This is a genomic window from Pseudoalteromonas sp. UCD-33C (genome assembly GCF_001306895.1).
Lineage (GTDB): Bacteria > Pseudomonadota > Gammaproteobacteria > Enterobacterales > Alteromonadaceae > Pseudoalteromonas.
In genome coordinates, this window is record NZ_LJTB01000001.1 from 403,698 (window position 1) to 519,040 (window position 115,343).

Annotated in this window: 104 protein-coding genes (2 of these 104 cut by a window edge); 42 read left to right on the plus strand and 62 right to left on the minus strand. The window is 42.0% G+C overall.

From position 1 onward, the window contains the following. The 3 genes in view from AOG26_RS01730 to argC are tightly spaced (at most 7 nt apart) and all read right to left on the minus strand, a layout consistent with a single transcriptional unit that may run on beyond the window. On the minus strand, window positions 1-501 hold the 5' portion of the coding sequence (locus AOG26_RS01730) for an ornithine carbamoyltransferase (RefSeq protein ID WP_054560941.1). 420 nt of this gene lie to the left of the window's left edge; the window shows 501 of its 921 coding nt (coding positions 1-501); the start codon lies at window positions 499-501; its stop codon lies beyond the left edge, outside the window. Window positions 502-508: 7 nt separating this feature from the next. Then, a complete protein-coding gene (gene argB / locus AOG26_RS01735; RefSeq protein WP_054560942.1) occupies window positions 509-1,270 on the minus strand; it encodes an acetylglutamate kinase in 762 nt (253 codons plus the stop codon). Beyond that, entirely contained in the window at window positions 1,270-2,280 is a 1,011-nt protein-coding gene (gene argC, locus AOG26_RS01740; RefSeq protein WP_054560943.1) for an N-acetyl-gamma-glutamyl-phosphate reductase, read from the minus strand. The genes argB and argC overlap by 1 nt, the downstream gene beginning before the upstream one ends. Before the next feature lie 221 nt (window positions 2,281-2,501). On the opposite strand from argC, the gene argE reads away from it, so the two are divergent. Next, window positions 2,502-3,692, plus strand: coding sequence for an acetylornithine deacetylase (gene argE / locus AOG26_RS01745; protein ID WP_054560944.1), 1,191 nt, complete (start codon window positions 2,502-2,504; stop codon window positions 3,690-3,692). Window positions 3,693-3,941: 249 nt separating this feature from the next. Here argE and panP read toward each other — a convergent pair whose 3' ends face one another. Further along, window positions 3,942-5,570 (minus strand): pyridoxal-dependent aspartate 1-decarboxylase PanP, encoded by a 1,629-nt coding sequence (gene panP / locus AOG26_RS01750; RefSeq protein WP_054560945.1) that lies wholly within the window; start codon window positions 5,568-5,570, stop codon window positions 3,942-3,944. A gap of 248 nt (window positions 5,571-5,818) precedes the next feature. Here panP and AOG26_RS01755 point away from each other — a divergent pair, with 248 nt between their 5' ends. Then, the gene (locus AOG26_RS01755) at window positions 5,819-7,669 is read left to right on the plus strand and encodes a bifunctional diguanylate cyclase/phosphodiesterase (RefSeq protein ID WP_054560946.1); all 1,851 of its coding nucleotides are present in this window, start codon (window positions 5,819-5,821) and stop codon (window positions 7,667-7,669) included. Here AOG26_RS01755 and trmB read toward each other — a convergent pair. The 8 genes from trmB to folB all read right to left on the minus strand — a co-directional run bounded on the left by trmB (window position 7,666) and on the right by folB (window position 13,821). After that, window positions 7,666-8,331, minus strand: a complete 666-nt coding sequence (gene trmB, locus AOG26_RS01760) for a tRNA (guanine(46)-N(7))-methyltransferase TrmB (protein ID WP_054560947.1) — start codon at window positions 8,329-8,331, stop codon at window positions 7,666-7,668. The two genes, AOG26_RS01755 and trmB, sit on opposite strands and share 4 nt — an antisense overlap. After that, window positions 8,331-9,098: an ABC transporter permease gene (locus AOG26_RS01765; RefSeq protein WP_054560948.1), complete on the minus strand. Its 768-nt coding sequence runs from the start codon at window positions 9,096-9,098 to the stop codon at window positions 8,331-8,333. The genes trmB and AOG26_RS01765 overlap by 1 nt, the downstream gene beginning before the upstream one ends. Beyond that, window positions 9,098-10,027 carry an ABC transporter ATP-binding protein gene (locus AOG26_RS01770; protein WP_054551082.1) on the minus strand — a complete coding sequence of 310 codons (930 nt, stop codon included), beginning with the start codon at window positions 10,025-10,027 and terminating at the stop codon, window positions 9,098-9,100. Before AOG26_RS01770 ends, AOG26_RS01765 begins: the two co-directional genes overlap by 1 nt. Further along, window positions 10,024-10,647, minus strand: coding sequence for a flavin prenyltransferase UbiX (locus AOG26_RS01775; protein WP_054560949.1), 624 nt, complete (start codon window positions 10,645-10,647; stop codon window positions 10,024-10,026). Before AOG26_RS01775 ends, AOG26_RS01770 begins: the two co-directional genes overlap by 4 nt. Window positions 10,648-10,669: 22 nt before the next feature. After that, window positions 10,670-12,013, minus strand: coding sequence for a UDP-N-acetylmuramate:L-alanyl-gamma-D-glutamyl-meso-diaminopimelate ligase (mpl, locus tag AOG26_RS01780; RefSeq protein WP_054560950.1), 1,344 nt, complete (start codon window positions 12,011-12,013; stop codon window positions 10,670-10,672). Window positions 12,014-12,173: 160 nt separating this feature from the next. Further along, window positions 12,174-12,977, minus strand: coding sequence for an undecaprenyl-diphosphate phosphatase (locus AOG26_RS01785; RefSeq protein ID WP_054560951.1), 804 nt, complete (start codon window positions 12,975-12,977; stop codon window positions 12,174-12,176). Next, a complete protein-coding gene (gene folK / locus AOG26_RS01790; RefSeq protein WP_054560952.1) occupies window positions 12,974-13,462 on the minus strand; it encodes a 2-amino-4-hydroxy-6-hydroxymethyldihydropteridine diphosphokinase in 489 nt (162 codons plus the stop codon). Before folK ends, AOG26_RS01785 begins: the two co-directional genes overlap by 4 nt. A 2-nt stretch (window positions 13,463-13,464) precedes the next feature. Beyond that, window positions 13,465-13,821, minus strand: coding sequence for a dihydroneopterin aldolase (gene folB, locus AOG26_RS01795; RefSeq protein ID WP_054560953.1), 357 nt, complete (start codon window positions 13,819-13,821; stop codon window positions 13,465-13,467). A 228-nt stretch (window positions 13,822-14,049) separates the two neighbouring features. Between folB and plsY the strand changes: the two genes are divergently transcribed. Then, complete coding sequence (plsY, locus tag AOG26_RS01800) at window positions 14,050-14,652, plus strand: glycerol-3-phosphate 1-O-acyltransferase PlsY (RefSeq protein WP_082401545.1); 603 nt, start codon at window positions 14,050-14,052, stop codon at window positions 14,650-14,652. A gap of 9 nt (window positions 14,653-14,661) precedes the next feature. On the opposite strand, the gene tsaD is transcribed toward plsY, so the two are convergent. The 3 genes from tsaD to AOG26_RS01815 all read right to left on the minus strand — a co-directional run bounded on the left by tsaD (window position 14,662) and on the right by AOG26_RS01815 (window position 16,677). Next, window positions 14,662-15,675: a tRNA (adenosine(37)-N6)-threonylcarbamoyltransferase complex transferase subunit TsaD gene (gene tsaD, locus AOG26_RS01805; RefSeq protein WP_054560954.1), complete on the minus strand. Its 1,014-nt coding sequence runs from the start codon at window positions 15,673-15,675 to the stop codon at window positions 14,662-14,664. A gap of 62 nt (window positions 15,676-15,737) precedes the next feature. Beyond that, complete coding sequence (locus AOG26_RS01810; RefSeq protein ID WP_054551075.1) at window positions 15,738-16,328, minus strand: YjaG family protein; 591 nt, start codon at window positions 16,326-16,328, stop codon at window positions 15,738-15,740. Continuing rightward, window positions 16,312-16,677: a putative signal transducing protein gene (locus AOG26_RS01815; RefSeq protein WP_054560955.1), complete on the minus strand. Its 366-nt coding sequence runs from the start codon at window positions 16,675-16,677 to the stop codon at window positions 16,312-16,314. Before AOG26_RS01815 ends, AOG26_RS01810 begins: the two co-directional genes overlap by 17 nt. Window positions 16,678-16,763: 86 nt before the next feature. On the opposite strand from AOG26_RS01815, the gene AOG26_RS01820 reads away from it, so the two are divergent. The 4 genes from AOG26_RS01820 to AOG26_RS01835 all read left to right on the plus strand — a co-directional run bounded on the left by AOG26_RS01820 (window position 16,764) and on the right by AOG26_RS01835 (window position 20,517). Then, the gene (locus AOG26_RS01820; protein ID WP_054560956.1) at window positions 16,764-17,171 is read left to right on the plus strand and encodes a DUF2721 domain-containing protein; all 408 of its coding nucleotides are present in this window, start codon (window positions 16,764-16,766) and stop codon (window positions 17,169-17,171) included. A 51-nt stretch (window positions 17,172-17,222) separates the two neighbouring features. Continuing rightward, window positions 17,223-18,749 (plus strand): response regulator, encoded by a 1,527-nt coding sequence (locus AOG26_RS01825; protein WP_054560957.1) that lies wholly within the window; start codon window positions 17,223-17,225, stop codon window positions 18,747-18,749. 118 nt (window positions 18,750-18,867) lie between these two features. After that, window positions 18,868-19,755, plus strand: a complete 888-nt coding sequence (locus AOG26_RS01830; RefSeq protein WP_054560958.1) for a LysR family transcriptional regulator — start codon at window positions 18,868-18,870, stop codon at window positions 19,753-19,755. Window positions 19,756-19,896: 141 nt separating this feature from the next. Continuing rightward, window positions 19,897-20,517: a 2OG-Fe(II) oxygenase gene (locus AOG26_RS01835; protein WP_054560959.1), complete on the plus strand. Its 621-nt coding sequence runs from the start codon at window positions 19,897-19,899 to the stop codon at window positions 20,515-20,517. Here the strand turns inward: AOG26_RS01835 and ubiA are convergent, their stop codons facing one another. Both ubiA and AOG26_RS01845 read right to left on the minus strand, forming a co-directional pair. Further along, entirely contained in the window at window positions 20,518-21,396 is an 879-nt protein-coding gene (gene ubiA / locus AOG26_RS01840) for a 4-hydroxybenzoate octaprenyltransferase (protein ID WP_054560960.1), read from the minus strand. It lies immediately after the preceding gene. Further along, entirely contained in the window at window positions 21,393-21,938 is a 546-nt protein-coding gene (locus AOG26_RS01845; protein ID WP_054560961.1) for a chorismate--pyruvate lyase family protein, read from the minus strand. The genes ubiA and AOG26_RS01845 overlap by 4 nt, the downstream gene beginning before the upstream one ends. 201 nt (window positions 21,939-22,139) lie before the next feature. On the opposite strand from AOG26_RS01845, the gene AOG26_RS01850 reads away from it, so the two are divergent. Then, window positions 22,140-22,508 carry a flagellar basal body-associated protein FliL gene (locus tag AOG26_RS01850; RefSeq protein ID WP_371351978.1) on the plus strand — a complete coding sequence of 123 codons (369 nt, stop codon included), beginning with the start codon at window positions 22,140-22,142 and terminating at the stop codon, window positions 22,506-22,508. Window positions 22,509-22,549: 41 nt separating this feature from the next. Here AOG26_RS01850 and glpG read toward each other — a convergent pair whose 3' ends face one another. From glpG to AOG26_RS01880, 6 genes are all read right to left on the minus strand, one after another. Further along, window positions 22,550-23,365: a rhomboid family intramembrane serine protease GlpG gene (glpG, locus tag AOG26_RS01855; protein WP_054560962.1), complete on the minus strand. Its 816-nt coding sequence runs from the start codon at window positions 23,363-23,365 to the stop codon at window positions 22,550-22,552. Further along, the gene (gene glpE / locus AOG26_RS01860) at window positions 23,362-23,679 is read right to left on the minus strand and encodes a thiosulfate sulfurtransferase GlpE (RefSeq protein WP_054560963.1); all 318 of its coding nucleotides are present in this window, start codon (window positions 23,677-23,679) and stop codon (window positions 23,362-23,364) included. Before glpE ends, glpG begins: the two co-directional genes overlap by 4 nt. A 54-nt stretch (window positions 23,680-23,733) precedes the next feature. Beyond that, window positions 23,734-24,759: an L-threonine 3-dehydrogenase gene (gene tdh, locus AOG26_RS01865; RefSeq protein ID WP_054551064.1), complete on the minus strand. Its 1,026-nt coding sequence runs from the start codon at window positions 24,757-24,759 to the stop codon at window positions 23,734-23,736. 55 nt (window positions 24,760-24,814) lie between these two features. Beyond that, window positions 24,815-26,011 (minus strand): glycine C-acetyltransferase, encoded by a 1,197-nt coding sequence (locus AOG26_RS01870; protein ID WP_054560964.1) that lies wholly within the window; start codon window positions 26,009-26,011, stop codon window positions 24,815-24,817. Between the two features lie 148 nt (window positions 26,012-26,159). Further along, entirely contained in the window at window positions 26,160-26,711 is a 552-nt protein-coding gene (gene gmhB, locus AOG26_RS01875; protein WP_054560965.1) for a D-glycero-beta-D-manno-heptose 1,7-bisphosphate 7-phosphatase, read from the minus strand. Continuing rightward, window positions 26,711-27,769: a glycosyltransferase family 9 protein gene (locus AOG26_RS01880; RefSeq protein ID WP_054560966.1), complete on the minus strand. Its 1,059-nt coding sequence runs from the start codon at window positions 27,767-27,769 to the stop codon at window positions 26,711-26,713. Before AOG26_RS01880 ends, gmhB begins: the two co-directional genes overlap by 1 nt. A 124-nt stretch (window positions 27,770-27,893) precedes the next feature. On the opposite strand from AOG26_RS01880, the gene AOG26_RS01885 reads away from it, so the two are divergent. After that, window positions 27,894-28,616, plus strand: a complete 723-nt coding sequence (locus AOG26_RS01885; protein WP_054560967.1) for a 3-deoxy-D-manno-octulosonic acid kinase — start codon at window positions 27,894-27,896, stop codon at window positions 28,614-28,616. Here AOG26_RS01885 and hldE read toward each other — a convergent pair. From hldE to AOG26_RS01900, 3 genes are read right to left on the minus strand one after another with little or no spacing between them, the layout of a single operon-like run. Beyond that, window positions 28,606-30,045, minus strand: a complete 1,440-nt coding sequence (hldE, locus tag AOG26_RS01890; RefSeq protein ID WP_054560968.1) for a bifunctional D-glycero-beta-D-manno-heptose-7-phosphate kinase/D-glycero-beta-D-manno-heptose 1-phosphate adenylyltransferase HldE — start codon at window positions 30,043-30,045, stop codon at window positions 28,606-28,608. The genes AOG26_RS01885 and hldE overlap by 11 nt on opposite strands. Next, on the minus strand, window positions 30,045-30,635 hold the full coding sequence (locus tag AOG26_RS01895) for a D-sedoheptulose-7-phosphate isomerase (protein WP_054560969.1): 591 nt from the start codon (window positions 30,633-30,635) through the stop codon (window positions 30,045-30,047). The genes hldE and AOG26_RS01895 overlap by 1 nt, the downstream gene beginning before the upstream one ends. A gap of 30 nt (window positions 30,636-30,665) precedes the next feature. Beyond that, a complete protein-coding gene (locus AOG26_RS01900; protein WP_054560970.1) occupies window positions 30,666-32,111 on the minus strand; it encodes a capsule assembly Wzi family protein in 1,446 nt (481 codons plus the stop codon). Window positions 32,112-32,264: 153 nt separating this feature from the next. Here AOG26_RS01900 and waaA point away from each other — a divergent pair, with 153 nt between their 5' ends. Together waaA and AOG26_RS01910 are read left to right on the plus strand one after the other, a co-directional pair. Then, window positions 32,265-33,524, plus strand: coding sequence for a lipid IV(A) 3-deoxy-D-manno-octulosonic acid transferase (gene waaA / locus AOG26_RS01905; protein ID WP_054560971.1), 1,260 nt, complete (start codon window positions 32,265-32,267; stop codon window positions 33,522-33,524). A 50-nt stretch (window positions 33,525-33,574) separates the two neighbouring features. Further along, complete coding sequence (locus tag AOG26_RS01910) at window positions 33,575-34,117, plus strand: DUF1415 domain-containing protein (protein ID WP_054561196.1); 543 nt, start codon at window positions 33,575-33,577, stop codon at window positions 34,115-34,117. 75 nt (window positions 34,118-34,192) lie between these two features. Here AOG26_RS01910 and AOG26_RS01915 read toward each other — a convergent pair whose 3' ends face one another. From AOG26_RS01915 to purL, 4 genes are all read right to left on the minus strand, one after another. Continuing rightward, window positions 34,193-34,528: a YdbL family protein gene (locus AOG26_RS01915; RefSeq protein ID WP_054551056.1), complete on the minus strand. Its 336-nt coding sequence runs from the start codon at window positions 34,526-34,528 to the stop codon at window positions 34,193-34,195. A 9-nt stretch (window positions 34,529-34,537) separates the two neighbouring features. Further along, a complete protein-coding gene (locus tag AOG26_RS01920; protein WP_054551055.1) occupies window positions 34,538-34,720 on the minus strand; it encodes a YnbE family lipoprotein in 183 nt (60 codons plus the stop codon). Beyond that, on the minus strand, window positions 34,713-37,181 hold the full coding sequence (locus AOG26_RS01925) for an intermembrane phospholipid transport protein YdbH family protein (protein WP_054560972.1): 2,469 nt from the start codon (window positions 37,179-37,181) through the stop codon (window positions 34,713-34,715). The genes AOG26_RS01920 and AOG26_RS01925 overlap by 8 nt, the downstream gene beginning before the upstream one ends. Window positions 37,182-37,335: 154 nt before the next feature. Further along, window positions 37,336-41,220 carry a phosphoribosylformylglycinamidine synthase gene (purL, locus tag AOG26_RS01930; protein WP_054560973.1) on the minus strand — a complete coding sequence of 1,295 codons (3,885 nt, stop codon included), beginning with the start codon at window positions 41,218-41,220 and terminating at the stop codon, window positions 37,336-37,338. A 311-nt stretch (window positions 41,221-41,531) separates the two neighbouring features. Between purL and mltF the strand changes: the two genes are divergently transcribed. Next, complete coding sequence (gene mltF / locus AOG26_RS01935) at window positions 41,532-43,001, plus strand: membrane-bound lytic murein transglycosylase MltF (protein WP_054560974.1); 1,470 nt, start codon at window positions 41,532-41,534, stop codon at window positions 42,999-43,001. Window positions 43,002-43,103: 102 nt separating this feature from the next. Then, complete coding sequence (locus tag AOG26_RS20835; RefSeq protein WP_200907850.1) at window positions 43,104-43,274, plus strand: hypothetical protein; 171 nt, start codon at window positions 43,104-43,106, stop codon at window positions 43,272-43,274. On the opposite strand, the gene tadA is transcribed toward AOG26_RS20835, so the two are convergent. Beyond that, window positions 43,275-43,772 carry a tRNA adenosine(34) deaminase TadA gene (tadA, locus tag AOG26_RS01940; RefSeq protein WP_054560975.1) on the minus strand — a complete coding sequence of 166 codons (498 nt, stop codon included), beginning with the start codon at window positions 43,770-43,772 and terminating at the stop codon, window positions 43,275-43,277. 180 nt (window positions 43,773-43,952) lie between these two features. Between tadA and AOG26_RS01945 the strand changes: the two genes are divergently transcribed. Continuing rightward, window positions 43,953-45,257 (plus strand): inosine/guanosine kinase, encoded by a 1,305-nt coding sequence (locus AOG26_RS01945; protein ID WP_054560976.1) that lies wholly within the window; start codon window positions 43,953-43,955, stop codon window positions 45,255-45,257. A 6-nt stretch (window positions 45,258-45,263) separates the two neighbouring features. Here AOG26_RS01945 and glsB read toward each other — a convergent pair whose 3' ends face one another. From glsB to ftsY, 5 genes are all read right to left on the minus strand, one after another. Then, on the minus strand, window positions 45,264-46,184 hold the full coding sequence (glsB, locus tag AOG26_RS01950; protein WP_054560977.1) for a glutaminase B: 921 nt from the start codon (window positions 46,182-46,184) through the stop codon (window positions 45,264-45,266). Between the two features lie 80 nt (window positions 46,185-46,264). After that, a complete protein-coding gene (gene rpoH / locus AOG26_RS01955; RefSeq protein ID WP_054551048.1) occupies window positions 46,265-47,128 on the minus strand; it encodes an RNA polymerase sigma factor RpoH in 864 nt (287 codons plus the stop codon). Between the two features lie 225 nt (window positions 47,129-47,353). Beyond that, window positions 47,354-48,340 (minus strand): permease-like cell division protein FtsX, encoded by a 987-nt coding sequence (ftsX, locus tag AOG26_RS01960; RefSeq protein ID WP_054551047.1) that lies wholly within the window; start codon window positions 48,338-48,340, stop codon window positions 47,354-47,356. Then, window positions 48,337-49,014: a cell division ATP-binding protein FtsE gene (gene ftsE, locus AOG26_RS01965; protein ID WP_054560978.1), complete on the minus strand. Its 678-nt coding sequence runs from the start codon at window positions 49,012-49,014 to the stop codon at window positions 48,337-48,339. Before ftsE ends, ftsX begins: the two co-directional genes overlap by 4 nt. 53 nt (window positions 49,015-49,067) lie before the next feature. Then, entirely contained in the window at window positions 49,068-51,164 is a 2,097-nt protein-coding gene (ftsY, locus tag AOG26_RS01970) for a signal recognition particle-docking protein FtsY (protein WP_082401553.1), read from the minus strand. A gap of 209 nt (window positions 51,165-51,373) precedes the next feature. On the opposite strand from ftsY, the gene rsmD reads away from it, so the two are divergent. The 13 genes from rsmD (at window position 51,374) to AOG26_RS02035 (ending at window position 66,683) form a co-directional block, all read left to right on the plus strand. After that, complete coding sequence (gene rsmD / locus AOG26_RS01975; protein ID WP_054560979.1) at window positions 51,374-51,991, plus strand: 16S rRNA (guanine(966)-N(2))-methyltransferase RsmD; 618 nt, start codon at window positions 51,374-51,376, stop codon at window positions 51,989-51,991. A 145-nt stretch (window positions 51,992-52,136) separates the two neighbouring features. After that, complete coding sequence (gene rpsU, locus AOG26_RS01980; RefSeq protein WP_002957797.1) at window positions 52,137-52,352, plus strand: 30S ribosomal protein S21; 216 nt, start codon at window positions 52,137-52,139, stop codon at window positions 52,350-52,352. Window positions 52,353-52,373: 21 nt separating this feature from the next. Continuing rightward, window positions 52,374-52,820 (plus strand): GatB/YqeY domain-containing protein, encoded by a 447-nt coding sequence (locus AOG26_RS01985; RefSeq protein WP_054551044.1) that lies wholly within the window; start codon window positions 52,374-52,376, stop codon window positions 52,818-52,820. A 136-nt stretch (window positions 52,821-52,956) separates the two neighbouring features. Further along, complete coding sequence (gene dnaG, locus AOG26_RS01990) at window positions 52,957-54,708, plus strand: DNA primase (RefSeq protein WP_054560980.1); 1,752 nt, start codon at window positions 52,957-52,959, stop codon at window positions 54,706-54,708. A 123-nt stretch (window positions 54,709-54,831) separates the two neighbouring features. Next, window positions 54,832-56,688, plus strand: coding sequence for an RNA polymerase sigma factor RpoD (gene rpoD / locus AOG26_RS01995; protein ID WP_054560981.1), 1,857 nt, complete (start codon window positions 54,832-54,834; stop codon window positions 56,686-56,688). A gap of 64 nt (window positions 56,689-56,752) precedes the next feature. After that, window positions 56,753-57,634, plus strand: coding sequence for a 50S ribosomal protein L11 methyltransferase (prmA, locus tag AOG26_RS02000; RefSeq protein WP_054560982.1), 882 nt, complete (start codon window positions 56,753-56,755; stop codon window positions 57,632-57,634). A 270-nt stretch (window positions 57,635-57,904) separates the two neighbouring features. After that, window positions 57,905-58,876 (plus strand): tRNA dihydrouridine synthase DusB, encoded by a 972-nt coding sequence (dusB, locus tag AOG26_RS02005; protein WP_054560983.1) that lies wholly within the window; start codon window positions 57,905-57,907, stop codon window positions 58,874-58,876. A 21-nt stretch (window positions 58,877-58,897) separates the two neighbouring features. Beyond that, window positions 58,898-59,188: a DNA-binding transcriptional regulator Fis gene (fis, locus tag AOG26_RS02010; RefSeq protein ID WP_002957804.1), complete on the plus strand. Its 291-nt coding sequence runs from the start codon at window positions 58,898-58,900 to the stop codon at window positions 59,186-59,188. A gap of 233 nt (window positions 59,189-59,421) precedes the next feature. Further along, window positions 59,422-61,008 (plus strand): bifunctional phosphoribosylaminoimidazolecarboxamide formyltransferase/IMP cyclohydrolase, encoded by a 1,587-nt coding sequence (gene purH, locus AOG26_RS02015; RefSeq protein WP_054560984.1) that lies wholly within the window; start codon window positions 59,422-59,424, stop codon window positions 61,006-61,008. Window positions 61,009-61,110: 102 nt separating this feature from the next. Beyond that, window positions 61,111-61,932 carry a class I SAM-dependent methyltransferase gene (locus AOG26_RS02020; RefSeq protein WP_054560985.1) on the plus strand — a complete coding sequence of 274 codons (822 nt, stop codon included), beginning with the start codon at window positions 61,111-61,113 and terminating at the stop codon, window positions 61,930-61,932. Window positions 61,933-61,947: 15 nt separating this feature from the next. Next, window positions 61,948-63,234, plus strand: coding sequence for a phosphoribosylamine--glycine ligase (gene purD / locus AOG26_RS02025; RefSeq protein ID WP_054560986.1), 1,287 nt, complete (start codon window positions 61,948-61,950; stop codon window positions 63,232-63,234). A gap of 94 nt (window positions 63,235-63,328) precedes the next feature. After that, complete coding sequence (locus tag AOG26_RS02030) at window positions 63,329-65,827, plus strand: EAL domain-containing protein (RefSeq protein WP_054560987.1); 2,499 nt, start codon at window positions 63,329-63,331, stop codon at window positions 65,825-65,827. A 46-nt stretch (window positions 65,828-65,873) separates the two neighbouring features. Beyond that, window positions 65,874-66,683, plus strand: coding sequence for a DUF2797 domain-containing protein (locus AOG26_RS02035; RefSeq protein ID WP_054560988.1), 810 nt, complete (start codon window positions 65,874-65,876; stop codon window positions 66,681-66,683). Here the strand turns inward: AOG26_RS02035 and AOG26_RS02040 are convergent. Then, window positions 66,680-69,184, minus strand: coding sequence for an EAL domain-containing protein (locus AOG26_RS02040; RefSeq protein ID WP_054560989.1), 2,505 nt, complete (start codon window positions 69,182-69,184; stop codon window positions 66,680-66,682). The two genes, AOG26_RS02035 and AOG26_RS02040, sit on opposite strands and share 4 nt — an antisense overlap. Window positions 69,185-69,262: 78 nt before the next feature. Here AOG26_RS02040 and AOG26_RS02045 point away from each other — a divergent pair, with 78 nt between their 5' ends. Beyond that, window positions 69,263-69,556 carry a hypothetical protein gene (locus tag AOG26_RS02045; protein WP_054560990.1) on the plus strand — a complete coding sequence of 98 codons (294 nt, stop codon included), beginning with the start codon at window positions 69,263-69,265 and terminating at the stop codon, window positions 69,554-69,556. On the opposite strand, the gene AOG26_RS02050 is transcribed toward AOG26_RS02045, so the two are convergent. The 6 genes from AOG26_RS02050 to AOG26_RS02075 form a co-directional block, all read right to left on the minus strand. Further along, a complete protein-coding gene (locus AOG26_RS02050) occupies window positions 69,553-70,473 on the minus strand; it encodes a histone deacetylase family protein (RefSeq protein ID WP_054560991.1) in 921 nt (306 codons plus the stop codon). The two genes, AOG26_RS02045 and AOG26_RS02050, sit on opposite strands and share 4 nt — an antisense overlap. A gap of 68 nt (window positions 70,474-70,541) precedes the next feature. Next, complete coding sequence (locus tag AOG26_RS02055) at window positions 70,542-72,089, minus strand: serine hydrolase (protein WP_054560992.1); 1,548 nt, start codon at window positions 72,087-72,089, stop codon at window positions 70,542-70,544. Next, window positions 72,086-72,601 carry a gamma-glutamylcyclotransferase family protein gene (locus AOG26_RS02060; RefSeq protein ID WP_054560993.1) on the minus strand — a complete coding sequence of 172 codons (516 nt, stop codon included), beginning with the start codon at window positions 72,599-72,601 and terminating at the stop codon, window positions 72,086-72,088. The genes AOG26_RS02055 and AOG26_RS02060 overlap by 4 nt, the downstream gene beginning before the upstream one ends. A 7-nt stretch (window positions 72,602-72,608) precedes the next feature. Next, window positions 72,609-73,229 (minus strand): LysE family translocator, encoded by a 621-nt coding sequence (locus tag AOG26_RS02065; RefSeq protein ID WP_054560994.1) that lies wholly within the window; start codon window positions 73,227-73,229, stop codon window positions 72,609-72,611. Window positions 73,230-73,235: 6 nt separating this feature from the next. Continuing rightward, window positions 73,236-74,018, minus strand: a complete 783-nt coding sequence (locus AOG26_RS02070; protein ID WP_054560995.1) for a hypothetical protein — start codon at window positions 74,016-74,018, stop codon at window positions 73,236-73,238. A 3-nt stretch (window positions 74,019-74,021) separates the two neighbouring features. After that, entirely contained in the window at window positions 74,022-74,492 is a 471-nt protein-coding gene (locus AOG26_RS02075; protein WP_054560996.1) for a CreA family protein, read from the minus strand. Between the two features lie 103 nt (window positions 74,493-74,595). Between AOG26_RS02075 and AOG26_RS02080 the strand changes: the two genes are divergently transcribed. Both AOG26_RS02080 and AOG26_RS02085 read left to right on the plus strand, forming a co-directional pair. Continuing rightward, entirely contained in the window at window positions 74,596-75,183 is a 588-nt protein-coding gene (locus AOG26_RS02080; protein ID WP_054560997.1) for an outer membrane beta-barrel protein, read from the plus strand. Window positions 75,184-75,193: 10 nt separating this feature from the next. After that, window positions 75,194-75,523: a 5-carboxymethyl-2-hydroxymuconate Delta-isomerase gene (locus AOG26_RS02085; protein WP_054560998.1), complete on the plus strand. Its 330-nt coding sequence runs from the start codon at window positions 75,194-75,196 to the stop codon at window positions 75,521-75,523. Here the strand turns inward: AOG26_RS02085 and AOG26_RS02090 are convergent, their stop codons facing one another. Further along, the gene (locus tag AOG26_RS02090; protein ID WP_054560999.1) at window positions 75,524-77,653 is read right to left on the minus strand and encodes a winged helix-turn-helix domain-containing protein; all 2,130 of its coding nucleotides are present in this window, start codon (window positions 77,651-77,653) and stop codon (window positions 75,524-75,526) included. Between the two features lie 330 nt (window positions 77,654-77,983). Between AOG26_RS02090 and AOG26_RS02095 the strand changes: the two genes are divergently transcribed. Next, window positions 77,984-81,004, plus strand: a complete 3,021-nt coding sequence (locus AOG26_RS02095; RefSeq protein WP_054561000.1) for a TonB-dependent receptor domain-containing protein — start codon at window positions 77,984-77,986, stop codon at window positions 81,002-81,004. Between the two features lie 60 nt (window positions 81,005-81,064). On the opposite strand, the gene zapE is transcribed toward AOG26_RS02095, so the two are convergent. Continuing rightward, complete coding sequence (zapE, locus tag AOG26_RS02100) at window positions 81,065-82,177, minus strand: cell division protein ZapE (protein WP_054561001.1); 1,113 nt, start codon at window positions 82,175-82,177, stop codon at window positions 81,065-81,067. 58 nt (window positions 82,178-82,235) lie between these two features. Between zapE and rsuA the strand changes: the two genes are divergently transcribed. Then, window positions 82,236-82,934 carry a 16S rRNA pseudouridine(516) synthase RsuA gene (gene rsuA / locus AOG26_RS02105; protein ID WP_054561002.1) on the plus strand — a complete coding sequence of 233 codons (699 nt, stop codon included), beginning with the start codon at window positions 82,236-82,238 and terminating at the stop codon, window positions 82,932-82,934. A 154-nt stretch (window positions 82,935-83,088) separates the two neighbouring features. Further along, window positions 83,089-84,663 (plus strand): methyl-accepting chemotaxis protein, encoded by a 1,575-nt coding sequence (locus tag AOG26_RS02110; protein ID WP_054561198.1) that lies wholly within the window; start codon window positions 83,089-83,091, stop codon window positions 84,661-84,663. A gap of 62 nt (window positions 84,664-84,725) precedes the next feature. Here AOG26_RS02110 and AOG26_RS02115 read toward each other — a convergent pair whose 3' ends face one another. Both AOG26_RS02115 and AOG26_RS02120 read right to left on the minus strand, forming a co-directional pair. Next, the gene (locus AOG26_RS02115) at window positions 84,726-85,508 is read right to left on the minus strand and encodes a YggN family protein (protein WP_054551020.1); all 783 of its coding nucleotides are present in this window, start codon (window positions 85,506-85,508) and stop codon (window positions 84,726-84,728) included. Window positions 85,509-85,613: 105 nt separating this feature from the next. Further along, complete coding sequence (locus AOG26_RS02120; protein WP_054561003.1) at window positions 85,614-88,043, minus strand: zinc-dependent metalloprotease; 2,430 nt, start codon at window positions 88,041-88,043, stop codon at window positions 85,614-85,616. 160 nt (window positions 88,044-88,203) lie between these two features. Between AOG26_RS02120 and AOG26_RS02125 the strand changes: the two genes are divergently transcribed. After that, window positions 88,204-89,172, plus strand: coding sequence for a class 1 fructose-bisphosphatase (locus AOG26_RS02125; RefSeq protein ID WP_054561004.1), 969 nt, complete (start codon window positions 88,204-88,206; stop codon window positions 89,170-89,172). Between the two features lie 40 nt (window positions 89,173-89,212). Here the strand turns inward: AOG26_RS02125 and AOG26_RS02130 are convergent, their stop codons facing one another. Next, complete coding sequence (locus tag AOG26_RS02130) at window positions 89,213-89,536, minus strand: hypothetical protein (RefSeq protein WP_054561005.1); 324 nt, start codon at window positions 89,534-89,536, stop codon at window positions 89,213-89,215. Between the two features lie 43 nt (window positions 89,537-89,579). On the opposite strand from AOG26_RS02130, the gene AOG26_RS02135 reads away from it, so the two are divergent. The 3 genes from AOG26_RS02135 (at window position 89,580) to AOG26_RS02145 (ending at window position 94,439) form a co-directional block, all read left to right on the plus strand. Then, window positions 89,580-89,936, plus strand: a complete 357-nt coding sequence (locus tag AOG26_RS02135) for a DUF5522 domain-containing protein (protein ID WP_054561006.1) — start codon at window positions 89,580-89,582, stop codon at window positions 89,934-89,936. Between the two features lie 180 nt (window positions 89,937-90,116). After that, a complete protein-coding gene (locus AOG26_RS02140) occupies window positions 90,117-92,549 on the plus strand; it encodes a TonB-dependent receptor (RefSeq protein ID WP_054561007.1) in 2,433 nt (810 codons plus the stop codon). Between the two features lie 294 nt (window positions 92,550-92,843). Then, entirely contained in the window at window positions 92,844-94,439 is a 1,596-nt protein-coding gene (locus AOG26_RS02145) for a tetratricopeptide repeat-containing sulfotransferase family protein (protein WP_082401546.1), read from the plus strand. Here AOG26_RS02145 and AOG26_RS02150 read toward each other — a convergent pair. From AOG26_RS02150 to AOG26_RS02190, 9 genes are all read right to left on the minus strand, one after another. Then, window positions 94,357-95,196 (minus strand): sulfurtransferase, encoded by an 840-nt coding sequence (locus AOG26_RS02150; protein WP_054561008.1) that lies wholly within the window; start codon window positions 95,194-95,196, stop codon window positions 94,357-94,359. The genes AOG26_RS02145 and AOG26_RS02150 overlap by 83 nt on opposite strands. Next, on the minus strand, window positions 95,196-96,359 hold the full coding sequence (locus AOG26_RS02155) for a capsular polysaccharide export protein, LipB/KpsS family (RefSeq protein WP_054561009.1): 1,164 nt from the start codon (window positions 96,357-96,359) through the stop codon (window positions 95,196-95,198). The genes AOG26_RS02150 and AOG26_RS02155 overlap by 1 nt, the downstream gene beginning before the upstream one ends. Window positions 96,360-96,410: 51 nt before the next feature. Continuing rightward, window positions 96,411-96,818 (minus strand): adenylyltransferase/cytidyltransferase family protein, encoded by a 408-nt coding sequence (locus AOG26_RS02160; protein WP_054561010.1) that lies wholly within the window; start codon window positions 96,816-96,818, stop codon window positions 96,411-96,413. Beyond that, window positions 96,815-97,885 (minus strand): CDP-glycerol glycerophosphotransferase family protein, encoded by a 1,071-nt coding sequence (locus AOG26_RS02165; RefSeq protein ID WP_327077752.1) that lies wholly within the window; start codon window positions 97,883-97,885, stop codon window positions 96,815-96,817. Before AOG26_RS02165 ends, AOG26_RS02160 begins: the two co-directional genes overlap by 4 nt. A gap of 81 nt (window positions 97,886-97,966) precedes the next feature. Beyond that, on the minus strand, window positions 97,967-98,386 hold the full coding sequence (locus AOG26_RS02170) for a group I truncated hemoglobin (protein WP_054561011.1): 420 nt from the start codon (window positions 98,384-98,386) through the stop codon (window positions 97,967-97,969). Beyond that, window positions 98,386-99,219 carry a DUF3034 family protein gene (locus tag AOG26_RS02175; protein WP_054561012.1) on the minus strand — a complete coding sequence of 278 codons (834 nt, stop codon included), beginning with the start codon at window positions 99,217-99,219 and terminating at the stop codon, window positions 98,386-98,388. Before AOG26_RS02175 ends, AOG26_RS02170 begins: the two co-directional genes overlap by 1 nt. Next, window positions 99,206-101,521: a bifunctional diguanylate cyclase/phosphodiesterase gene (locus AOG26_RS02180; protein WP_054561013.1), complete on the minus strand. Its 2,316-nt coding sequence runs from the start codon at window positions 101,519-101,521 to the stop codon at window positions 99,206-99,208. The genes AOG26_RS02175 and AOG26_RS02180 overlap by 14 nt, the downstream gene beginning before the upstream one ends. After that, window positions 101,511-102,161 (minus strand): methylamine utilization protein, encoded by a 651-nt coding sequence (locus AOG26_RS02185; RefSeq protein WP_054561014.1) that lies wholly within the window; start codon window positions 102,159-102,161, stop codon window positions 101,511-101,513. The genes AOG26_RS02180 and AOG26_RS02185 overlap by 11 nt, the downstream gene beginning before the upstream one ends. Window positions 102,162-102,328: 167 nt before the next feature. Then, a complete protein-coding gene (locus tag AOG26_RS02190) occupies window positions 102,329-103,435 on the minus strand; it encodes a phosphoribosylaminoimidazolesuccinocarboxamide synthase (RefSeq protein ID WP_054561015.1) in 1,107 nt (368 codons plus the stop codon). Window positions 103,436-103,652: 217 nt separating this feature from the next. On the opposite strand from AOG26_RS02190, the gene AOG26_RS02195 reads away from it, so the two are divergent. The 4 genes from AOG26_RS02195 to AOG26_RS02210 are packed head-to-tail and all read left to right on the plus strand — an operon-like array spanning window position 103,653 to window position 107,211. Then, entirely contained in the window at window positions 103,653-104,726 is a 1,074-nt protein-coding gene (locus AOG26_RS02195; protein ID WP_235575455.1) for a CDP-glycerol glycerophosphotransferase family protein, read from the plus strand. A gap of 16 nt (window positions 104,727-104,742) precedes the next feature. Next, on the plus strand, window positions 104,743-105,441 hold the full coding sequence (locus AOG26_RS02200) for an ABC transporter ATP-binding protein (protein WP_054561016.1): 699 nt from the start codon (window positions 104,743-104,745) through the stop codon (window positions 105,439-105,441). Beyond that, complete coding sequence (locus AOG26_RS02205) at window positions 105,428-106,714, plus strand: ABC transporter permease (protein WP_054561017.1); 1,287 nt, start codon at window positions 105,428-105,430, stop codon at window positions 106,712-106,714. The genes AOG26_RS02200 and AOG26_RS02205 overlap by 14 nt, the downstream gene beginning before the upstream one ends. An 8-nt stretch (window positions 106,715-106,722) precedes the next feature. After that, on the plus strand, window positions 106,723-107,211 hold the full coding sequence (locus AOG26_RS02210) for a DUF3299 domain-containing protein (protein ID WP_054552700.1): 489 nt from the start codon (window positions 106,723-106,725) through the stop codon (window positions 107,209-107,211). A 34-nt stretch (window positions 107,212-107,245) separates the two neighbouring features. On the opposite strand, the gene AOG26_RS02215 is transcribed toward AOG26_RS02210, so the two are convergent. The 5 genes from AOG26_RS02215 to AOG26_RS02235 form a co-directional block, all read right to left on the minus strand. Then, entirely contained in the window at window positions 107,246-108,643 is a 1,398-nt protein-coding gene (locus AOG26_RS02215; RefSeq protein WP_054561018.1) for an efflux transporter outer membrane subunit, read from the minus strand. Next, a complete protein-coding gene (locus AOG26_RS02220) occupies window positions 108,636-111,770 on the minus strand; it encodes an efflux RND transporter permease subunit (RefSeq protein ID WP_054561019.1) in 3,135 nt (1,044 codons plus the stop codon). The genes AOG26_RS02215 and AOG26_RS02220 overlap by 8 nt, the downstream gene beginning before the upstream one ends. A gap of 2 nt (window positions 111,771-111,772) precedes the next feature. After that, entirely contained in the window at window positions 111,773-112,999 is a 1,227-nt protein-coding gene (locus AOG26_RS02225) for an efflux RND transporter periplasmic adaptor subunit (RefSeq protein WP_082401547.1), read from the minus strand. Between the two features lie 74 nt (window positions 113,000-113,073). Further along, complete coding sequence (gene mutM, locus AOG26_RS02230) at window positions 113,074-113,883, minus strand: bifunctional DNA-formamidopyrimidine glycosylase/DNA-(apurinic or apyrimidinic site) lyase (RefSeq protein WP_054561020.1); 810 nt, start codon at window positions 113,881-113,883, stop codon at window positions 113,074-113,076. A gap of 11 nt (window positions 113,884-113,894) precedes the next feature. Further along, on the minus strand, window positions 113,895-114,386 hold the full coding sequence (locus AOG26_RS02235; protein WP_200907851.1) for a hypothetical protein: 492 nt from the start codon (window positions 114,384-114,386) through the stop codon (window positions 113,895-113,897). A 151-nt stretch (window positions 114,387-114,537) separates the two neighbouring features. On the opposite strand from AOG26_RS02235, the gene AOG26_RS02240 reads away from it, so the two are divergent. Further along, window positions 114,538-115,343 carry the 5' portion of a manganese-dependent inorganic pyrophosphatase gene (locus AOG26_RS02240; RefSeq protein WP_054561022.1) on the plus strand. The gene runs 121 nt beyond the window's last position, so 806 of the gene's 927 nt are visible here — the first part of the coding sequence; the start codon lies at window positions 114,538-114,540; its stop codon lies beyond the right edge, outside the window.

Here is a 115,343-nt window from a genome sequence, read left to right on the forward strand (position 1 = left end):
TAATAGCATTAGAGAGTGTGTGACGTTGTTACCTTCACCTAAGTAAGCAAGCTTTAGTTTGCTAACATCACCATGGACTTCTTGCAGCGTTAAAAAGTCAGCAAGCGCTTGGCACGGGTGATATAAGTCACATAAGCTATTAACAACAGGCACCGATGAATATTCAGCAAGCGTGGTCAGTGTTTTGTGTGCATTCACGCGAGCAACAATGCCATCTGCCCAAGTTGAGATATTAAGAGCAAAGTCTTTAACTGATTCACGAGCGCCCATAGCACCATTTTGTGAATCTAAATAAACTGCGTGACCACCCAGTTTATTAATACCAATATCAAATGATAAACGAGTACGTAAGCTTGGCTTTTCAAACAATGTAACCACTGATTTGCCCGCTAATGCTTGGCTGAAGTCTGTTGGGTTTGCTTTAATTTTTTGCGCTAAGTTTAGTAATTTAAGTGCGCCCTTTTGGTCTAATTCAAGACCATTTAAGAAATTCTTTAACATGAAATACCTATGGTGTAATTTTCGTTCCTACATGTTCGCCTTTTAATAAAGCGACTAAGTTCTCTGGCTTCAGCCAGCTTGAGATATACACACCACGTCGTAAATGTTGGGCAGCAAGAAGGCTGGTCTTTACTTTGACCTCCATCCCGCCCTGAATGACTCCTTCAAGGATAAGTGTTTCGATTTGCTGCGTATTAAGTTGATGTAGAGGCTGCTTATTGGCATCAAGCACAGCTTCTACGTCTGTCATAAAAATAAGTTCTGCATTAAGCTCTTTAGCGATAGCCGCTGCAGCTTCATCTGCATTGACGTTGTACCATTGGCCATCTTCTCCAAAGCCAATAGAGCTCACTAGGGGTAAACGACCTTGTTCAAGCATGCTAGGTAGCACGCTGTCACAACTACCTGAGCACTGACCTACTTGCGCCAATACTTTAAGTTTTTCAGATACCAGTACACCCGCTTCATAAAGGCTTAAACCCACAGGTTTGTGGCCAGCGCTGATTGCTTGGCTCATCAATTGTTTATTGGCACAACCGGCAAGAGCACCAACAATATATGGCATTTGCTCATTTGGGCTAATACGTAAGCCTTGATGTTTTGCAGTTACAAAGCCGGCGTCTTTAAGCCAAGCATCAACCAAGGCTCCACCACCATGAACAATCACAAAGTTATCTTGTTGCTCAGAGGCTAAAACATCAAAAAGCGCTTTTGCGGCATCTGCGCTATTTAACACAGCACCACCGACTTTAATGATCCAAGTTTTCATTACAGCGCTCCTACTAAGCCAGTATGGTGAGGTTCACCCATGGCTAAATTAATGCACTGTAATGCTTGCCCAGCTGCACCTTTTAGAAGGTTATCAATCGCTGACATAACGATGAGTTGCTCACCTTTTTGTTGCCATGCAATATCAACAAATGGTTGCTTAGCCACGCCTTTAATGCTTGGAATTTTATTGCCAAGTAAACGAATTAACGGCTCGTTAGCTAATACTTGATAAGCCGCATTCACTTGCTCTGCAGTTACGCCTGGTTTTAATTGCACATAAATAGTTTCTAAAATTCCACGGGGGAAGTTACCCAAATGTGGCGTGAATAGCACAGGGTGACCAAGGTGCTGCTCAATCTCAGGTGTGTGTCTGTGGTTAAACAAGCCATAAGGAGCAAGTGACACTTCGCAAAAGTGCGTGTTAACACTGGCTTTTCTGCCAGCGCCTGTAACACCTGACACCGCATTAACAATAATGGCTTGATCAGCTAATAGCCCTGCTTCTTTAAGTGGTTTTAAAGAATTAAGTGCTGCTGTAGGGTAACAACCCGCTACAGCTACAAGGTTCGCTTTACTAATCGCATCGCCATTCCATTCAGCTAAACCATATGCTGCTTGCTCTAAAAGATCTGGGTGTTCATGTGCGAAACCGTAATAAGTCAGGTAATCCTCATTCCCAGCTAAACGGAAACCACCAGATAGGTCGAATACTTTTTTACCCATGGCTAAAAATTGCGGCGCAAGATCAACACTGACCTTGTGATCTGTACACAGGCATACATAGTCAGCATTGCTTTCGATATCTTTGTACGCTTCAGAAGTTAGAGGTTGTAGTGGGTACTCTAACAATCCAAGGTGCTCAGGGTATAAATCGCTTAATAATTTACCTTTATCTAAACTCCCTTCAGACACATAACATGCTTGTAGGGTCAGTTTTGGGTGCTTAGCAACTAAACTTGCTAGCTCTGCGCCGCTATAACCACTTGCGCCAATAATCACTACATTCATTGCTTACTTTTACCTATTAAATCTATTTATCGATACGCCTAAAATTACTCGCTCAATTGCGAATAAAAACACTGTCTAAAGTAATGAAATCAGGTTATCGTCGTTTCGTGTTCATCGTACAGCTTTACTAATATTTATGCTTAAAAAGTGAATTGATATTCATCATAAATACTTTTATATTGTTATGCAATTAGATTGAATAATTATTTTTGGATTTTTTTATGTCGCTACCCTCTTTTATATCTATGTATCAGCAGCTGATTGCTGCCCCTTCAATTAGTGCGATTGAAGATTCTTTGTGCATGAGCAATAAAGGGGTTATTACCTTGCTCGCAGACTGGTGTGAAAGCCTGGGTTTTACATGTGAAATCACAGAGCTTGAAAACGGTAAAGGCCGTTACAACTTATTAGCGAAACGCGGTGAAGGAGATGGCGGTTTAATGCTTGCAGGTCATACTGATACTGTGCCATTTGATGATAGCCGCTGGAACTACGATCCGTTTAAACTCAGCGAGCATGACAATAAACTTTATGGTTTAGGTAGTATTGATATGAAGGGCTTTTTTGCCTTTGTATTGCAAGCAATTAGTGAGCTTGATGCTACGAAGCAAACAGAGCCACTTTTAATTTTAGCCACAGCCGATGAAGAAACCACAATGGCGGGTGCACAACAAATTTGCCGCCACCCAGACTTAAAACCAGCGCGCTGCATCATTGGTGAGCCAACTGATATGACACCGGTATTTACTCATAAAGGTCATATGAGTACAGCCATTCGAGTAATTGGTCGCTCAGGCCATAGCTCTGATCCTGAACGTGGTTTAAACGCCATCGAAGTCATGCATAAAATGATTACAAAGTTGTTAATCATCAAAGAAGAGTTAAAGAATAAATATTCAGTTGAGCACTTTGAAATTCCGTACCCTACTTTAAACCTTGGCCATATTCATGGTGGTGATAATGCCAACCGCATTTGTGGCTGCTGTGAAATGCACATTGATATGCGGCCTTTACCTGGTTTAAGTGTGCAAGAACTACAAGCCATTTTGTTAACTGCTGCAGAAGAAATTAATGCCCAATACCCAAATGCAGTGAGTGTTATCGACATGCATGAACCTATCCCAGCATTTAGTGGTAGCACTGATACAGCATTAGTAAAACTGGCCGAAAAAGTCTCAGGTCAACCAGCTGTCGCTGTAAACTATTGTACAGAAGCCCCTTTTATTCAACAGCTTGGCTGCGAAACCATCGTCATGGGGCCCGGCTCAATTAACCAAGCCCACCAGCCAGATGAGTTTTTGGCGATGGAAAAAATTAAACCATCACAAGCGATTATCAGTAACATGATTAAAGCAAGCTGCTTTAGTAATATACCCAAACCACCTCAAGATGCGAGTTTCAGTTGGAATTAAAAGCGATTTAGACAAGGCATTGATTGCAAGTAATAGTGGTTCTATTTTTAAAATCAATAACGCAGTATAAATCGCTTTTAAACCAACCCTTCGGGCGCTTCACAGGCACTTACTCTCATCGTTGTTACTTCTTAAAAGGGACTACCATTCTTGCAAAGTAACGCCTTGATATTAAGCACCTGTGAAACGCTGAATTCTGCATCTTGAGGTGGCTTGGGTATAATAAAAGGGAGCATCACGCTCCCTTTTCTAATCCATGTACTTACTCAAGTACTTTTTAAATACCGGATCAGTTTTCGCTAGTTCTTTTTGCTCCGCTAAAATATCTTTTAGAATTGCTTTAGAGGTTAACGGGTTGGCTAATACAACACGAAATACCACGGTAGGTTGATGGTCATATTTTGCAGGAGTTAAACGAGTACGCGATACAAAAGAACGACCCGCTTCACGCTGACGTTTTTGCATGCTTGCAGTAAAGCGATTCAACGAAGCGTAAATATCTAATTTCGTTTCTTCGTCAGCATCTTTAAGCTTCGCTTGGATTTCTTTTGGTACGTAACGATAGGTTAATAAGCAAAGCTCAGGCTCTGAGATTAACTCAAAGTCTTCATCCTGCTTGATCATGTCGGCAAAAGTGCGTGCTTTCACGATACTGCGATCAATTAGCATCTCGTAGCCTTTACGGCCAATAACACGTAAGCAAGCATGCACTAACATTGCCATACCAGGGCGGCTGCCCTCAAGGGTATGACTGCCTAAATCTTTTGAGCCTTTACGAAGAATATATTCCGCATGATGCTCAATAGCATCCGTCGCAGCTGGGTCTTTAAATAACACCAGACCAGCCCCCATTGGTACATACATTTGTTTGTGTGCATCAATGGTTATTGAATCAGCGCGTTCGATACCGCTCAATAGATGGCGGTAATTTGAAGATAATAAGGTTGAACCACCCCATGCAGCATCGACATGAAAATGACAGCCAAGTTCTTCGCTCAAATCAGCCATTTCATTTAGTGGATCTATGCTGCCTGTTTCAGTCGTCCCAGCAACACCCACGAGTGCCATTACCTTAATGCCAGAGGCTTCAAGCTCATGAGCCTTTTTACGCATCGCATCAACATCGACTTTATTATTTTCGCCGGTTGCAATTGCGACAATGTTATCGCGACCAATACCCAGTAAATCAACGGTTTTGCCTAATGAGTAATGACCTCGCTCAGAAACAAGCACAGCTAAGCCTTTATAGCCATAATGCAGCATTCCAGCGATTAACCCCTGTGCAGCAATACCTTTATAGTCACCATCCGCTTTTAATAAACGGTTGCGGGCAATCCATAGTGCAGTAATGTTAGCAACAGTGCCACCTGAACAAAATGCGCCTAATGACGTTTTCGCACTGTGCATCCATTTACTATAAAAGCTGTCGTCTTCTCCATATGCAAGGTGATGCATCATGCCCAAAACTTGTCTTTCAAGAGGCGTAAATGCCTTTGAAGTTTCAATTTTTACTAGGTTTTGGTTAAGACCGACCATTAACTTAGACAGCGGTAACACAAAATGCGGTAATGCTGAGGTCATATGGCCAATAAAGCTCGGCGCAGCGGTATGAACAGAATGAGCAACCAACTGCTCCATAATGTCTTGAGCATAGTCAGATACAAAGGTCGGCTCTTCTGGAATAGTAGCCGTTTGAAAGTCTTTTTCAATTTCGTGCAAAGGCTTTTCGATAGCAGCTATGTTCTCATTTAAGAACCCAGCTAAGTTGCTAGAAATTTCAGATTCGATTTTACTTAATGTCGAGTCTGGTGCTTCTGGCACCGTAAAAATACGAATCAAGCTTTCTTTAGAGGCGACGGCACAACGCTTTTGATCCATCCTAATACCCATAATTAGCAGCTAAAAATGCACCCGATGATGGGACATCTAGGTAAGCACTTTTGCGGCACTGTTTCTACGAAATTGGCTAACTTTACTGGAATATCACGAAAATGTCTCGCATAAAGCAAAAAAGCGCTAATTTCGATGACAAAAAAGTGATCAGTTAATGAAATTTGCAGTCATTTTATACTATCAGATACGCTTTTTTTGAGTATAATCAAACGATAACTGCAAAGGGAATCTCTATGCCCAAAGGAATGCAAAAAACCAGCTGGCTGCTATATGGCTTCGCCGCATTTTTTATTAGCTTATTTGGCTATATCTATTACACCTATGAAACCACGCGTAGTGAGATCATGGAGAATATCGATACCAAACTGCTTAATGCTGCGGTCAGTGTCAAACATATCCTAGGTGATGACTATCACAATATAGTTAATGCGGGCTTACCAATCTCTTCGGCAATATATAAAGACAAAAGCCGAGCCCTATCTGAGTATGCAAAACAAATGCAGCTTGCCTATGTGTACGCAATGGTATTGCGCGACGGCAAAGTCTACTTTAGTGCGTCGAGTTACACGCAAAAAGATCAAAACAATGGCCGCGTAACACAGTTTCTAGATGCCTACCCCGAAGCGACAGAACTTAACAAAGAAGCTTTTTTTTCAACAGAGCCGGTATTTGAGGTATCAAAAGATCAATGGGGCTATTTTAAAAGCATCTTTGTCACTTTTGTTGATGATAATGGTCACACCTATATAACTGGTGCCGACATAACCATTAGTGACTTAAATCAGCAACTGCAGCACAGTGTGACCCGTGCAATGATCACAGGCTGTTTCTTTTTCTTTATTGCAGCGCTAATTGCTGGGCTGTATTTTTTACAACTAAAACGCTCCCTCTCAACAGATGCCCGCACCGGCTTTGCTAACCATGTTGCCCTTGAATACTACATAAAAAAAACCACCAAACACCGTATGGAGCTAGCAGTTATTGCCATTAATGAGTTAGAAGATATTAGCAGTTTTTATGGCACTGAAGTGAGCGACAAAGTAATGGCTAACTTGCTTAGCTATTTTCAATCAAGGATGCCTAGCGAAGGATTTGTCTATCGATTAGCAACGAATAAAATTGCGCTATTACGAACGCATAGTGATGAGCGTAATATCGATGATGTTATTAATGCTTTTAACTATGCTATTCCTGCGTTAAAAGAGCCTTATATCTACGTGAGCTTGTATGCAGGTATTGCTACAGGTAATAAATTAATGCTGATTGAAAATGCCCATGTTGCGCTGCAACAAGCAAAGCTAAATAATCAGCGTATTGTACGTTATGAAAATGTGTTTAAGCAGGTTGAAGAGAAGTTTAGAAGCAATGTTACGCTTGCCAAAGAAGTAAAAGAAGCCTTCGATAACAACCGTATCGTACCTTACTTTCAAGCGGTCTATAATAACCAAAGCAAACACATTGACCATTATCAATGCCTAGCCAGAATGGCCAGTGCCACGGGTCGTATTCATGCGCCAGATTACTTTATGATGGTGCTAAAGCGCTCACGTATGGACGGTCTTTTAAGGCGCACCATGTTTACTCGCTGCATTGAGCAGTTTAGAAAAACCAATGTGCGATGGAGTATCAACATTACCGCACAAGATATTCTCGACCCAAGCTTAAGCGAGTTTTTAGAGTTACAACTTAGGCGCTATCCGCAGCCTCATAATATTATTTTTCAGTTTTATGAGCGTGATGCCATTGCTTACTTTAGTGAAGTAAAAACCTTTATTAACACCCTAAAAAATAAAGGTGCTCAGGTTATTATCAATGAATTCGGCGCGGGCTTTTCAAACTTACCCCACATTAGGAAGCTAGAAATTGATGGCTTGAAGCTAGATAAAGGGTTGGTGAGCCAAATTCATACCAATACTGATAACTATCTATTTATTGAAAACTTGGTGAAATATGCTCAGCAATTAAAATTAGATGTAATTGCTGAGCAAGTTGAGAACGAACAAATAGCTGACGCGCTTGCTCGAGCAGGTGTTACTTTAATGCAAGGGAGTCATTTTGCACCGCCGACTCCCTATATTCATTAAAGGTTGATCACCAAACGGTGACTTTGTTGACCACTGGCCCAATATTTACGTTCGAATGGGGTAATTGCAGTATCGCTTTCATACAGCTCAACATCGCACTTATGCCCTGCAAGCTCTAATGAGCGGGCAAACTCTTTTACGTATATATCCCAGTTGCTTCTCAGCTCTAAGCGGCCGCCTAATTTTACGATATACGGAAAAATTGCAGCGCCGTGCCAGCGTCTTTGCAAGTGCTTTGCTTTTGGCCAAGGGTTTGGATACAACAAGTAATGATGACTCGGTTGCCAGTTTGCAGCCACCGCTAAGCGCCAAAAATCATTTAAATCAGCTTGTACTAAAATGTACTGCCCTGCATCCGTTTGCTTGTACTCGATATCATGCTTATCTAAACGATGTGATGACTTATCAATGCCAATCACCAATGCATCAGGGTGACGTTTAGCTAAGTTAGCGGTGCTTTCACCCACACCACAACACGAATCAAGAATAATAGGCCCGTTAAATGCCTGCACCTTTTCGTTTACCTGATCAAAAGCCGCTTGCGTATGCTCTGCAATCGGCTTTTTAAATTCAGCACTTAGGTGCTTTAAAACAATTTCGTCTAGCTTTTCATGTAAGCTAGGTTGATTCGATACAATACTTCTCGAATTTGCATCCGTCATTAGTGTCTAAGCCCCACACCACGTTTAATAAGGGTTAATGCTAACGTAAATAAACCCACAATAAATAAACCAAGTACACCAAATGCTACCGATAAGTCGACATCAGACACACCTAAGAAACCATATCTAAATGCATTTACCATATAAATAATTGGGTTTACTTGTGATACGCCTTGCCAAAATTCTGGCAACAAGGTGATAGAGTAAAACACCCCACCGAGATAAGTCAGCGGCGTTAAAATAAAGGTCGGGATGATACTAATATCATCAAAGCTATTAGCATAAATTGCATTGATAAGTCCGCCTAACGCAAATACAGCCGACGTTAAAATAACCGTAGCCATAATCACAAAAATATTATGAATTTGAATATCAACAAATAGCAAAGAGACACAGGTAACAATTAAACCAACCAGCATACCTCGTGTCATACCACCGCCCATGTAGCCAAGTACAATGATGTAGTTTGGCACTGGTGCAACTAAGAGCTCTTCAATGCTTTTTTGAAATTTAGTGGAATAAAAGCTCGAGGCAACATTCGAGTAAGAGTTGGTGATCACCGACATCATAATCAGACCCGGGACAATAAACTCCATATAACTAAAGCCACCCATATCACCGATACGAGAACCTATCAGATTACCAAAAATCACAAAGTACAGGCTCATCGTGATTGCAGGTGGAACTAAGGTTTGCACCCAAATACGTAAAAAGCGAATACACTCTTTGATCCAAATACTTTTTAGCGCTACTCCATATCTAAACATTATTCGCCTCGCCCTTGTTCTAATAACCCTACAAACAGCTCTTCTAAACGGTTTGCTTTATTTCGCATACTCAGCACAGTATTACCTTGTTCAGTCAGCGCACTAAAAACCTGGTTTAAGCCCTGAGACTTCGCCACTTCAACTTCTAAAGTGTGATCATCGGTCAGTGTGTATTTATAACCTTCAATGCTAATTGGCTGTACTGGCTGCTTTAAATCAAGTACGAAAGTTTCTTTATCAAGCTTGGCAAGTAACGCTTTAATGGTGGTGTTTTCAACAATCACACCACTGTCGATAATCGCGATGTTTTTACATAACAGCTCAGCTTCTTCTAGATAATGGGTGGTCAAGATGATGGTCACACCTTGCTTATTAATCTCGCGAAGAAAATCCCACATAGAGCGACGTAGCTCAATATCAACACCCGCTGTTGGTTCATCTAAAATGAGTAATTTAGGTTCATGCATCAGTGCACGAGCAATCATTAAACGGCGTTTCATACCACCTGAAAGGGTGCGCGCTTGTTTATCTTTTTTCTCAAATAAGCCTAGCTGCTTTAAGTATTTTTCGGCACGCTCATGCGCCAGCTTTCTTGGTACACCGTAATAGCCTGCTTGGTTAACCAAAATTTGATTTAGTGTTTCAAACTGACTGAAATTAAATTCTTGCGGTACTAAGCCTAGTTCAGACTTAGCAGCTTCAAGGTCTGTATCAATATCGTGACCAAATACCTGGACACGGCCGGCGCTTTTATTCACTAACGATGAGATAACACCAATAGTGGTTGATTTACCTGCCCCGTTTGGTCCAAGTAAGGCAAAGAAGTCGCCTTGCTGAACTTGTAAATCAATGCCTTTTACGGCTTCAACACCATTTTTATAAACCTTTTTTAGGCCTTCAATATTTAATGCGATCGTTTTTTCGCTCACTGTTTGCCCTCTCCATAACCCCAACGTTTCGTCAAAGTATGTTCAATGTTTAAATGATCTAAAATTCGCGCCACCATAAAATCAACCAAATCGGAAATCTGCTCTGGTTGATGATAAAACCCCGGTGCCGCAGGCATAATAGTTACGCCTAGTCGTGCTAGCTTCAGCATGTTTTCAAGGTGGATTTCGCTAAATGGCGTTTCACGCGGGACTAAAATCAGTTGCCCACGCTCTTTAATAACCACGTCAGCAGCGCGTTCGAGTAAGTTATCTGATGCGCCGACCGCAATTGCAGATACTGAACCTGCACTACAAGGGCACACCACCATTTTTTTCGGCGCGGCTGAACCAGATGCAACAGGACTAAACCAGTTGTCTTTACCAAATACTTTTAGTTGCTCAGGAGCGGCATTAAAAAGTGTACTAAGCTGCTCTGTCGCTTTGTATTCATTACCCGAAAGTTTGATATTCGATTCTGTATCAAAGACCACTCTTGCCGCACTTGAGATCAATACATACACCTGAAACTGCTGTTCAAGTAATACCTCTAGTAACCGTAAGCCATAGGGAGCACCTGAAGCACCGCTAAAAGCTAACGTTATTTTATCTTTAAATTGCATACAGTTAAGCTCCGTATACTGGTTAGTTTTGCTCAAGGGCTGTGATTAAACGCTGATGAATACCTTCAAAACCACCATTACTCATAATTAAAATATGCTGTGACGGCGCACTGTTGCCAACAACCTGAGTAATGATTTCCTCAGTGCTTTTCATGCAATGCATACCTGCTTTGTCTGCATATTCTTTAAGCGACCAGCTTAAATTTTCTGGCTCAAATAAATACACATCATCTGCTGCATCGAGTGAATCAATCAGGGTTTGTTGATGCACGCCCATTTTCATGGTGTTTGAACGAGGCTCTAAAATAGCAATTATCTTATCAGTGCCTACTTTTGCACGTAGCCCTGCTAAGGTCGTTTTAATTGCCGTTGGATGATGGGCAAAGTCGTCATACACTTTTATTGAATTAACGTCGGCCTTAAGCTCCATACGGCGCTTAGGTGAGATAAACTCAGCTAATCCAGCAATACTGACTGATACCGCGATGCCTACATGTCTGGCTGCTGCAATAGCCATAATGGCATTTTTGACATTGTGCTCACCCATGGCTTGCCAGCTGACAACACCTTGCACTTGTGAATTTAGTAGTACTTCAAATTCACTACCATCAGCTTTTAGTAAACGGTAATCCCAATCACCCTCCAGTGTTTCACTTTCGCTCCAAAGGCCACGCTCAATCACATCTTGTAGTGCTTCGTCTTGGCTTGGCCAAATCACTTTGCCACTACAGGGTAATGTACGCATCAAGTGGTGAAATTGTTTCTTTATCGCGTTTAAATCTTCAAAAATATCAGCATGATCAAATTCAAGATTATTTAGAATTAAGGTGCGCGGTAAGTAATGAACAAATTTACTGCGTTTATCGAAAAACGCCGTGTCGTATTCGTCGGCTTCAATAACAAAAAATGGCGTTTCGCCTACACGGGCAGACACACCAAAGTTTTGTACGATACCACCAATTAAAAAGCCCGGTTTCATTCCTGCGTATTCTAGTAACCATGCCAGCATACTGGCTGTAGTCGTTTTGCCGTGTGTTCCGGCCACAGCCAACACCCAAGAGTTTTGCAGTAAATTATGCTTTAACCATTCTGGACCAGAAGTATAAGGCAAGCCTTTATCAAGAACGTATTCAACGCAAGGGTTGCCTCGGCTCATAGCATTACCAATCACCACCATATCTGGCGCGGGTTCTAGTTGGGCAACGTCATAACCTTGGGTGAGTGTAATTCCTAGCTCTTCTAATTGCGTGCTCATCGGCGGGTACACATTTTGATCAGAGCCTGTCACTGTGTGACCTAACGATTTAGCGATTGCGGCAATACCACCCATAAAGGTGCCACAAATTCCAAGAATGTGAATATGCATCTACTGTCCTGAGCAAAATGAATAAGAGATAAGTAAGGCGTTATAATGCCAAATATAAGCTTTACTTACCATTACTACACGGCATTAGAGTATTGCCAAATAGCCAACATAAAAAAACACCTCAACTTGAGGTGTTTTTTAATTAAGTTTAAAGCCTATTTTACAGCATTAAGAATGCAAACAAACCGACACCTAATAGTAAGCGATAGATAACAAATGGCATCATGCCCATGCGCTCAATCACTTTTAAGAAAAAGAAAATACATGCATAAGCCGATACAAATGATAAACCTGCGCCTAATAGAATTGCATGCCAATCAATCGCCTCGCCCGCTGTAGCCAATTGATATACATAATATGAACCAGCTGCAGCAATAACTGGAATTGACATTAAAAACGAAAAACGTGCGGCGCTTTGCTTGTTTAGACCCAACATTAAGCCCACAGTAATGGTAATACCTGAACGGGATGTGCCAGGAAATACCATAGCGAGCACTTGCGAGAAGCCTAATAAAAGCGCACTGAAAAAGTTTACTTGGTAAATATTCTTGACTTGCTTTGCTTTTACATCGGCATACCAAAGTAACAAACCAAATACGATGGTTGAAGTAGCAATAACCCAGGCATTACGCGAGTAGCTTTCCACAAAATCTTTAAATAAATAACCAATTAATAATGCTGGAATGGTCGCAACAATAATCCACCAGCCTAAACGACTATCATCGGTTGCGCCTTGTGAACCAAACGATTTAAACCACGCACCGAGAATATCCACCACTTCTTTACGAAAATACAGTACCACAGCACCTAGCGTACCTACGTGTACCGCAACATCAAATGCCAAGCCTTGGTCGTGCCAACCTAAAACTTGTGAGGGTAAAATTAAATGTGCTGAGCTCGAAATAGGTAAAAACTCAGTCAATCCTTGAATTAAGGCTAAAACAATTATCTCAATAATACTCATGGGTTAGAAAACTCCACCTTCCATAGTTTTTGTTGTGGGTTGTTATAATTATTCCATAACTCAGCCAAAGTTAGCTTAGCTACGGGGTGATAAAAATCGGGAGCAATTTCAGCGAGAGGCTGCAATACAAACGCATTTTTGGTTATTTCATCCCGCGGTAATTGCGCAGGCGAATCACAGATAATGTCATCATAAAACAATAAATCAAGGTCTAATGTGCGAGGACTAAACTTTTTATCCTCACGAGTGCGGCCATTATCAAGCTCAATTTTTTTCAGTAGTTTACATAGTTCAGCTAATGGCATATCTGTTTTTGCTGCGACCACTGAATTATAAAAATTACTACCTGCAAACCCCACTGCTTCACTTTCATAAACAGACGAATGTATAAAGTCTGGAAAGTGAGGCTTTAAGGCAATAAGCGCTTGTCGAAGATAATGCTCTTTATTGACATTAGAGCCTAAGCTTATAAAAATTTGCGCCATGGTTAGTTTGCCTTACAACGGGTGATCTCAACTCCCACCGTTTGCGCTTGTGGTACTGCGGCTGGTTTACTAACACGTATAGTGACTTGGTTAGTCGCAAACTCAGCTAAAATAATGGCAGCTAATTGCTCAACTAAAGTTTCAAGTAACTCGACTGGTTTTGCCGTTGTATGCTCAATCACTCGTTCACTCACTTTGGCGTAATCAAGTGCTAAATTTATATCATCAGTTGCCGCTGCGGCAGAAATATCACATAACATTTCGATATCAAAATACAGGCTTTGTTTACTTTCTTTTTCAAAATCATACACGCCAATAATGGTGTCTACATGTAGTTGTGATATATATACCTTGTCCATTGATACTCCAAGTGACATGAATATTAAAACAACTCCTCATACTAAACGCTTATTGATAACAATAATGCGCTATATAAGCTGTCATACTGTTTTAATATATAAAAATTACCCCTACAATAACGGATAGATGCATTGCAATAAGGTGCTTACATTCTACTCGATGAGAGCGGCAGATGGTTTTGCCGCCAATGATAGCCCAAAAGTGCAGATTAAAAAATAAGGAAGCGCGTGTTAGAAGTTTTAATGTTAGTTTTAGCTTACATACTGGGATCGGTCTCTTCCGCTATCCTTGTATCACGGCTGTTTAAACTACCAGACCCACGCAGTCATGGATCGAATAACCCGGGTGCTACAAATGTTTATCGCCTAGGTGGTAAAGTCCCCGCTGTTTTAGTTCTTGTCTTTGATATTTTAAAAGGAACCATCCCTGTTTGGGGTGCCTACTTTTTAAAAATAGACCCACTAATGCTAGGTTTAATTGGTGTGGCAGCCTGTTTAGGGCATATGTATCCGCTGTTTTTTAGCTTTAAAGGTGGTAAGGCCGTCGCGACCGCTTTTGGCACGTTATTACCCATTGGTTTATCGCTAGGTGGGATGTTGATTGCAACTTGGATCTTAATTGTTGCTATCACACGTTATTCATCGCTTGCGGCACTGGTTACGGTTTCTTTAGCGCCTCTTTATACATGGTGGATAAAACCTTTGTATACCTTGCCAGTTACCTTTTTGACCGTGTTAATAATTTTCCGTCACAGAGCAAATATTACTCGTTTGATGGCGGGGGAAGAACCTAAAGTAGGGGCTAAGAAAAAAGCCCCAGAGCAGGAATAGTGCTATAAATTAAAGTGCTTCGAGTGAATCAATAGGCCAGCGCGGCTTAGTTTTCATATCGAGGCTAGCAAACTGACCTGCTTTCAAACGCTGCATACCAGCATAAGCAATCATAGCGCCGTTATCTGTACAAAACTCTGTGCGCGGGTAATACACGCGCCCTTTCATGCCTTGCATTACTCGCTCAAGTTGAGCACGCAATTGCACGTTTGCACTTACACCACCGGCAATCACTAAACGTTTGATACCTGTTTGCTTTAATGCACGCTTACATTTAATGATTAGGGTATCTATTACCGCTGTTTGGAATGCATGAGCAATATCAGCTTTGGTTTGCTCGTCATCATCGCTATCACGAATCGCAAGCGATGCCGCTGTTTTTAAGCCACTAAAGCTAAAATCTAAGCCTGGTTTATCAGTCATCGGACGTGGAAATACAAAACGCTCAGGCGTACCTTGCTCCGCAAGTTTTGCTAAACGTGGACCACCAGGGTAATCAAGACCTAATAACTTCGCGGTTTTATCGAATGCTTCACCAGCAGCGTCATCAACTGACTCTCCCAGCACTTCGTATTCACCAATGCCAGATACTTTAACCATCATAGTATGACCGCCAGACACCAGTAGTGCGATAAACGGAAATTCCGGTTTGTCCTCTTCAAGCATTGGCGCAAGAAGGTGACCTTCCATATGATGTACAGCAACGGCTGGAATATTCCAACCATAGGCCAATGAGCGACCAATAGAAGTTCCCACAAGGAGTGCACCAACAAGTCCAGGACCTGCGGTGTAAGCAATACCATCTAAGTCTTCTGGGCCACAGCCAGCCTGTGCAAATGCGGCATCAATTAAAGGTAAGGTTTTACGTACGTGATCGCGTGACGCAAGCTCAGGTACCACACCGCCGTAATCGGCATGCACTTTTACTTGGCTATACAGTTGATGTGCTAATAAGCCTTGTTCATCATCATAAATGGCAATACCCGTTTCATCACATGATGATTCAATACCTAAAATTCGCATCAATTACTCCGCCAAGAAAAAACAAACGCGTATTTTACAGTGAAAATACGCATTACTGAATATTAAATTGCAATACCGATGTTGGTTTGGCCGTCAGATACAGCAAGTTGCTTAAGCTCTTTTACGTTCTCTGAGGTAATTCGGCCCATTTGCTCTACAAAATCAATAAGCTCTGCAAGCACATCAATTTCATACTGCATTAAAGGGTGTTCACGAACAGCTTTGTTATCAGCAATTTCACCATCCACTGTTAGTTGATATTCAATGAAACGAGCCACTGAAGCTTGTGAAATTTTACTAATATTTAAAAACTCTTGTTCATCTTTAGCTATCAAACCGTGCAACATGCCAAGCAAAGCGGTTGCTGTATCGATTGCGGGATAAGTCCCGAACATGTCAAAGTCAGTTAACTCAGGCACATTCGGCTCTATTTTTTCAATTTGCTTTTCAAGGCTGATTTTACTTTTTGGTAGTAAGATTTTTTCCCAGCAGACACTTAATGCGCTACGAAAAACCGCAGCGTCACCAAACCCTGTTGCTTCACTAAATAAGCTGTAATTAGGCAGCATACGCTCAAGTAATGCGCCACCTAATACCGCTTTTTGCAAATAGTTTAATTCTCTAATACGTTGAAAATTATTCGCTTTCGTCATTCTTTACAGTCCCACAAGACCAACATATTTCAAATGTTGCTCCGTTAAGCTCATGACACTTAGGGCATACCCAGTCAGGAGCCGATTGTTTTAATTGCCGGTAGTTTAGCAATATTTCTTGCGCCTGGCGCTCTTTTAATGCGTAAACGAGTATATCGACCCCTGTTTGTTCAAATGGGATCTCCCCAAGCGCCCCTTGTAAAAGCTCACCTTGCAGTTGCGATTCGATCCCTTTACTTTTTAAAAGCCCTTTAATAATGTTGGCTTCTAAGCCATTTTCAGCCTGAAACACTTTCACCCAAGCGAATGGGTCCTGCTTAGCAGGTTGATTTAAATTATTGTTTTGCAAATCACTTCCCTTTTACTTTTCTATCTTTAAATCCTAAACTACGCTAGCAACTAACTTCGCTGCAATGCTTATTTCAAGGTAGCCACATGACTTTAACAACACCGGGATTGTTATTCCCAGCAATTTCTTTACTGTTACTTGCTTACACCAACCGTTTTTTGGTGCTTGCTCAACTTATTAGAGAACTCAATGCACGTGAAGGGGAAAGTATCCGCCCATTAGTTGTTGCACAAATTACCAATTTAAGAAAACGCATTAAACTCATTCGGGTGATGCAGGTTTATGGTGTTGCCTCTTTTCTGATGTGTACCTTATCAATGTTTGCATTATTTATAGAGTTTAATACTACAGGAATCATTTTATTTGGTATCAGCCTCGCTTGCTTAGCCTTGTCACTTCTCACCTCTTTGTATGAGATCCACATTTCTTGTGATGCTATTGAAATCGAATTAAAGAATATCGAAAAAAAACCAGTTTCAGATAAGGCAGAGTAAATTTCTGCCTCTATACTTATTGTATGAGATACAACAATAAGTGGTGTTTTTGTGGATGATTTCTTATTTTCTGAAGAACAGTTAGAAGAAAATAATTTAGAAACTGAAGAGCCTGAATACTGGCATATTCTTGTTGTTGATGATGAAGAAGATATCCATCAAGTTACGAAACTAGTATTAGCTGGCTTCACTTTCGAAAATAAAGGTCTGCGCTTTTATGACGCCTACTCTGCGGCCGAAGCAAAAGAGTTTTTAAAAAAAGATATTCCCTTTTCTGTTGCTCTAGTTGATGTGGTTATGGAAACCAACCATGCTGGTCTTGAGCTTATTCAATACATTCGCGATGAAATAGAAAACCACGATATTCGTTTAATTCTTCGCACAGGTCAGCCAGGTGAAGCCCCAGAAGAAGCGATTATCCGCGACTACGACATTAACGATTATAAAAACAAAACTGAGCTCACCGCGATTAAAATTAAAACCTTGCTTTACTCCGCGTTAAGAGCACACCGAGATATTCAAATTATAGACCGGCACAAGCATGGTCTTGAGCAGATCATCAACGCGTCCGCTAACTTTTTAAAATGTGACAGTGTTCATGAATTTGCTTCAACAATTTTAAGCCATGTCACTAACGTGATGGGCATTAATGACACGCAAATTTATTGTGCTGCAGCCGTTAATCTACAATCGTCACCAGCAAAAGATTTTCAATTGCTTGCAGCCTCAGGTGTAGGCCCCACACCACAGCAAAACACCATTCCTGATGAAGTAAAAAACTTATTTATAGATGCACATGAGCGAAAATCATCACTAAAAACAAGTAATGATTATATTGGTTACTTCCCTACCAAAGCCGGCCTTGAAACCATGCTTTATGTTCATAAAGGCAGTAAGTTACAGGCCACAGAACATCAACTGTTAGAGTTTTATGCCAACAATATCGCGCTTGCTTACGATAATTTAAAACTCAGAGAAATGGTAAAAGAGTCGCAAAAAGAGCTGTCGTACATTCTTGGAGAAGCAGTAGAAAAACGCTCTAAAGAAACCGGCTCTCACGTTAAACGTGTTGCTTTATATAGTGAGTTACTTGCTCAACTTTCAGAGCTTAATCCATTTCAATGTGAAATAATTAAGCTTGCTTCACCACTACATGACATTGGTAAAATCAGCATTCCAGACAGCATATTGAATAAACCGGGTAAACTCACTGATGATGAGTGGGAAATAATGAAAACCCATGCAGAAATCGGCTATGAAATATTAAAAAACTCAAGTAACGAGATATTGACATGCGGTGCTTTAATTTCTTACCAGCATCATGAAAAGTGGGATGGTTCAGGGTATCCGCAAGGTTTAATGGCAGACGATATTAATATAGTTGGCCGCATAACCGCCCTCGCCGATGTGTTTGACGCCCTTTGCAGCGACCGTTGTTATAAGAAGGCATGGCCATTAGAAGAGGCGTTAACTCTCATAAAAGATCAGCGCGCGAAACATTTTGATCCAATTCTAGTCGACTTATTACTTGAAAATTTACCACTTTTCTTAGAGATTAAGGACCGTTATCCTGATTAGATGTAACTTTTCTGTAAAACACTTCCCAAAATAGGTACAATAATTTACTATGCCTACCGTGAAGTATAATAATATTGCCTGGACGTAAAAGGCTTACTTATAACAAGGGACTATTAAAGTGAGATTTGAACAACTTGAACAATTTGTGGCGCTCGGGGTGCTGAGGCATTTCCGACAAGCTGCAGAAAAAACCCAAATCAGCACTTCAGCGTTAACTCGCAGTATTCAGACGCTCGAAGATGAAATTGGCTATGAGCTCGTTACCCGCTCTACACGCTCAGTTAAGTTAACCAAAGAAGGTGAACTTTTTCTTGAGTACGCTAAACAAACCCTCGACAATCTAGAAGAAACCAAAAAGCGTTTATTCGAATCTTTAAACGGTTGCACTAACGAAAAATTAGTTATTGGTTATACCAACAAAGCAAGCACGGTCGTGCCTGTTTCTTGCGGCCAATTTTTAGCGCAGTATCCGCATGTAAAAATAGAGATGCAACTACAAGAGCAAAGTGAACTTGTACGTAAACTGCAATTAGGTGAAATTGATATTAGCGTATGCTCTCAGGCAATGAACAGCATTGGTAGTGATATACATTTACCTGATCAACTGATTATTTTTGTAGCTAAAAACCACCCACTTGCGCATAAGAGCGACATTAGTAAACGCGACTTTGCAGACTACCCAATGTACAGCTGTTTTTCACAGTCTAAACAAGTGCAAGCTATGCTAAACGATGCTATCGAGTCTTTTGATAAAACATCAAGCATCAAAGTAGGTAGTATTGAGCAAGTAATGGATGGCCTTAAAAAGTCAAACCACATCGCAATAGCCAGTATTGAACACACAAATATTGTCTCTTCAGACCCAGATTTACTGTTATTGAAAACCAATAAAGGTATCGCACACGAGCAGCTTGTGATCCAAACAAATCAACAAATCAATGAGAATTCTCATGTTAGTCATTTACTTGACCTCATTGAAAAAACGGCGTTATCAAGCCAAAGCTAAAAGCTATTTTATATGCTGCTAGCCTGTAATTAATCAGGCTAGCCAATCCCCTTTATTTCTTCATTTTTTTACTGCATAAAAAGCGTGCATCACACAATTTTTCATATACACTTACGCACCTTTTTTTGATTGTGCACATGAATGACCGCACCGCTTATTACCGACACATACTTAGATGCTATTGAACGTACAGGATATGCTGTTGTTGAAAACGCGATTGATGAAAGCTTAATTGCCGATTTAATTGCAGATTGCTATCGCATTAACCCGCATTTCCATACCGCAGGTATTGGCCGATTAAACGACCAACAAATAGATAAAACCGTGCGTAAAGATAAAACCTTTTGGTTTGATAGCTCAAGCCAAGCACAAATTACTTATCTTGCGACCATGGAAGCGATAAAGACACAGTTAAATCGTGGCTTCTATTTAGGCTTATTTGATTATGAATGCCATTATGCAAAGTATCAACAAGGTGACTTTTATAAAAAGCACTATGATGCCTTCAAAGGCCGTTCGAATCGCATTTTTACAACGGTTTGTTACTTAAATACGCCAGAGTCTGGCGGTGAATTGGTGATCTACAAACCAAAAAGTAAAGACATTGAAATAGTCATTAAACCTCAAGCGGGCTTATTGGTGATGTTTGAAAGCGAACGCTTTATGCATGAAGTATTACCCGCAAACGATGTACGCTACTCTATTGCGGGCTGGTTCAGAAAAAATACCTCAATCAGCGGTATTATCGACCCACCAAGGTAATTAAAACGGCAGTGGCAAGGATGCTGCTATACCGATAAAAATCACTAACCCTACATAATGGTTATTCAAAAACGCTTTGAAGCAAGGATCTCGTTCTCGTTTATGAATAAGCGTTTGTTGATAAAGTAAAAAACCAACCGCTGCAGCTAAGCCCAGCCAATAAGGCAAGCCAAGGTGATTACTCGTACCTATGTAAGCAAGGATCGTAATAAACAAGGCATTGAGTAAAAAGATGATGTGTCTGTCATAGCTGGCAAACAAGATTGCTGTTGATTTAACGCCAATCTTTAAATCATCATCTCGATCAACCATGGCATACATGGTGTCATAAGCCACAGTCCAAACAAGATTCGCGGTAAATAGTAGCCAGGCTTCTAATGGCACTGAGCCAATCGATGCCATATAGGCCATTGGAATAGCCCAGCTGAATGCAGCACCAAGCACAACTTGCGGTAGTTGCGTGTAGCGCTTCATAAAGGGATAACAAAACGCCAGTGCTAAGGCACCAAACGACAATAATATCGTTGACCACCCTAGTGTTAATACTAAACCAAACGCCACCACAATAAGCAATACAAATAAGCTCAGAGCTTCACCACTTAATACCAAACCAGCAGCCAGCGGTCGCTGGGCTGTGCGCTTAACAGAGCCATCTATTTTACGATCGGCAAAGTCATTAATTACACACCCAGCACTGCGCATCACAAAGACGCCTAAACTAAAAACCACAAAATTTAATAAGCTCGGTGTGCCAAGCTCAGCAAGCCACAGCGCCCAATAAGTTGGCCACAATAGCAACAAGGTGCCAATTGGCTTATCGGTACGCATTAACTGTTTATAGTAAGGTATATGTGCGACCTTAAGTGCAGCTAGCTTCATAGGTAAATATACGCTCCAGGTAAGAATACTTCAGCCACGAGAAAATGAGCATTAGATAAGCTAAAAACACTGCGTCTTCCCCACAATGGTTGTGAAGAGAAGCCAATTTCAGATGTTAAAGCTTGGATAGCGTGCTGCTGTGAAAATTCAGCAACTTCTATTTCTGTGCGCGATAAGCTTGGGTCTTGAAAAATAACATCACCAAGCGGCCTTGTTCCCATACTTAGTAACTGCTGCTTTTTTAATGTATCATCTGCCGGCAACCAGCTTTGTGCATAAACCATCGGTTTACCATCGCATAGAAGTAACACTTCGCGATTTAATGCCTGACTTAGAGAGGTATTGAGTAACGCTTGTTGCTCGGCGGTTAGGTCAAATGGCGCCTCGTTTAAAACTTCAACTGAAAAAGCCTGACAGTGACTTTTAAGCTTGGCTGTTAATGACCCAGCTTCAAGCAACCAACCTTGCTGTTGTTGCGTCAAATCTGGAAATGCTGAAGCAGGCTGCCAATTTGCAGCTAATGAAACTGGGAATGTGATCACAACGACTCATTATTTTTAAATACCGTGCAAATGATATCACTGCTGCACGTTTCGAAAAAGTCATGATTTAATCTCAAGCAGGGTTAAAAAACGCAGAACAGCCTGTATCTTAAGTGAATTTGGGTATAGACTAAAAATCATTGAAAGGGTGGAATATTCTTAACTATGAAAAAATCATTGTTATCAATTTACTTGATAAGCATGCTACTTGTTACTGCAACAAGTTGGTCTGTACGCGCTGAATCAAATGTTGGCTACTTTGGTTTTGAGCCTGACATCATCACTAACTACATAGGTCAAGGTAATAAAAAACTGGGCTATGTTCGTATTACGGTGGATCTCATGCTCAATGATCTATCTGATATCGCAATCGTAGAACATCACACTCCACTATTGCGTGATGCGATTGTTGAAATACTCTCAAAAGAGCCTGAAGAAAACATTAAATCGCTTACCGGCCGCGAAGAAATCAGAAAGCGCTGCACCGAAAAGCTAAAAGCACTACTAAAACAAGAAACAGGACAAGAGATTGTCCGAGAAGTGTTATTTACTAAGTATTTATATCATTAATTGTAAGATGGCGGCATAAGCCGCCATTTTTATTTACGCGATTATTTGCGTGAAAGCAGCTTGTCTGACACGGCATAAGCCATACCAGCCAATAACCCCGCTAAATGCGCCCAGTTCGCCATACTCACAGGCAACATATCTACAAAGCCTAGAATAAGCCATACCAGCATAAAACCAACAATGCTATTACTTACTAGTGGCGGCTCTGTTGGCCTCATTACGCTGTAAATCCAACAAAAACCCAGTAAGCCATACACAACACCGCTTAAACCACCAAAGTTAGGCCCAACAACTAAAAACTGTGCCCAGTTACTAATGAATGCCGTCACTAAAAATAAACCCAATAAGGTTAATTTACCGCTGCGTTTTTCTATATCGTTACCCAGCGTCATCCACCAGATCAAATTAAAAATAAGATGAATAGCGCTAAAATGCACAATGGCAGGTGTAAACCAAGTTAGTGGCTGTGCAGGGTTGAACTGCAACATACTGTAAATAGTTTCAAAACCACCTAATAAGAAGGCAATAAATATAGCTATCGAGACTAAAGTAACCGTACGGTTTAGCCAGCTTAATGCCTTAAAGCGGGCTTTTAAATTGAGGGATTGCCCCTGATATGACAGAGGCGATTGTGTACTGCCTACCTGCCATGAAGCTTGTTGGTATTTTTCGTCATGAGGGTTAGCAGCAAACTCCTGCCAAAGTGGTTGAGCTTGATGAAAGTGCTCTGGTGCAACACAAATAATCACAGTTTGTCCATCTTGCGAGCGCAGCTCTCCATGTAAGCCCTTACTTTTTATGTAATCTATAAAGCCTTGTGCGGCGCGAGGATTATTTATGCTACCCAACTCAATCATCGTTCAATGTGCTCCGGAAGTTGCGTTTGCCAAGCTGTAAAGCCACCATCCATGCTGTATACGTCTTCAAACCCCTGCTCTACTAAATAGCTCGCAGCACCTTGAGAACTCACACCATGATAGCAAACGATGATGATTGGCTGATCAAACTCTTTATGCATCATAAATTCGCTGATATTAGCATTTGATAAATGCTCAGCGCCTGGGATATGCCCAGTTTGAAATGAGTTAGGATCGCGAATATCGGCAATCACAACCTCTTCTTTATCTAACAGCGCAAATGTTTCGCTCACTGAAATATGTTTATACGACATAGTACTCTCTAAACTAAAAAGGCGGCCAAAGCCGCCTTATCAAATTACTCGGTATTAATCCCAGTTGAGGATTACTTTACCTGATTGGCCTGAAATCATTGTATCAAAGCCTGCTTGGAAGTCATCCACGGAGAACTGGTGAGTGATAATTGGTTTCAGATCAAGACCTGACTGAATTAGACTCGCCATCTTATACCAAGTTTCAAACATTTCACGGCCGTAAATACCTTTAATAATTAGACCTTTGAAAATAACCTGGTTCCAATCAACCGCCATATCTGAAGGTGGAATACCTAACATGGCAATTTTACCGCCGTGATTCATGTTGTTTAGCATGCTGTTAAATGCAACTGGCACACCTGACATTTCAAGACCAATATCAAAGCCTTCGGTCATGCCAAGCTCTTTCATTACATCTTCAAGCTTTTCAGTTGCTACGTTTACAGCACGAGTCGCGCCCATTTTACGTGCTAAATCTAAGCGGTATTCGTTTACATCGGTGATAACCACATGACGTGCACCAACATGTTTGGCAACAGCAGCAGCCATGATACCAATAGGACCAGCACCTGTGATTAATACGTCTTCACCTACTAAGTCAAACGACAACGCTGTGTGTACTGCATTACCGAATGGGTCAAAGATTGATGCTAGTTCATCAGGAATGTTATCTGGAATTTTAAATGCGTTGAAAGCTGGGATCACAAGGTATTCAGCAAATGCACCTTCGCGGTTAACACCTACGCCTGTTGTATTACGACATAAATGAACACGACCAGCGCGACAGTTACGACAGTGACCACAGGTAATATGGCCTTCGCCAGAAACACGGTCACCCACTTGGAAACCACGTACTTCCTGACCCATATCAACCACTTCACCTACATACTCGTGACCAACAACCATTGGCGTAGGAATTGTATTTTGTGCCCACTCATCCCATTTATAAATATGGACATCTGTTCCACAAATTGCTGTTTTGCGGATTTTAATAAGCAGATCGTTATGGCCAACTTCAGGTTTTGGCGCATCAGTCATCCAGATCCCTGGTTCTGCTTTTAATTTAGATAATGCTTTCATGATTTACACTCAATTAAACAAAACCGAAGCAAAAGCTTCGGTTTAGGAAATAAAATTAGATAACACCCATTTCTTTACCAATACGGGTAAAGGCAGCAATAGCGGTATCTAATTGCTCTTTTGTATGCGCCGCAGAAATTTGCGTACGAATACGTGCTTGGCCTTTTGGTACTACAGGGAATGAGAAACCTGTTACGTAAATACCTTCAGCAAGTAATTTGTCAGCCATGGCTGAGGCAACTTTAGCATCGCCTAACATAACAGGGATAATAGCGTGGTCTTTGCCTGCACAGGTAAATCCTGCTGCTTCCATTTGTTCACGGAAATACTTTGCGTTATCCCAAAGCTTAGCGCGTAATTCGCCGCCATTGCTTAGCATCTCAAGTACTTTAATTGATGCAGTAACAATTGATGGTGCAAGTGAGTTTGAGAAAAGGTATGGACGAGAGCGTTGACGTAACCACTCAACAATTTCTTTTTTACCTGAAGTGTAACCGCCTGATGCGCCACCAAGTGCTTTACCAAGGGTACCTGTGATGATATCAACACGGTCAAGTACACCACAATACTCTGGCGTACCTTTACCATTTTCACCAACAAAACCAACCGCATGAGAGTCATCAACCATCACTAATGCATCATATTTATCAGCTAGGTCACAAACCGCTTCAAGGTTACAAATGACGCCGTCCATTGAGAAAACACCGTCAGTAGCGATTAGCTTAGTTTTAGCACCCGCTTCATCAGCAGCAATAAGTTGCTTTTCAAGGTCGCTCATGTCGTTATTTGCATAGCGGAAACGCTTTGCTTTACAAAGACGCACACCATCAATGATCGAAGCATGGTTTAGGGCGTCTGAGATGATTGCATCATCTGGGCCTAAGATTGTTTCAAATAAACCTGCGTTTGCATCAAAACATGATGAGTAAAGAATAGTGTCTTCGGTTTCTAAGAACTCAGAGATCTTTTGCTCTAAAGTTTTATGAATATCTTGAGTACCACAAATAAAGCGTACAGACGCAACACCAAAACCATGATCGTCAAGGCCTTGTTGAGCTGCTTTAATTAACTCTGGGCTATTTGCTAAGCCAAGGTAGTTATTAGCACAAAAGTTAATGACCTTATCACCAGAGGCAACTTCAATTTGAGCCTGTTGCTGTGACGTGATAACACGCTCGCTTTTGTATAAGCCTTCAGCTTTCACTTCATCAATTTGCTGCTGCAACTGATTAAAAAACGCAGATGCTCTCATCTGTAATCTCCACATATTCTTGTATCTAACCAGAAATGATTAGCATGACATTAAATTTTGCGCCTATTGTAAAAGCTTAGCCGAACAATTGCACTGTTTGCAGTTCGTCGCAGACCGTAAGGGTTGCGAAATAAACTGGTCTTACCTGCTAAGACTGTAAAATTAAAGCAGGTAACTCAGCTAAAGACTCGCAGACTACATCGGCGTGTTGTTCTGTTGACTCGGCATAACTTTGCCCTGAGCGAACTAAAACACGGGTCGCGATATTAGCTCTTTCAGCGGCAATAAGGTCGCCAAGTTTATCGCCAACCATAATGCTGTGTGATGGATCGATTTGATGCTCATCAATGGCTTGTAAAAGCATACCTGGGGCAGGCTTGCGACAATTACATTCTTGCAAATAGGCAGGCTCTGCTTTGCTTGGATGATGCGGACAAAAATAGACATCAAGAATAGTAACGCCGTTACTTAAAAACTCGCCCTTCATCCACTCAGTGAGGTTGTAAAAATCTTGCTCTGAATAATAACCACGGCCAATACCTGACTGGTTAGTTACCACCACAATTTTATAACCGGCATCAGAGAAGGCTTTGCACGCCTCAAATACACCAGGTACAAATTCAAACTCTTCTGGTTTGTATACATAGCCATGATCAATATTGACCACACCATCACGGTCTAAAAATAAAACTTTGCTCATTACAATTGCTCTTTATCTACCACGTGGTCAAACATCGAAATCACCTTTTCAACACTTATTTGCGCCATTAAATCAGCCCCTTTAACGCGTGTTCCCCAAGGTAGCTCTTGCGCTGTTTTGCCTGTTTGCTCACGTAAATTTTGGTGATAAACCTCAACAACATAATCTTGGTATAAATAAGGCCCTGTGCGTTTTGGGTTTGAGTGGGCATACAAACCAATAACAGGCGTTTCTACCGTTACCGCCATATGTGCAGGCCCAGTATCAGGAGCTAACACTAACGCCGCACGTTTCAAAACACATAACAGTTCTTTTAGTTGAGTTTTCCCTACTAAGTTAAGCACAGGTGCCGAACTCTGCGCGATAATTTGCTCGGCAAGTTCAATCTCTAAAGGGGTTGGGCCGCCAGTAATAACCACCGAAAAGCCTTGTTGATGAGCATGTTCAGCAAGTGCAGCATAACGCTCAGGTAACCAATTACGCTCTTTTTTACTTGCCGCAGGCGAGATAACAAAAATACGCCCGGCTAAACGCTCTTCACCTAATAGCGCATCGGCTGCTTGTTGGTGCTGCTCAGTAATTGGCATTTGCCATTGAGGTTTGTAATCAGGCGACCCTATTGCTTGAGCAAAACCTTTAAAGCCTTCTAATACATGCGCCTCTGATTGCGGGGCAATACGCTTATTAATAAACAAGCTATGTAACTCTTTTGAGCGCGCCCAATCAAACCCCACTTTGACTTTTGCCGGAATACAACGGGCTGCTAGATTCGCTCTGAGTGCTACTTGCATATGTAATAACACATCAAATTTACGCCCCTTGAACGTATCTTTTAGTTGCTGATAAGCCTGTTTTCCCTGCTTTTTATCGAACACAACAAACTCAACGCCAGGTAAATCAGCCAGTAACATGGCCTCAACTTTACCAATCACCCAGGTAATTTTTGCCTTCGGATGTGCCTTTTGAATTGCTTGCACTGCTGATACGGCATGACATACATCACCAATAGCCGAAAGCCTTAAAATACAAATATCTGAATAGGAGGTTGATTGAGTCACGTGCGCCCTTAGCTACAGCAAATAATATGCGATCTTAAATTAACTTGATGCTAATGCAAGCACTTATGCGAAAAGCTAAAAATACGGTAAGATAACGCTAATTTTATTTAATCTTGAAGTTGTTATGTTTGAAACTCAGCATCTACAAAACACCACCCTTTTGTGTCACCCAGCTTATAAAGATGAGCTCACGCAACAGTGGTTCGATGCCAATTATTGGCAACAACAAGATAAAATAGTTGGCGCAAAAAAAGGTCGCGCAACAGCATGGTTTTTTAAACATCAACAGCTTACAGGCGTTCTGCGTCACTATTGGCGCGGTGGGTTAGTAGGTAAGTTACTGAGCGATCAGTACCTATATGTTGGTTTAAAACAAACTCGTGTCTATAAAGAGTTTACACTGATGATGCGTTTGCTTGAGCTTGGCCTGAATGTACCTACACCTATTGCGGCAAAAGTGACCACCCGAGGCTTAATCTATCGCGGCGATATCATTACTGAGGCAGTGACAGGCGCAAAAAGTGTGTTAGATATTTTAATCACGCGCCCACTTAGCCAATCTGAGCTAAAAGCGATAGCTGTCACTCTCAGCGAGTTTCACAATCACGGCGTCTATCACGCAGATTTAAACATCAACAATATCTTGTTCGATGATTCAGGGAAGGTGTTTATCATCGACTTTGACCGCGGTGAAATCAAACAGCCACATGCTAGCTGGCAAACAGAGAACATTAAGCGCCTTGCCCGTTCGTTTGCGAAAGAGCAAGGCCGTAACGAAGTGATGCATTGGCAACAAAGTGATTGGCAGTCACTGGTGTGTGACTACCAAGCATTGCTTAAGACTTAATTTTGCTAATTACGTTAGAAGTTGAGCAACCATTAAGAAACTCAAGTACTTCGACTTTTCCGCCATGGCGTAGAACATGATCGGCACCAGCAATTTGGTCAACGGTGTAATCACCGCCTTTAACCAGTACATCAGGGCTAATTTGCTCAATAAGCTTAGCTGGCGTGTCATTTTCTTCAATGCTGCCAAATGGAATAACCCAATCAACTGACGCAAGGGCACTTAATACCATGGCACGTTCATCCAGTGGATTAATTGGTCTTTCTGGACCTTTTAAGCGAGTGATTGATTCATCATTATTTAAGCCAACAACCAGCCTGTCACCTCGTGCTTTAGCCTGTGCTAGGTAGCGCACATGGCCTGCGTGAAGAATGTCAAAACAGCCATTAGTGAACACTATTTTTTCACCATTTTGCTTAGCAAACTCAATGTGCTGAAGCACATCTTCAAAAGGCGTTTGGTAATGCTCGCCGGTTTGCTGTAAATATTGACCAAGCTTACGGCTCAACTCTTCTGGCGACACTGTTGCGGCCCCCAGTTTACTCACCGCAATTCCGGCAGCAAGGTTGGCAATTTCAACTGCATCTTTTGCAGCCATACCCGCACCAAGCATCACTGCAAGCGTCGCGATTACGGTATCGCCGGCGCCAGTAACATCGCTGACTTCAAGTTGTTGGGCTGCAAAATCATGCTTTTCTGCTTGGCTAATTAACGACATGCCCTGCTCTGAGCGCGTTAATAGCATCGCTGCAATACCAGCCTCATTGATTAGATCACGAGCGCTTTGGGTTAAGCTATGCTCAGAATCAGTTTTACCACCAGCAAGTTTAAATTCGTTTAAATTAGGTGTTATATAATCGGCACCTCGGTATAAGCTTAAATCAGATGATTTAGGATCAATAAGAACCGTTTTACCCGCTTTCTTTGCAACCTGAACCATTTGTTGAATTAAGCTCAGTGAGCCTTTGTTATAGTCAGAAAACAACACAAAATCGTAGTCATTTAAAACCAGCTCTAAACGGTTTAATAACAGTTGACTGTGTTGCTCAGTAAAGGCCTCTTCAAGATCAAGACGCACAACTTGTTGATGGCGGCTGATTACTCGCATTTTAGAAATAGTCGGTAAATCGCAAACACTCACTAATTGCGAATCAATTTTTTCTGAACTTAAAATTGTTTCGAGGATTTGCCCACTTTCATCTTCACCAACTAAGCCTAGTAGGCCCACTTTACCATCTAAACGGGCAATATTTTTTGCAACGTTTGCTGCACCACCGGCTTTGTCTTCAAACTTACTGACTTTTACAACAGGTACAGGGGCTTCAGGCGAAATACGACCTGAGTCGCCATGCCAGTATCTATCTAGCATGACATCACCAACGACTAAAATACGCGCCTTTGAAAGGTTTTTTAGTAACGCTAAATCCATTACTTTTGCTCCGCTACAACCATATCGATGGCTTCGCATAACCAATGCCCGATAAACATGTGCGCCTCTTGGATACGCGCGGTTTCATCATTTTTAATAATAATAGGTAGCTTAGCGATATCTTTTACCTTACCACCATCTCGACCTGTTAATGCCACAGTAAAGGCGCCGATTTCATTTGCCGCTGCCAGTGCTAGGTTGATGTTAGGGCTAGTACCTGAGGTGGTTAAACCAATCACCAAATCTTCAGGTTTACATAACGCCTGCACTTGTCGCTCAAATACAGTATCAAAATGATAGTCGTTACTGTGAGCGGTTAAAATTGAGGTGTCTGTTGTTAATGCGATAGAAGCAAGTGGGCCGCGCTCCAATTTATAACGCACAACAAACTCTGCAGCTAAATGCTGCGCATCAGCCGCGCTACCACCATTACCAAACCAAATAACCTTACCACCTGCTTGCAAAGCACTGTGGCAAGCTTCAAGTAGTTGCATTACTTCAGGATGGTAGGTTTCCATCGTTTCAAACAACATTTGATGACGATTTAAACTTTCGAGGTAGCTTGCCGCTACAGAATCAAGATTAGACATAAATATTCCTTAAAAGTATTAACGGCTTGCTTACCAAAAATAGGCAACAGATAACCAAGTATAGTTATCGCCAAATACATCTTCACCATAGGTAAGAGTTGTCTCTAATGTATGCTCGTCTAATTGACAAGTGTTACTTAATTGAAGTTCAATAGCATCATCATATTCGTAGTTAAAACCGGCGCTAAAGTTACTTTCATTGCTAATACTTGTTAATTTGGCTTTCCAAAAGGAGCTTAGAGACTCAGAGAAAGTAAACTCTAATACATTTACTTCCGATGGTGTACTATCGCCGAATAAACGCTGATCTGCAGCAAAGTGGCCAATAACATAACCATTCACAGTATTACCAAAGGTCGGGTAAATGTAATTTTTATACCAGAAACTATGCATACTAGTATGCTCAAAACGCAATGATACATTATTTGTTAACCTAGGAAGGAAAAGACCTAAACTATATGCAATATTCCCAAACTGGTAATTCTGGTGCTCTTTTGTATCTTCTCCACCATACTCAAAATAGAGCTCAGTTGGTAAACCCCAATCAAATTTTAATGTACTTGTAACCGATGCTATTTGGTCACCAAGCTCATTATCTGCCCCACCAGCTAAATCTCCATTATCATTTCCGGCGGGATCAAAAAATGCATCAAATACATCACCAGCATCTACTTTACGAGGCCCACCGCCAAATTGCATCATACGATTGATACCAATTTTCCAACCTTCAAGAGGCTCAATACTAAAATGCGTTCCTGCAAGCTTTGGTGTACCACTATGAAGTTCACCTTGATAAAGAATACCATTATCAACATGTTCTAACTCTGAATAATACAATTCAAAATCAAAATTCCACCAGTTATGGGCAGGCTTTACCATGCCAATCGAAATAGAGGGTGCAGTTTTAGCGTTGGTAGAAATGATTTGCGCAGAGTGCTTAAAGGGCGAGAACCAGTGTTCTTTATAACCAAGATTTAACTGCAAATCTTCACCGGCAAAACTGATAAACGAATTGTAATTTACAAACTTATTTTCTTTAGCTCGATAATCAACACCAACTTGTACTAGCGTATAATCATTGGCACGCCAAATACCTTCGAAAAAGCCTTGTCCCCACTCATCAGAGCTGAGTCCGCGTTGATTAGCAATTTTCTTTGAATTATCTGTATCCACTTGTAATTTTACACCGACACGAGTCACTGCATCATTACTTTGATAGGGTTTGATTTTAAAGCGAATAGCGGCTGCTAACTCAGGCTTTTCCTTTTCAAGCACCAAAAGCGCTTTCTCAACTTCTGCTAAACGATAGGGTTTAGTCATAGGTGTGCCAAAGGTTAGTGCAAACAAAGTATCTAATTGATGATCTAGCTGTGCATCCATGCCAATAGGTAAGTAGGGGGTTGGTGTTGCAAATAAAGGCATTGAGCAACAAAAAAAAGCACCAATTACCGAGGCTTTTATCATTTTAAATTTCATAACTGCTTCGTTGATTTCTTAAGTAACCGAAATATTACCAAATAACCCAGAGCGAAACACTTAAAACTCTTTAAGATAACCGTTTTTAACATTTTATATTTAGATCGCGTATGTTCCACGCTATCATAACGTTTTACCCATTTAGGCTAAGCAATGGCGCGCATTTTATACTCTTTACTTTTATACCTACTAAGTCCACTGGTTGTTTTTTACCTGTATGTTTTACGTGGCAAAAAGAATAAGGGTTACCGTGAGCATTTTGCTGAGCGCTTTGGCTTTTCGAACTTATCTCATCACGATGTTGTTTTTCATTGTGCCTCTGTAGGGGAAGTGTTAGCGGCAACCCCGCTTATTAAGGCTGTTCAATCAGAAAATCCAGCGCTTACTATTTTAGTAACCTGTAATACCCCAACAGGTCGCGAGCAAATAAAAAATAACTTTAAAGATGCGGTTAGCTGTAGTTATTTACCGATTGATTTTTTCTTCGCTACCAATCGATTTTTAAAACGTATCAAGCCAAAGGTACTGTGTATTTTAGAAACTGAGCTTTGGCCAAACCTTATGGCGCAAAGCAACAATTACGGCACAAAAGTACTTGTTTTAAATGCCCGACTTTCAGCTAAATCACAGCAAGGCTACCAAAAGGTAATGCCTTTAACTAAGGTGATAATGCGGTCAATTAGCGACTTGGCCAGTCATAATCAAGATGATGCCAAACGTTTTATTGAACTTGGTTTAAAACCTGAAAAGGCACGCGTATTTGGCTCAATTAAATTTGATATCACGCCTACAGAAGAGCAATTAAATAAAGTTTCAGTACTAAAAAAACAGTATAACAACGAGCGCTTTATCTGGGTTGCAGGCTCCACTCACCCTGTTGAACATGAGCTTATTTTAACTGCTCATGAAAAGCTGTTAAAAGCGTTACCCCACGCACTTTTGATTATTGCTCCACGTCACCCAGAGCAATTTGATAAAGTCGCTGAAGTTTTAAAAAGCTCAAATTTGAGCTTTAGCCGTCGCAGTGAAGATAACTATAACAACCAACAAGTTGTGTTAGCTGACACGTTAGGTGAGTTAAAATGCTTATATGGTGTGGCAAACATCAGCTATGTTGGTGGTAGTTTAATCGAGCGAGGCGGCCATAATCCGTTAGAGTCAGCAGCGTTTTCTGTTGGCGTATTAGCAGGTCCTCATACCTATAACTTTGACCATATTTATCCTGAGCTGATTAGTGCTCAAGGAGCTAAAACCGTTACCGATGAAAATCACCTTGCTGACACACTTATCGCTTTGAGTACTGATGTACAAAAGACGATTAAGCTCGGTCAACAAGCTGCGAAATGCGTTGCTAACAATCAAGGCGCTATCAGTAAAACGGTTAATTTAATTGAGCTTTACTTAGAAAAGTAAGATAGAAAAGTAAAATAGAATAGAGAAATAATGTGACTTCAAAGCAAGCGATGAATCGCCCAGAAATACAAATGCGCGAATGGGTATCAAGCGTAATCGTAAAATACAATTTCTGCCCGTTTGCCCGTAAAGAAGTTGAAAGCAATTGCATTCATTATCAAATCAGTCAGTCTATTACGCTTGATGATGCAGTAATGGATATGCTTGAGCAATGTAGCGCGTTAGACCAACAAGCAGAGCGCGAAACCACTTTATTAATGTTTGAGCAAGGCTTTAAGGATTTTGAAGAGTTCTTAGATTTAGTCGATTTAGCCAATGCGCTTTTAGCTGCGCAAGGCTATGAAGGTAAGTATCAAATAGCCAACTTTCATCCTGACTATGTGTTTGCTGATAGCGATGACAGCGACGCTGCAAACTATACGAATCGTGCACCTTACCCAACACTGCATTTGATCCGTGAAGCCAGCATGAGCGAAGCGTTAGACAGCTACGATGAACCCGAATCGATCCCAGAGCACAACATTAAACTAGCAAGACGCAAAGGCATCGACTTTTGGCAGCAGCTGCTGCAAAACTGCATCGATAAGCGCTAACACCTACCGGCGTTTAATAGATAAAAAGCCAGCAATGCTGGCTTTTTATTTTTTATAGCTATTAAATTTAGTGAGTTATTTTTTTACCCACTCACCGTTCACTTCAATGTAGTGACCCGGCTTAGTTTTTTCGATAGTTTTAGCCGCAGCAAGGGCTTCAACTTGTGCTAACGAAAGGTTGTTCTTTTTCGCAAGTTTTAAATATTGCTCTTTACGCTTTGCATTAATTTCGTCAACGACCGCTTTTGCTTCGCTGTTATTAACCACTAAACCTAAATAGCCTGAGCTGTCTTCACCCACTAAACCTTGGCTCTTTGCATCATCAAGGCTGATAGCCCAAGCAGAGAAAGATAAACAAACAGCACTGATCAAGGTGATCACATTTAGTTTTTTAAGTTGTAATTTACGCATGTGTGCTCCTTAGAATAATTCGCTGTCATCACTGAATAAGGTATCAAGTTCTTTATCCACTTTTACGCGGATCTCATGGTCAACTTTTACATTTAAGTTGATTGTAATCGGCTCTTTTGCTGCCACCTCAACACGGTGAGTACAGGCACTCAGCATGCCTACCGCCGTCAGCATTACTAACCACTTAGCCATCATTGCTTCCTTTTTTTGCATACTCTTTCTCAACTTTTTGAGTAATTTCATCACTTAAACGCAGCGCTCTAAGCAAGGTAAATACATTCTCTTCATGGTTATAATTAAAGTTCACTGCTTGCTGCTGCGCTTCATTATAACCCTCTAAATTAACACCTAAATGTAACCAACCATCTGGTTTGAGGTTAACACTGCTACGTAGTTTTTTAATATCTAAATTCTCAAGTAAACTCAGCGTTGTGCTCAGCTCCTGTTGCTGCGCTTTTACAGCTTCAAAACCTGCATTATTAGTAATCAGTAATTTACCATCACCTTGATTAACTAGCTGCCCTTGCTTTACCTCTATGCCCTGTTTGCTTATAACAACAGGTAAGGTGCCTGCTAAGCGCCCGCTTAAGCTAATGCCAGACTCAGCATCAAGGGTGACCAATTTGCTGGCATCAATATTTTCAAACTTAACAGTCGCGGTTTGGTTATCACTGAGTGGGCAGTACTTATTTACCACAAATGCGCCGCCCATAACCTGACCAGTTAAATTAGCTGCGCAAGGCTGATTAGCCGTTACCTGCAACTGACCTTGTATATTTTTGACCACGGCACCAGCGCGCAGTTCATTGAGTGTAAATTTAGTCGCTGCAATATTAAGCTGGCCTGAATTAAACGTGCCGTTCAAATTCACTGCAAAATCATTCGCTAGATAATCATTATAAAGCGCACTAAGTTTATCTATCTGCAAATTGCCCTGTGCTTGTTGAAGATTTACATCCCCTTTTATATTGCCCGAAACGACTCCGTCGGTGACTGTAGCAAGCGGCTCAAACTGAGCAATTATTGGGTTAAGTTTGGATACTGCTTGCTCTGGTATCACCAACTCAAATGGATGCGCAACCTCAGACATATGATGACTGACAAGCGCTTCAAAGCCATCTGCAAATACATGATGCGTTGCCTGCAAGGCGCGGCTTTGAAGAGCCTTTGACACAACAGACAACTTATTTAAGCTAAGCTCTGCTGTTGATAATTTGGCGGCAGTGGTTTTGGCATCAATATCAGCAAATAATTCCCCCACACTGAGGTCTGTACTAAGGGTTAGCTCATTACTTATTTTTACTGCATTCATATCATCATAATTTAATGATTTAACCTTGCTATTGGCTTTAACAACGAGGTGCTGCTGGGCATTATACTCAGCGTCAATCGCGCTGCTAAAATCAGCTAACTGTGCACCTGATATTAGCGCATTTTTAGCACTGATATTGGTATTCAGTTTAGCTGTAGGACTAGTAAATAACTCATCGATATCTAGCTTTCCTTTAGCCCCAATACCCTCAACCAGAGCACCGTCAGCCTGAAAATCTAAAAATGCTGGTAATGACTCCACCGACAGTTGAAAATCAGCGCTAACGCTGCTTTCATGCAAATGCGCATTGAGTTTAAGCTCATCTATATCTTTACTATTAAAATCAATGCTAACTTGGCTATTAAGTGATGCGAGCGGCTCCAGCAAAGAAAGGCTCGTATTACTGACTGTCACCTCACTTTGCCCTTCTGTAGCTTGCAGCTTTACAGTTGGGATTGATAGCAGCTCACCTTCTACACTGACTGGTTTTTCAATGTGTAACTGCCAAGTAAGCGGTAACTGCGCTTCAATAAATGATTGATGCTGTTGATCTGCTATGGTGTTTAAGCAATCTCGGTTTGCGCTAAGCTGATTTTGTAAAGCTGATAAATCCGCGTATAAGTGCTGTTGATTTAATTGATACTTAGCACTCATTTGCCCTTCACTGGCAAAACCTAATTCGCACTCCTTTATTGCATGCTGATAACTTGCATTAATTGAGCTTTCAATTGCAACTGTAATTCCATCAAACTTAATCTGTGACTGAGTGGTAAAATGGCTGCTTGTTGGCAATGTTACGAACCGCTCAGCCACTTGCTCATCAAACGTGATGTTGGCTTTGACTTCATAATTAGATATTACAACGTCAGCATTGAGATCCCGCGAAATCGTAAAATGATTTAGGCGCTTTTCTTGTATCTCCAGCCTAACAGGGGTGTCGGTAAACGGTGAGACTACATCAAGTTGCTCAATTCGAATTAGCGGCCTTTGCTCGGGTAATACCAAGGCAAGCTTTTTAAATTCAGTTTTTGAAGCGTCAGGTTGTTGATTATTAGTCTGATTGCTAATTATAAGATTGGCTCGAGAAACACTAACCTGTTGCTTGTTAGCAAGGATGTCAGCTAACTCTATTTGCTGCCCTTGATAAGTTAAGCATAATTTCTCAATATTCAAATCAAGCTGGCGAGTTAATGACCAATCAATGCAGTGAAGCTCGGCGCCATTTTTACTGAGCATAGGCGTTAAATACCACGATGTCAGTGGTAATCTGAAAAGATACGCCAACAACACCATGCTTAGCACGATACCTAGCAACCCAACACACGCACGCTTAAAACTCAAAAAACTCTCCTTGCTTCTCGCTTCTCGCTTCTCGCTTCTCGCTTCTCGCTTCTCAGATCATTATAAACAAAAAGGCCACACATGATAGTGCAGCCTTTTTAGTTTAAACGGTTTGTATGAACCTAGCTTGTATAGCTAGGCACATAATTAAGTTCTAGCCAACGTTTTTACGAGCGTTGCGGAACATACGCATCCATGGGCTATCCTCAGTCCACTCATCTGGGTGCCATGAGTTAGCAACAGTACGGAATACACGCTCTGGGTGCGGCATCATAACCGTTGCACGGCCATCAGTTGAGGTAATACCTGTGATACCTTCTGGCGAGCCATTCGGGTTAGCTGGGTATTGCGTTGTTGGGTTACCGTAGTTATCAACAAACTTCACTGCCACAGTACCTGATTCAAGCGCTGCTTTAACTGCATCACCGTTTGCGAACTCAGCATGACCTTCACCGTGAGAAACAGCGATAGGCATACGTGAACCTGCCATACCGTTAAAGAATACCGATGGGTTTTCTTGTACTTCTACAAGGCTAAAGCGAGCTTCAAAACGCTCTGACTTATTCGTTACGAAACGAGGCCAGTGCTCAGTGCCCGGGATCAATTCTTTCAATGTTGAAAGCATTTGACAGCCATTACACACACCTAAGCTGAATGTATCTTCGCGGTGGAAGAAGCTTTGGAACTGCTCACGCGCCATCTCATTAAATAAGATTGACTTAGCCCAGCCTTCACCTGCACCTAATACGTCACCGTAAGAGAAACCACCACATGCCACTAAGCCTTTAAATTGCTCAAGTGTTAAACGACCTTCAAGAATGTCGCTCATGTGCACGTCAACCGCAGCAAAACCTGCACGGTTAAATGCCGCAGCCATTTCTAAGTGAGAGTTAACGCCTTGCTCACGTAGAATCGCCATTTTCGGCTTCGCACCTGTTGCAATGTAAGGCGCTGCAACATCTTCGTTTAAGTCAAAGTTTAGTTTTACATTAAGACCAGGGTCTTTTGCGTCAAACTTAGCGTCAAACTCTTGCTTAGCACACTCAGGGTTATCGCGACGTGCTTGCATTTGGTAAGTTGTTTCTGCCCACATAGTACGAAGCTCAGTACGCGTGTGGTTAAGAACCACATCATCACCACGAGTGAATACCACACGATCATCAGCGTTTAGTGCGCCAATTTCATGGCTGATAGCTGCTAAGCCATGGTCTGCAAGAACGGCTTTAACTGCGTCTAAGTCAGCGTTTGCCACTTGGATAACCGCACCTAGCTCTTCATTGTAAAGCGCTTCGATGTCTGAACCTGTTAAGCCAGCAAGGTCAACAGTAACACCCGTGTGACCAGCAAATGCCATTTCAGCAACCGTAGTGAATAAACCACCGTCTGAACGGTCATGGTAAGCAAGTAGCTTGTTATCAGCAACAAGCGCTTGCATTGCTTCGTAGAAGCCTTTTAATAATACAGGGTTATCAACGTCAGGCGTTACATCCCCTAGTTGCTTATAAACCTGTGCAAGGCTTGATGCGCCCATACGGTTTTGACCCGCACCTAAATCAACTAATAATAGTGATGACTCACCTTTATCAGTACGTAGCTGTGGCGTTACGGTTTTACGCACATCTTCAACACGACCAAAGGCAGTAATGATCAATGATAATGGTGCAGTAACCGATTTTTGCTCGCCGTTTTCATCCCATTGAGTTTTCATCGACATTGAGTCTTTACCCACAGGAATAGTTAAACCGAGCGCCGGACAAAGCTCTTCACCTACCGCTTTTACAGCTTCGTAAAGACCCGCATCTTCGCCTGGGTGGCCTGCTGCAGCCATCCAGTTTGCAGATAGCTTGATATTTTCAAGGCCACCAATGTTCGCACACGCGATGTTCGTTAGTGACTCAGCCACAGCTAAACGAGCAGAAGCACCGTAGTTTAAAAGTGCAGCTGGTGTACGTTCACCTAATGACATTGCTTCACCGTGGTAAGTATCAAACGCAGCGGCTGTTACCGCACAGTTTGCTACTGGCACCTGCCAAGGACCTACCATTTGGTCACGCGCAACTAAACCCGTTACCGTACGGTCACCAATGGTGATTAAGAATGTTTTCTCAGCAATCGTTGGTAAGCGTAATAAACGCTGTGCAGCGTCTGCAGCATCAATGTTAGCAACGTCTAATGGTTGAGATTGCGCTTTTTTCGATTCAACTTCACGATGCATTTTTGGTGCTTTACCAAGTAAAACATCAAGCGGAAGATCAACTGGGTTGTTACCGAAGTGGCTATCTTCAACCGTTAAGTGACGCTCTTCTGTTGCTTCACCAATAACAGCGTATTCTGCACGCTCACGTTTACAGATTGCTTCGAAGCGCGCGAAGTCTTCTGCTGCAACAGCTAATACGTAACGCTCTTGAGATTCGTTACACCAAATTTCGTGTGGTGCCATACCCGGCTCATCGTTTGGAATGTCACGAAGTTGGAATTTACCACCACGACCACCGTCGTCTACAAGCTCAGGGAATGCGTTTGAAAGACCACCTGCACCCACATCGTGGATGAAAGCGATTGGGTTTGCATCACCTAGCTGCCAACATTTATCGATAACTTCCTGACAACGACGTTCCATTTCTGGGTTTTCACGCTGTACCGATGCAAAGTCTAAGTCTTCGTTTGATTGACCTGAAGTCATACTAGACGCAGCACCACCACCAAGACCGATGTTCATTGCCGGACCACCTAGTGCAATTAGCTTAGCACCTACAGGGATTTCACCTTTTTGAACATGTTCAGAACGAATGTTACCTAAACCACCGGCAAGCATGATTGGCTTGTGGTAACCACGTACTTCTTCACCGTTATGGCTTGATACTTTCTCTTCGTATGTACGGAAGTAACCAAGTAAGTTAGGGCGACCAAACTCGTTATTGAATGCCGCGCCACCTAATGGACCTTCAGTCATGATATCAAGTGCATTAACGATACGACCAGGCTTACCGAAGTCTGTTTCCCATGGCTGCTCGTAACCAGGAATACGTAGGTTAGATACAGTGAAGCCAACTAAACCAGCTTTAGGTTTAGAGCCGCGGCCTGTTGCACCTTCATCACGGATCTCACCACCAGAACCTGTTGATGCACCTGAGAATGGCGCAATCGCTGTTGGGTGGTTGTGAGTTTCAACTTTCATCAAGATTTCGATGTTTTCTTGATGGTACGCGTACTCACCTTCAACATTAGGGAAGAAACGACCTGCTAACGACCCCTTCATTACCGCTGCGTTATCTTTATATGCAGATAGTACGTTTTCAGGGTTTTGCTCGTAAGTGTTTTTGATCATTTTGAACAATGATTTTGGCTGTTCGATGCCATCAATTGTCCAATCGGCGTTAAAGATTTTGTGACGACAATGCTCAGAGTTTGCTTGCGCAAACATGAATAATTCGATGTCGTTCGGGTTACGCCCTAACTTTTGGAAGTTTTCTACCAAGTAATCAATTTCGTCATCTGCAAGCGCAAAACCTTGCTCAACGTTTGCTTTAGCAAGCGCTTCACGGCCACCACCTAAAATGTCAACTGATGACATTGGACGCGGCTCATCGTGACGGAATAATTTAGCTGCATCAGCCATATCCGCGTGCGTTGCTTCAGTCATACGGTCATGTAATAACGCTGCAACTTCAGCTGTTTGCTCAACTGATAAATTACCTTCTACGTAGTATGCAATACCACGCTCAACACGGTGAACTTGGCTTAAGCCACAGTTATGTGCGATGTCAGTTGCTTTTGATGCCCAAGGCGAGATAGTACCTGGACGCGGCGTTACAAGAATTAACGTGCCAGCAGGGGTATGCTCAGCAATTGTTGGACCATAAGTAAGCAGTTTTTCCAGCTTGGTTTGCTCATCAGCTGAAAGCTCGGCTGTAAGATCAGCAAAATGCATGAACTCAGCATAAACGTCAGTGACTGGAAGTTGTGCCTGTTGGCAACGCGCTAAAATTTTCTGAACTCTAAAATCGGAAAGTGCTGGTGCACCACGAAGGATCAACATAGGTATTTTCATCCGGGGTTAGGGATTGAACGATATTTTAGGCGCATATTATAGTGCAAATAACGTCTAGATTTAACTCAAAATTACGCTTTTATTTAAATAATCTTCATAACCGCTTTTATGGTTGCAGCAATTAACTATCTTAGTCGTCCTTATTTCTTCGCAGGTTCTTGTTCTGTATGACTTATCTGCTAGCAGCCTTGTTATAGTTATTAATTTTTAAATAGATAACTAAAACTATTCGCCAAGTGACGTGGCTTAGAAGTTTTGTTATAACACTAAGGTAATGGTTTAAGGGGCATTTATAATCTATGCAAAAGTTACTCGCTATTTTTAGTTTAGTGCTCATGTTATGTGCGTGTGATATGCAACAGCAACCGTCGCAACTTGCTCATATCAAGGCACAGAACAAAATTAGAGTAGGCACATTAGCTGGCGCGAGTAACTACTATCAGGCTCCACAAGGTGTGCAAGGCTTTGAATATGAGCTTGCCCAAGAGTTTGCTGACTATGTTGGTGTAGAGCTCGAGATGGTGCCCTTTTTTAATCTATCCGATATGTTCGCACGCTTAGAAAGTGGCGATTTAGATATTATAGCTTCAGGTCTTACCTATAATACGATTCGGGCAGAGCATTATCGATTTGGCCCAACCTACCGAACAATTAGCCAAAAATTAGTTTATAAACAAGGCCGTACTCGCCCTCGAGAGTTTGAGGATTTAACCGGTAATCTCACTGTTTTAGCCAAAAGCAGCCACTCGTTGGCACTACAGCAATTAAAACAATTGCATCCTGAACTTAGCTGGAACGAAACAGAAGACATGGATGAAGAAGAGCTTCTGCAAGCAGTTATCGACGGTGAAATTGATTACACCCTAGCAGATTCACACACCTTATCGCTGTTTCGCCGCTATCACCCAAATTTGAGTATCGGCTTTTCGGTTACCCGTAACGACCCTATCGCTTGGTTACTAAGAAAAGATGGTGACGACTCTTTATATGCCTTGATGGTGCCATTTTTTGGCGACGTTAAGAAAAGCAACCAGCTTTATGTGTTAGAAGAAAAATACTTCGGCCATGTTCGTCAGTTTAACTATGTGAACACGCTTGCTTATATCGAAGCAATAAAAGACACCTTACCTAAATACCAACCTTGGTTTGAGCAATACGCAGGTAACATAGACTGGCGATTACTGGCAGCTTTGAGTTATCAAGAATCAATGTGGAACCCAAGGGCTAAGTCACCAACCGGTGTACGTGGCATAATGATGCTAACCCAAGCAACAGCAAAACAGGTCGGCGTAACAAATCGACTAGAGCCTGAGCAAAATATTAAAGGCGGTGCGCAGTATCTTGCCAAAGTGATTTCTTGGATCCCTGAACGCATTCCGCAGCCCGACAGAACCTGGTTTGCCTTAGCCTCTTACAATGTTGGCTGGGGACACGTCAACGACGCACGCATTATTACCGAGCAAGAAGGTGCAAGCCCAGATAAATGGGCTGATGTTAAAAAGCGCTTACCGCTTTTAATTAAAAAGCGCTACTATCGAAAAACCAAATATGGTTATGCCCGTGGCGATGTTGCAGTAAAGTACGTTGATAATATCCGTCGCTATTACGACGCACTGGTTTGGCTTGATGAAAATGATGCGATTGCTAACCCAAGCGAAAAAGAACAAAGCACTGAAGAAGCTCAACCTGAAGCGCAAGCAAGCGAGCCAAAGCCAAATGACAACACGCAACAAACCAACTCAGAGCAGCAAGAATTAGAAAACAACTAACCTCAAGCACCGAAATCTGTTTACTTGTCATCAAATGATCATTATCTTTTATTAGAAATGGAATGGACCATGCCATGCTTTACTCTCACTTAAGGAGCACTCATGTTAAAAAGAAGACGTACGTCACATAAGTTCAAGCGTAATGTTATTTACTCAACGGCGACCCGCCGTCGTATCATGCTACGTAATACACACAAAAAAGTTATTTGGCGTCGCCGCTTATTTGCGATGCAGTTAATGGAAGCACAAGTTCCTGCAACGCCGGTTGTATAACTAGGCGTTGCGAGCAGCCTGCTTTGCCGCCTTTTTCTCTTCTCTACGACGCTTAAAAAACGCAGATATCACCGCCCCACACTGCTCACTCATAACATCGCCGGTTACTTCAACTTGATGATTAAGCCTAGGCTCTTGCAGCAGATTCATAATTGATCCTGCCGATCCCGTTTTGGCATCTTTAGCACCAAATACCAATCGCTTAATGCGGCTATGTACCAACAGGCCTGCGCACATAGAACAAGGTTCTAACGTTACATACAGGGTGCAATCGATTAATCGGTAGTTATTAAGTACTTTACCTGCTTCGCGGATTGCCATCATTTCAGCATGAGCGGATGGGTCGTTATCGATAATTGAGCGGTTATAACCATAGGAGATCAGTTGATTGTCTTTTACCAGCACAGCACCAACCGGAATTTCATTAATCGCAGCCGCTTCATTAGCGTAGTTTAATGCTTTTTCCATCCAATATTGGTCGCTAAATTGTTCGCTCATATATCACACAAATCTTGTAAAACTGTGAGTAATTATACCTAGTTAGTGAAAAATGTCGGCAATAAATACTGCTACACTTAAAAATTAACGCAAAATTTAGTGGCTTTTTCATGGCTCAATGGACCCATATTGCGCTATAATCTCGCGCTTTTTTTATTTAGCTTACAACACGGGTAGCAAATGAAATTTCCTGGACGCCGCAGGCATAAACATTATTTTCCGGTGGAAGCCAAAGATCCACTGACGAATCAACTTAACTCAACCGACCGACTACAACGTAGTTATATTACGGGTATCGACCAAATTGTGGTAGATATTGAAGCGAAAGTTGATCAAGCTTTCCTAGATGAATTTCAATTGCGCCGTGGCATGTCGCAAGTGATCGATAACGATATTACCAACGCGCTATACGACAGACTAAAACTCGACAATATGATCGATTATGAGTTTGCCGGTGGTACGGTAGGTAACACCATGCACAACTACTCTACCCTAGCTGACGACCGATCAGTACTGTTAGGGGTAATGAGTGAAAATATCAAAATCGGCAGCTATGCATACCGTTTTTTATGTAACACCTCTAGCCGCGTTGACCTTGACTACCTTCAGCCTGTAGATGGCCCAATTGGTCGTTGTTTTACCTTAATTGACGAGACCGGTGAGCGTACCTTCGCAATCAGCGCGGGGCTTATGAACCACCTGCGCCCTGAATCAATCGATCAAGCACTTATTGAGAATTCATCAGCACTGGTTATCAGCGCATACCTAATGCGTACTCAAGGTGATGAAACCATGACAGAAGCCACCATGCAGGCAGTAAAATATGCCAATGATGCAGGTGTCCCTGTGGTTTTAACCCTTGGCACTAAGTTCCTAATTGAACAAGACCCTGCTTGGTGGGCTGACTTTGTAAAAGAGCATGTTGATATTCTTGCTATGAATGAAGAAGAAGGCCTTGCGATTACTGGCTTTGAAGATCCGCTTCTAGCTGCCGACAAAGCGCTAGATTGGACTGATTTAGTTATTTGTACGGCTGGCGAAAAAGGCTTATTTATGGCCGGTTACGTAGACGACTCATTCAAGCGTGAAACAGAATACCCGCTATTACCAGGCGCGATTGCTGACTTTAACCGTTATGAATTTTCGCGCGCAATGCGTAAAGACGACTGCCAAAACCCTATTCGTGCGTACAGCCATACAGCACCGTTTATGGGCGGCCCAGATAGTATTAAAAATACCAATGGTGCGGGCGACTGTGCGCTAGCTGCGGTACTGCATGACTTATCAGCAAACGTTTACCACAAACTTAATGTGGCAAACTCAGCGAAGCATCAGCAACCTGCTATGACCTACTCATCGCTTGCACAAATTAGTAAATACGCTAACCGTGCAAGTTATGAAGTACTTGTTCAGCACTCGCCACGTTTATCTCGTGGCTTACCTGAACGTGAAGATTGTTTAGAGCAAGTTTACTGGGATCAGTAACAGCAACTAAAAAATCGAAATATCCAGTTTCTGGGATAAACGCTCAAGAGCCGCTATCCCAGCTACTGAGTTACCATACGAGTTAAGTCTTGGCGCCCACACAGCCACAGTAAATTGATTCGGTAACACAGCTAATATAGTACCAGATACCCCTGACTTACCCGGCATACCAACACGGTAGCCAAAATCCCCAGCAGCATCGTATAAACCACTGGTAAACAGTAACGAGTTTAACTGCTTATTTTGCCTTGCACTGAGCACTTCTTGGCCATTGGCATCTTTACCTTGGTTTGCTAAGTAATTGTAGGCTTTTGCTAATTCTACGCAGTTTAACTCTATGGCACAAAAGTTGAAGTAAGCCCATAACACATCATCAACTTCATTATTAAAGTTGCCGAATGACTTCATTAGATGCCCCATCGCGGCGTTGCGATGACGAAACTCATATTCAGAATTTGCCACTTTCTTATCAATAACAACCTGAGCATTTCCTGATAACTGGCGAAACGACTCAAGCATAGAGTGCATCGGCGCAGATAAACGACTATATAACGCGTCACAGGTGACAATCGCGCCGGCATTAATAAATGGGTTGCGTGGTATGCCCTGTTCAAACTCAAGCTGTGTAAGTGAGTTAAAAGCGGTGCCTGAAGGCTCTTTACCGACTCGTTGCCACAGCTCATCACCATAACGCTGAAGTGCTAAAGTTAAGGTCATTACTTTCGAAACAGATTGAATTGTAAAACGTGCACTACAATCACCCGCGCAATAGGTTTGCCCATCTACTGTATGAATAGCAATGGCAAACTGGTTTGGCTCAACCTCTGCAAGCGCAGGAATATAATCAGCAACCTTACCTTGGCTCAGTAATGGTTGAACTTCTTTTGTGATTTCATCTAATACATGTTGATAATCAATCTGTGACATACCGCGTCCTTTAAAACAAAAAGCCCCGCATTTGCGAGGCTTTGTAGTCTACTAAAGATGGTTTGCTATAGCGATTGCTATTAGCTCATCGCTGATTGCAGTTTTTTCATTGCTGTTTTTTCTAGCTGGCGAACACGCTCTGCTGAAACGTTATATTTCTCAGCAAGCTCTTGTAATGTCGCTTTATCGTCAGCTAACCAACGTGCACTTACGATGTCTTGAGAACGTTCATCAAGGGTTTTTAAGGCGCTGAATAAACGTGCATGAGACTGTTCTTGCCATTGCTGCTCTTCGATATCATCAGCAAGGTCAGCACTGCCATCTGTTAAATACTGTACTGGCGAGTATGTGCTTGTCGGTGCGTCGTCATTGTCGTCGCCCGTTAAGTCAAAGCCCATATCTTGGCCACTCATACGTGATTCCATCTCACGTACTTCTTTTTCACTTACACCTAGCTCATTAGCAACTGTGCTAACCTCAGCTTGGTTAAACCAACCTAAACGCTTTTTGTTTTTACGTAGGTTGAAGAATAATTTACGTTGCGCTTTTGTAGTTGCAACTTTCACGATACGCCAGTTTTTAAGTACGTATTCATGAATTTCAGCTTTGATCCAGTGTACTGCGAATGAAACTAAGCGAACACCTACACTTGGGTCGAAACGTTTTACCGCTTTCATCAGACCGATGTTACCTTCCTGAATTAAATCAGCTTGCGGTAAGCCGTAACCTGAATAGCTTTTCGCAATATGAGCAACAAAGCGTAGATGCGACATAATGAGTTGCTTCGCAGCTTCAAGATCACCTTCTTCCTGAAGACGTGTCGCCAACTGCTTTTCTTTCTCTGCATCAAGCATAGGAATAGTGCTAACCGCTTGAAGGTAGCCGTCCATACTTGCGCTCTGTTGACCTGCAGTAAGTGCCATTGCGTATAAATCTTTACTCATTTTTCACCTCAGTGATAAACATTTGAAACCATCTTAGCACTCTTTAAGCGAGAGTGCTAACTTCAATTAAAAACTTTTTTAAAGTTCAAATCAAGTGGTTTTTGTATCTATTTTTAGTCTACGCTAACACGCTGAATAAGCGATGAATTCTAGCTTGGAGTGATATTTTGATAAATTAACAGCGACTACTTTTTATAGCTAAAAGAGCAGTGTAACAACGAATTGTTACACTTTATCGGGTTCAATTTCTTTTATGTAGCGGTTAACTGATAGGTAAGAACCAACAAATCCTAAGCCTGTTGCAAGAGCGACTAAAATGCCAAACTCTGTGAGAGTTAAACCAATTAAGTCAAAGCTGGTTTCATAAACACCCGCCACATCACTTACAGCAGCACCAAGCCACCACATCATTAATGCTACACAAATAAAAGAGAATAAACCGCCAATAATACCATACCAAATACCTGTCCATAAAAATGGTGCATGAATAAAGGTATTTGTCGCCCCAACTAACTTCATCACTTGAATTTCATCTTTCTTATCCATGATTGATAAGCGGATAGTATTACCAATGATCAGGGTGACGGAGGTTAATAATAGTAGAGCAATGGTGATCACGCTTTCTTTTAATAAACTTAAAAGTGCATTTAATCGCTCAAGCCAAGCAATATCGAGTTTACCAAAATCAACTTCTCTTTCGCCTTCAAGCTTTTGCAGTAATTGTTTTGCCGTATTTGGCTGACGGTATCGTGCTGTCGGCGTAACAATAACAACATCAGGTAACGGGTTCGCATCTAAATATTCAAGTGCTTGGCCAAATCCTGATACTTGTTTAAATTCAGTGAGGGCATCGCCTTTTGATATAAACTCCACTTTATCTACTTCAGGGTAGAGTGCTAAACGCTTAACAAGGGTTTGCGTTTGCTGTTCGCTCATAGTTTCTTTTACGAACAACGAGATCTCTGCGGCATCTTCAAAGCCACTGCTCACTTGCGAGACATTTTTAACCACTAAATAAAGCGTCGCTGGCAGTGTTAAGCTTAACCCCAATACCGCAATGGTCATCAATGAGGCTAAAGGCGTTCGCCACATTTCACCGAGGCTGTGCACACCTTGGCGAATAAGATTAATAAAGAAGAAATAAGGCGCTGCTAAAAATGACTTCTTCTGACGTTCGTTTTGGCTGTTGCGGCTTTTAAACAATAAACTCATAGTGCCCCCTCAGCTAACGGATCGTCAATCATACGGCCATCTTTAAGTGTTAGACTGCGATAACGCATACGCGCAATTAAGCCAATATCATGGGTTGCAATCAGCACGGTTGTACCATGATTATTAAAGTCTTCGAATAAACGTAAAATGTCCATCGAAAGTTCAGGGTCTAAGTTACCAGTTGGTTCATCGGCTAATAGGATTGGCGGTGAATTAACGATAGCGCGAGCAATACCAACACGCTGCTGCTCACCACCTGATAAGGTTGCTGGATTACACTTAGCTTTATCAAGTAACCCGACTTTATCAAGCGCACCGTGAACACGTTTAGCTATTTGCTTATGGTGCGTACCTTCAATGATTAAAGGTAAGGCAACATTATCAAACACTGAGTAACGTTCTAGTAAGCGGTGATTCTGAAAGATGATACCAATATCGCGGCGCACATAAGGGATCTGGCGCGATTTAACAGCATTTAAATCAACACCATTAATAAGCACCTGCCCGGCTGATGGACGCTCCATCAAGCTGATAAGCTTCAATAATGTACTTTTACCTGCCCCACTGTGCCCGGTTAAAAAGGCCAGTTCACCAGGCTTAATATGAAAGCTGACTTTTTCAAGGGCACGATGGCCACCTGGATATGTTTTACTGACTTGCTGAAAATTTATCATTTTAGTTATCAATCATCTTGCAGCGAAAAAGGGAGCAAGCTCCCTTTAGTTAATTATGCGTCATCCTCGTCTTGGCTAAATAGTGCATCAATAAAGTCACCACTATTAAAGGTACGTAAATCATCAATACCTTCACCAACACCAATGTAACGAATTGGGATATTAAATTTATCTGCAACGGCGAAAATCACACCACCTTTAGCGGTACCATCTAGTTTAGATAAAGTAATGCCCGTTAAACCAACACATTCATTAAATAATTTAACTTGGCTAATTGCATTTTGACCTGTACCTGCATCAATAGTTAGCATAACTTCATGCGGCGCATCTGGGTCAATTTTCTTCATTACACGGGCAATTTTTTCAAGCTCTTGCATTAGGTTATCTTTATTTTGCAAGCGACCTGCTGTATCAGCGATTAACACATCAGCATTACGAGCCTTTGCAGCCTGAAATGCATCAAATACCACTGACGCACTGTCTGCACCTGTATGCTGAGCAATCACTGGGATGCTATTACGCTCACCCCATACTTGCAGCTGCTCAACCGCTGCAGCGCGGAACGTATCTCCGGCAGCAAGCATCACTGACTTACCTTCGCTTTGGAACTGCTTAGCTAATTTACCAATCGTGGTGGTTTTACCTACACCATTTACACCCACCATTAAGATAACAAATGGCTTTTTGTCACCACTTACAACCAGCGGCTGCTCGGCGGTTTTAAGCATACTAGCCATTTCTTGCTTCATTAACTCATATAAAGCATCGCCATCTTTTAATTGCTTACGATCAGCGGCATCGGTTAGGTTATCAATCAACTTCATTGTTGTATCAACACCTAAATCGGCTGTTAGTAATTGTGTTTCTAGTTCTTCAAATAACTCATCGTCAATTTTCTTACCACTAAAAATAGACGCAAAGCCTGAACCAATATTAACGCGAGTTTTTAATAGACCTTTTTTAAGGCGTGCGAAGAAACCTTCTTTCTTTGGTTTTTCAGCAGCGGCTTGAGCAGCTTTCTCTTGCTCTAAACGCTCAGCTTCTGCTTGTTCTTCAGCAATGCGTTCTTGCTCTAAGCGCTCCGCTTCTGCCTTCTCTGCAGCAATGCGTTCTTGTTCTAAACGCTCCGCTTCTGCCTTTTCTGCAGCAATGCGTTCTTGCTCTAAACGATCCGCCTCTGCTTTCTCTGCAGCAATACGTTCTTGCTCTAGACGATCCGCTTCTGCTTTTTCTGCAGCAATACGTTCTTGTTCTAAACGATCCGCCTCTGCTTTCTCTGCAGCAATACGTTCTTGCTCTAGACGATCCGCTTCTGCTTTTTCTGCAGCAATGCGTTCTTGTTCTAAGCGCTCCGCTTCTGCCTTCTCTGCAGCAATGCGTTCTTGCTCTAAACGTTCCGATTCTGCCTTTTCTGCAGCAATGCGTTCTTGCTCTAGACGTTCTGCCTCGGCCTTCTGCGCAGCAACTTGCTCGGCTTCACGCTGTGCCAGTTCTGCTGCAGCACGCTCTTGCTCTAATTTCATTGCTGCTTCTTGCTCAGCAAGACGAGCTTGTTGTTCTTGACGTTGTTGTTCTGCCGCCTGCTGTTCTTGAGCTAAACGTTCAGCTTCTGCTTGTTCTGCCGCAATGCGTTCTTGCTCTAAACGTTCAGCTTCTGCTTGTTCTGCCGCAATGCGTTCTTGCTCTAAACGTTCTGCTTCTGCCTTTTCTGCAGCAACACGTTCTTGCTCTAAACGCTCAGCTTCTGCTTTTTCTGCCGCAATGCGTTCTTGCTCTAAACGTTCCGCTTCTGCCTTCTCTGCAGCAACACGCTCTTGTTCTAAACGCTCCGCCTCAGCCTTTTCAGCAGCGATACGCTCTTGTTCTAAACGTTCAGCTTCTGCTTTTTCAGCAGCGATACGCTCTTGCTCTAAACGTTCAGCCTCTGCCTTTTCTGCAGCGATTCGCTCTTGCTCTAAACGCTCCGCTTCTGCTTTTTCAGCAGCGATACGCTCTTGTTCTAAACGTTCAGCTTCAGCCTTTTCGGCTTCAATTCGCTGTTGTTCTTCTATTTGCTTCTGGTTATCAGCCTCTTTTGCTGCTTGCTCTGCTTGTTGCTTATCTGATTTGCCAAAACCAAACCAAGACAGGAATTTACTTTTTTTTGCCATACTTGCTAATAACCACTTATAAAAATCTGATAAACTTACATGAATAATAGTTTGGTGACAGTTCAGCTTTTTAGCCAAACATAAACAGGTACCATCTATCGCTAAGGTCGCAATACTATCACTTTTAGCGCAGTAGAAAAATGACACGCTAGCTATTGCATACAATATTATCTGAGCTAGTGGTCAGTTACCAATGATTAGTGAGTTAAATGAGAAAAAAATCAACAGCTAACCGCCAAGCAAAAGCAGCGAACAATAAATCAGCAAATGGATTTATTCGTATTATTAGTGGGCAATTTCGCGGTAGAAAATTACCCGTAAAAGATGTGCAAGGCTTGCGCCCAACCACAGACCGAATAAAAGAAACTGTATTTAACTGGCTAATGCAAGATACCCGAGGCGCAGCGGTACTCGATTGCTTTGCCGGTTCCGGCGGTTTAGGTTTTGAGGCGTTATCGCGCTTTGCTGATCATGCTGTGTTTTTCGAACTAGATAAAGGTGCCGCTAGCCAACTAAAAGAAAACATTAGCACCCTTAAATTGGATAATGCCGTCGTAAAACAAGGCAATAGCCTTTCATTATTAGAACAAAACATGCAAAACGAGCAATTTGATCTAATTTTTGTTGACCCGCCATTTCGACAAAACTTGGCTGAAAAAAGTTGTTTTTTACTCGAAAAAAATAGCTGGTTATCTGCCCAAGCACTTATATATGTTGAGGTCGAAAGCGAACTAAGCGACTTAGACACCCCAGATAACTGGATGCTTTTAAAAGAAAAAACTGCCGGACAAGTGATTTGTCGGCTATATCAACGCGAGACAAATTAACTCTGTTTTGCAAACCTAGTTTCTGTTAATATTATTCTTTACATGTGGTGTTGCTTCGGATTACAATACCGCACCATTTTTGAACCACTTGGTCGTTATTCGATCAACTTGAGCAACGCTCATTATTTAGGTAGGTGAATTTTTAATGCCAGTAATTAAAGTAAGAGAGAACGAACCGTTTGACGTAGCACTTCGTCGCTTCAAGCGTTCATGTGAAAAAGCAGGTATCCTTTCAGAAGTTCGTCGTCGCGAGCACTATGAAAAACCAACAGCTGAGCGTAAGCGTAAAAAAGCTGCTGCAGTAAAGCGTCACATGAAGAAGCTTTCTCGCGATAACGCACGTCGCGTTAAATTATACTAATCAGTATTTGGTCTTGTATAAATGAGCCTTTTATTAACGCTAAAAGATGCGCAAAAAGATGCGATGAAGGCAAAAGACAAAGAACGTCTTAAACCTATCCGCATGGTACTTGCTGCAATCAAGCAACGTGAAATTGATGAGCAAATTACGCTTGACGACGACGGTATTACCGCTGTTTTAGTAAAGCTTGTTAAGCAACGTCGCGATTCTTACACCCAGTACATTGATGCGGGTCGTGAAGATTTAGCTGAAATTGAAGCCAGTGAGATTAAAGCACTTGAAGAATTCTTACCTCAACAATTGAGTGAAGAAGAAATCATTGCTCTTATTGACTCGGCTATAGCTGATACAAATGCAGCGGGTATGCAAGACATGGGTAAGGTAATGGGAGTTATCAAAAGCAAAGCTGAAGGTCGTGCCGATTTAGGTAAGATTTCTGGCTTAATCAAGCAACGATTAACTGCCTAACCCCCACATACAGATGTATGATTCAAGCAAACCGAGCCTAGTGCTCGGTTTCTTGCTTTTAGTCTTTCATAAACACAGTAATTGTGTTCAAATCTTATTTTACAACGCATAGATAGCGCAGGAAAATACAACAGCTATGGCCGGAAAGATCCCTCGACAGTTTATTGATGATTTACTCGCTCGCACAGATATTGTTGAGTTAATTGATTCGAGAGTTGGCCTTAAAAAAGCAGGTAAAGACTACCAAGCTTGTTGCCCATTCCATAACGAAAAATCACCTTCATTTACCGTTTCTCAAGATAAACAGTTTTACCACTGCTTTGGTTGTGGTGCCAATGGCAATGCAATTTCGTTTGTCATGGAATATGACAAATTAGAGTTCGTTGATGCTATTGAAGAATTAGCGAGTATGCTCAATTTAGACGTACCTCGCGAACAAGGCACAAGTTCCGGCCCGCAACGCACTGCAGAACAAAAGCGCTCCGATTACGATTTAATGTTACATGCTGCTCGCTTTTATCAGCATCAGTTAAAGCATCATGCCAACTCAAAAACGGTTATCGACTATATCAAAGGTCGTGGTTTAAGCGGTGAAACAGCGAAAAAATTCATGATTGGTTATGCGCCAAGTGAATGGGAAGCGCTATGCCAGCAACTTGGCCGCAACAAAGAGCAAAAAGAGCAGCTTGTAGAACTAAAACTAGCCTCTGAAAAGTCGCCTGGTCGCCAATTTGACTTCTTCCGTGATCGACTCATGTTCCCTATTCGCGATAAACGCGGTCGGGTGATTGCCTTTGGTGGCCGTGTTATGCAAGCGGATCAAGGTCCTAAATACCTTAACTCACCAGAAACCCGTATTTTCCATAAAGGCTTTGAGCTTTATGGTTTATACGAAGCCAAGCAAGCACATAAAAAACTTGAACATATTTTAATTGTTGAAGGGTATATGGATGTTGTTGCTTTAGCTGAGCAAGGCATCGAATATGCCGTTGCCGCCCTTGGCACAGCAACGACCGCAGAACATATGCACACTTTATTTAGAACCACAGATAAAGTGATTTGCTGCTACGACGGTGACCGTGCAGGTCGCGATGCAGCTTGGCGTGCACTAGAAAATGCACTGCCTTATCTTGGTGATGGTAAGTCGTTAAAGTTTGTGTTTTTACCAGATGGTGAAGACCCTGATTCACTGGTACAAAAAGAAGGTAAAGACGCTTTTGAAGCTAGGTTAAGCGAAGCGGATGATTTTACTAAGGTGCTGTTTAATAAGCTCAGCCAAGAGATAGACCTTACTCAAGACGCAGGTAAAGCAAAGCTCCTTAGTGATGCCCTGCCACTAATTGAAAAAATCCCTAGTGATTTTTACCAAGAAAATATTTTGGAACATCTTGGCCGTTTAATTGGTCGAACAAGAGAGCAGTTAAATAATCGCGTTAAGTCGCCAAAGCAACAGCATGCGATTGAGCGTAAATTTAAAATAACACCAATGCGTCAAGCGATTGGTATTTTATTGCAACACCCAAATTTGGCGACCAGCATTGCTTATATGCCAGAATTAGCTGAGATGAAAATAGCCGGTATTGAGTTATTTTTACGCATTCAGCACTTAGCACTAGAACGTGAAGGTATCACGACGGCGCAAATTTTAGAGTCATTTAGGGATGGCGCTGAATATGACGCGTTAGTGAAACTAGCAACTTGGCAGCACCAAATAAATGACGATCGTTTAGAGACGGTTTTTAAAAATACTTTTAAATTTATTGAAGACCAGTGTTTAAATTATCGACTAGAGACCCTATTAATAAAAGACAAGACCCAAGGCTTAAGCAGCGAAGAAAGGCTAGAATGCCACTTACTGACGCAAGCGTTAAAAGGCAGCAACAGCTAGTCAGAATTGAATAATGCTGTTATACTGTGCTATTCACTGCGTCTAGTTAGTTTTCGTGTCGCTTAATTAGTAAGCGAGCTGGCGCCTGTTGTATCAACTTTCAGAGTGGAAGAATAAATCTCTATGGATCCAACTCCTCAGTCACAATTAAAGCTTCTGATTCAAAAAGGTAAAGAGCAAGGTTATTTAACTTTTGCAGAAGTTAATGATCACCTTCCACAAGACATTATCGACTCAGATCAGGTAGAAGATATCATTAGCATGATTAATGATATGGGTATCAAGGTAAGTGAAAACGCACCTGATGCCGATGAATTAATGATGCAAGAAACAACGACAGACGAAGACGCAGCAGAAGCCGCGGCAGCTGCACTTGCGACTGTAGAAAAAGAGATCGGTCGAACAACTGACCCTGTACGTATGTATATGCGTGAAATGGGTACTGTTGAACTTCTTACGCGTGAAGGCGAAATCGTTATCGCTAAGCGTATTGAGGAAGGTATTAACCAGGTACAGATTTCAGTTGCTGAATACCCTGAAGCAATTACTTATCTACTAGAGCAATGGGACAAGTTCGAAGCAGAAGAAATGCGCTTAAGCGACATTATCTCTGGTTTCTTTGATCCTAATAATGAAGAAGAATCACAAATCTCTGCAACACACATCGGTTCTGAGTTAAACGAAGAGCAACTCGACGAAGAAGACGACGAAGACGATGATGAAGATGACGACAGTGATGACGATGATGATAGCGATGGCGACACAGGTCCAGATCCTGAAGAAGCTCGTATTCACTTCGAAAACTTACGTGAGCTTTATAACAAAGCACGCGAAACGTTCGAAGAAAAAGGTCGCTCGCACCCGGATTCACTTGAAGCTATTGCAGAAATAGGCGAACTATTTAAAACCTTTAAATTAGTGCCAAAACAGTTTGACCGCATGGTTAACAACATGCGTGAAATGATGGACCGCGTTCGTGTACAAGAACGTATCATCATGAAACAAGCTGTACAAATTGCTAAGTTACCGAAAAAGAGCTTTATCAAGCACTTTGCTAACAACGAAACAGACACAAGCTGGATTGACCTTGAGATTGCTGCAAACGAGAAATACTCAGTAGCACTTGAAACAGTTAAACCAGAAATCATTCGTTGCATCAGCAAACTAAGTGCAATTGAAGAAAGCACAGGCCTTAGCATCGAACGAATTAAAGATATCAACCGCCGCATGAGTATTGGTGAAGCGAAAGCTCGCCGTGCGAAGAAAGAAATGGTTGAAGCGAACTTACGTCTTGTAATTTCAATTGCGAAAAAATACACCAACCGTGGTTTACAGTTCTTAGACCTTATCCAAGAAGGTAATATTGGTCTAATGAAAGCGGTTGATAAGTTCGAATACCGCCGTGGTTATAAGTTTTCTACTTATGCAACATGGTGGATCCGTCAAGCAATCACGCGTTCGATTGCTGACCAAGCACGTACCATCCGTATTCCTGTGCACATGATTGAGACGATCAACAAATTAAACCGTATCTCTCGTCAAATGCTACAAGAGATGGGTCGTGAGCCGAGCCCAGAAGAATTAGCTGAGCGTATGTTAATGCCTGAAGACAAGATCCGTAAGGTACTTAAAATCGCTAAAGAGCCAATTTCAATGGAAACACCAATCGGTGATGATGAAGATTCGCACTTAGGTGACTTCATTGAAGATACCACTATCGACTCACCTATTGATTCTGCAACCATGGAATCACTACGTGGCGCAACAAACGATGTACTAGCGGGCTTAACAGCACGTGAAGCTAAAGTACTACGTATGCGTTTCGGTATCGACATGAACACTGACCATACATTAGAAGAAGTAGGTAAACAATTTGACGTAACACGTGAGCGTATTCGTCAAATCGAAGCGAAAGCGTTACGTAAATTACGTCACCCTTCTCGCTCTGACTTACTGAAAAGCTTCTTAGATGCTAAGTAATTTAGTATCGCGTTATTAACTAAAAGGCCGCTGTTGCGGCCTTTTTTCTATTCGAGAGATATTCATGGCTTGGATCCAAATTCGCATCAACGCAAATGCAGACAACGCAGAATTAATCAGCGACTTACTCATGGACACTGGCAGTGCGTCAGTCACCTATGTTGATGCCAAAGATACCCCTATTTATGAGCCAAAACTTGGTACTGTGCAGTTATGGGCTGATACCACTGTGATTGGCCTGTATGACGCTAACCATGATATGGACAGCGTAGTAGCAACATTAAATGCTGAAGCAACACTCGCCGATAAGCTCGTTTATAAAATTGAACAGCTTGAAGATAAAGATTGGGAACGTGAATGGATGGATAACTTCCACCCTATTCAATTCGGTGAGCGCTTATGGATCTGCCCAAGCTGGCGCGATATTCCAGATCCTGATGCGGTTAATGTATTACTCGACCCAGGCCTTGCGTTTGGTACAGGTACCCATGCAACGACTGCGCTTTGTTTAAAATGGCTAGAAAGCCAAGATTTAACAGGTAAAACTGTGGTCGACTTTGGTTGTGGCTCAGGTATTTTAGGAATTGCTGCGATCAAACTCGGCGCTGAACGTATGATCGGTATCGATATAGATCCTCAAGCTATTGAAGCAAGCCGCGATAATGCAAAACGTAATGGCGTTGCAGATAAACTTGAAGTGTATTTACCTGAAGATCAGCCAGAATTTACAGCCGATATTGTGGTTGCAAACATCTTAGCTCAACCACTTCGCGAACTACATGAAGTGATTTTAGGCCTTTTAAAACCGAATGGTAAAATTGCTATGTCAGGTATTTTAGAAGAACAAGCTCAGTCTGTAGCCGATGTTTACGCCCCGTTTTTAGCACTTGATGACGTGGCTGTTGAGGGTGAATGGACCCGAGTAAGCGGCATCAAGAAAGCCTAAATAGCACTAGAGTATTTACTCAAACATAATAGGTAAAGCCAGTATTTAACAGGCTTTACCTTATTTTTACAGTTAGTAGTTTCTCACTTTTTTGTGAGTAAAAATTTTTCTGTTCAAATAACAAACAAATCAACCTACCCGTCAAACTGTTATCAAAAGTCAATACGAAAAGGGCAAAAAAAAGTCACTTTTGTTCAATTTATAGCCTTTGATTTTTGCTAAAAAAGCCGTAAACTTAGCGCCCCTTGAAAAGAGGCCAATTGAATAACAGTGCGTATCGGTTCATACCAACTTGAGAACAATGTAATTGTCGCGCCAATGGCAGGCATTACAGACAGACCATTTAGACAACTTTGCCGTCGCTTAGGTGCGGGCCTTGCTGTTTCTGAAATGCTCTCGTCAAACCCGAAAGTATGGAAAACCGAAAAATCGATGAACCGTATGGATCACAGCGGTGAATCGGGAATTCGTTCGGTGCAAATCGCCGGAGCCGATCCTGAGCTTATGGCACAGGCAGCACAATTCAATGTCAGCAATGGTGCACAGATCATAGATATCAATATGGGGTGCCCAGCTAAAAAAGTGAATAAGAAACTCGCAGGCTCAGCCTTATTACAGTTTCCTGAATTAGTACAAGAGATACTCGATGCCGTTGTTAATGCTGTCGATGTCCCTGTCACTTTAAAAATCCGTACCGGATGGGATCAGGATAACCGTAATGGTGTCGAGATTGCGAGAATAGCTGAACGTTATGGCATTGCCTCACTGGCAGTACACGGGCGAACGCGCGCATGTATGTATAAAGGTGAAGCAGAGTACGCCACAATTAGGGATATTAAACGTTCAGTGTCTATCCCTGTCGTTGCCAATGGTGATATTACTTCACCAGAAAAAGCAAAGCAGGTTTTGGATTATACGGGTGCAGATGCCATTATGATTGGTCGAGCCGCCCAAGGTCGCCCTTGGATTTTTAGGGAGATAGACCACTATTTGCGAACTGGAGAACATTTGCCAGCACCTGAAATTTCAGAAGTGCGCAGCATTTTGATGGAGCATTTAGACAATCTTCATCAGTTTTACGGGGAGCCAATGGGAGCGCGTATCGCTCGAAAGCATGTATCTTGGTATTTGCAAACCCATGACAGTGACGGTCAGTTTAGGCGAGTATTTAATGCGTTAGATAACCCACAGGCACAAGTCGACGCATTAGAAGAATACTTTAAAACACTAGCAGCTAACTAAGAAAGAAAGAGACATATAACGATGTTCGAACAAAACGTGACTTCTCCATTTATCACAAACCCTCATGTACAGTCACACGAGAAACCACAGCCGTTGCGTGATGCAGTGAAAAAAGCTGTTCATCACTACTTAAAGCAACTTAATGGTCAAGACGTACAAGACGTATACGACCTTGTTCTTTCTGAGCTAGAAGCACCATTACTTGAAGAAGTAATGACGTACACGCGTGGTAACCAAACTCGTGCTGCAATCTTACTAGGTATCAACCGTGGTACTTTACGTAAGAAGCTTAAAAAATACGGCATGAACTAATACTGGTTATATTGGACTCGTAGTAAGCCAGCATATTTTTTTGCTAATAAACGCTTACTAATCCAATACAACTGATATAAAAGTTTTTAATAAAAAGCACCTTAGGGTGCTTTTTTTATAGCTGTTAAAAACTATGCAAAATCCTCACGCTTTAAACGTCGTTTTTTAAAGCAGATTCAGTTAAAATACCGCCTTTCTAAGCTAGCTCAAACATTGAGGTAATCAAAACTACAATGGATACACATCGTCCAATTCGTCGCGCACTATTAAGTGTGTCAGATAAAACCGGTATCGTTGAATTTGCTCGCGCTCTTGAAGCACAAGGCGTGGATATTTTATCAACTGGCGGTACTTGCAAATTACTTGCTGATAACGGCATCAAAGTCACTGAAGTATCTGACCATACTGGTCACCCTGAGATCATGGATGGTCGCGTAAAAACACTTCATCCAAAAATTCACGGCGGCATCTTAGCGCGTCGCGGTCAAGATGAAGACGTAATGGAGGATCACAACATCTCTGCTATCGATATCGTTGTAGTTAACTTATACCCCTTCGCAAACACTGTTGCGAAAGAAGACTGCAGCCTAGAAGATGCGATTGAAAACATTGATATCGGTGGTCCAACTATGGTTCGCGCTGCGGCGAAAAACCATAAAGACGTAACTATCGTAGTTAATGCAAAAGATTACGACCGCGTAATCAGCGAAATGCAAAGCAACAACGGTTCAACAACGTATAAAACACGTTTTGATCTAGCTATTGCTGCTTACGAGCACACAGCTCAGTACGATGGCATGATTGCAAACTACTTCGGAAAAATGGTTCCTGACTACACAGAGGAAGCTGCTGAAGAGACTAAATTCCCACGTACTATCAACATGCAGTTCACTAAAAAGCAAGATATGCGCTACGGTGAGAACTCACACCAAGACGCTGCTTTTTATGTTGAAAACGACCTAACTGAAGCATCTGTTGCGACTGCAGTTCAACTGCAAGGTAAAGCACTTTCTTACAACAACATTGCTGACACTGACGCAGCATTAGAGTGTGTAAAAGAATTCGACGTACCAGCGTGTGTTATCGTAAAACATGCGAACCCTTGTGGTGTGTCAATTGGTGACAACATTCTTGAAGCTTATGATCGCGCATTCAAAACTGACCCTACATCAGCATTTGGTGGCATCATCGCATTCAATAAAGAACTTGATGCAGACACAGCTGAAGCTATTGTTGCTCGTCAATTCGTTGAAGTTATCATTGCACCTAAAGTATCTGAAGCTGCAGCCCAAATCGTATCTGCTAAGCAAAACGTACGTTTATTAGAATGTGGTGAATGGTCTGGTAATGCAACAGGTCACGACATCAAGCGTGTTAATGGCGGTATTCTAGTTCAAGACCGCGACCTAGGCATGGTAACGCAAGGCGACCTTAAAGTTGTATCTAAGCGTCAACCAACTGAGCAAGAATTAAAAGATTTATTATTCTGCTGGAAAGTAGCTAAATTCGTTAAGTCTAACGCAATCGTTTACGCACGTGACGGTATGACTATCGGTGTAGGCGCAGGTCAAATGAGCCGTGTTTATTCAGCGAAAATTGCTGGTATCAAAGCCGCTGATGAAAACCTTGAAGTAAAAGGTTCAGTTATGGCATCGGATGCATTCTTCCCATTCCGTGACGGTATTGATGCAGCAGCAGAGGCTGGCATCACCGCTGTTATTCAACCAGGTGGTTCAATGCGCGATGAAGAAGTTATCGCTGCAGCTGACGAAGCTGGTATGGCAATGGTATTTACAGGTATGCGCCATTTCCGCCACTAATCACATAAAGGGTTAAGCACATAGCTTAACCCTTTTTGTTTGCCACAAATTCACGTATTCTGATTAATAATAATAATTACCCATATAATGAAGGAACAGATGATGAAATTTGCCGTAAAATCGTTACTTGTTGCCAGCCTTGCACTGACATCAGCACAGGCTTTAAGCCATTCTCATGAATCAGCGCTTACACAAGCTGTGCAATCAAGCGAACGTGATGCTAAAAATAGCGCACGTGATAAATATCGCCATCCAGTTGAGACACTTGAGTTCTTTGGCTTTAAGCCAAACATGACAGTTGTTGAAATTGCACCGGGCGGTGGCTGGTATAGCGAAATTCTTGCGCCAGCTGTAAAAGGCCATGGTGTTTACTACGCGGCACATTTCCCTGCTGATTCTGACGTGGGTTATTACCAACGTTCATTAGCTGGTTTTAAGAAAAAGATGAGCGATGACGCACGCTTCAGTGAAGTTAAACTAACTGAATTTGCGCCAATAACACATCTTGATATTGCACCAGCGGGTAGCGCAGATCTTGTCTTAACATTTAGAAATGTACACAACTGGTACATGGGTAAAGATAAAGAAGGCGCGTTAAGTGCGTTTAAAGCATTTTATAAAGCACTTAAACCAGGCGGCACTTTAGGTGTGGTTGAACACCGCCTACCTGAAGCGCGCAGCGACGAAGATCAGAAATCATCAGGTTATATGAAGCAAAGCTATGTAATTGAAATTGCAAAGCAAGCTGGCTTTGAACTAGTGGCAAGCAGTGACATTAATGCAAACCCTCTTGATACAGCGGATCACCCTAAAGGGGTGTGGACACTACCACCACGTTTAGCACTTGACGAAAAAGATGCTGCTAAATATAAAGCGATTGGTGAGAGTGATCGTATGACGCTGAAGTTTAAAAAACCGCTATAAATAGGATTATACGCCATGAATGTACTTGTCATCGGCAGTGGCGGCCGCGAACACGCTCTTGCGTTTAAGGCTGCACAAAATACTAAAGTAAACACCGTTTTCGTTGCTCCTGGTAACGCAGGTACTGCACTAGAGCCAAAACTTGAAAACGTAGCTATCAACGTTGAAGACCTAGCAGGTTTAGTTACTTTTGCTAAAGAAAACAACGTTGAGTTAACTATTGTTGGTCCAGAAGTACCGCTTGTTTTAGGTGTCGTTGATACATTCCGTGAAAACGGTTTAGCTATCTTCGGCCCAACAGCAGGTGCTGCACAGCTAGAAGGCTCTAAGTCATTCACTAAAGACTTCTTAGCACGTCACGACATTCCAACTGCTGACTACCAAACGTTTGAACAAATCGATCCTGCACTTGCTTACCTAAAAGAAAAAGGTGCGCCTATTGTTATTAAAGCTGATGGCTTAGCAGCAGGTAAAGGCGTTATCGTTGCAATGACTGAGCTTGAAGCTGAAGAAGCTATCCGCGATATGCTTGCAGGCAACAGCTTTGGTGAAGCGGGTAGCCGTGTAGTTATCGAAGAGTTCTTAGAAGGCGAAGAAGCCTCTTTCATCGTGATGGTTGATGGCAAAAACGTACTGCCATTCGCAACTAGCCAAGATCACAAACGCGCTTACAACGGTGACCAAGGTCCGAACACTGGCGGCATGGGTGCATACTCACCGGCTCCAGTGGTGACTGATGAAATTCACCAACGCATTATGAACGAAGTGATCAACCCAACGGTTGAAGGTATGGCAAAAGAAGGCCACCCATACACTGGTTTCTTATACGCAGGTTTAATGATCACCGCTGATGGTACGCCAAAAGTAATCGAATACAACTGTCGTTTTGGCGACCCTGAAACACAACCTATGATGCTTCGTCTTAAGTCTGACCTTGTTGAGCTTATCGAAGCGGCTAACCGTGAAGAACTAGATAAAACAGCAATCGAGTTCGACCCGCGTGCAGCAGTCGGTGTTGTATTAGCAGCAAAAGGCTACCCAGATAGCTACCCGAAAGGTGATGTAATCAGCGGCTTGCAAGTTACTTACCCTGAAGGTGAGAAAGTATTCCACGCAGGGACTAAGCAAGACAGCGACAACGTAGTAACAGCTGGCGGTCGTGTACTTTGTGCTACAGCACTTGGCAACACAGTAACCGAAGCGCAACAACGTGCTTATAAACTGGTTGAACAAATCAGCTGGGAAGGCATGGAATATCGTACTGATATCGCTTACCGTGCAATTGCTCGCGAACAGAATTAAGGTCAAACCAGTCTAATTCTGAAAAAAGCGCAGTTTATCTGCGCTTTTTTAATGCTACACTGTTAAGAACATTTGCCTAGATAAAGAACTAATTTTGAATAATAAAGCACTGAAATATAACTTTGTTTCATTTCTTATTCTGACAATTTTGTTTTTTATCATTGCTACCCTAGCTGCACATTTAGCCAGCCCTACCCGCTACACTATAGATAAAACAGCCCCCATCTACAGTAATACAGCTTATCGAATAGATAGTAGTAAAGCGCTGACTCTCGAGCAGTTTTTAGCTGAACCAGACAAACTTAAACAGCGCCCTTTTAAAGATGTAGAGTGGGATTTAGCGGCGCAAGATTATTGGTTAAAGCTTGATTTAGAAAACCGTCAAGCAAAGCCTGTGGAGCTGGCGATTCACTTTGACAACCCTATGGTTGATTATCTTAGCGTTTATCATGTTGATGATAAGGGGCAGCTTATAGATACAACCGAATTGGGTGATAAAGTATCAGGCCTCAGTTTGTTTCAGTACAGTACACCGCACAGCATGCTCACCATGCAGGGCTATGAGCAAACATCACTCGTTATAAAAATTGATACGGTTGGGATTAGCAAAACGCCTATCAATATTTATGGTGAAAAAGAGTTTCAAGATCTACTACGTTCGCAATCAGGAATTTGGGGGATCTTCATTGGTGTACTGATCATGGCAGCCTTGTATAACTTGGTATTATTTTTAGGGATCCGTGACCGCGTCTACCTTATTTATATAGGCTACATCATCTCAGCACTGCTACTTATGGGCTCAGTGCTCGGCTTTGGTTTTTACTTATGGCCGTTATCGTGGCAAATCTTTTTTAATGAGCAAGTGGTCTTCAGTAACTACGCGATTGCATTTTTCACTGTCGCGTTTTGCACCATGTTCTTACGCTACCACAAAGACAATTGCCGCTTATACAAACTCAGTATCAGCTTTTTAGCCTTGCTGTTTAGCCTCAGTCTTATCAGCTTTTTTATGCTGGAATACCATTCTTCAAAAATCTTTTTTGCCATCATGGTGCCGTTATACATTCTATGTATTTGCATGATTTACAAAAAGTTGGTGAGCGGTTTTCGGTGGGCAAAATTTTATGTCATGTCGTGGGTGCCACTGATTGTAGGCGCTGCCATTCAGCCTTTAGAACTAACGGGCTTTATTCCTTATAGCTTTGCAGTTAGGCACATATTTTTAGTCGCCATTCTCTGTGAGATTGTGCTCATGGCAATGGCGTTGGCAGATCGCGTTCGTTATCAACGTGAAAAAGCGCTTTATCATGCAACCCATACCCAACAAACTGAGCTACTCAACCAAGCAATGCTCAAACAAGCCTATATGGCGATTACCTCGGAGCAAAGACTCGCTAATCTTTGTTTAGTGAAAATAGAGCAATTTAATGCCCTAATGAGCATTCTAAAGCCAAGCCAAAGCAGCCAAATAATTATTACTGTTGCCCAATCGCTAGAGCATCAAATAAATAAAAATAGGCAATTTATTAATTTAGAGTCAGCGCTAGATAACAGTCCAAAAGTGGCTGACTTAGGCAATGGTGTACTGGCTTTTATTTCTACCAAAATTCAATCTCAAGCAGAGCTGCACCAAGAACTGAGCAACTTATGCAAACAGCTGCCTAAGCAGTATAAAGTGGCAGGCTTAGACCTGCAGCTTTACTACCGTTATAGCATTACCGAACCGGTGAGTGATGATGGCTTTGATATATGGCTACAACGTGGCTACTTAGGTCTGTCACAAAAACAACAGAACATCGACTTTAATACACCGCATATCGATATGGATGTAAGCCTTGCCGCTGAGTTACAACAAGCAATGCGAAGCAATACCTTAGCCATTTACTTACAGCCCATTATTAATTTACGCAATGGTGCTATCTGTGGCGCAGAGGCATTGTTACGCTGGCCTACAGCGGGTAAATACCTGGACATTGAGCAACTCATTTTATTGGCTGAACGTACTGGTTTAATTAACGAGTTGAGCTTATGGGTGATTGATCAGGCTTGCCTAGCTGCTGCCCAGCTTAATCGACAAGGCTATCGCGAGCATACCATTAGCGTTAATTTAAGTGCCAAGAATCTAGCGATCCCAAAGCTTGTCGAAAAAGTCGAAAACACCATTTTAAAGCATGGCATTACTGCGGATCAGTTAAAATTTGAATTGACTGAATTTGCGCTTATCAAAAACCATGATGAAATGGTCAGCTTTATCAGCGAACTTAATAAACTCGGTAGCAAGGTGGTACTCGATGATTTTGGTACTGGTTACTCGTCGTTGAACTACTTAGTAAATTATTCATTTAGCACGATTAAAGTCGATAAGAGCTTTATTCTGGATTTAGTGAATAACACCACCAACCAAGTAGTGGTAAAAACGGCTATTGATATGGCTCATAACCTTGATATGAATATCACCATCGAAGGCATTGAAGACCAAGAAACAGAAAAAATGCTGATCAAGATGGGCGCAGATCAAGGGCAAGGCTATTATTACAGCAAAGCGGTGCCGATTAATGAGTATCTAAGCTTTATTGCCTCACAATTTAAATAGGCCGTGTTACACTGCCCTTTTTAACATCTTTAGGGGCCATGTAAAGATGCAAGGTACGATCAGAAAATTAAAGTCGACACTGACCTCTCCTGTCGAATATCAATTACCTATCGGTGATGAGCTAGTTTCATTAAATGACTATATTGGTAAGCCGCTCACGCTGACATTCACCGGTAATATTTTTTGCTGTAACTGTGGTAAGAAAACCAAGAAAAGCTACTCTCAAGGCCACTGTTTTGTCTGTATGCGCAAACTGGCTAGCTGTGACATGTGTATCATGAAACCTGAAACGTGCCACTTTGATAAAGGCACCTGTCGTGAGCCACAGTGGGGTGAAGAAAACTGCATGATCCCGCACTACGTATATTTAGCCAACACTTCAGGCCTAAAAGTAGGTATTACCCGCCATACTCAAATTCCTACACGCTGGATTGACCAAGGTGCGACGCAAGCTTTACCTATCTTCAAAGTACAAACCCGTCTTCAATCGGGTTTAGTTGAGGTTGCCTTAGCCGAATTTATTGCTGATAAAACCAATTGGCGAAACATGCTAAAAGGTCAATCTGAAGCGATTGATTTAAAAGCTGCTGCTGCAGAGTTGATCCCACAAATTGATGCTAAGTTAAGTGAACTTGCAGAGCTATTTGGCGCAACAGCCATTGAAAAGCTCGATGAAGATGTAGTTGAGCTAGACTACCCAGTAAGTGAATACCCAAGCAAAATCAGCTCTTTCAATTTTGATAAAGCACCAGAAGTATCAGGTATTTTAAAAGGCATTAAAGGCCAGTACTTAATTTTTGATACTGGCGTCATTAATATTCGTAAGTTCACTTCTTACGAAATTAGCCTAGCTTAGGCACTTTTTTCACTATTGAGATAAAAATCATACCATTGCTGCTTCGTTATTGGGCGGCAAAAGTAATAGCCTTGAATGGTATCGCAGTTAAGTGAACGTAAGTAATTTAACTGCTCTACCTTCTCAACCCCTTCCGCGACAACATGAATACTCAAGCTTTTCGCAAGGCTAATAATCGCCGTAACAATTTCACTATTACCGTATTCATCTGGCACTTTTGCGATAAAGCTGGCATCTATTTTTAATGTATCAATTGGCAGTTTGGTTAAGTAGCTTAAAGCCGAATAGCCCGTTCCAAAGTCATCTAACGTAATATGCACACCTAGCTTTTTAAGCGCGAGTAACTCTTGCTTAGCCTCACTAAAGTGGCTGATAAAACAGCTTTCAGTGAGCTCTACTTCAAGCTTGTGTGGGTCTACATCGTAACGCTCAAGTAAGCGCTCAACATTCGACGCTAATTGCCCCTGACGTAAGTGATTTGCCGAAATATTAATTGCTAAGCGCCCTGCCTCAATACCTTGTTGCTGCCATTTTTCTAACTCTTTACAAGCTTGCTCGATGACCCATAAATCAAGTTTCACAATTAGGCCTAGTTCTTCAGCAAGGGGAATAAATTTAGCGGGTGATATCACCCCAAGGTTTGGCTCATGCCAACGTAAGAGAGCCTCTACCCCTAAAATTTTGCCTGAATTTAACTCCTGCTTAGGTTGGAAATAAAGCTCAAACTCATCGCTTTCTATGGCGTTTTGTAATCGGCTCATCATTGCCAATCGCTCTAAAGAACGTGCATTCATCGCAGGTTTGAATAATTGAAATGAATTACGCCCCACTTCTTTAGCACGGTACATAGCAATATCTGCATGCTTAAGCAGTGTAGCGCTATCTACGCCATCATCAGGGTAAACCGCAGCGCCAATTGAGGCTGTAATCGCAACCACATGCTCGTTAATAGCAAGCGGCATACTCACCTGCTGCAAGACTTGTTCGGCAAAGTTGAGCAGTGTTTCAACCCGATTTACTTCGCATAATAAAACAAACTCATCGCCACCTAAGCGCGCAAGAGTATCCCCTTCAGGTAGAATTGATAAAATACGCTCTGCCACTTGCTGCAATAAGTTATCACCAGCGTCATGCCCTAAGCTGTCGTTAACCTCTTTGAAGCGGTCTAAGTCGATAAACATCACCGCTAATAGATCGTGGTTTCGTTTGGCGCTGCTAAGAGCTATTGAGAGTCTGTCATGAAATAAGCGCCGATTAGGCAGGCCTGTCAGCTCATCGTAATAGGCGAGCTGGGCAATTTTTTCTTCTGCACGTTTGCGCTCTGTAATGTCGCTAAAAATTGCCGCATAAAGCACTTCATCAAAGTTAGGGTCTTTAATCTGGATAATGGTGAGCCACTCTACAAACTCTTCACCATCTTTTTTGCAATTACAGATCTCCCCTTGCCAGACCCCTTCGTATTCAATGGCATGCCACATTTTTTGATAAAACGAACGGCTATGTTTTGTAGAGCTTAAAATATTGGGACGCTTACCGATTACTTCATGCTCAGCAAAGCCGGTCAGTTTAGTAAAAGCAGGGTTAACTTGAATAATAGTGCCGTCTTTACGGGTTAACATAATGCCATCGAGTGAGGCATCAATAATTTTATTTGCTAAAAATAGGTTACGTTGTGACTTTTGCAAAGCAATATCACGCTGCTCTATGGCCCGTTCAAGCTCGCAGCAATAAGCTGACTCAATCTCTGTGATCAAATCAGCAAATGAAATCACCCCGCAAATTTCATCATCTCTGACCACCAAATGACGCACATTACGCTCTGTCATAGTGCGATACGCATCAAATAAACTGCTTTCACAATCAATTTCAATTAACGGGTAGCTAGCATATTGCCAACAAGGATTTAGCCACTCGGTTTGAATGATCAGCTCAACAATATCACGCTGAGTAATAATACCGTGCAGTTCAAGCTCTCGGTTATAAACCAGTACACTATCAAGGCGGCCTGCGCGCATCAGTTGCACAACCTCTTCTATCGGTGTTTGCGCATCAACTATCTCTAGGTCAGTGCGATACTGCTCATGAATAGGTCGAAATTGTAGGTAGTGGTCCAAACCTTGGTTATGCACAATATCCGAAAGGTTTAACATACCTGCAGGCTGATTCTCACTATCCATCACCAATAAATGACGAATGCCATGCTGTTGAAAACGTAGGGTTGCATCACTGACAGAGCATTGATTTGGTACTGTAATAACAGGCGCCGACATGACCTCGTGAATGGCAAGGTTCTTATAGAGCGGGCTGCTGATGTCAATTTTCAAACAATCAGCCTCAGTCCAAATCCCAACAACAGACTGCTCATGCTTGATAAAAATCGCCGTCACATTGTGAACATGCATCAACCTCACCGCATCGACCAAAGGCGTATGCGCAGGACACGATACCAACTTTTGCGAAAAGACATCACTCACCTTTTGATGTCGTCTTGGTTGATTCATAAGTCGACTTTCCTAGTTCTTACATGAATTGGCAATTATAATCATTTCAACCTATGCAACTTTGACACAGGACAATAAATGCACTCATCATTTCCTAAGATTATTTTTTCAGACCATGAAATAGCATTAGTTGAAGACGAAGCCGATATAGAAAGCTTTTTATATGGCTTAAGTGAAGAGCAGCAACATGAAGCGATGCTACTTTTGGCAACAGGGCAGTATGTCAACTTGCAGGGAGAAAGCGTGAAAGCATTAACTGATATAGAGCTTGCTAATAGAGTGACTGAGCACCTAGCACAAGAGGGAGTATGCTGTTTAAGTAAGGTTACTCGGCTTACACCAACGCAAGCCTTTGCGATGCTGGCAGATTAAGGCGCATCCACCAGCGCTTTAATGTGCGCAACGGCACTACGACCTAGAGCTGATAAAGCATAGCCCCCTTCAAGATAAGAGATAATCCCTTTGCAATCTTGCTGCTGACAAAACTCAGCTAATTGCGTGGTTAGCCATGCGTAATCGTCTTCAACAAATTTCAGGCTTGCCATGTCATCTTCAAGGTGAGCATCAAAGCCAGCACTAATAAACAACAGTTCAGGTTTAAATTCATTGAGTTTTGGCAGCCACTGCTCAAGGTAAACAGCTTTTAAGTCATTACCATCACTGGCAATTGGCAGCGGTGAGTTAACTAAAGTCGCGTTATTTTCAACCGCAGTATTTGGGTAAAAAGGGTGTTGAAACAAAGAGCAAAACAACACATTGTCATCATCTAAAAAGATATCTTGCGTGCCATTACCGTGGTGTACATCAAAGTCCAAAATAGCGATACGTTTAACACCTTTGCTTTGCGCGTATTTCACGGCAATGGCTAGGTTATTAAAAACGCAAAAACCTGCAGAAGTGCTACGGTTTGCATGATGCCCTGGCGGTCTAACCGAGCAAAATGCGGCATCCAGTTTATCAGCAAGGATTTCATCAACGGCGAGTAATCCAGCACCAACGGCTCGTTCAATTGCTTTCATTGAATCTGGGCACAGCCATGTATCGCCGTCTAATTCAGCAAGTCCTTCATCGGGAATTGTTTGCTCTACATGGCTTACCAAAGGTTCATCATGAGCACGTAAAAAGTCGTCGCGGCTGGCTTTAGGAGCTTGTAAGTGAGTAATTGCTATATCAACACCACTTGCTAGCAAGCGGTCGGTGATCACATCTAAACGCGCAGGGCATTCGGGGTGATCCTCAATCATTTTATGTTTACGACAAAATGGATGTGAGATAACTGCCGTTCTCATAATACGCTCCTTGAATTATTTTCCCCCAGTATAACAAAGCCACCTAATGGTGGCTTTGCGACTTTGGTTTACTTTTTAGCGCGTAAATCTAAATTCCTAAAGTCAAAACTAAAGTCTGTGACCGCCGTTGAGACAGCGCGCATTTTTGCACTACTCACTCGGTTATCAGGGCTCATTTGAAACTCAATGTAAGCATCTGCCTCAAGTAACTTTTCATCCCACTTAACAATAAATGTATTGCCGGTGTAATGCTCAAGCTGACCTTTCAAACGCTTTGTATGAGTAAAATCAATACGTAGCTGACCATTTAACTCCTCGATTACCACATCACCATACCAGTTATCGTGCAGTGTGCCTGTGTAGTTGATGTTTGGTAGTTTCGCTTGATAATCTGCAGGTGTTTCTGGTTTTGCGTTTGCGTAAGCTTCTTTTTTACCTTCAAAGTGCTTTTTAGCAAGATCTTCAACCCAGTCTTTGTCTTCAAGATCTAATGCATCTTCTAATACTTCGTAAGTCACCGCAGAGAGCGCGCTGAATGCTTGCTGGTTACTCAGAATAACAATACCGAGGTTTTTCTCAGGTAATAATGTCACTTGAGACACCATGCCTAAGATACCACCACCATGGCCTAGCTTTTTAATGCCGTGGAAATCTTCAATGCTCCAGCCTAAACCATAACCTCTAAATTGTTGGTGGTAAGCTTCATAAGCACTTTTTGATGCCATTGACGTAATGTGTGGATGCCACATTTGTTGCTGCTGTTTTTCAGTGAATAACTGCTGGCCATTTGGCATTTTGCCATGAGCAAGCTGCGTGCGAAGCCATTGGCTCATGTCGCTTACGCTTGATGCAATCGCACCAGCGCCACGGAAATCTTCAAGGTAGTTCACAAAAAATGGGTGTAGTTGGCCATCCATTGGAATATGACCCGTCGCCCAGTTTTTATTGCTACTAGGGATACGTGAAAAACCTGCGCGTGAGTTTTTCATATCAAGTGGCTGAAGAATATTTTTCTCGATGTAATCATTCCAGCTCATGCCAGACACACGGGCTACCACCTCACCTGCTGTCACAAACATTAAGTTGTTATAGGCGTATTTACTGCGAAAGCTACTCGCCGGTTTTAAGTATTTTAGCCCTGCGATAATTTCATCAATCGATTTGTCAGTATCTGGCCAAATCATTAAATCGCCTTGCCCTAAACCCAAACCGCTACGGTGGCTTAATAAATCGCGAATGGTCATTTCACGTGTTACATAAGGGTCATACAGACGAAACTCAGGAAGATGATCAATTACTTTGTCATCCCAGCTAAGCTTACCTTCATCAATTAATTTAGCTAACGCTGCTGCGGTAAATGCTTTGGTGTTTGACGCGATACCGAATAAGGTGTCTTTATTTACTTTTTTACCGGTATCAAGGTGAGATACACCAAAACCTTTTGCTAACACGACCTGATCATTTTCAACAATCGCTACAGCCATACCCGGTACGTCAAAACGTGCCATTGACGTTTCGATTACTTTTTCAATTTTTTTAGTATCAATATCGGCATAACTGTAAAACGAACAGCTCGATAACAGCGCCGCTGCAACGGCTAATTTACGAAATATCATAATATCCCTTGGTGATTTTTATTGTTGTGAATAGCGAACTCTTTCGCTGCTCGGGTTTTATCTGGATCATCGCAACTTGGTCTTGCGAGTATTGCTTCACTGTAATGATTTGGTACACCTGCTTCAAGCGCTCCGCGATGAACATGCTGAAGATACCAGTCGAATGGCAGTAAAGACTCATCTAAGGTATTAGCAATATAACAATGGGCAGCAAGTTGCTCGCCATCAATGAGTTCAACGGTGATATCTACACAGTCATAACGCGGCCCTTCGATATCATCAAGAATCGACTTTTCAGCTTCGTTTAACTGATACACAACACCATATACCAAGGCATCTGCCTGATCTGTTTTGCGCACGCTGCACTTTGCAGAGCCGTCGGTACTTACCATATCAAACGTCAGCTCATAGCCCTTTAAAATAGCTGTGCCTACCCGCTTTGCTTCAGGCAGCCTTGCCAGCAATCTGCTCGATGACATATTTGAACCAAATGAAAAGTTATATAGCGTCATACTTACCTCACACAACAACGCGAATAGCTAAGGCAATTAAGATCACGCCAATGCCTCTATCAAACCAGTATCCGCTTTTTAAGAAAAATGCTCGCACTGATGCTTTTGATAACACCAATGATAAAAATGAAAACCACAGCCAAGTCGCCATTGCCATATACACACCATAACCAGCCTGCACTACAACAGGTGTTTCAGGGCTTATTACAAGAGTAAATAACGACATAAAAAACAGTGTTGCTTTGGGATTAAGGGCATTGGTAAAAAAACCGCGTCGAAATGCTTTATACACCGATTCAGGCTCGGCAGGGGCAAGGGTTTGCTGTTTACTATCGCTAGGTTTTGCGCTTCGTAAAGCTTGCACACCCAAGTATGCCAAATAAGCCCCTGCAAGGTATTTTAAAGCCATGAATAAGCTAGGTGACTGGGATAAAATTAATGCCACACCTAATACACAATAAGCAATATGCAGCAAAATAGCCGCACCAACCCCAGCACTGGTCCAAAGCGCATTTTTACGACCTTGTTGAATACTTTGCTTTAGTACAATTGCAAAGTCAGGACCTGGGCTTGCTACCGCAAAAAAGTGAGCTATGGCTATCAATAAAAACTCATCTAAATACTGCACTCAATATTACCCTACTGCTTGTTCATCTAATGCTAATAACAACGGATTTGCACTGTCATTTACCAATGCTTTAATTTGCTTTTGCGCTTTTTTATATTGGCTGCGTAAATGGGGTTTTAAAAACTTCTTCGACTGATTATCCCCTTTAAAATGCGTAACCAACGCATGCATAAATAGCGTTTGTGGCTCAGTCAGCGCTGCTTGGCGATTGGCATAAGGGTTATAACCGCAGCCGCAGCCACCTTTAAATTGATACACCGTATTACTCATCATCACCCCAAAGCCTAAATAGCATGCCAACGCATCGCTTGCTTGCGGTAAGTACTCTTTACCGCCGGGAGGTAAGACACCCACATGGTGAATCAAAATGGTCGCTAAGGTACCAGCAAAACTTGCCACTAAATCTTGCGGTTGATTGATTTGGTTCGGGTTAAAGGAGATATTCACCGGATGATTTGCCGGCACAATTAAACTCGCCTCACTACCGCGTAAATTGTCTTGAAATTCAAAATGCGGAAACACCTGCGGTGTAAGCCCAGATGGCGCAACTAAGTTAATTGGCCACGCCTGCATCCCCGCATAATCAACAACTCGGCTAAATACTTTTTCAGCCATTTCACTGACGCTAGACACCCTATCCGGAAAGAACTGCCCGTTAGGTAAAATGATTTGTGTGTGTTTTAAAAAATATTCACTATCAAAGTGTTCAACAGCCCATAAAAAGGTATCGATTAACCACTGCTGCTCTTGCTCATCAACAAGTGGGGCCGACTTAAATAACGCTAACATAAATTACTCTTGTGATTGTGCCCATTGCCATGCATCCGTATTGTAAAGAGGCACAGTTGATAAAGCATGATGATGGCTGCCGCTCGACTCTTTCGTTGAATAAGACAAATATAATAAAGTGCGTGTTGGCGCATCATAAATACGACGTACTTTTAACGATTTAAACAAAATACTTTTCGATGATTTAAATACCACTTCGCCTGATTTACTGCGGTCAATTTGTTTTAATTGGTCAGCGGTAATGGGGCCTGTTTGACGACAGGCAATAGACATATCAGATGGATCAGCAAAATCAAGGTTCGCTTCAATATGGCTAATGTGACAAGTAACACCGCTGATCAGTGGGTCTTGTTGTGATACCACTTTAATATCTTTGGTCGTAAATAATCCTAAACTCACCGAAGCAGCATCATCCGAGCAACCACTCAACAAAATCAGTGGCGCAGTAAGAGCAGCTAATTTTAGTAACTTCATCCTAGTGTTCCTTATTAAAAAGCGATAGTTGTCCGTTTACAACGATTTGCTTGCTATGTTTCAATACTATCTCAAAATATCTTCAACAACGAGCACCTAAACAATGAAAAAATCGCTTGGTTTACTGTGTTTAATGTTCTTAAGTAGTACAGCTCAAGCTGACTACTCTATTAGCGCTGGTTTCGGCAAAAACTTTACTAACTCGGTGCAAACCGAAGAAAACCTTAAAATTGAGCTTGAGGATGACAGCCATTTTACTGTCAGCCTAGATAGAACCATTGATAATGCTCGTTATGGGTTCTTTTATTCAGCAACCGAGCTTGATATGAAAGACCAAACTAACAAGCAAGTCGAGATGCAATACCTGCTATTTCAAAGTGCCGTAGAAGTGCCATTAGCTGACCGTATAGTTGGTTTTGTTGGTGCCCAAATTGGCGCAAACCACGTCAGCACTGACTTTGCCGACTCTGATACATATTTTACCTCTGGCCTTTATGCTGGCGCAGATTATTTATTTACTGAACAAGCACGGGTTTATGTTGAAACTCGCTGGCTGGCAACTATTGTAAATAATGCAAGTAACGTATCGTGCACATTGCCAACATCAGAAGACGACCAATGTCTATGGCACTTTGATGGTGATGTGTTAAACCAATTTCAGACAAACATCGGTTTTAGTTACCGCTTTTAAGGAAGACCCCATGCCGCACATTGTTATAGAACACTCAGAAGACTTGCCAATTCTGCCACAAGTGTTAGTTGAAAAAGTTCACCAAGCCGTTTTTGACTCAGGCTTATTTGAGCTTTCGACCATAAAGACTCGTGCAATTGCTTATCAGCATTACGAATTAGGTGAAGGCAAAGATGGCTTTATTCACATCGGCGCATCAATCATGGCAGGCAGAACGATAGAGCAAAAGCAAATGCTCAGTGAGCAATTACTAAGTTGCTTAAGAACATACTGCCGCCGCTCGTATAGCTTAAGCGTTAATATTTACGATATGGATGCTGACATCTACCGTAAGTGTTAGTTACTTTGGTAAATAGGCTGCGGGTAAGCGCTTGATTTCTATCTCAGGCGATAAGTACGCGGTGTAAACCAGCCAACGCTCATTGGGTATGTAGGTCAAGCCCGATGAGCGACTATAAGCTCGCTCCGGTAAAGCAATTAAATCATGATGCTGCTTACTTGCTAAATCATAGTAGCTAATACGGTAATCACCTAAGCGTTCTTTATAATAATAAATACGCCCCTCATGATACGCGTTCTTTGCCACCAGCAACCATGCATAACTGCGCGCCAACTTAACATCGTTCACCAGCATTTCTTCAACACCGGTATCATGATGTTTAATCCAAATAGCATGGCGCGAGTTGGTAAATAAAATATCGCCTGATTGTGTTTCAACGCCATACTGTGCAGGCACGTCAACAGCTTTACCTAGGCTTTTACCTGTTAAGTCATAACGATATAAGTAGTCACCATCAGAAACTAAAATATGCTGGCTATCAGTGCTAAACTTGGGTTTAATTGCATGACTAAATGGCAGCTTGATTTGCTGGCTTTGCTCTACTTTGAAATCATAAACATATAAGCGGGTACTGCCATTGTCATACAATGAAAACAAAATATAGCGTCCATCGGCTGACCAGGTTGGATCACGAACTTCCCCCGTGTTATGTGCAAAGTCAGTAAGCTGCTTTCGCGAGCTACTATCGGGGTTAACAATCCAAAGCTGTGAACTGCCCGATTCATTCGACACATACAGCAGTTTATTTTGCTGCTGATTATATTCAGGGAATAGCGAGCTAAAATTGGTCGACAACATAGAAAACGGCGAGTTGGCCACTTGTTCGTCTATTTTCAAACGCGTGATCACCTTATCTAAATCCCACTGATGGTAATAAACACTGCCATCGCTACTGTAATTAGGTGAACTCATGCCCGCAATTTGCGTGTTGATTAATGCTTGATTATTAATATCATAGAAGTAGCCATACCGTTTGCCGCCCTCAACTGCACTAAACGCCAATTGTTCTTTAGATGGATGCCAATCCACACCATGAATATCTACAAAATCATGAGTTAAGCGTTGACTTTGCCCTGTTTTAACATCAATTAAAAACAGCGCTTTTTGGTTGTTTTTAACAGTACGCGTAACCACAACTCGCTGTGCATCCGGCGAAAACGACACTGACTCATACACAGTTTCGCAGTCATCATTACAAGGAATAACTGTTTCTTTTGTATGTTTTGCCTGTAAATCGAGCAGTTTGATACGAGTGACATAGTCACCTGACTTGCTCGTATGATCAGCAATGTAGGCCAAGGTTTTACCATCACTACTGATATCAAGATCAGGCGCATAGTTATTACTGCACTCACCTAGCACGACACTGGTGGCATTTATCAAAGAGAGTTTTACAATTTCACAAACATCAGAGGCCATGCGGTAATAATATAATGTGTTTGCATCTGGGCTAAACACAGAGCGCCCTTCTGTAAAAGGTGAGTCCGTTAATTGCTTTGCTGGGTGCTCAGGAAAATGTAAATCACGTAAATATAGGTTATTTGGTTTACCAAGCTGTCGCCATGAATACACCAAATAGTGCTGATCATCAGAAATTGAAGGATAAATCTCACGACCAGGGCTTGCCGTCACGCTTTCGATGCTATTGAGCGGCAACACAAAGCTTGAGTTAGTTTGCTTTGCAGGCGAAGAGAACAGCCAATACATTACCACCAAGCTAATGACACACAAAGCCACAAACAGCTGGCGGGTTTGCGCAGTAGTGATACTAAAACCCACAGGGTTTTCTTTATCCGCTGTATCTATTGGCTCGGGCTTTAACAAAACGCGATAACCCGTTTTACGTAATGTCTCTATGTAAGTTTGTTCTGGATCGAGTTCTTTGAATGCTTTTCGTAGATGCCAAATAGCATTTGTTAAGGCTTTTTCACCGACATAAAAATTGCCTTCCCATACATGATTGATGAGCTCTTCACGGGTGATTGGTTCGGGGTAACGCGCCACTAAGCAAGCTAACAACTCAATAAACTTAGGCTGCAAAAGCTGTTCACTGCCATTGCAGATCAGTTTATTTTCGAGAGGGTTAACAATACATGAGCCCAGCTGATAAACGCGATTAGATGTTTCCATTTACTCTAAATAAAACCCCATTTTAGAAGTACAGCAGTATAAAGCCCTATCAATTTATCGTAAAAGCAGCCCTTTCACCAGCTTTAACGTTGCAAAACAGTTAACAATGAATATTTCTTAACCCACTGATTTTAAATAAATAGATATTCAATAGATATAAAATAGAGACATAAACGAGCCACCTAAGATTGTAGTTAGGTTCACATTTCTATAAAAATTTTTACGTCAATACCGACCAGCCAGAGTGTTGTTCACTGTAAATTTTAACTGCCCTTAAAAAGAGCATCACTCTGGTTCTAAAAACTAAAAATAAAACAACTAGGAACGCCTGTGAGAAATCTACTAACCAAACCTTGTGCTATTGCACTTGCTGTTGCCAGTGGTTTTAGCCAACATGCATTTGCCAATGAGGCTGAGATTGCCCGCCCTGCCAACACCACTCCAGCCGCTAATGAACAAACTGAAGAACCTGAAAAAATCGTTGTAACGGGTTCACGTATTAAACGCGATAGTTTTTCAATTCCAACACCGCTGGTCACAATGGACCGCGAAGCCATTGCCGATACAGGTTTAACCAACTTATCAGATATTCTGGTTGATAACATGCCAGCTCTTAGCGAGAGCATAGGTAACACCACCAGCCAATCAAGTGTATCAGCAACCGGTTTATCGACAGTACAACTTCGAGATTTAGGCGCTAACCGTACCCTTACATTGATTGATGGTCGTCGTGTTGTTTCAAACAGCTACAGTGGCAACTATGTCAGTTTAAATACCATTCCGAGCGGTATGGTTGAGCGCGTTGAAATAATCAGTGGCGGTGCATCTGCAACCTATGGTGCCGATGCTGTAGCAGGTGTGGTGAATATTATCACCCAATCCAAAAAAGAAGGCTTTGATTTTAAAGCGAACACAGGTGAAACCACCGATGGCGGCGGTAAAGAATTTACCCTTGATTTAAACTACGGTACCTCGTTTGCTGAAGATCGCGGTTACGCCTATTTCAGTGCCAACTGGGACCGTGATTTCGGTATGACTTTTTACGATCGTAAACGCGCACAAATCGAAGATTCTTACCGCTACGACGATGACCAAATGTGTAATCAGATGCTCACAAAAGACGGTTATCAATGTATGCGTGACATCACACAAGCTGATTGGGTTAGCAAAAGTGATGGTATTCCAGGCGGTGTGTTCTTAGAAAACAGCCGTAACGACACACAATTTTGGTATGACGGTCAAACTCTACGTGATGACTGGAAAGGCAACGAAGAAATTTACGGTGTGAATTCTAGGCAATACGTGATGCTTGATGTACCAAGCGATAACGCATCTGCTGCAGTTAAAATTGATTACGACTTAACTGACGATGTGATGTTCTACGCGCAAGTTCAATACAGTGAAAGTGGCTCTTTTAACAATAAGTCGCCTGAAGATGAATACGAAGGTGCCTATGTACCGCGTTATGACCCGACCACGGGCGAGCCCCTTGCAGATGTAGCACCGGGTTACATCCCAATCGACAACCCATATGTTCCGCAAGAAATCCTCGATGCCAACCCATATAAAGATCGTATTTATTGGGATCGCCGCTTCAGTGAAGTCGGTAATATCAGCACTGATAATACCCGTAAAACGATTCGTAGTTGGGCAGGTCTTCAAGGCACATTATTTAATGACGAGTGGGACTGGGATCTATCTGCAAGTTATGGTCGTTTTACCCAACACCAAATTCGTAGCAATGAATTAAATACTGTAAAACTTAATCAAGCTTTGCAAGCAGAAGAGTTAGCGGATGGCACCATTCAATGTATTGATGAAGCAGCTCGTGCTGAAGGCTGTGTGCCAATTAACTTATTTGGTGAGGGATCTATCACCGATGAGATGGCTGCTTGGATCCGTACCAACCCAATTATTGATACCGAAATAAAACAATACGGTGTGGTTGGCTACGTTGCGGGTGATTTATTTGAATTACCAGCAGGCTCAGTATCCGCAGTATTTGGTGGCGAATACCGTAAAGACAGCCAAGACCTATCAACCAGCGACGACATGAAAGCAGGCGGTATTACCTTTAACTATGTACCAAATTTTTATGGTGAAGTTGAGGTCTATGAAGCCTTTGCAGAGCTTGCGATCCCACTTTTAAAAGATGCCCCTTTAGCAAAAAATTTAAGCGCAGAAACTTCATTACGTTTAGCTAACTACAGCATGGAAAACGTCAACACTGTTGCCAGCTACAAGCTAGGTGTATTTTGGGAACCAATCGAAGGCTATGCATTTAGAGCAAACTACGCTCGCGCTCAACGTGCTCCTACAATCACAGAGCTTATGTCACCACCGCGTGGCGATTACGACAGCTATGATGATATTTGTGACGGTTTAACGGCAACATCAACTAAAGCAGGTCACGATAACTGCCGCAAAGAACCGACGTTAGCTGCGCAACTTGCTGCTGATCCTAACTTTGAATTTAGCGATGAGAATAACAGTTACTCTCCAGGGGCAGGTAACGAAAATCTAAAAGAAGAAACCGCTGATACTTATACCTTTGGTGTGACAGTGGCTCCTGCCTTTTTAGAAAACTTTAATCTTGCCGTTGATTACTACGATATTGCGATTGTTGATGCGATTTCGCAGATCAGCAATGAAAACATCATGCGTGAATGTTACGACTCAGAAGCAGCATGGGGTGAAGACAACGTATTCTGTAATGATATTACCCGTAATAGCGAAGGTAACATTATCAAAATTCTTCAGCGTCAATATAACCTCGATGAGCTAACTGCACGTGGTTATGATGTGGTTGCACAGTACAAATTAGACTTAGATAACCTAGGTCAGTTGTCATTTAAACTAGATTACAACCATGTAATCGAAAACTCGCAAACCTATGAAGGACTTGATGGCAGCTTAGTAACCAGTCACTACGCAGGTTACGGCAGCAGCAAAGATAAAGCCTCAATGTCACTGACATGGCGTAACGATAACTTACGTATTCGCTGGCGTACAAATTACTTAGGCTCGTTTAAAGCAAGCCAGAGTCTTGAAGAAGATTATCAAGAGTATATTGCCGAAAACGATGCCCGCTGTGAGGCTGGTGAAGATACTTGTATCAGTAATCCAGAAAAACTTGCCTACCAAGATTATGGCTCGTTCTTAAAACACAGCCTTTCAGCGTCTTACACCATGTCACTTGGTGAACAGAGCCAATTGCGCGTATTCGGTGGTGTGAATAACGTGTTTGATAATAAAGGTGACTTTTATCCATATGGCCGTGGTAACTACTACAGCGCATACGGCGGTGGTGCTGGTCGCTACGTGTATGTAGGTGCTCAATATAGCTTTTAACCGTTTCATATGAAGATCCCCAGCTAGGCTGACATCAAAGGCGCATTTTTATTGCGCCTTTTATCTTTTCCAGCTTTGCATCTCAACTAATCGAGACTCGGTACGCGCATATTCAAATGCCAGTTTTTGGCCTTGATATAAATCGCTAATACCCACATCGGCCGAAATCACCAGTAATCGGCTGCGATCATAAAACTCATCAACCAAAGCAATAAAGCGCCGTGCTTCATCATCTAAAAAGTGTTCTTGTAAATCCTGCTTTTCTCGCTGATAACTATCTTCAATGCCATGCACAATTTGTTTACCTGTTGCTCCGCGCCCCATTACTGGCACATTGAGTAAATAAACGCGCTGAAAACGCTCTGCCAAATAAATATAATCCGCGGTGCTTCTAGGTCCTGAGCAAAGCGTCATAAAATCAAACATAATGGCGTCTTGAGCTTGCATTACACAGCTAAGCTCGCGGTGGCAAACCTCTATCGTTGTTTGCCTTTGTATTACTTGCTCTTGCTTTAAAAAGCGCTCTGTTAGCGCCTTTTTGTTACCAATAAAATAATGTGCGGTTTGTTTGCCAAAGCGAAAGCGATGATCTGTGTCGCCTTCAACACTTAAAACATGGCAATGCTCATTTAATAAATCGATAGTGGGTAAAAATCGTGCTCGCTGTAAACCGTTGCGATATAACTGCTCAGGTTTACAGTTCGACGTTGCCACTAACACTACTTGCTGCTCAAACAAGGCTTTGAATAAGCCACCCAAGATCATGGCATCACCAATATCAGAAACAAAAAACTCATCAAAACAAATCAAGCGAATGTGCTCTGCCCACTCTTTAGCAATCACAGTCAGCGGATTTTTCTGCCCTTGCAGCTGAGTTAAGCGCTCATGCACTTGCTTCATAAAATGATGAAAGTGCAAACGCTGCTTAGCTTCAATGTTAACAAGCTTGAAAAACACATCCATTAACATGGATTTACCACGCCCTACTGGGCCATATAAATAAACTCCTTTTATTGGCTTTGCGCTTTGCCACCAATGGCTTGGTGCAACTAATTCTGTGGCTAGATTATCAAGAGCATTAATCGCTGTGCGCTGGGCACAGTCTTCTTGCAAATCACCTTTGGCTATTTGCGCTTGGTAATGCTGTAATATTTGTCCTTGCTGTACTGTCATAGGTAACTAGTATCCGCTATACTCGCCGCCATTGTAGCCGACTAAAAATGTGATCCCAATGAAATTTCCATGCCGTTTAGATAAATTTATTAGCCATATTGCCGAGTTACCTCGCAGCAAAACCAAAGCAGGTATCAAACGTAAATACGCCACTGTTAATGGCGAGGTGATCACCTCATTTGATTATTCAATCAACCAAGATGACGATGTGCGCTGGCAAGGCGAGCCACTGGTATTTTTAGGCAAGCGCTACTTCATGCTCCATAAGCCAGCAGGCTATGTATGTGCCAATAAAGATGACCTTCACCCGACTGTATTTGATTTACTTGATGAACCAAATATGAGCGACTTTCATGTTGCAGGCCGTTTAGATATCGATACCACAGGGTTAGTAATCATCACCAATGATGGCGACTGGTCACACAAAATTACTGCACCAAAGCATAACAAATTCAAAACATATTTAGTTGAAACTCAAGAACCTATCGATGAAGAAGCCATTACAGCGTTAGAGCAAGGGGTGCAATTACACAACGAAAAAGAGCTAACTCGCCCTGCGATTGTTGAAAAACTTGCAAGCTACAGCTTACGCCTTTCAATTTGCGAAGGTAAATACCATCAAGTTAAGCGAATGCTTGCTGCTGTAGGTAATAAAGTTGTTGAATTACATCGTGAAAAAATAGCTGACATCACCCTCGACGAAAGCCTTGCAAGCGGTGAATATCGTGCCCTCACAGAAGCCGAACTGAAGCTCTAAATAGGTACTTGAGCAAAAGTCATGATAACGCTGTCATTTTTCCTTAATAAAACCAGACAAACGTGGTAAAAGTTAACAGGGGAAATAATAAAGGAGGCTGACTGTGTTATCAGGATTAGCTTTAAAAACAAAAATTACCTTATTTGCTATCGCTATGTTTATTGCGTTATCTGCGATAGCGTTACTTGGCTTACAATCTTTACGCCATGCCAGCGAAAGCGACAATATCGCGCGTATCAATCAGCTCATGAAGAGCACCACCAATATTGTTGAGCAATTTGAGTTGATGGTTAAAAGCAATCAACTCGAAGAAGCACAAGCAAAGAAGCTTGCTATTCAGGTACTTCGAGAAAATAAATACCATGACTCAGAATATGTCTACGTCGTCGACAACAACTTAGATTTTGTTGCTACTCCGCACGACCCAGAACTACACGGTACCAGCTTTAACGATTTTAAAGATGCCAGCGGCAACAGTATCGGCCGTATGGTCGAAAATCTCGTGGGTAACACTACCAATAAAATCATCACCTATCACTGGGATTCAGTGCGAGATGGTGAAACCGTTGATTTAACCTCTGTAGTACAAAAAACACCGCTGTTTGGCTGGTATGTTGGTACAGGCATTAGCGCCAAAGAAGTTGATGAACGTTATTGGAATACTGCAAAGTGGCTGCTCGGCTTATCTATGCTTATTGCCATTGCGCTGACCTTTGCCATTGCCCGCTTTGGTTCATCGCTCACTAATGCCTTGGGCGGCGAAATTGACGAAGTAATTGGTATTGTAAAAAACGTCTCTCGCGGCAACTTAAACTCACATATTCGCCAAGATGCTCCACCTGAGAGCATTATTGCTGCCATGCATTACATGCAGCAAGGTTTACGTGGCGTTGTTGGCGGCATTAAAGGCGTTACTGATAGCTTAAAAAATCAAAGTGTTGATAACGAGTCTCGCTCTGTTGAGCTCGACAAACTGACTCGTAGCCTAAACGAAGAAACTCAAATGGTTGCTTCAGCTATTACCGAGTTAACAGCCTCAGCACAAACCGTTGTGGAGCATGCTGAACAAGCTGCTTACTCAGTGCAAGAAGCTGAGCAACAAGGTCAAAGTGCCAGCCACTTAACCAGCGAGGCTGCTGATACCATCGCGCTTTTAGAGCAGCAAATTGACAGCGCTGGTAATAACATTCAAGTGCTTGATGATGAAGTAAATAACATCGCTAATGTGCTCAGTGTTATTCAAGGTATTGCCGAACAAACGAACTTACTTGCGCTTAATGCGGCGATAGAAGCTGCCCGTGCAGGTGAACAAGGACGTGGCTTTGCGGTGGTTGCTGATGAAGTACGAGGGCTTGCCCAGCGCACACAAACCAGCACTGAAGAAATTCGCAATATGATTGGCAAACTACAAGCTGCAACCCAAGATGCCAAGTCATCTGTTTCGCTTAGTATTAGTACCAGTGAACAAACCGTTGAAAAGTCGACTAAAGCCAATGAAGAACTAAAACGCGTTGCCAGTTCACTCAGCGCAATCGCGCAAATGAGCCATCAGATAGCTATTGCTGCAAAAGAGCAGCTTGATGCCGGTGAAGACACCGCCAAACGTATCGTGACTATCTCAGACACCGCTTCACAAACGGCTGATGTATCAAATCAGGCCCATACAGCAACCGATTTGATCAAAGGTCTTACTAGCAATTTAGAAACTGAAACCGCTAAATTCAGTTAATTTAAATCAAGTAAAAACGAAAAAGCCCAGCAACTGCTGGGCTTTCTCGTTTTAAATTTGTATTAAGACTTTATTTGTACCAAATCAAAATCGGCCATCCCCGGCACCATTTGTTGTAAGCGCGATTCAGTGACATCCAATGAGTTCAAACACTCACAGTACTCTGAGGCTTTCATCTCTAATTGCTCTGCTTTCTTTTGCAGTGATTTATCAATTTCTTTTGAGATGATATCCATACGCTGCCCCATATCATTGATACGGTCTTCGATATTACCTTCGCGGGATTTAAAAGCATCGCCTAACGAGACTAAAATAGCGCCAAGTGATCCGTGCACTGCAGAGTGAATTTTCTGACTGATTTCTTTGGTAAAAAAGTCATCGATTTTCGACAGCGACTGTGGAGCAATAAAGAAAAAGTCATCACCACGCTTAAATTTATCCATCAGTGCACGCTCAACATATTGCAGCTGAGTTTTTAACACTTCTGGCTCTTTGTCTGACATGCCCTCAACAACTTGCTCGATAGCACTTAAGCCAAGGTTTACACCATCGGTCGCCAAGTCAACAAGCTCAGGGACGGTTTGCCTAATGCCTCGACTGAATTGCTCCACAACTTTGCTTTCATCAGGGCTTAAATCAACCCAATAACCTCGTATAAATAATTGGTTATCGTTGTTGATCTGTACGCGAGTTTGACCTTTATCAACGATACGAATGACATCATCGGTGATGATTAAGCCATGGCTTAGCTCTACATCGCATTGTTTTTTTTCTAGGGTTGCGTAGCTTGAAAAGCTAGAGAATGTAATGGCCGCTGCTAACAACGAGCGAGAAAAGAACGCCATATACACCTCAAAAAGACAAAAAAGGAAGGCCGCTAGATTAGCAAATATCCAATTTTATGCAAGTAAAACGCCTAGCTATGCTAGGCGTCTTAAAATAAAGGAGGATTAAATTGGTGAGCCCGGTGGCATTGGCAGCACTTTAAAGTTTGTAGGCCATTCACCACTTTCTAAAAAGTAACTGATTTGCTCGCTTAAATATTGCTTAAATGCACTGTTACCAACGGATGCACTGCCTAGCATGGATTCTTGCTGGTAACTCTTTGCAAGTTTAGCTAAGTAGTAACGAAGCTGTGCTTGCACTTCGGGTGCTACCTCATTGCTTGCCACTAAGTCAGCAAACTGTTTTGCAGTTAAAAGCTGTACACGTTGGCTAATTTTACCTGCCATCCCTGAAGCAATTTTTTGCTCAAAAACTTGCTGATAAGTTTGTGCTAATAGCGCATCTAAACCATAAAATGCATCGCTTCGTGCTTGCTGCTGTGCTAAACGGTTAATGCGTTGGCTATTAAAAAGTAGGCTCAAGCTATGTGCTGCAGCAACCTCAGGCAACGCCATCGCATCAAGCGTGAGTCCTGTGCGGCCAACAATGCTCTCGCGTGATTTTGATTCACCATACGCTTTTGGTGGAATAAGCGCTAATACCGACTCAGGCAAAACAAGGTTCTCAGCTTTTAATGTCGCAAGTACTGCATCGGCTGCCGCTTGTTGTGTTTGCTTTGCCACAACCTGCGCCCCTTTTGGTTGTGAACCATCGCGTACTTCGTATTCGTAATTTACACCGGCAATTAATTTAACCGCAGCTTCAACTTGATAGCGATGGAACAAATAAAGTGGCACCAGCATTTCTTCTAATTGCGATAAAGCAGTGCCTGTTTTGATGTTTTCAATGCCAAAGCTCGTCAGCGCTTGTTTACGAACATCAAGTACACGCATTAACTCATCACTCGGTGAACTGCCGTTATCCCATAAATGCCCTGTTGGGTGAGCACCACCTTGAGCGCGGGCATCACTGTCTGAAATAAATTCCAGCCCTTTGCTTTTGTTTTCAGCTAAAATTGCGGCCAATTGCTGTGCTTCATCTTGATTGGTGAAGTCGCTATAACCGTATTTAACCACTTGGGTATCCCACACGCCCATGCCAGCAGCATAACCTCGGCTTACATCTAATTTACCTTGCTCATTAAAGCTCAGTAGTGGGTGTGGATAATCCATTACAGAGGCTCTGTCTGCCACTGACGCTGCAAAGTTATGCGAAATACCTAAAGTATGCCCGACTTCATGGGCGCTTAATTGACGAATACGATCAAGTGCCATGGCTTGTAAGCGCTTAGCCACTTCATTGCCTTTAAAATAGGGAGCTGCTAATGCTTCTGCAATTAGGATGTCTTGACGAACACGCAGTGAACCCAGTGTCACATGACCTTTGATAATTTCGCCTGTTCGAGGGTCAATTACGGAGCTGCCGTATGACCAACCACGGGTTGCACGGTGCACCCATTGAATTACGTTGTAGCGAATATCCATAGGGTCTGCATCATCAGGGAGCACTTTAACGATAAATGCGTTCTTATAACCTGCTGCATTAAAGGCATCATTCCACCATTTAGCACCATCGAGTAACGCTGTTTTAACTGGCTCAGGTACACCCGGATCTAAGTAATAAACAATCGGCTCAACGGGCTCGCTGATTGGCAGGCTAGGATCTTTTTTCGCTAAACGATGACGCGGGATGTAACGCACATACATAGATTCACCCAGCGCTGCCGCATAATCTTTGTGCTCAATGCTCCAAAAACCTGCTTGAGGGTGGAATTTGCGAGGGGTGTAGTTATCGTCCGGTAACTCAATTAATGAGTGATGCATATGTACTGTCAGTGCATAAGGGTCTGCGCTCACTTGGCGTACATACTTACCTGGGTTATTACCTTGAAAAGTAAGCACGGCTTCTAATTCAGTATTTTTTTCAAATGCTTTTGAACGTGCTAAATAAACCGCGCTGCGGTTGCTATCTAAGTTAAAACTTCCCTGCCCGGTTGCTGATAAACGACGGCTTACACCATGAACATCGCTTAATAAATAAGGGGTGTAATCCACAAGTACCGCAGTATCTGACTGAGCTACAACACTAAAACCCGCTAAAATACTTGATGCGAACGCCTCTTTAATACTTTGTTGTTCCGCAAGGTTATTAGTATTAGCACGGTAATAAGTATTAATAGCTCTTAGCATCACCTTATCGCCAAAACGCTCAAATTGAACTAAGTGAGTATCGCCTAACTGACCACGATCTAAGCCAATATCATTTGAACCAACACCGTAAGGTAAGCTTTGTTGTAATAAAAATTGTTGCTCGAGTTTATCCACCTCAAGATACAATTTGCCGTTTTCTGTATCGTAGTAAAATGAAAAATAGCCTGAAAAATGAGTCATTTTTTCAGTAAAATCATTTATAGACTTAATTGCTGCGTGTGCTTGAGTTATCATAGTAAGTAGCACAGCTAAGAGCAGATATCGTAGTAATGGTATTTTTTGCATAATCTTATCTTTGTTATTCGCGTTTTAAATACTGTATAGGTATTAAGCAGTATAAAGTACCGCCAAGAAAAATCAGCTATTTAAGACGAAATTCAGCGCTTGCTAAGACATTCTCTCTCACACTAAAAATGTCTGGCTACAACGTTATCAGGAAAATAGAATGCGTAGACTCCCACCGGTATTGTTAGAAGATGGTTGCCCTCGTGAACTGATCTCATTGATCAGAACGGTGCTTGCGGCATGTAAAGAAATTTCATTTCGTGTTGGTCAAGGCGCCCTATCTGGCGTATTAGGCTCAACCCTAGACGAAAACATTCAGGGTGAAACTCAGAAAAAACTCGATGTTCTAACTAACCAACTTTTAAAAGATATTTTATTAGAATCGGGCTACGTAAAAGCCATTGCCTCTGAAGAAGAAGACTTCACCGTTGCGGGTAATCCAGATGCCAACTACATTGTTGCATTCGACCCACTTGATGGCTCATCAAATACTGATATCAACTCACTCGTTGGTACGATTTTCTCAATTATGGCGGCGCCTGAAGGGGCTGATCCGGCTGATCCTAGTATTTTTATGCAACCGGGTAAAAACCAAGTTGCAGCGGGTTATGTATTATATGGCCCATCAACCGTGCTGGCGTTAACAACTGGCAAAGGCACACGCTTTTTCACCTTAGATAAAACGCACGGTACCTTCTTATTAACGCAAGATTTTGCAACCGTACCTGAAGAGACTAGCGAATTTGCAATCAATGCTTCAAACCAACGCCATTGGCAACCAGCAATGCAAAATTACATCAATGACTTAATTGCTGGTGATACTGGACCGCGTGGTCGTAACTTTAACATGCGCTGGATTGCTGCAATGGTAGGTGATGTGCACCGTGTATTATGCCGTGGTGGTATTTTTACTTACCCAACCGACACGAAAGATCCAAATAAACCTAACAAATTACGTTTATTATACGAAGCAAACCCAATGGCAATGTTAATCGAACAAGCTGGCGGTATTGCCTCAACAGGCACTGAGCGCATCATGGACATTCAACCTGATGCTATTCACCAACGTGTGGCGGTGATCTTAGGTTCGAAGAACGAAGTGGAAACCTGCTTAAGCTACCATAAATAGCAAGCAGTAAATGCCTTAGGCTGAAAGGTATAAAATTCTTTCAGCCTAAAGTCACTGCTAATAACTTCTTTAGCGTACTTGTACTCAACTCACCCATTTGCTCGTTATTACTTAGCGCATAAATAGCCCCTTCAACGGCGCTTTCGTCGATGTCTTGCCTAGACTCTACTACATTTGCCCAAAGTTCTAATTCATCGATATCTATTTCGCCGTCTATAACACGCTGTAAAACCTGACAGAAAACATCTTGCGTCAGAGTATGGACACCACCTTGTGTGTCTGGAGTACTGGTAATTACTGAGATTGCCTCAAATCGGTTATCACCAAAGCGGGCAAACTCATCTAATGCGTCTAATTTATCCATTTGCTATGCTTACCTTTTCAATCTCAAAGCATCTTTTTACTTAATGACAACCCTTACTTGCTCACAATGCAAAGCAACGCTTAACTGCCAAGCCGACAATATTAATGCCTGTTGGTGTAGTGAGCTACCCAACATTTTACCACTCGATGAGGCTGCAACAGAATGTTTATGCCGAGACTGTACTATAAAAAAGATCAATTCATTTTTATCTAAACTTTATCAACAGCCTCTTGGACAGCAGCTTGCCTTTGCTAAGCCTTATTTTACTCAAGGTAATTTAATAGAAAATCTCGATTACACCATGCAAAACAACTACATGGTATTTAGCCGCTGGTTCTTTTTAAAACGTGGCCACTGCTGTAGTAATGGCTGTACTCATTGCCCTTATTCCGATAGCTAACCTCTTACAGAGTATTTATTCAAATATTTTGCATTTAATTGCAAATAACGCATGGACGATAAGAATAAAAATACATTATAATTGGATATAAATTCACTAAATCATCAATTTTTAAGCTTAAATTACTAGTAACGTCTATTTTTTAAGCATAAATTTACTGTAACTAAGTCGGAATCAATCATGAACACTTTTAAGCCTGCTCTACTTGCAAGTGCAATTTCTGCAGTTTTAATCAATAGCAATATGGCGTTTGCTGCAGAAGATGCTATCGAAGTTGATAAATCAATTGAAACTATTCAAATTACTGCAACACGACGTGCAGGCTCTGTGCAAGATGCACCGCTTAATATCACAGCGCTCAATGGCGATGTAATTAGCGACCAAAACATTGGTGATCTAGAAGATGTCGCACGCTGGGTACCTGGCTTAACAATTTCTGATCAAGGTGGCCGTGAAGGTTCTCCGATTATCGTTCGTGGTTTGAATACAAATACATCTGACCGTATTTCTGATAGTGGCACAGTGGCAACCTATGTTGGTGAAATTCCACTTAGCATCGACTTACGTTTAACTGACGTTGACCGTGTTGAAGTGCTAATTGGCCCACAAGGTACACTGTATGGTGCAGGTACTTTAGGTGGTGCAATTCGTTACTTACTAAAACAACCAGAGCTTGATATCACTGAAGGTAAGGTTACAGGCGATGTATTTAGCATTAACGAAAGTGACGGCACTGGCGGTGAGTTTGGTGTGGTATTCAACACCCCGCTAATTGAAGAAAAATTAGCGCTTCGTGCTAGCTTAAATTATTACGATAACCCTGGTTACATTGACTACACCCACGTGGTTCAAGAACCGGGTGTATCAAACCCAAATCCTGATTTTTCAGACAGCAGCGATGTAAATGCCAACTTAAAAAGCGTAAGCGATGTTAACGATGAGCAAATCACCACTGCACGTTTATCACTTCGTTGGCTTGCAACCGAAGATATTGATGCAACGCTAAACTACTTCTATCAAAAGCAAGAAAATGGCGGTAACTCGACATCGCAATACGGCTCTCTTGCTGATAGCAGTGCACTACAAGGTGTCCCAGGAAAGTACGAAAACGTAGCTCGTGTACTTGAGCCTGGTGAAGAAGAAAACGATTTATTAAGCTTAGAAGTAAAAGCAGATCTTGGTTTTGCTGAGCTGGTATCTGCATCTGGTTGGTCTAGCTATGAGCAGTCTGGTCAACGCGATCAAACTGATCTACTTTACGATATTTGGTCAGGCTATGCCGACTTCCCTTCTTTTGTTGGCTACACGCACGATACCTCAGATCGCGATACATTTACGCAAGAGCTTCGTTTAGTTTCAAATAGTAATAGTGCTTTTAGCTGGATTGTAGGCGGCTTCTACAACAAAGTAGAAAGTTACTCTGATGATCGTGAGTACACGCCGGGTCTGACTGAGTACTGGGGTGGTGGTATTCCAAATGTTGAACAAGACCTTGAGTACATTCTAATTTCAGATAGCGAGACCACTGAAAAAGCACTTTTTGGTGAAATCGGCTACAGCATCACAGATCAGTTTGATGTAACTTTAGGTGCTCGTTTTTACGAATACGATGTATCAACAACATCAGGCTCTGCTACACCGCTTTATTCTGGTGATTTTGATTCACTAGATAACCTTGTTATGGAAAATGTGAGCGCTAGCGATAACGGTAACTTATTTAAGTTTAATGCTAACTATACATTCGATAATGGTGTACTTGCTTACTTTACCGTGAGTGAAGGTTTCCGTATTGGTGGTGGTAACGGTATTGCTCCTTGCCCTGATGTATTACCTGAGCAACAAATTGTTTGTGCCCTGCCAAACGAAGAAGATTACAAACCAGATACAACGGTCAACTACGAGCTAGGCTTTAAGTCATCATGGTTACGTAACCGCCTACATTTCAATGCGGCGCTATTTAATGTTGATTGGAAAGATGCACAAGTGGGTAGCAGCACCGTAAATGGTCAAGAGCTAATTACCTCAAATGCAGGCTCTGCTAATTCTAAAGGTGTTGAGCTCTCTACTCGCGCAATGATTGGTGATAATTGGGCTGCATATGCGACATACGCGTATGCAAAGGCTGAATTGACCGAAGATGCGCCTTACTTATTTGGTGTGTTAGGCGATGACTTAGCACAGTACCAAAGCTACTATGATGGTGCCAAAGGCGACCGTTTACCGGGCGCTCCTGAGCATCAATTCTCGTTTGGTCTTCGTTACGAGCAAGATGTCTTAGGCGATAAGTTATTAAGTGTAAACTACGGTATCACAGCGCAAAGCGATGTGATCACCAAAGTAGGCTTAAAAGCAGACGGCGAAGTATTACCAGGTTATGCACTAAGTAACTTATCAGCCAAAATTACTGGTGATATGTGGTCTGCAACGCTTTACGTAGACAACTTATTCGATAAGTACGCATTCACTTCTGTGCGTCGTGATAAGTCTTGGGCAGGTATGTCGCAATATGCTGAGCTTAACAAAGAGCTACCTGAGCTACAGCGTGTTTATGGTCACTACACCACAGCGCCGCGTACTATCGGTATGAAGTTTAGCTACAACTTTGAGCTGTAATTAAACATACCCATAAAAGCCTTGCCACCTTCAGGCAGGGCTTTTTAATACCAATTCGCTTAATTAATTGGTCTATTTTGAGGCAAGAAAACCTCGTTGATAGCAAGGCAAAAATTTCGTTATTTAGTTGTGCTCGGCAATTGCTCCTGCATTGCTCTACCTTCTGCATCCATGCAGTCGTAAATCAGAAATTTTTAACGCAGCTAGCGACAGGTTTAATCCCTCAAAATGATTAAGTATTATTGCGGATTGGTATAAAATTAAGTTTCTGGTGAATTGATATAATATGCGCTTATGCTAAATGATACCCAACAAGCGCTTCGCGCTCACATCCAACAGTTGTTAGCAAATAAACAACTAAACGATGCACATCACCTACTTGTGCAGCGCCTAAAACAAAATCCTGAAGACCACGTTTGTTACTTTTTACTCAGCGAAGTCAACACCGCAGCTGGCGATATCACCAAAGCTATTAAGCTCCTTGAAAAAGCGCTAAGCCTAGCCCCTTTTGCTGTTTATCATTTAGCACTTGCCAAGTTATACGTACTGTTAGGCAAAGTAAGTAATGCAGCTGTGCATTATCAAAGCGCACTACAAACAGCTGGTTTTAGTGGCGCAGACTTTGATACATTAGCCAACATTGCGACCCGTTTAGGGCATTATGACGACGCTCTTAGCTTCCAACAAGCAGCCTACCAGCGCAATAAAGATAACCCACAAATTAGCTATAATTTGGCGGTGTGTTATAAAATTCACGGACTGTTCGATGAAGCTAAAAGCTTATTGCAGCAACTAACCACAAAGCAACCTAGCTTTTATCAAGCCCACTATTCGCAGGCTGAACTTAATACTGTTATAGATGCAGGGCAACATATCCAAAAACTTCAAGCCTTGGCGGATAAAGAAAAAAGCATTGTTGAACAGCAAGTGTATTTTCATAGTCTTGCCCTTAATTATGAGCACCTTAATGACTACAAAAATGCATTTAAATACTTTGCACTAAGTAAGCAAGCGATAGCCGGTAAACTTAACTATCAAGCAAGCCAACACCACCACTTTTGTCAAAAGCTCATTACTCAAAGCAAACAGCAAGCACCAGCTAGTAGTGACTCTGAGTTCTCACCCGTTTTTGTTGTTGGCCTGCCCCGCTCTGGCACAACCTTAGTTGAAAAAATCCTTAATCAAAGTACACAACTGCAAGGGGTTGGGGAGTTTAATGATATTGCGCAACTCATACAAGACGCCACGCAATCAGCTCGTGTGATTGACAGCGAAATGCTCGATAAGGCATATGAATCTGAGGCAATAAAAACAGCATTGGCTAGCTATCAACAGAGAGCCGAGCTGCTAAGTGACGGCCTAAGAAGTTGTGATAAACAGCCATTTAACTTTTACTATATTGATTTTATTTTAGCGGCTTTTCCTAATGCTAAAATCGTTTGTATGCAGCGGGGCTGGCAAGATTGCAGCATTGCCAATTTTAGGCAGATGTATAGCCCGCAAAGTGTGTTCCATCACTACAGTTTTACACTTGAAGATATTGCCTCATTCCATCAAGATTACTCGGCATTAGTCAGTCATTTTGCCAACAAGTATCCTGAGAACGTTTTTTTGCAAAGCTATGAGCAATTGGTGGCTGAGCCGACCCTACAAACGCAAAAGCTCTATGCGTTTTGTGATTTAAGCTGGCAGGAAAACTGCCTCACTTTTTATAAAAGCAATGCGGCATCAGCCACGGCGAGTAAAAAGCAAATTCGCCAGCCATTGAATAAAAACAGTATCGGCAGCTGGCAAAATTACGCTGAGTTTATTGGTGCGGACCTGTTTCAATGGGTAGGTCGTGACGAGCGCCCCACTCACTCCATGAGCCATCGTAAACACGTAAGTTAGCGTAACCGCATTCATCGGCACACAATGCAATTGCACAAGCGGTTACACCTGAACCACAGCTAAACTGCAACTGGGTGTGATGCGGCGCTATGTGTTGTTCAAATAATGCCTGCAATTCGCTAAGCGGTTTAAGCTCACCGTTATTTAGCACTGTTGCTAGAGATAAACTGCGACTATTTGGAATATGACCACTGCGCATACCTTCGCGCGGCTCAGCGTGTTCACCGGTAAAGCGCTCATAAGGGCGAGCATCGAGTGTTAGTGTGCTTTGTTCGTCAAGTGAGTTAAGTACTTGCTCAGCACTAATAAAGTAATCAGCACGCGGGCTGGCAACAAAATTGCCTTGACCATAAGCAGCTGAATAGCTTGCTTGTGTAGCAAAACCAAGTGCCTGCCACTTAGCTAAACCGCCACTTAACACTTTTACATTATCAAAGCCCATTGCTTTAAACATCCACCACGCACGCGCTGAACTGAATAAGCCTTGGTCTTCATAAATCACAACCAGAGAGTCTTGGTTAACCCCAGCAAGCTGCATATGTTCTGTGAACTGCCCGGTACTGCACATCATACTTGGTACAGGATTACTGTTATCTGCCAGCGTCTTTTTGAAATCAAAACGCTGTGCATTAGGCAGCATAGCCTTAGGTGCATACTCACCCGGTAAACCAGGGCGCACCATTCCTGCATCAAAGACAACCAAGTTATCCTGGTTTAAATGCTCGTTAAGCCATTCTGGCGAGACGATGTTCTTCATTAGCTTTCCTTTTGCGATAGCTGTGCAAATGTATCTTGTTGAGTTAAGCGTTTTTCGACCGCTTCAACATGCTCAGTTGTACATTCTTTCCAAACACCAGGCAAGCAATACACATGCTTTAAGTAGGTAAAAAACTTATCTCTCAGAATACTGTTGGTCTGCCAGCCATTTTGTAGTTTTTCCAAGCTTTTAATCAAGGCAGTTTGATCACTTGCGTGTAGTACGAGCTCATCAATGTTGTAACAAGCAAGCCCCAAGGTAATCACTTTTTTATCAAGTAATAAAGATTCTAAGCCAACTGTCGAGTTAATAGTTATAACGGCTTCAGCACCATTAATAAGTTCTCGAGTACAATTTCCGTTGGCAAAAACGGCAACATCATTTCTATCGTACAAGTGCTCATAGTGCTTATGCCATGAAGGATGTTCTTTAAAAACAACTTTAAGTTCTAGATCATTTAACTGTTTTACAGCTGAAACAACAGCATCGTAATACTCTTCCATTGACTTAAGCCAAGGAGAGTAACAAGCTATTTGAGTATCGTGTGGAACTTGAAATGGCACAAATAAGTATTTTTTGGGTAACTCGATTGCGTCAAACTTACAACGCTTTTTATGGTTCGCTCTAGGAATTAAATCAGGCGCAGAAAATGGCAACTTCCCCTGCGGATCAAAGTTTAAATAGAATTGACTATCTCGCGGTACAGAAGCCGCAAAATTAATACCTTTTGGATCTAAGCTTGTTGTTCCGGGCAGTAACCCATTTTCATAGTAATAGGTGGTCACTCCTAAAGCCTTAGCAGCCATACAAACAGTAACATTCGGTAATTTATTACCATTCCAAATGACTAAAGCTTGTGGCGATTCTGACTTCAATAAATCATAATACTTAGCGAACCTACACCGCTCCACCAGCAGCATCAAAGCAGAGTAACTTTTAATTATTAGCGGGTTATTCCATAAACTATTACGCGCTTGTTTACGTAATAGTTGCTCCGAGATTATTTTACTAAAATCAATTTGTATTGCCTTGCTAAAGTATTTAAGAGCAGTAAATCTAGGTAAGCCCATGCAGTGCACTTTACTCTTTAAAGGCAGTTTCCTAGTCAGTTCTTTGTAATAGCGGGCGTGCACATTGTTGCGAGAGATAAATAAAAAAGCCATATACACATCTTATTTTTGATTGAACGTAAGCGCATACAGCTATTTTATTAATTATAAATGACAGTTTGAAGGTTGCCTCACAACTTCTATTATTTCTGTTGTAGAGATAGAGGGAGTACGCTCTAAATAAGTTACATCACAAAGTTGGCTAAATTGATCAAATCGACCAGCCCAATCGTCCCCCATAACTAGCAAATGGGCTTGATGATCTTTTATATACTCACCTTTTAATTCTAGAGAATGCTCTACAAATACTTCGTCGACACACTTCAATGAACTAATAATTTTCAGCCTATCAGCTTCACTATATACGGGCTTTCGACCTTTCTTAGAGAAGTTTAGTTCATCGGAAGATACACCAACTATTAAATAATCTCCTAACGCTTTAGCTCGTTCTAATATATTGATGTGTCCCACATGAAAAATATCGAACGTACCAAATGTAATTACCCGTTTCATTGGTGCTCCTCTAAATAAGATACAATTCTCTTAGCAGAGTGACCATCCGTAATACCTGCCAGTTTATAGACTATTTCTTTTCTTTTTTCTTTAAATTCGGCTGTTTCGTTAACACTTGAAGTTAATAACTGCTTTAAATCTTTATAACTTCCTGCACGAGTACATAGCTCATTGAAGTATTTGATATCTTCATCAAGTCGAGCTTTTAACCTATAAGAAAAAATACCTCTGTAAGACCAGCGCAGCTTATAGAAATCACACCAGATAACAGGCTTTTCTAATGCTGCAAACTCAAATATGGCTGACGATGCATCAGAAATCATTATATCAGCAAGTTCTAAAAAAGGAGTAAGGTCAAAATCGAACTCATTAGCAAGGTAAACATTCTTAGCGCTAGCCCACTTCTCAAGCTTTAGGCGTTGTTTTTTATATTTTTTCTTAAACAAACTAAAGAAATGAGGCTTAACGATAATATTAAATTCATCAAAATGCTCAGGGAAATCATCGCTGAAACATTCTAAAGAACTCGGATAAAAAGTAGGCGCATACAGCAAAGTTTTTTTTGTTGGATCTAGGCCTAGATTTTTGAGGCTTATAGTACCAAGAGTCTGATTAAAAATAGGGTCTAATTTTGCGTAGCCGCTATCAATAAAGTTACCTTCAGGATAGAGTGTTTTTAAACGTTGAAGTCGGTGTTCACCTTCAACAAACCGCACTGTCATCTTGTTGTTCGATACGTCGTAATAACACTGTTTTGGGCCTATCCCATGCTGCATCAGTACAGTCTTTTTATTTAAATCCTCAGCACCTGCGAATGTATTGCCAAATACGACCCAATCTGCATCTGAGTTCTGATAAAAGTCAAAGGTTTCACTTGTGTTTGTTAACCACTTTGCAACTATTGCATTTTTATCTATAAAGTCACAGCATACTGCACGACTGCGCTCATCTTGTTCTTTATAAAAAACCATTGAGACTTTGTGGCCTTTTTCTTTTAACTCCTTTAAAACAGGCAGGTATTGTGGAATATAATATAGATGTTGAACATCAAAATATAACTGCATCATTTACAACTTAATAACTTAAATCAATAGCTATTGTACATAAATTACATTTTTGTTTCAGCCCACAATTAAAGTTTATATTAGCTAAATATCAATTACCTCAGGGCGCAGCGGTGCTAGGCGGCTAAGGATTTGATTTTGTACCGTTTGCGGGATCTGTTGTTCGTCCATAGCATTAATCAAAAGCTCTACCACACGGTTAAAGTCTTTTTCAGGGATATTCATTCCGGTGTGGATATCAACCATATTATCGCCTTTATATTCACAAGGACCGTCTGTGACGCTACACAAATGAGTAATAAAGCCTTGTCGAAAATGGGCGACATTCGTTTGTTTAAAATAAGCTAAAATTTGTTCGTCACGGCCTATTTGATTGATAAAACTATCAACCAGTTTTTCAACTCCTTGTTCGCCATTAATTTGCTGATACAAGGTGCTATTGTTGCTACTTGCACAACCAACTAACATAACGGCAAATACAAATGTAAAAAGTGTTTTCATCATTACCAATACCCTGTTACAGAAAGATACCAACCTGTTTGATCCTTAGCCCCAGCAATACTTCCTAAGTCTAACCAAGCAGCAGTCACGCTAACATACTTATTAGGAAACCAAGCAACAAACACATCCTGCCAATCTTGCTCCCCTAAGCCTAGGTTATTGGACTTTTCACGATACTCAACACCAACGGCTATTTGGTGGGTTAAAAACACAGCTGTCGATGCTTCAAATAACAATTCTTTATCGCTATCAGGGCCGCCAAAGCCTAACAAGCCAAGCTGATTAGCATCGCTATAACGAAAGGTGGTGTTCCAAAACCAGTTATACCCAGCAAGCGCGCCCAAATGTAGTTTACTAGCAGCAAGATATACGTCAGTACCGCTGGTGTCTTTGGCACCGAGTAGGTTTGCGATACTGCCGTCATCCAGTGATTTATGTTGCACACCCAAGCTCAGCTGCGGCCATTTACTGTAAACGATATCGCCGTATAAGCGCACTTTCGCTCCTGTAATTGATTGCTCAATATCGGTATTTAATGCCGGAACTTCGAAGCGTTGCTCTGCGTAACTAAATTCAACGCGATCATAAATATTTAGCTGCGCGCCACAAACATCTAAGCGGTAATCACTCACGTCTGCACGGCTGCAAAAACCATTTATTGCTATTTCATCATCACTTGCATAGCCTGCAAGTTGCGCCCAAGGGACAATACCACCACCCGCACTACCTTCAACTTGGGAGACTCCGGGCGTTGCTAATAATTTACCCGATGCAGCTAACCCTGAACTTGCAAAAGCAAGGCAAGTTAACCCAAATAACCAATTAAGACGCTTCATTGTACACCTCTAACCACTGCAAAAACTGCTCTGATTTTAGTGGCCTACTTAAATAATACCCTTGTGCATAATCGCATTTATTTTGCACTAAAATATCCAGTGAATTTTTGTTCTCAACCCCTTCAGCAACAACCGAAAAGCCCAGCTGATGACCTAGAGTAACCGTAGATTGCACTATGTATTGATCTTGACGAGACTGATCTAATTGCAAAATAAAACACTTATCAAGTTTTAGCTCATCAATCGGTAATGACTTTAAGCGCCCAAGCGATGTTTGCCCTACACCATAGTCATCCAACGAGATTTTAACCCCCAAGGTTTTGAGGTTTTCTAGCGCCTTAATACCTTGCTCTTCGTTCTCAATCATATCGCGTTCTGTAAGCTCAATTGTGATCAAGCGCCCATTAACAGCATGTTTTTCTAGCTGTTTAGCAAGGTGTGAGTAAAAGCTTGGGTATGCAATATCTTGCGCAGAAACATTAATTGCAGCCTGCATAGTAATACCTTGCTGTTGCCATGCTGCAACTTGCGACACTACGGTTTTAACAACCCAAGAAGTTAACTCAACAATCACCCCCGATTGCTCTGCTAAATCAATAAACAGTTCTGGTGAAACCCACTGACCGTCTTTGCGCTGCCAGCGGATTAACGACTCAACTTTATCAATGCTATTAGTTTTAATATTTAGTTTTGGCTGATAGGTCATGAACAGCTGACCGTCATCATCAACAAGGGCTTGCTTAAGTTCATCAATTATTGCTAGGCGCTCAAGATGTTCTTCGTCTTCACCTTCTTGATAATAATGAATAGTTTTATGCTCGCAAGATGCGGTATCAACAGCAATTAACGAGCGACGCATTAAATCCTCAGGGCTGACATTTTGCGAAAGGCAATGCACCACCCCAACACTAAAGCGTAACGTAATGTTTAAGCCTTGAATTAAGTAGCCAGCCTGTAACTGAGCAACTAACTTCATTACCGCATCTTTAAATTGTTTCGCTTCATCGGCTGGCAATAAAGTTAAAAATTCGTCACCGCCAATCCGAGCATTAACACCATTATGATGAGCTGAGTATTCACCAATCCGCTCAGCAACCGCTTTAAGACAATCATCGCCAATACGCGGGCCTAATTTATCATTGATATGGCGAAGGCCGCGGATATCTATAGCAACCAGTGTGTACTCAGCCCCTTCGGCAAACAAGTTTTCCATGTTTTCTAACATAGCAGAACGGGTATAAAAGCCAGTTAATGAATCATGGCTAGCTTGAAAACTTATTTGCTGTTCACGCTCTTTAATGTCGTTACCCATGTTGTTAAAGGCATCAATTAAGGTGGTGATTTCACTACTTTGCTTTTTACCTACAAATTCAGCTTTATAGTTGCCACGGGCAAATTGCTGCGCAAGTAAAGTAAGCTTTGAAAGCGGTGTTGTGAGATTTTTAGCTAAGATTCCACTGGTCAATACGCCTATCACAACCGTAATAGCAGCAAGCACAATAATGGTGAAAAACAGCTGTTCAAACTCACGATAACTCTGGGTTAAATCAGCACTTAATAGCACAGAAACTAGGTGTCCGGGCAAAGATGGAAGTTCAACCAGGCGGTTTCTATAGACCGGCTTTTCACCAAATATGCGCTGCGTTGTCTCGTTATTAAAATGCGCTAATACAGAGGTGCTTTGTGGTTGCTTGGGCAGCGATGTCTCTACCACACCATCATCTTCACCAATAAAACTCACATCCATTGTGGTGAGGTTTTTAAGCTCTGCAGCAACAAGGTCGTTAATCTCGAACCCCACTAAACTGTAGGCAACAGTTCGAGGTGCGCGCACCGGCAGTAAAATAACTTGGTAAAGGGTTTGATCAAGTACAATGAAATTTGATTGCTCAGCATCAATGAGTAATTCATTCATCAATGCAGAAAACTCATCTGGCCTATGATTAAATTCAGTATTTGCTGAGACCAATTGCCCTGATAAATCCACAAGCAACATCAAATCAGCATTTATTCGACGACTGTGGTTATTCAATACACTACTAATGGTATCGGCGTCTTGAGTTGCGACCGCTTGTTTAAAGCCAAAATCTGCGGTCAGCACCTTTGCAGCAGTTAATAGCAGGCTCTCTTTTGCGCTTAAATATTGCTTAAAAACATTTTCAGCGACATTAATATCTTCACGCAACTTTTGATCATTAAAGCGATTTGTCGACCACCAAGAGCTCGCTAAACTGACTAAACTAGTTAATAAAACCAGGCTTACGCATAAGGCTATGATCCGCCCTCTTAAACTATGAATCATTATCTGCCTTAAACATCTCACCAAACGTATTACGCGGTGCAGGTTCATTCGTATTAATTGTAATATCAGCGACTTGCTCAGTTACAGTGACTGATAATTTTTTATTGATTTCACTTGCTTGGTTTGGGTGCCAAATCGTTATACTAGTTGGAACAGTAATACCTTTTAATTGTACTTTACCATCCTCTGCTGTTTTTAGTGTATTAGCGCTATTTGCGACATAGATATAACCCACCATAGAGTCGTGAATATTACAGCCTAAGACTACAACCCCGGTGTTATCAAACAACTCAGGCTTTTCTGGACGGTCAGCGTAAAGCTTAATATTAAAAGGTTTAGCACTTGAAAAAGAATAAACATGATGGCGAATATTATCGCTATTAGGAAAATCAACAGACTGCCCTTGCTGTATCACCAATACATTAGGTGAAAACTGCTTATTTACCTGATCCATCACAGCAACGGGTAATTGCGTGCTCGGTAAGTTCGCATTATTTTCTAATTCGATTACAGCATCAGCCAAAGGCTTACCAAATTGATCACGAACGGTAAATGAAATATCAGCAGCGAATGCAGTTGCTGCGCTGCACAGAACTACAAAAGAACATACCGTGCGAGCACAGTGCGCAAAAAACGTCATAATTGAACCTTGCTTAGCCTAGTTTGCTAATAAGTATAGATTAATCTTAGCTTAAGTTAATGAGAGAGGGTATGAAAAGCAAGAAAAAAGCCAAGCAGTTTTAGTAGAAAACCAACTTGGCTTTAATAATATTGACTTAGAGCATATCTAAGTTAAAAAAATAGCAATTAATTGTGCTTAATTAAGCCGTATTCTTTATCTAAAATAGCGATTACTTCACTACGAGGGTCGCTTGGAATAGTAATTTCTTGACCAATGATTTTACTCGCAATGCCAACGTAAGTATCAGACACTTCAAGCATCACTGATTCTGGCAAGGTGTAGTCTTTAGCAAGCTGCTCACGCTCGTCCATGCGATCTTTATTTAATAACACATCGCTGTCTGGCACGTTATTAATTAATAACTGGCGGAAACCCTCTTTTGAGTTTTCAATGATTTTACCGTCACGGTAAGCTGGGCCATCCCAGATACGTGATGAATCAGGCGTGCCTACTTCATCAATGTAGATAAGCTTATCTGAACCATCAATGTCTTCAACATAACCAAATTCAAATTTAGTATCGACAAAGATTTGGTCAAGCTGCGCAAGTTCATCACTGATCAGCTTAAAGCCTTCAACAAGTAGTTGCTCATATTTAGCCACATCGTCTTCAGACTTGAAGTTAAAAACAGATAGGTTATTAGTGATGTTTTCACGAGTAATGTTCACATCATCTACTTCAGGAATGTCAGTAACACCTGTGATAATGCCTTTCGTTGATGGCGTAATTAAAACTTCATCTAGCTTTTGGTTCGCAGCTAGTCCCTCTGGTAAGTCAATACCACAGAAATTACGCGTGCCTTTCGCATAATCACGCCACATACTGCCAGTAATATATTGGCGAGCAATGGCTTCAACTTTTACAGTACTTGCTTTACGCACAATCCATACATAAGGGTGTGGAATATCAACAATATGGTTACCAGCAAGGCCTGCTTTATCAAATAACTTAAACCAATGAGATGCCACAGAGTTTAGCGCGATGCCTTTACCAGGAACACCATTTAAACCGTTTTCACCTTGCCAAATACAATCAAACGCAGAAATACGGTCAGAAATAACCATAATAGCTAGCTCAGTTCCTTTTGGAACTTGATAACCTTTGTCATTAATTAAACGAGCGCTGTCTTCATCAGTTAACCAATAAACTGAACGCACTTTACCACTGTGTACCGCACCTTTAGTACGGATCGGTAAATCATCGTTTACGTCTAAAACTTTATAGCTAGTCATGCTATCTCCGATAGTATTTGGCATGCTCTTGTGAGCACATGTATGGGATTGGGGTTATGGCCGCCTATAATAATCTAGACGCTTTGAAAGCTCAATCATTGCACTATCATCAGCAGCCTGCGGATGTAATAAAAACCATAAAAATTTAAACTTTCAGTAATTTTGCTGTCATAAACATTATTTCGCTATACTAGTGCCCTCGAAATAGGAGGTTTTCTTGGATTACTTAGCAGCTACCGCAGAAAAAAAATATTTAATGTTTATTTCGCAGAACTATTCGTACGCGATCTTACGCCCATTGCAACGGGAGATTTTAGCTCGTGGTGGTGAAGTTAAATGGTTTTTACATGGGAAAACTGTAAATCGTGATTTTCTTGATGAAAGCGAGCAAACCTTAGATAGCGTTGATGCTATACACGATTGGCAACCCGATGTACTTTTTGCACCTTCTAATAGTATTCCCACTTTTATACCTGGCGTTAAAGTTGGTGTATTCCATGGCTTTGATGCGGGGAAGTTAAATAGCAAAGGCCAAAATGACCATTTTAAAGTTAGAGGTTGTTTTGATTTGTACTGTACGCAAGGTCCAAATACTACTGCACCTTTCCAAGCTTTAGCTAATAAGCATGGCTTTTTTCAAGTAAAAGAAACCGGCTGGCCAACACTCGATCCTTTTTTTAGTGAGATTGAAAACAATCCGTATAAAAACCCAGACGACAACAGAAAAACACTCTTAATTTGTTCGACTTTTTCAAAACGCCTGTCTCTTGCACCTAAATTATACGAACAAATAAAAGCATACAGTGAGCAAGGAAAGTGGCGAATTTTGGTGCAATTTCACCCGAAAATGCCAAGCGAGCTTGTTGAACAATACAAGGCTCTACAAAACGAAAACCTAACCTTTGTCGAGACAGATAATGTATTACCGCTGTTGCAAGCAGCGGATGTCATGCTGTGTGATACCTCATCCATTTTGCTTATGTTTATCTTACAAAGAAAGCCTGTCGTAACTTTCTGCAATCAAGCACCTGGCGAACATCTTATTGATATTACAGATGTCAATAAACTAACTGAAGCGATTGATTATGCCTTCACACAGCCTGCTGAATTAATGGCGAAAATTGAGCACTTCTGCCAGCAACTGCATCCATATCAAGACGGCTTATCGAGTCAACGTGTACTTGCTGCTAGCAATGAATTACTATTGAGCAATCCTGCACTTAAGCCGAAACCACGTAATTTTATTCGTAATTTTAAAATGCGTAGAAAATTAAATTACTGGCGATGGTAACAATTCATAGGTCGTTATGATCACGCTTGAAAATGTGCTTTTTAAATGGCACGCAAAACAACCCGAGCCGACGATCAATATTACTAAGCTAGATATTGATCAAGGCGAACATGTTTTTCTTCACGGTCCGAGTGGTTGTGGTAAATCAACGTTATTATCATTGCTTGCTGGCGTCACAGTGCCAACACAGGGCAATATCGAGCTGCTTGGTAAAGCGATTAACCAACTTAGTAATAGTAAACGGGACCGTTTTCGTGCCGACCATATTGGCTATATTTTTCAAAACTTTAATTTACTACCTTATCTATCGCCTATTGAAAATGTGACTTTAGGTTGCCAATTTTCAAAGCAAAGGCAAAAAAACGCATTAAAAAATAGTGCAACAATAGCCGCTGAAGCAAGCCGCTTACTGAGCGCTTTAGGGCTAAATGATAACTTGCAGCATCAAGCAGTTGCACAGCTGAGTATTGGCCAGCAACAAAGAGTTGCCGCAGCGCGAGCCTTTATTGGCAGCCCTGAAATTATTATTGCAGATGAACCTACCTCAGCACTCGACACACAAAATCGCCAAGCATTCGTAAAATTGTTATTTGAGCAGGCAAGCGCAGCAAATAGCACGCTAATTTTTGTTAGCCATGATGAAACATTACAAACGCTATTTACCCGCAGTATCAGCCTTGTTGAGTTACAAGGAGGCACAGATGCTACTCATTAAACTCGCCACAAAAAGTTTATTAAACCGAAAGGCCAGCGCCCTACTCACCCTATTTACAATTGCTATCAGCGTAATGTTATTGATGTCGATTGAGCGGGTTCGAGTTGATGCTAAAAGTAGCTTTAGCAATACAATTTCTGGCACTGATTTAATTGTCGGTGCGCGTACCGGTGATATCCAGTTGCTGCTGTCTTCGGTATTTCGCATTGGTCATGCTAATAATGGCGTGAGTTGGAAAAGTTACCAATACATCTCAGGGCAACGGGGTGTGAAATGGGCTATTCCTATGTCACTTGGCGACAGCCATAAAGGTTTAGCTGTACTTGGTACAAATAAAGACTATTTTGAGCACTATCGCTTTGCTAAAAAGCAGTCGTTGAGCTTTTCACAAGGTCATGAGTTTAATCACTTATTTGAGGTTGTATTAGGTGCTGAGGTTGCCAATACCCTTGGCTATCAGCTTGGTGACGAAGTAGTGATTGCGCACGGCATGGGCAATACCAGCTTTCATAATCATGACGATAACCCATTTAAAGTGGTCGGTATTTTAAATCCAACGGGCACGCCTGTTGATAAAACCCTGCATATTCCACTTGCAGCAATTGAAGCGATTCATGGTGGTCATGCTCATCAGCATGAAGCCGCTCAGGCTGATGCAAATGACCACGACCACGACCACGACCACGACCAGCATGATGATGTTGATTTAGTTGGCACACCAAAACAAATAACCGCTTTTTTACTTGGTTTCGATTCACCTCTTTATACCTTACAAGTACGTCGTAATATCAACCAATACAAAGATGAGGCACTGCTTGCCATCATGCCGGGGGTTACTTTGCGTGAACTATGGGAAATGCTCTCTATCGTTGAAAAAATATTGCTATTATTTTCTATCGTCGTGGTGCTGATCAGTTTGCTTGGCATGTTAACGAGCCTGCTTTCAAGCCTCAATCAACGCCGCAGAGAACTTGCAATTTTGCGCTCTGTTGGCGCAAGACCTTGGCATATTTTCACCTTGATCAGTGTCGAATCATTACTCATTACAGGGCTTGGCTGCATTGTTGGTATCGCATTATTCTATGCTTTAATGCTACTCGGCGCAGATTACTTGCAAAGCCATGCCGGAATAAGCCTAAATATAGCCTTATTGTCATCCTATGAACTCATGCTTTTAGCTGCGATAATGGTTGCAGGCTTTATTGTTGGGTTAATTCCCGCAACTCGCGCGTATTTCTACTCTCTTGCTGATGGTATGAGTATTAAAATTTAAGGAATGTTATGCCTTTTTTTCGAAAATTCGTCGCTTTAGTCGCATTAGTTGTGTGTGCTGGAGCTAATGCTGGCGCACCTAAAGAAATCTTCTGGGAAGATTTAATTCCAAAAGGTCATGTCCAAATCGACACCCAAGCGCAAGCAAACCATGAAGGCTCTGAACAAAACTGGGTGCAACCAGACCTTGATGCTCCCGTGGTAAAAGAACTTAATGGTCAATCAGTAAGTTTGCCTGGTTTTGTTGTTCCCCTTGAAGGCGACAGCGAAGTGATCACCGAGTTCTTATTGGTGCCTTATTTTGGTGCCTGTATTCACGTACCACCACCGCCGCCAAACCAAATTGTGCATGTCACGATTAAAGACGGCGTACCAATCGAAAGCCTCTACGATGCGATTGTCGTGACAGGCGTTATCAGCACCGAAACCTGGTCTGGTGAAATTGCCCAAGTCGGCTATAAAATGAAAGCCGTCGGTGTAGCACCATTTGAGTTATAAGTTTTAAAGAGCATGTTTTTGCATGCTCTTTAAATTAATCCACCACTTTTTCTTTTTCTAGTTCCTGTTCGCTTAATTCATACCACCCGCCACCAAGGGCTTTATAAAGCGTTGCTAGGCTTTGCAGACGATCATTTTTTGCCTGCGATAACGCAATTTCTGCCGAAAATAACTGGCGCTGTGCATCCATTAAATCAAGGGAGCTGGCAACACCATTGCTATATCTTAGGCGTGCTAAGCGATAGTAATCTTGGCTACTGAGCACCAAGCTTCTTTGCGCATCATAGCTTTTTTCTGCCGACTGATAGTTCGAAAGCTGATTGCTCACTTCTTGCAGTGCCACCAGCACTATTTTCTGATATTGAATACTTGCCTGATAAGCTCGTTGTTCCGCCACCGTTAAATTTGCCTGATTGCGCCCCATATTAAATATTGGCATTAAAAGCTCTGAGCCCAGCAACCAAACCTGCGAATTACTGGCTAGCAAATCACTAAAATCAGTACTTTCACTGCCATATTCGGCATACAACTTAAGTTTTGGGAATAAGGCCGCTTTTGCGACCCCAATTTCAGCCATGGCCGCTTGCCATTGATACATTGCTTGCTGCACATCTGGTCTACGCTTTAACAGTTCACTAGGTAGTCCTGTGGGTAATTGCTTAGGAAGGGTTTGCACAGATAACTCATTCCCCCCTTGCACATCAGCATTGGCATCACCAATCAAAAACTTTAACTGATTAATAATCCGCCTTTCACTGTGCTGTAAAGGAGGGATCTTCACTTTCGCTGACTCTAATTCAACCTCGGCTTGGCGCTGTTCTAGCCCTGAAATAATACCGCCTTTTTTACGAATACGCGCAATTTCAAGCTCCTTCTCGCGAAGCTTAATCGTACTCAGGCTAATTTTTAATTGCTCTTCAACTTCTTTGAGGGCAAAAAACTGCTGAGCAACATCAGCAATCAAGGCGAGCTGCAACGCGTTTCTTGCTTGCTCTTGGCTATAATAATTTGCCAGTGCGGCTTCGCTTGCGCGTCGGTTACTACCAAATAAATCTAGCTCCCAACTTAAGTAACCTTTTAAATCAAAGGTATTTTCTGGGCTGCTATTAAGCTCTTCTTCTCGCTCTGAAGTAAGCCCTACATTCACATCAGGCCATAAAGCGGCATCCGTAATTCGATACCGAGCTCGCGCTTCAATAATTTTCGATTGCGCAATTAACATATCTTGGTTGTTAAGAAGCGCTTGGCTAATCAGCTTTTGCAAATGAGGGTCGCTATAAATTTGCTTCCAGCCCGCTAAAGCCTCCGATTGTGGCGTTGCTGTTGCGCCCATAAAATTAGCAACTTCACTATGCTCAGGTGCTTCAAAATCAGGCCCTACAGCACAGCCTTGAATGCAGGAGAAACAAAGCATTGGTAACAATTTATGCATCGACTTGCTCCTCTACTACTTTAGAGGCCGGTGTTTGCTGTTTTTTTACAAAGCGTGCAGCGGTAATAAAAAACAGCGGCACTAATATTATGCCGATAGAGCTTGCCAGTAACATCCCCCCTAAAATAGGCATAGATACTGACTGTCGACCAACCGCTCCGGGGCCAGAAGCAAGTACTAACGGCAATACACCAAGCACAAAAGAGGCTGCAGTCATTAATATAGGCCGAAAGCGAGAACGGGCGGCTTCTATTGCTGCATCAGCGGCATCCATCCCCTCCTGATAAAGCTGATTTGCCACCTCAACAATCAAAATTGAGTTCTTTGCCGCAAGGCCAATCAAGGCAATAAAGGCGACTTGAAAGAATAAATTGTTTTCATGCCCCGTCACAAAGGTCAATACAGAGGCTCCCAACATAGCAATCGGGCTTATTAGTAGTACAGCAAACGGCAAACTCCAACTTTCATAGAGCGCCGCTAAAAATAAAAATACAAACACAATAGCAAGGCTGATAGCGATACTTAGCTGACCCGATGAGCGAATTTCTTGATAGGTTAATCCTGTCCATTCATAGCCAAGGTTAGGCGGTAGTTTTGCCATTTCTTCTTTAATTACGTTAATTACATCACCCGATGCATAGCCTTCAGCTGGCGATACATTCACCATGGCACTGGTAAACATATTAAAGCGATTTATTGCAGACGGACCGGTTGTTAAATTTAGCTTAGCAAGCACATTTGATGGCACCATTGCGCCATTTTTTGAACGCACATAAAATTCGTTGAGGTTTTCAGGGCGTGCCCTAAATTCATCTTCAGCCTGAACTTTAACCCGATAAACGCGACCAAATAAATTAAAGTCATTAATTGTTGATGAGCCAGTAAGCACTTTCATTGTGCTGTAAACATCAGCAATCGGCACCTCTAATGCCATGGCTTTTTCTCTATCTAATTCCAAAAACAGCTGGGGTACTGAGCCACGCAGTGAGCTACTTGCTTTAGCAACTTCAGGGCGGTTATTTAAATTTGCCAGCAGTACCTCGAGCGATTCAACCAGACTCGTTAAGTTGCCCCCTGTTTTTTCTTGCAGCGCAAACTCAACACCAGAGCCCGAACCAAGCCCCGCCACAGCCGATGGCTGAAACACATTAAATTCAGCATCGGGAATGGCGTAGAGCTGCTTACGTATATCATTCATCACACTTGTGACCGTAAAACCTTGCTCTGCACGCACTTGCCAAGGCTTTAAAATCACCTCCATTTGACCATGTGATTGCGCACTACCAGCACGGCGGTTTTCACCCGCTAGCGTGAATGAATAAGCCACCCCAGCATGGCTCATAACAAATTGGTTAGCTTTACTTATCACCTCATTGGTACGTGAGACCGTTGCCGCATCTGGCAAGGTAATATCAACAAAAAAGCGTCCTTGATCTTCTTGCGGCATAAAGCTACTTGGTAATTGGCTAAACACAAAGTAACAGCCACCTATCATTATAAAAAAGCCAATATAACTACGTTTTGCTTTTTCAGAGCATGCCTTTACAAGCCAAGTGTATTTTTCGCCAACACTTTCAAGCCAGTTATTAAATTTATTAAAAATCTTAATCTTTGATGGGGCGCTAGGTTTTAAGAAAATCGCACATAAAGCAGGGCTCAAGGTTAGCGCAACTAGGGTCGAAATGAGTACCGCAACGGTAATTGCAATCGCAAACTCTCGGTACATAATGCCCGTAATACCGGCTAAAAATGACACCGGCACAAACACCGCTGCCAGTACTAAAGAGGTTGCCACTATGGCGCCAGAAAGCTCTGTCATCGCTTGCTTAGTAGCAGCAACGACCTCCATATTTTGCTCATTGATCAGTCGCTCAACACTTTCGACTACAACAATCGCATCATCAACGACGATGCCGATTGCCAATACCATAGCCAATAAACTGACATTGTTTATGGTAAATCCAAATGCAGCCAAGGCGATAAAGGTACCCACTATCGACACTGGCACAGCCAAAGCGGGTATTAAAGTTGTTCGCCAGTTTTGCAAAAATAAATACACCACTAAAATCACTAAGATAAGCGCTTGAATAAGGGTATTGATCACCTCATTAATCGACAGCTTGATGAACTCAGAGGCATCATAAAATAACTGCCATTTCACACCCTTCGGAAAAGCTGCGCTCAGGCGATCCATCTCAGCCTTAACGCGCTCTGTAACCGCTAATGCATTAGAGCCTGGTAACATATAAACCTGCAAAATAGTGGCGGGCTGTTCATTTAGTTTTGAATTTAAAGTGTACGCTGACGACGCCAACTCAACCCTTGCAACATCTCGCAAACGGATCATCGAGCCATCACTATTCACTCGCAGCATAATGTTATTAAACTCATCCACCTTATTAAGCCGACCTTGTGCTCGTACCGGAAAGTTAAGCTTAATTGCATCGCTCATTGGCTGAGCGCCAATCTCCCCAGCAGCGGCCTCTTTATTTTGTGCTTTGATTGCTGCGGTCACATCATTCACGGTTAACTCGTAGCCCGCTAAAATATCAGGCTTTAACCAGACCCGCATAGCATATGAACGCGAGCCGGTGTTTCGCACTTTGCCAACCCCCGGAACACGCTTTAAAGCCGCCTCTACATTGATGCTAGCGTAGTTACTCAAATAGATTTCGTCATAGCGTGGGTCATCAGAGGTCAGTGCCAGTTTCAACAGCTCAACGGAACTTTCATTAGAGACATTCACCCCTTCAGTTTGCACATCAACAGGTAAATTACTGCCTGCTTGGCTTGCGGTGTTTTGAACATCAACAAGGGCGAGATCTGGGTCGGTGCCAACATCAAAGGTGAGTGTGATCCCAACACTGCCAGAGTTAGTTGCCTTTGACTCCATATACAACATATTCGGTGTGCCATTTAATTCTTGCTCAAGAGGAATGGCTACCGACTCAGATGCGGTCTCTGCCGTTGCGCCGGGGAATGAAGCAGACACTTTAACCGACGGCGGAGCAATATCTGGGTATTGATCAATGGGTAGGGTAAAGAGCGAGACCAAGCCTGTGAGTAAAATAACTAACGAAATAACGATAGCAAACACTGGACGCTTGATAAAAAAATGCGAAAACATAGCTAAGCTCCCTGCTGATTTTTTTCATCATCTTGTTTGCTTGGTTTATCTGGCGCCAGTGGAGTAGTGCCCGTGTTTGGCGTTAATCGGCGTTTTTCAAACTCGGCTAACGAAATCGCTTTTACTTGCTGACCATGACGAATGCGATGCAAACCTTTCACCACCACTTGCTCACCCGCACACAAGCCACCGCTAGCAACAATTCCTTGTTCACCGTAATGCTCAACAACAATAAAGCGCCGCTCTATCTCACCTGAATCAAGTACCACCATTACATAAATACCGCCCTGCTCAACTTGTGTAGCTTCTTCAGGGACGACAATGGCATCTTTCAATTCGGATAATTTAATCCGTGCTTTTGTATATTGCCCAGGTAATAGCTCACTATTAGGGTTAGGCAGCTTTGCTCTTACTTTAAAGGTGCCCGTTTTCGGGCTAATTTTAGGGTCGGTGAAACTCACATCACCCCAATATCGATACTCACTGCCATCAGGCAAAGAAATACGTACAAAGCCTTCTAGCGCCTTGCCTTGTTGCTCGGCTTGTAGCTTCTCCATCATGCTGGTCATACGTCGCTTGGCATTCAAATAATCAAGTGCCGACATATTAAAATTAACGAAAATAGGGTCTATTTGCTGAATGGTGGTAAGGAGTGAAATACCATTACTGCCAACCAAAGCACCGAGATCGGCTTCAGAGCTACCAACCATGCCACTAATTGGCGCCGTAATGCGGGTATATTCTAAATCGAGCTTGGTTTCTTCAAGTTCTGCTTGGGTTGCTGATAATGACGCTTGCGCTTGCTCTTGGATAGAAATTGCATTGTCGTAGTCGAGCTGACTTGCTGCATCTTGCTCGTAGAGGGGTTTTAAACGAGTAACATCGCGCTTTGCTTTTGCCAGCGCTGCTTGGTCTTTTTGTAGTGCGGCTTTAACGCGATTAAGCTTAGCTCGGTAGGGTCTATCATCAATGGTGTAGAGTAAATCACCTTCGTTTACCCAACTACCTTCAACAAATTCAACACTTTGTACAAAGCCGGTGATCCGTGCGCGTACTTCAACATCAAGTGATGCGTCTGTACGCGCCACGTAATTCCCATACAGCGGCACATCAAACTGCTTAACCTCAGCGGTAACCACTTCCTCAACGATAACTTGAGGTTGCTCTTTAGAACAACCCACCAGTGCCGCTAAGCACACGCACCCTATGACGTATTTGTTTAATAGCATACAACCTTCTCATTCCTTAAGCCTGTCTCTATCTTGCTATCTGTTGCAATACTACATAGATGAGGGATTCTTTGTTATTTTTGACAATTAGAGCAGTACACAGTGCTTCTTTGCCCTAATCTAATTTCTTTTAATGGCTCTTTACACGTTACACATGGCTCACCTTTGCGACCATAAACTAGTAATTGCTGGGCAAAATAACCGGGCTTACCATCACTTTGAGCAAAATCTTTTAATGTTGTGCCGCCTTGCGTGATAGCCGCAGCAAGTGTTTCTTTAATAATAGGCACTAATTGCTGATAACGCTTTAAAGACACCTTGCCGGCTTCTCGTTTCGGGTGAATTCCGGCCTTAAATAACGACTCATTGGCATAGATATTACCTACACCAACTACCACAGCGTTATCCATAATAAACTGTTTAATTGGTACTTTTTTATTTCTAGACTGTTCGTAAACACGCTTTGCAGCAAACTCATCGGTAAGAGGCTCCGGTCCAAGCTTGGTTAGCAAGGTATGACATTCGCCTGGTGCTTGCCATAAGCAGGCACCAAAGCGACGCGCGTCGTTGAGTCTTAGCGCTTTACCTGTGGCTAAAATAAATTCGATATGGTCGTGCTTTTTTAATGGCTCATCTGCGCTCACAACTCGTAAGTTGCCCGACATTCCTAAATGCAAAATAACACTACCCAGCTCACAACCGAGTAATAAATATTTTGCTCTACGCTCCACTGAAGTAACTTTAAGTCCTTGTAATTGATATACATCATCAGGCACAGGCCAACGCATACTGGCGTTATGAATATTTACTTTGGTCACTGTTTGGTTAAGCACATGCGGCGTTATTCCCAAACGGCTAACTTCAACTTCTGGTAATTCAGGCATCTGTGACTCTCTTAAAACGGGTATAACGGAAATAACTTAGCAGCATCAGCTTGTTCAAGCTCAAATACTCGTTGTAACCGCTTATCTAATAAATAGTATTGCTGATCTATGTTGTACAACTGATACACCGCTGGCAACTGCTCCCCGGCTAGCCACACGGAGGCAACATAATCAGCCGATGTCTGTGAAATTTTACTAACAGGGAGACTGGCAATAGTCAGTTTTTGATGTTGCCAAAGTTCAACGAGTTGTTCGAGCTGCTGCTCATCACCTTGCCATGTGGTTTCTTGCAGTGATTGGCTACGCCAAGAGGTGCCGATACGCTCGATTTTTAATTCTGGAAATGCCATTGCTAAAATGAAGCTTTGCTCTGGGAGTAATGCTTGTATTCCTTCTTCAACGGGCTGTGTATTGAGCTTTTTATGTAGGCCATTGAAGAAAAAAATCATCAATAGCATCGAAATAATCACCACATTATTCCATGCTTTTCGGCTCAAGCGCATCAGTATCTTCCTCAGTTTTCAATATCTTAAAGTGTAACCAAAAAGGACATTAATTGGCAGTTGTAATTGATCAACAAAATTTCATGTCTGTTATGTATCAATCTGTCGATACTTTGCTAAAATATCCGCCAAATTTAAAGGAGTTCCGTCAATGTCAATGTATGTAGTGGGTCATAAGATCCCTGATTCAGATTCAATTTGCGGTGCAATTGCGCTTGCTTACTTAAAAAACCAGATCAATGAACCTGCGATCCCGACGCGTTTAGGTGAAGTATCACCTGAAACACAATTTATCCTAGATAAATTCGGTTTCGAAGCACCTGAGCTAAAACTTAGCTACGCAGGCGAAGACGTTTATATCGTTGACCACACAGAAAAAACACAAGCACCTGATGACATCGATGAAGCACGTGTTGTAGGTGTTGTTGATCACCACAAATTAGGCGATTTAACATCATCAACACCACTTGAGTGTTGGATCCGCCCAGTGGGTTGTTCAAACACTATCATCAAAATGATGTATGACTTCTACAACGTAGAGATTCCAAAAGATATCGCAGGCATCATGTTATGCGCAATCTTAAGCGACACTGTAATCTTTAAATCACCAACGTGTACAACAGCTGACATCAAATGTGTTGAAGCACTTGCTGAAATCGCTGGCATAGAAGATTTCAAAGAACTTGGCATGGAAATGTTCAAGGTTAAATCAGCAGTTGAAGGCACCCCTGCACGTGATTTAGTAATGCGTGATTTCAAAGACTTCAACATGAACGGTAAGCTAGTAGGTATTGGCCAGCTAGAAGTTATCGACCTTGCTGTATTTGATGAGATCAAACCAGACCTTGAAGCTGACATCGCAAAGCTTAAAGAAGAAGGCGGTCGCCACTCAGTATTACTCCTGTTAACCGATATCATGAAAGAAGGCTCTGAAATGCTAATTGCGTCTGATGACGT

Bases quoted from the DNA above. Each gene is read 5' to 3' on its own strand.
- argB (WP_054560942.1), bottom strand. From the start codon at position 1,270: ATGAAAACTTGGATCATTAAAGTCGGTGGTGCTGTGTTAAATAGCGCA.
- argC (WP_054560943.1), bottom strand. From the start codon at position 2,280: ATGAATGTAGTGATTATTGGCGCAAGTGGTTATAGCGGCGCAGAGCTA.
- argE (WP_054560944.1), top strand. From the start codon at position 2,502: ATGTCGCTACCCTCTTTTATATCTATGTATCAGCAGCTGATTGCTGCC.
- panP (WP_054560945.1), bottom strand. From the start codon at position 5,570: ATGGATCAAAAGCGTTGTGCCGTCGCCTCTAAAGAAAGCTTGATTCGT.
- AOG26_RS01755 (WP_054560946.1), top strand. From the start codon at position 5,819: ATGCCCAAAGGAATGCAAAAAACCAGCTGGCTGCTATATGGCTTCGCC.
- trmB (WP_054560947.1), bottom strand. From the start codon at position 8,331: ATGACGGATGCAAATTCGAGAAGTATTGTATCGAATCAACCTAGCTTA.
- AOG26_RS01765 (WP_054560948.1), bottom strand. From the start codon at position 9,098: ATGTTTAGATATGGAGTAGCGCTAAAAAGTATTTGGATCAAAGAGTGT.
- AOG26_RS01775 (WP_054560949.1), bottom strand. From the start codon at position 10,647: ATGCAATTTAAAGATAAAATAACGTTAGCTTTTAGCGGTGCTTCAGGT.
- mpl (WP_054560950.1), bottom strand. From the start codon at position 12,013: ATGCATATTCACATTCTTGGAATTTGTGGCACCTTTATGGGTGGTATT.
- AOG26_RS01785 (WP_054560951.1), bottom strand. From the start codon at position 12,977: ATGAGTATTATTGAGATAATTGTTTTAGCCTTAATTCAAGGATTGACT.
- folK (WP_054560952.1), bottom strand. From the start codon at position 13,462: ATGGCGCAAATTTTTATAAGCTTAGGCTCTAATGTCAATAAAGAGCAT.
- folB (WP_054560953.1), bottom strand. From the start codon at position 13,821: ATGGACAAGGTATATATATCACAACTACATGTAGACACCATTATTGGC.
- tsaD (WP_054560954.1), bottom strand. From the start codon at position 15,675: ATGCGAATTTTAGGTATTGAATCATCATGTGATGAAACGGGTATTGCC.
- AOG26_RS01810 (WP_054551075.1), bottom strand. From the start codon at position 16,328: ATGACGAAAGCGAATAATTTTCAACGTATTAGAGAATTAAACTATTTG.
- AOG26_RS01820 (WP_054560956.1), top strand. From the start codon at position 16,764: ATGACTTTAACAACACCGGGATTGTTATTCCCAGCAATTTCTTTACTG.
- AOG26_RS01835 (WP_054560959.1), top strand. From the start codon at position 19,897: ATGACCGCACCGCTTATTACCGACACATACTTAGATGCTATTGAACGT.
- ubiA (WP_054560960.1), bottom strand. From the start codon at position 21,396: ATGAAGCTAGCTGCACTTAAGGTCGCACATATACCTTACTATAAACAG.
- AOG26_RS01850 (WP_371351978.1), top strand. From the start codon at position 22,140: ATGCTACTTGTTACTGCAACAAGTTGGTCTGTACGCGCTGAATCAAAT.
- glpG (WP_054560962.1), bottom strand. From the start codon at position 23,365: ATGATTGAGTTGGGTAGCATAAATAATCCTCGCGCCGCACAAGGCTTT.
- glpE (WP_054560963.1), bottom strand. From the start codon at position 23,679: ATGTCGTATAAACATATTTCAGTGAGCGAAACATTTGCGCTGTTAGAT.
- tdh (WP_054551064.1), bottom strand. From the start codon at position 24,759: ATGAAAGCATTATCTAAATTAAAAGCAGAACCAGGGATCTGGATGACT.
- AOG26_RS01870 (WP_054560964.1), bottom strand. From the start codon at position 26,011: ATGAGAGCATCTGCGTTTTTTAATCAGTTGCAGCAGCAAATTGATGAA.
- gmhB (WP_054560965.1), bottom strand. From the start codon at position 26,711: ATGAGCAAAGTTTTATTTTTAGACCGTGATGGTGTGGTCAATATTGAT.
- AOG26_RS01885 (WP_054560967.1), top strand. From the start codon at position 27,894: ATGTTTGAAACTCAGCATCTACAAAACACCACCCTTTTGTGTCACCCA.
- hldE (WP_054560968.1), bottom strand. From the start codon at position 30,045: ATGGATTTAGCGTTACTAAAAAACCTTTCAAAGGCGCGTATTTTAGTC.
- AOG26_RS01895 (WP_054560969.1), bottom strand. From the start codon at position 30,635: ATGTCTAATCTTGATTCTGTAGCGGCAAGCTACCTCGAAAGTTTAAAT.
- AOG26_RS01900 (WP_054560970.1), bottom strand. From the start codon at position 32,111: ATGAAATTTAAAATGATAAAAGCCTCGGTAATTGGTGCTTTTTTTTGT.
- waaA (WP_054560971.1), top strand. From the start codon at position 32,265: ATGGCGCGCATTTTATACTCTTTACTTTTATACCTACTAAGTCCACTG.
- AOG26_RS01910 (WP_054561196.1), top strand. From the start codon at position 33,575: ATGAATCGCCCAGAAATACAAATGCGCGAATGGGTATCAAGCGTAATC.
- AOG26_RS01915 (WP_054551056.1), bottom strand. From the start codon at position 34,528: ATGCGTAAATTACAACTTAAAAAACTAAATGTGATCACCTTGATCAGT.
- AOG26_RS01920 (WP_054551055.1), bottom strand. From the start codon at position 34,720: ATGGCTAAGTGGTTAGTAATGCTGACGGCGGTAGGCATGCTGAGTGCC.
- purL (WP_054560973.1), bottom strand. From the start codon at position 41,220: ATGTTGATCCTTCGTGGTGCACCAGCACTTTCCGATTTTAGAGTTCAG.
- mltF (WP_054560974.1), top strand. From the start codon at position 41,532: ATGCAAAAGTTACTCGCTATTTTTAGTTTAGTGCTCATGTTATGTGCG.
- AOG26_RS20835 (WP_200907850.1), top strand. From the start codon at position 43,104: ATGTTAAAAAGAAGACGTACGTCACATAAGTTCAAGCGTAATGTTATT.
- tadA (WP_054560975.1), bottom strand. From the start codon at position 43,772: ATGAGCGAACAATTTAGCGACCAATATTGGATGGAAAAAGCATTAAAC.
- AOG26_RS01945 (WP_054560976.1), top strand. From the start codon at position 43,953: ATGAAATTTCCTGGACGCCGCAGGCATAAACATTATTTTCCGGTGGAA.
- glsB (WP_054560977.1), bottom strand. From the start codon at position 46,184: ATGTCACAGATTGATTATCAACATGTATTAGATGAAATCACAAAAGAA.
- rpoH (WP_054551048.1), bottom strand. From the start codon at position 47,128: ATGAGTAAAGATTTATACGCAATGGCACTTACTGCAGGTCAACAGAGC.
- ftsX (WP_054551047.1), bottom strand. From the start codon at position 48,340: ATGAGTTTATTGTTTAAAAGCCGCAACAGCCAAAACGAACGTCAGAAG.
- ftsE (WP_054560978.1), bottom strand. From the start codon at position 49,014: ATGATAAATTTTCAGCAAGTCAGTAAAACATATCCAGGTGGCCATCGT.
- ftsY (WP_082401553.1), bottom strand. From the start codon at position 51,164: ATGGCAAAAAAAAGTAAATTCCTGTCTTGGTTTGGTTTTGGCAAATCA.
- rsmD (WP_054560979.1), top strand. From the start codon at position 51,374: ATGAGAAAAAAATCAACAGCTAACCGCCAAGCAAAAGCAGCGAACAAT.
- rpsU (WP_002957797.1), top strand. From the start codon at position 52,137: ATGCCAGTAATTAAAGTAAGAGAGAACGAACCGTTTGACGTAGCACTT.
- AOG26_RS01985 (WP_054551044.1), top strand. From the start codon at position 52,374: ATGAGCCTTTTATTAACGCTAAAAGATGCGCAAAAAGATGCGATGAAG.
- dnaG (WP_054560980.1), top strand. From the start codon at position 52,957: ATGGCCGGAAAGATCCCTCGACAGTTTATTGATGATTTACTCGCTCGC.
- rpoD (WP_054560981.1), top strand. From the start codon at position 54,832: ATGGATCCAACTCCTCAGTCACAATTAAAGCTTCTGATTCAAAAAGGT.
- prmA (WP_054560982.1), top strand. From the start codon at position 56,753: ATGGCTTGGATCCAAATTCGCATCAACGCAAATGCAGACAACGCAGAA.
- fis (WP_002957804.1), top strand. From the start codon at position 58,898: ATGTTCGAACAAAACGTGACTTCTCCATTTATCACAAACCCTCATGTA.
- purH (WP_054560984.1), top strand. From the start codon at position 59,422: ATGGATACACATCGTCCAATTCGTCGCGCACTATTAAGTGTGTCAGAT.
- AOG26_RS02020 (WP_054560985.1), top strand. From the start codon at position 61,111: ATGAAATTTGCCGTAAAATCGTTACTTGTTGCCAGCCTTGCACTGACA.
- purD (WP_054560986.1), top strand. From the start codon at position 61,948: ATGAATGTACTTGTCATCGGCAGTGGCGGCCGCGAACACGCTCTTGCG.
- AOG26_RS02035 (WP_054560988.1), top strand. From the start codon at position 65,874: ATGCAAGGTACGATCAGAAAATTAAAGTCGACACTGACCTCTCCTGTC.
- AOG26_RS02040 (WP_054560989.1), bottom strand. From the start codon at position 69,184: ATGAATCAACCAAGACGACATCAAAAGGTGAGTGATGTCTTTTCGCAA.
- AOG26_RS02045 (WP_054560990.1), top strand. From the start codon at position 69,263: ATGCACTCATCATTTCCTAAGATTATTTTTTCAGACCATGAAATAGCA.
- AOG26_RS02050 (WP_054560991.1), bottom strand. From the start codon at position 70,473: ATGAGAACGGCAGTTATCTCACATCCATTTTGTCGTAAACATAAAATG.
- AOG26_RS02055 (WP_054560992.1), bottom strand. From the start codon at position 72,089: ATGATATTTCGTAAATTAGCCGTTGCAGCGGCGCTGTTATCGAGCTGT.
- AOG26_RS02060 (WP_054560993.1), bottom strand. From the start codon at position 72,601: ATGACGCTATATAACTTTTCATTTGGTTCAAATATGTCATCGAGCAGA.
- AOG26_RS02070 (WP_054560995.1), bottom strand. From the start codon at position 74,018: ATGTTAGCGTTATTTAAGTCGGCCCCACTTGTTGATGAGCAAGAGCAG.
- AOG26_RS02075 (WP_054560996.1), bottom strand. From the start codon at position 74,492: ATGAAGTTACTAAAATTAGCTGCTCTTACTGCGCCACTGATTTTGTTG.
- AOG26_RS02080 (WP_054560997.1), top strand. From the start codon at position 74,596: ATGAAAAAATCGCTTGGTTTACTGTGTTTAATGTTCTTAAGTAGTACA.
- AOG26_RS02085 (WP_054560998.1), top strand. From the start codon at position 75,194: ATGCCGCACATTGTTATAGAACACTCAGAAGACTTGCCAATTCTGCCA.
- AOG26_RS02090 (WP_054560999.1), bottom strand. From the start codon at position 77,653: ATGGAAACATCTAATCGCGTTTATCAGCTGGGCTCATGTATTGTTAAC.
- zapE (WP_054561001.1), bottom strand. From the start codon at position 82,177: ATGACAGTACAGCAAGGACAAATATTACAGCATTACCAAGCGCAAATA.
- rsuA (WP_054561002.1), top strand. From the start codon at position 82,236: ATGAAATTTCCATGCCGTTTAGATAAATTTATTAGCCATATTGCCGAG.
- AOG26_RS02110 (WP_054561198.1), top strand. From the start codon at position 83,089: ATGTTTATTGCGTTATCTGCGATAGCGTTACTTGGCTTACAATCTTTA.
- AOG26_RS02115 (WP_054551020.1), bottom strand. From the start codon at position 85,508: ATGGCGTTCTTTTCTCGCTCGTTGTTAGCAGCGGCCATTACATTCTCT.
- AOG26_RS02120 (WP_054561003.1), bottom strand. From the start codon at position 88,043: ATGCAAAAAATACCATTACTACGATATCTGCTCTTAGCTGTGCTACTT.
- AOG26_RS02125 (WP_054561004.1), top strand. From the start codon at position 88,204: ATGCGTAGACTCCCACCGGTATTGTTAGAAGATGGTTGCCCTCGTGAA.
- AOG26_RS02130 (WP_054561005.1), bottom strand. From the start codon at position 89,536: ATGGATAAATTAGACGCATTAGATGAGTTTGCCCGCTTTGGTGATAAC.
- AOG26_RS02135 (WP_054561006.1), top strand. From the start codon at position 89,580: ATGACAACCCTTACTTGCTCACAATGCAAAGCAACGCTTAACTGCCAA.
- AOG26_RS02140 (WP_054561007.1), top strand. From the start codon at position 90,117: ATGAACACTTTTAAGCCTGCTCTACTTGCAAGTGCAATTTCTGCAGTT.
- AOG26_RS02145 (WP_082401546.1), top strand. From the start codon at position 92,844: ATGCTAAATGATACCCAACAAGCGCTTCGCGCTCACATCCAACAGTTG.
- AOG26_RS02150 (WP_054561008.1), bottom strand. From the start codon at position 95,196: ATGAAGAACATCGTCTCGCCAGAATGGCTTAACGAGCATTTAAACCAG.
- AOG26_RS02155 (WP_054561009.1), bottom strand. From the start codon at position 96,359: ATGGCTTTTTTATTTATCTCTCGCAACAATGTGCACGCCCGCTATTAC.
- AOG26_RS02160 (WP_054561010.1), bottom strand. From the start codon at position 96,818: ATGAAACGGGTAATTACATTTGGTACGTTCGATATTTTTCATGTGGGA.
- AOG26_RS02165 (WP_327077752.1), bottom strand. From the start codon at position 97,885: ATGATGCAGTTATATTTTGATGTTCAACATCTATATTATATTCCACAA.
- AOG26_RS02170 (WP_054561011.1), bottom strand. From the start codon at position 98,386: ATGATGAAAACACTTTTTACATTTGTATTTGCCGTTATGTTAGTTGGT.
- AOG26_RS02175 (WP_054561012.1), bottom strand. From the start codon at position 99,219: ATGAAGCGTCTTAATTGGTTATTTGGGTTAACTTGCCTTGCTTTTGCA.
- AOG26_RS02180 (WP_054561013.1), bottom strand. From the start codon at position 101,521: ATGATTCATAGTTTAAGAGGGCGGATCATAGCCTTATGCGTAAGCCTG.
- AOG26_RS02185 (WP_054561014.1), bottom strand. From the start codon at position 102,161: ATGACGTTTTTTGCGCACTGTGCTCGCACGGTATGTTCTTTTGTAGTT.
- AOG26_RS02190 (WP_054561015.1), bottom strand. From the start codon at position 103,435: ATGACTAGCTATAAAGTTTTAGACGTAAACGATGATTTACCGATCCGT.
- AOG26_RS02200 (WP_054561016.1), top strand. From the start codon at position 104,743: ATGATCACGCTTGAAAATGTGCTTTTTAAATGGCACGCAAAACAACCC.
- AOG26_RS02205 (WP_054561017.1), top strand. From the start codon at position 105,428: ATGCTACTCATTAAACTCGCCACAAAAAGTTTATTAAACCGAAAGGCC.
- AOG26_RS02210 (WP_054552700.1), top strand. From the start codon at position 106,723: ATGCCTTTTTTTCGAAAATTCGTCGCTTTAGTCGCATTAGTTGTGTGT.
- AOG26_RS02215 (WP_054561018.1), bottom strand. From the start codon at position 108,643: ATGCATAAATTGTTACCAATGCTTTGTTTCTCCTGCATTCAAGGCTGT.
- AOG26_RS02220 (WP_054561019.1), bottom strand. From the start codon at position 111,770: ATGTTTTCGCATTTTTTTATCAAGCGTCCAGTGTTTGCTATCGTTATT.
- AOG26_RS02225 (WP_082401547.1), bottom strand. From the start codon at position 112,999: ATGCTATTAAACAAATACGTCATAGGGTGCGTGTGCTTAGCGGCACTG.
- mutM (WP_054561020.1), bottom strand. From the start codon at position 113,883: ATGCCTGAATTACCAGAAGTTGAAGTTAGCCGTTTGGGAATAACGCCG.
- AOG26_RS02235 (WP_200907851.1), bottom strand. From the start codon at position 114,386: ATGCGCTTGAGCCGAAAAGCATGGAATAATGTGGTGATTATTTCGATG.